This is a genomic window from Pedobacter sp. MR2016-19 (assembly GCF_014947265.1).
Taxonomy (GTDB): Bacteria; Bacteroidota; Bacteroidia; order Sphingobacteriales; family Sphingobacteriaceae; genus Pedobacter.
The window spans coordinates 403,700-519,042 of the sequence record NZ_JADCNK010000001.1 but is presented as its reverse complement, the minus strand read 5'-3'; the positions used below and the strand labels follow the sequence as shown (position 1 = coordinate 519,042).

114 protein-coding genes (2 of these 114 running past the window's edge) are annotated in these 115,343 nt (G+C 38.3%); 58 read left to right on the top strand and 56 right to left on the bottom strand.

Annotated features, from left to right (window positions below; genetic code table 11):
• From IM793_RS02290 to IM793_RS02280, 3 genes are all read right to left on the bottom strand, one after another.
• Positions 1-462, bottom strand: the 5' portion of a protein-coding gene (locus tag IM793_RS02290) for a response regulator transcription factor (protein ID WP_193419538.1). Its footprint begins 234 nt before the window's first position; 462 of the gene's 696 nt are visible here — the first part of the coding sequence; the start codon lies at positions 460-462; its stop codon lies beyond the left edge, outside the window.
• A gap of 151 nt (positions 463-613) precedes the next feature.
• Positions 614-2,434, bottom strand: coding sequence for a sensor histidine kinase KdpD (locus tag IM793_RS02285; protein WP_193419537.1), 1,821 nt, complete (start codon positions 2,432-2,434; stop codon positions 614-616).
• Between the two features lie 252 nt (positions 2,435-2,686).
• Entirely contained in the window at positions 2,687-3,052 is a 366-nt protein-coding gene (locus IM793_RS02280; protein ID WP_057933226.1) for a DUF3127 domain-containing protein, read from the bottom strand.
• Positions 3,053-3,123: 71 nt separating this feature from the next.
• On the opposite strand from IM793_RS02280, the gene IM793_RS02275 reads away from it, so the two are divergent.
• The 9 genes from IM793_RS02275 (at position 3,124) to IM793_RS02235 (ending at position 11,737) form a co-directional block, all read left to right on the top strand.
• Positions 3,124-4,302, top strand: coding sequence for a class I SAM-dependent RNA methyltransferase (locus IM793_RS02275; protein ID WP_193419590.1), 1,179 nt, complete (start codon positions 3,124-3,126; stop codon positions 4,300-4,302).
• A 67-nt stretch (positions 4,303-4,369) separates the two neighbouring features.
• Complete coding sequence (locus tag IM793_RS02270) at positions 4,370-4,864, top strand: hypothetical protein (RefSeq protein ID WP_193419536.1); 495 nt, start codon at positions 4,370-4,372, stop codon at positions 4,862-4,864.
• A 304-nt stretch (positions 4,865-5,168) separates the two neighbouring features.
• A complete protein-coding gene (locus tag IM793_RS02265) occupies positions 5,169-5,450 on the top strand; it encodes a helix-turn-helix domain-containing protein (RefSeq protein ID WP_132396000.1) in 282 nt (93 codons plus the stop codon).
• A gap of 73 nt (positions 5,451-5,523) precedes the next feature.
• Complete coding sequence (locus tag IM793_RS02260) at positions 5,524-6,168, top strand: HD domain-containing protein (protein WP_193419535.1); 645 nt, start codon at positions 5,524-5,526, stop codon at positions 6,166-6,168.
• 252 nt (positions 6,169-6,420) lie between these two features.
• On the top strand, positions 6,421-7,677 hold the full coding sequence (locus IM793_RS02255) for a putative DNA modification/repair radical SAM protein (protein WP_193419534.1): 1,257 nt from the start codon (positions 6,421-6,423) through the stop codon (positions 7,675-7,677).
• A gap of 119 nt (positions 7,678-7,796) precedes the next feature.
• Complete coding sequence (locus tag IM793_RS02250) at positions 7,797-8,561, top strand: TIGR03915 family putative DNA repair protein (RefSeq protein ID WP_193419533.1); 765 nt, start codon at positions 7,797-7,799, stop codon at positions 8,559-8,561.
• Positions 8,562-8,797: 236 nt separating this feature from the next.
• On the top strand, positions 8,798-9,088 hold the full coding sequence (gene groES / locus IM793_RS02245; protein WP_025141798.1) for a co-chaperone GroES: 291 nt from the start codon (positions 8,798-8,800) through the stop codon (positions 9,086-9,088).
• A gap of 130 nt (positions 9,089-9,218) precedes the next feature.
• A complete protein-coding gene (gene groL, locus IM793_RS02240) occupies positions 9,219-10,856 on the top strand; it encodes a chaperonin GroEL (protein ID WP_370629754.1) in 1,638 nt (545 codons plus the stop codon).
• Positions 10,857-11,077: 221 nt separating this feature from the next.
• Positions 11,078-11,737, top strand: a complete 660-nt coding sequence (locus IM793_RS02235; protein ID WP_193419531.1) for an MgtC/SapB family protein — start codon at positions 11,078-11,080, stop codon at positions 11,735-11,737.
• Here the strand turns inward: IM793_RS02235 and IM793_RS02230 are convergent.
• Positions 11,718-12,209 carry an RDD family protein gene (locus IM793_RS02230; RefSeq protein ID WP_193419530.1) on the bottom strand — a complete coding sequence of 164 codons (492 nt, stop codon included), beginning with the start codon at positions 12,207-12,209 and terminating at the stop codon, positions 11,718-11,720. The genes IM793_RS02235 and IM793_RS02230 overlap by 20 nt on opposite strands.
• A gap of 112 nt (positions 12,210-12,321) precedes the next feature.
• On the opposite strand from IM793_RS02230, the gene IM793_RS02225 reads away from it, so the two are divergent.
• On the top strand, positions 12,322-13,749 hold the full coding sequence (locus IM793_RS02225; protein WP_193419529.1) for an L-serine ammonia-lyase: 1,428 nt from the start codon (positions 12,322-12,324) through the stop codon (positions 13,747-13,749).
• Between the two features lie 111 nt (positions 13,750-13,860).
• On the top strand, positions 13,861-15,054 hold the full coding sequence (locus IM793_RS02220) for an aminopeptidase C (RefSeq protein ID WP_132395984.1): 1,194 nt from the start codon (positions 13,861-13,863) through the stop codon (positions 15,052-15,054).
• Positions 15,055-15,690: 636 nt separating this feature from the next.
• Here IM793_RS02220 and IM793_RS02215 read toward each other — a convergent pair.
• From IM793_RS02215 to IM793_RS02165, 11 genes are all read right to left on the bottom strand, one after another.
• On the bottom strand, positions 15,691-16,602 hold the full coding sequence (locus IM793_RS02215; protein ID WP_193419528.1) for an AEC family transporter: 912 nt from the start codon (positions 16,600-16,602) through the stop codon (positions 15,691-15,693).
• A gap of 67 nt (positions 16,603-16,669) precedes the next feature.
• Entirely contained in the window at positions 16,670-17,890 is a 1,221-nt protein-coding gene (locus IM793_RS02210; protein ID WP_193419527.1) for a DEAD/DEAH box helicase, read from the bottom strand.
• 185 nt (positions 17,891-18,075) lie between these two features.
• Complete coding sequence (locus tag IM793_RS02205; RefSeq protein ID WP_193419526.1) at positions 18,076-18,528, bottom strand: Hsp20/alpha crystallin family protein; 453 nt, start codon at positions 18,526-18,528, stop codon at positions 18,076-18,078.
• Positions 18,529-18,583: 55 nt separating this feature from the next.
• Complete coding sequence (locus IM793_RS02200) at positions 18,584-18,976, bottom strand: hypothetical protein (RefSeq protein ID WP_193419525.1); 393 nt, start codon at positions 18,974-18,976, stop codon at positions 18,584-18,586.
• A 4-nt stretch (positions 18,977-18,980) separates the two neighbouring features.
• A complete protein-coding gene (locus IM793_RS02195) occupies positions 18,981-19,214 on the bottom strand; it encodes a hypothetical protein (protein ID WP_193419524.1) in 234 nt (77 codons plus the stop codon).
• A 5-nt stretch (positions 19,215-19,219) separates the two neighbouring features.
• Positions 19,220-19,486 carry a hypothetical protein gene (locus tag IM793_RS02190; RefSeq protein ID WP_193419523.1) on the bottom strand — a complete coding sequence of 89 codons (267 nt, stop codon included), beginning with the start codon at positions 19,484-19,486 and terminating at the stop codon, positions 19,220-19,222.
• Between the two features lie 505 nt (positions 19,487-19,991).
• Positions 19,992-20,345: a hypothetical protein gene (locus IM793_RS02185; protein ID WP_227256101.1), complete on the bottom strand. Its 354-nt coding sequence runs from the start codon at positions 20,343-20,345 to the stop codon at positions 19,992-19,994.
• Positions 20,346-20,355: 10 nt separating this feature from the next.
• Positions 20,356-20,907, bottom strand: a complete 552-nt coding sequence (locus IM793_RS02180) for an RNA polymerase sigma factor (protein WP_193419522.1) — start codon at positions 20,905-20,907, stop codon at positions 20,356-20,358.
• A gap of 123 nt (positions 20,908-21,030) precedes the next feature.
• Positions 21,031-21,957, bottom strand: a complete 927-nt coding sequence (locus IM793_RS02175) for a ketopantoate reductase family protein (protein ID WP_193419521.1) — start codon at positions 21,955-21,957, stop codon at positions 21,031-21,033.
• Between the two features lie 24 nt (positions 21,958-21,981).
• Positions 21,982-22,917 carry a PD40 domain-containing protein gene (locus IM793_RS02170; protein ID WP_193419520.1) on the bottom strand — a complete coding sequence of 312 codons (936 nt, stop codon included), beginning with the start codon at positions 22,915-22,917 and terminating at the stop codon, positions 21,982-21,984.
• Positions 22,918-23,151: 234 nt separating this feature from the next.
• Positions 23,152-23,913 (bottom strand): DUF4197 domain-containing protein, encoded by a 762-nt coding sequence (locus tag IM793_RS02165; protein WP_193419519.1) that lies wholly within the window; start codon positions 23,911-23,913, stop codon positions 23,152-23,154.
• Positions 23,914-24,127: 214 nt separating this feature from the next.
• Between IM793_RS02165 and IM793_RS02160 the strand changes: the two genes are divergently transcribed.
• The 3 genes from IM793_RS02160 to IM793_RS02150 all read left to right on the top strand — a co-directional run bounded on the left by IM793_RS02160 (position 24,128) and on the right by IM793_RS02150 (position 26,751).
• Entirely contained in the window at positions 24,128-24,706 is a 579-nt protein-coding gene (locus IM793_RS02160; RefSeq protein ID WP_132395967.1) for an RNA polymerase sigma factor, read from the top strand.
• A complete protein-coding gene (locus IM793_RS25090; RefSeq protein WP_193419518.1) occupies positions 24,699-26,003 on the top strand; it encodes a carboxypeptidase-like regulatory domain-containing protein in 1,305 nt (434 codons plus the stop codon). The genes IM793_RS02160 and IM793_RS25090 overlap by 8 nt, the downstream gene beginning before the upstream one ends.
• A gap of 133 nt (positions 26,004-26,136) precedes the next feature.
• On the top strand, positions 26,137-26,751 hold the full coding sequence (locus tag IM793_RS02150; protein ID WP_193419517.1) for an FMN-binding negative transcriptional regulator: 615 nt from the start codon (positions 26,137-26,139) through the stop codon (positions 26,749-26,751).
• A 323-nt stretch (positions 26,752-27,074) separates the two neighbouring features.
• Here IM793_RS02150 and IM793_RS02145 read toward each other — a convergent pair whose 3' ends face one another.
• The 8 genes from IM793_RS02145 to miaB all read right to left on the bottom strand — a co-directional run bounded on the left by IM793_RS02145 (position 27,075) and on the right by miaB (position 35,270).
• Positions 27,075-28,085 carry an inorganic phosphate transporter gene (locus IM793_RS02145; RefSeq protein WP_193419516.1) on the bottom strand — a complete coding sequence of 337 codons (1,011 nt, stop codon included), beginning with the start codon at positions 28,083-28,085 and terminating at the stop codon, positions 27,075-27,077.
• Positions 28,086-28,097: 12 nt separating this feature from the next.
• Positions 28,098-28,739, bottom strand: coding sequence for a DUF47 domain-containing protein (locus IM793_RS02140; protein ID WP_193419515.1), 642 nt, complete (start codon positions 28,737-28,739; stop codon positions 28,098-28,100).
• Between the two features lie 539 nt (positions 28,740-29,278).
• Complete coding sequence (locus IM793_RS02135; RefSeq protein WP_193419514.1) at positions 29,279-30,304, bottom strand: cell wall metabolism sensor histidine kinase WalK; 1,026 nt, start codon at positions 30,302-30,304, stop codon at positions 29,279-29,281.
• 134 nt (positions 30,305-30,438) lie between these two features.
• Complete coding sequence (secG, locus tag IM793_RS02130) at positions 30,439-30,801, bottom strand: preprotein translocase subunit SecG (protein ID WP_132395957.1); 363 nt, start codon at positions 30,799-30,801, stop codon at positions 30,439-30,441.
• A gap of 14 nt (positions 30,802-30,815) precedes the next feature.
• Complete coding sequence (locus IM793_RS02125; protein ID WP_193419513.1) at positions 30,816-31,874, bottom strand: hypothetical protein; 1,059 nt, start codon at positions 31,872-31,874, stop codon at positions 30,816-30,818.
• Positions 31,875-31,948: 74 nt separating this feature from the next.
• Positions 31,949-32,464 (bottom strand): LptE family protein, encoded by a 516-nt coding sequence (locus IM793_RS02120; RefSeq protein WP_370629749.1) that lies wholly within the window; start codon positions 32,462-32,464, stop codon positions 31,949-31,951.
• 68 nt (positions 32,465-32,532) lie between these two features.
• Positions 32,533-33,777: a sigma-54-dependent Fis family transcriptional regulator gene (locus IM793_RS02115; protein WP_193419512.1), complete on the bottom strand. Its 1,245-nt coding sequence runs from the start codon at positions 33,775-33,777 to the stop codon at positions 32,533-32,535.
• 77 nt (positions 33,778-33,854) lie between these two features.
• Positions 33,855-35,270 carry a tRNA (N6-isopentenyl adenosine(37)-C2)-methylthiotransferase MiaB gene (gene miaB / locus IM793_RS02110; protein ID WP_193419511.1) on the bottom strand — a complete coding sequence of 472 codons (1,416 nt, stop codon included), beginning with the start codon at positions 35,268-35,270 and terminating at the stop codon, positions 33,855-33,857.
• Between the two features lie 678 nt (positions 35,271-35,948).
• Here miaB and IM793_RS02105 point away from each other — a divergent pair.
• From IM793_RS02105 to IM793_RS02090, 4 genes are all read left to right on the top strand, one after another.
• Entirely contained in the window at positions 35,949-37,736 is a 1,788-nt protein-coding gene (locus IM793_RS02105; RefSeq protein WP_193419510.1) for a hypothetical protein, read from the top strand.
• Positions 37,737-37,803: 67 nt separating this feature from the next.
• The gene (locus IM793_RS02100) at positions 37,804-39,618 is read left to right on the top strand and encodes a hypothetical protein (protein ID WP_193419509.1); all 1,815 of its coding nucleotides are present in this window, start codon (positions 37,804-37,806) and stop codon (positions 39,616-39,618) included.
• 50 nt (positions 39,619-39,668) lie between these two features.
• Positions 39,669-40,226, top strand: coding sequence for a LemA family protein (locus IM793_RS02095; RefSeq protein WP_193419508.1), 558 nt, complete (start codon positions 39,669-39,671; stop codon positions 40,224-40,226).
• Complete coding sequence (locus IM793_RS02090) at positions 40,226-41,182, top strand: DUF3137 domain-containing protein (RefSeq protein WP_193419507.1); 957 nt, start codon at positions 40,226-40,228, stop codon at positions 41,180-41,182. The genes IM793_RS02095 and IM793_RS02090 overlap by 1 nt, the downstream gene beginning before the upstream one ends.
• 237 nt (positions 41,183-41,419) lie before the next feature.
• Here the strand turns inward: IM793_RS02090 and IM793_RS02085 are convergent, their stop codons facing one another.
• The 7 genes from IM793_RS02085 to IM793_RS02055 form a co-directional block, all read right to left on the bottom strand.
• Positions 41,420-41,785, bottom strand: coding sequence for a response regulator (locus IM793_RS02085; RefSeq protein ID WP_193419506.1), 366 nt, complete (start codon positions 41,783-41,785; stop codon positions 41,420-41,422).
• Between the two features lie 19 nt (positions 41,786-41,804).
• A complete protein-coding gene (locus IM793_RS02080) occupies positions 41,805-42,389 on the bottom strand; it encodes a chemotaxis protein CheB (protein ID WP_193419505.1) in 585 nt (194 codons plus the stop codon).
• Complete coding sequence (locus IM793_RS02075; protein ID WP_370629753.1) at positions 42,374-43,189, bottom strand: protein-glutamate O-methyltransferase CheR; 816 nt, start codon at positions 43,187-43,189, stop codon at positions 42,374-42,376. Before IM793_RS02075 ends, IM793_RS02080 begins: the two co-directional genes overlap by 16 nt.
• Before the next feature lie 6 nt (positions 43,190-43,195).
• Positions 43,196-43,567 carry a two-component system response regulator gene (locus IM793_RS02070; RefSeq protein WP_193419504.1) on the bottom strand — a complete coding sequence of 124 codons (372 nt, stop codon included), beginning with the start codon at positions 43,565-43,567 and terminating at the stop codon, positions 43,196-43,198.
• A gap of 14 nt (positions 43,568-43,581) precedes the next feature.
• A complete protein-coding gene (locus tag IM793_RS02065; protein ID WP_193419503.1) occupies positions 43,582-47,166 on the bottom strand; it encodes a response regulator in 3,585 nt (1,194 codons plus the stop codon).
• A gap of 18 nt (positions 47,167-47,184) precedes the next feature.
• Positions 47,185-48,318: a cell wall metabolism sensor histidine kinase WalK gene (locus tag IM793_RS02060; protein WP_193419502.1), complete on the bottom strand. Its 1,134-nt coding sequence runs from the start codon at positions 48,316-48,318 to the stop codon at positions 47,185-47,187.
• Positions 48,319-48,422: 104 nt separating this feature from the next.
• Positions 48,423-49,268: a neutral zinc metallopeptidase gene (locus tag IM793_RS02055; protein ID WP_193419501.1), complete on the bottom strand. Its 846-nt coding sequence runs from the start codon at positions 49,266-49,268 to the stop codon at positions 48,423-48,425.
• Between the two features lie 377 nt (positions 49,269-49,645).
• On the opposite strand from IM793_RS02055, the gene IM793_RS02050 reads away from it, so the two are divergent.
• Both IM793_RS02050 and IM793_RS02045 read left to right on the top strand, forming a co-directional pair.
• The gene (locus tag IM793_RS02050) at positions 49,646-50,323 is read left to right on the top strand and encodes a hypothetical protein (protein WP_193419500.1); all 678 of its coding nucleotides are present in this window, start codon (positions 49,646-49,648) and stop codon (positions 50,321-50,323) included.
• Positions 50,324-50,325: 2 nt separating this feature from the next.
• Positions 50,326-50,721 (top strand): hypothetical protein, encoded by a 396-nt coding sequence (locus tag IM793_RS02045; protein WP_193419499.1) that lies wholly within the window; start codon positions 50,326-50,328, stop codon positions 50,719-50,721.
• Positions 50,722-50,815: 94 nt separating this feature from the next.
• Here the strand turns inward: IM793_RS02045 and gltX are convergent, their stop codons facing one another.
• Positions 50,816-52,324 (bottom strand): glutamate--tRNA ligase, encoded by a 1,509-nt coding sequence (gltX, locus tag IM793_RS02040; protein WP_193419498.1) that lies wholly within the window; start codon positions 52,322-52,324, stop codon positions 50,816-50,818.
• 225 nt (positions 52,325-52,549) lie between these two features.
• Between gltX and IM793_RS02035 the strand changes: the two genes are divergently transcribed.
• From IM793_RS02035 to IM793_RS02025, 3 genes are read left to right on the top strand one after another with little or no spacing between them, the layout of a single operon-like run.
• Positions 52,550-53,758: a HAMP domain-containing sensor histidine kinase gene (locus tag IM793_RS02035; RefSeq protein WP_121285252.1), complete on the top strand. Its 1,209-nt coding sequence runs from the start codon at positions 52,550-52,552 to the stop codon at positions 53,756-53,758.
• Positions 53,739-54,248 (top strand): DinB family protein, encoded by a 510-nt coding sequence (locus tag IM793_RS02030; RefSeq protein WP_193419497.1) that lies wholly within the window; start codon positions 53,739-53,741, stop codon positions 54,246-54,248. Before IM793_RS02035 ends, IM793_RS02030 begins: the two co-directional genes overlap by 20 nt.
• Entirely contained in the window at positions 54,238-54,660 is a 423-nt protein-coding gene (locus IM793_RS02025; RefSeq protein WP_193419496.1) for a hotdog fold thioesterase, read from the top strand. The genes IM793_RS02030 and IM793_RS02025 overlap by 11 nt, the downstream gene beginning before the upstream one ends.
• 160 nt (positions 54,661-54,820) lie before the next feature.
• On the opposite strand, the gene IM793_RS02020 is transcribed toward IM793_RS02025, so the two are convergent.
• Positions 54,821-55,183, bottom strand: coding sequence for a DUF6249 domain-containing protein (locus tag IM793_RS02020; protein ID WP_193419495.1), 363 nt, complete (start codon positions 55,181-55,183; stop codon positions 54,821-54,823).
• Between the two features lie 137 nt (positions 55,184-55,320).
• On the opposite strand from IM793_RS02020, the gene IM793_RS02015 reads away from it, so the two are divergent.
• The 4 genes from IM793_RS02015 (at position 55,321) to IM793_RS02000 (ending at position 58,039) form a co-directional block, all read left to right on the top strand.
• Positions 55,321-55,887, top strand: coding sequence for a Crp/Fnr family transcriptional regulator (locus IM793_RS02015; RefSeq protein ID WP_193419494.1), 567 nt, complete (start codon positions 55,321-55,323; stop codon positions 55,885-55,887).
• A gap of 69 nt (positions 55,888-55,956) precedes the next feature.
• A complete protein-coding gene (locus IM793_RS02010; protein WP_193419493.1) occupies positions 55,957-56,277 on the top strand; it encodes a multidrug efflux SMR transporter in 321 nt (106 codons plus the stop codon).
• A 701-nt stretch (positions 56,278-56,978) separates the two neighbouring features.
• The gene (locus tag IM793_RS02005; RefSeq protein WP_193419492.1) at positions 56,979-57,560 is read left to right on the top strand and encodes an RNA polymerase sigma factor; all 582 of its coding nucleotides are present in this window, start codon (positions 56,979-56,981) and stop codon (positions 57,558-57,560) included.
• A complete protein-coding gene (locus IM793_RS02000) occupies positions 57,557-58,039 on the top strand; it encodes an anti-sigma factor (RefSeq protein ID WP_193419491.1) in 483 nt (160 codons plus the stop codon). Before IM793_RS02005 ends, IM793_RS02000 begins: the two co-directional genes overlap by 4 nt.
• 97 nt (positions 58,040-58,136) lie before the next feature.
• Here the strand turns inward: IM793_RS02000 and IM793_RS01995 are convergent, their stop codons facing one another.
• The 6 genes from IM793_RS01995 to IM793_RS01970 all read right to left on the bottom strand — a co-directional run bounded on the left by IM793_RS01995 (position 58,137) and on the right by IM793_RS01970 (position 65,009).
• Positions 58,137-58,664 carry an alpha/beta hydrolase gene (locus IM793_RS01995; protein ID WP_193419490.1) on the bottom strand — a complete coding sequence of 176 codons (528 nt, stop codon included), beginning with the start codon at positions 58,662-58,664 and terminating at the stop codon, positions 58,137-58,139.
• A gap of 80 nt (positions 58,665-58,744) precedes the next feature.
• Entirely contained in the window at positions 58,745-58,936 is a 192-nt protein-coding gene (locus IM793_RS01990; RefSeq protein WP_025141747.1) for a cold-shock protein, read from the bottom strand.
• Between the two features lie 104 nt (positions 58,937-59,040).
• On the bottom strand, positions 59,041-59,967 hold the full coding sequence (locus IM793_RS01985; protein ID WP_193419489.1) for a hypothetical protein: 927 nt from the start codon (positions 59,965-59,967) through the stop codon (positions 59,041-59,043).
• Between the two features lie 70 nt (positions 59,968-60,037).
• Positions 60,038-60,913, bottom strand: coding sequence for a phosphodiester glycosidase family protein (locus IM793_RS01980; protein ID WP_193419488.1), 876 nt, complete (start codon positions 60,911-60,913; stop codon positions 60,038-60,040).
• A gap of 241 nt (positions 60,914-61,154) precedes the next feature.
• Complete coding sequence (locus IM793_RS01975; protein WP_193419487.1) at positions 61,155-63,671, bottom strand: zinc-dependent metalloprotease; 2,517 nt, start codon at positions 63,669-63,671, stop codon at positions 61,155-61,157.
• Positions 63,672-63,761: 90 nt separating this feature from the next.
• Positions 63,762-65,009 carry an aspartyl protease family protein gene (locus IM793_RS01970; RefSeq protein WP_193419486.1) on the bottom strand — a complete coding sequence of 416 codons (1,248 nt, stop codon included), beginning with the start codon at positions 65,007-65,009 and terminating at the stop codon, positions 63,762-63,764.
• 51 nt (positions 65,010-65,060) lie between these two features.
• Here IM793_RS01970 and IM793_RS01965 point away from each other — a divergent pair, with 51 nt between their 5' ends.
• The 3 genes from IM793_RS01965 to IM793_RS01955 are packed head-to-tail and all read left to right on the top strand — an operon-like array spanning position 65,061 to position 67,967.
• Positions 65,061-66,389, top strand: coding sequence for a D-alanyl-D-alanine carboxypeptidase (locus IM793_RS01965; protein WP_193419485.1), 1,329 nt, complete (start codon positions 65,061-65,063; stop codon positions 66,387-66,389).
• The gene (locus IM793_RS01960) at positions 66,389-67,429 is read left to right on the top strand and encodes an aminotransferase class I/II-fold pyridoxal phosphate-dependent enzyme (protein WP_193419484.1); all 1,041 of its coding nucleotides are present in this window, start codon (positions 66,389-66,391) and stop codon (positions 67,427-67,429) included. Before IM793_RS01965 ends, IM793_RS01960 begins: the two co-directional genes overlap by 1 nt.
• Before the next feature lie 37 nt (positions 67,430-67,466).
• Positions 67,467-67,967: a phosphoglycerate mutase family protein gene (locus IM793_RS01955; protein WP_193419483.1), complete on the top strand. Its 501-nt coding sequence runs from the start codon at positions 67,467-67,469 to the stop codon at positions 67,965-67,967.
• Positions 67,968-68,144: 177 nt separating this feature from the next.
• Here IM793_RS01955 and IM793_RS01950 read toward each other — a convergent pair whose 3' ends face one another.
• The 4 genes from IM793_RS01950 to IM793_RS01935 all read right to left on the bottom strand — a co-directional run bounded on the left by IM793_RS01950 (position 68,145) and on the right by IM793_RS01935 (position 72,363).
• Entirely contained in the window at positions 68,145-68,831 is a 687-nt protein-coding gene (locus IM793_RS01950) for a M15 family metallopeptidase (protein WP_193419482.1), read from the bottom strand.
• A gap of 77 nt (positions 68,832-68,908) precedes the next feature.
• Complete coding sequence (locus IM793_RS01945; protein WP_193419481.1) at positions 68,909-70,135, bottom strand: alanine dehydrogenase; 1,227 nt, start codon at positions 70,133-70,135, stop codon at positions 68,909-68,911.
• A gap of 73 nt (positions 70,136-70,208) precedes the next feature.
• Complete coding sequence (tsaE, locus tag IM793_RS01940; RefSeq protein ID WP_193419480.1) at positions 70,209-70,625, bottom strand: tRNA (adenosine(37)-N6)-threonylcarbamoyltransferase complex ATPase subunit type 1 TsaE; 417 nt, start codon at positions 70,623-70,625, stop codon at positions 70,209-70,211.
• A 184-nt stretch (positions 70,626-70,809) separates the two neighbouring features.
• The gene (locus IM793_RS01935) at positions 70,810-72,363 is read right to left on the bottom strand and encodes a PglZ domain-containing protein (protein ID WP_193419479.1); all 1,554 of its coding nucleotides are present in this window, start codon (positions 72,361-72,363) and stop codon (positions 70,810-70,812) included.
• 111 nt (positions 72,364-72,474) lie between these two features.
• Between IM793_RS01935 and IM793_RS01930 the strand changes: the two genes are divergently transcribed.
• The 10 genes from IM793_RS01930 (at position 72,475) to IM793_RS01885 (ending at position 81,058) form a co-directional block, all read left to right on the top strand.
• Positions 72,475-73,698: an HD domain-containing protein gene (locus IM793_RS01930; RefSeq protein ID WP_193419478.1), complete on the top strand. Its 1,224-nt coding sequence runs from the start codon at positions 72,475-72,477 to the stop codon at positions 73,696-73,698.
• A gap of 122 nt (positions 73,699-73,820) precedes the next feature.
• Positions 73,821-74,897, top strand: coding sequence for a UDP-3-O-(3-hydroxymyristoyl)glucosamine N-acyltransferase (gene lpxD / locus IM793_RS01925; RefSeq protein WP_193419477.1), 1,077 nt, complete (start codon positions 73,821-73,823; stop codon positions 74,895-74,897).
• Positions 74,887-76,299 carry a bifunctional UDP-3-O-[3-hydroxymyristoyl] N-acetylglucosamine deacetylase/3-hydroxyacyl-ACP dehydratase gene (locus IM793_RS01920; protein ID WP_193419476.1) on the top strand — a complete coding sequence of 471 codons (1,413 nt, stop codon included), beginning with the start codon at positions 74,887-74,889 and terminating at the stop codon, positions 76,297-76,299. The genes lpxD and IM793_RS01920 overlap by 11 nt, the downstream gene beginning before the upstream one ends.
• Positions 76,299-77,084 carry an acyl-ACP--UDP-N-acetylglucosamine O-acyltransferase gene (gene lpxA, locus IM793_RS01915; protein WP_025141731.1) on the top strand — a complete coding sequence of 262 codons (786 nt, stop codon included), beginning with the start codon at positions 76,299-76,301 and terminating at the stop codon, positions 77,082-77,084. The genes IM793_RS01920 and lpxA overlap by 1 nt, the downstream gene beginning before the upstream one ends.
• A 47-nt stretch (positions 77,085-77,131) precedes the next feature.
• Entirely contained in the window at positions 77,132-77,599 is a 468-nt protein-coding gene (locus IM793_RS01910) for a GNAT family N-acetyltransferase (RefSeq protein ID WP_193419475.1), read from the top strand.
• A gap of 14 nt (positions 77,600-77,613) precedes the next feature.
• On the top strand, positions 77,614-78,228 hold the full coding sequence (locus IM793_RS01905) for an ABC transporter ATP-binding protein (protein WP_193419474.1): 615 nt from the start codon (positions 77,614-77,616) through the stop codon (positions 78,226-78,228).
• Positions 78,229-78,757: 529 nt separating this feature from the next.
• A complete protein-coding gene (efp, locus tag IM793_RS01900; RefSeq protein WP_132395886.1) occupies positions 78,758-79,318 on the top strand; it encodes an elongation factor P in 561 nt (186 codons plus the stop codon).
• Between the two features lie 132 nt (positions 79,319-79,450).
• Entirely contained in the window at positions 79,451-80,011 is a 561-nt protein-coding gene (efp, locus tag IM793_RS01895) for an elongation factor P (protein WP_108197094.1), read from the top strand.
• 317 nt (positions 80,012-80,328) lie between these two features.
• Positions 80,329-80,889 carry a 5-formyltetrahydrofolate cyclo-ligase gene (locus tag IM793_RS01890; RefSeq protein ID WP_193419473.1) on the top strand — a complete coding sequence of 187 codons (561 nt, stop codon included), beginning with the start codon at positions 80,329-80,331 and terminating at the stop codon, positions 80,887-80,889.
• Between the two features lie 10 nt (positions 80,890-80,899).
• Complete coding sequence (locus IM793_RS01885; RefSeq protein ID WP_157255332.1) at positions 80,900-81,058, top strand: hypothetical protein; 159 nt, start codon at positions 80,900-80,902, stop codon at positions 81,056-81,058.
• A gap of 140 nt (positions 81,059-81,198) precedes the next feature.
• On the opposite strand, the gene IM793_RS01880 is transcribed toward IM793_RS01885, so the two are convergent.
• The 3 genes from IM793_RS01880 to IM793_RS01870 form a co-directional block, all read right to left on the bottom strand.
• Complete coding sequence (locus IM793_RS01880; protein ID WP_193419472.1) at positions 81,199-82,170, bottom strand: formimidoylglutamase; 972 nt, start codon at positions 82,168-82,170, stop codon at positions 81,199-81,201.
• A complete protein-coding gene (hutI, locus tag IM793_RS01875) occupies positions 82,163-83,404 on the bottom strand; it encodes an imidazolonepropionase (protein WP_193419471.1) in 1,242 nt (413 codons plus the stop codon). Before hutI ends, IM793_RS01880 begins: the two co-directional genes overlap by 8 nt.
• An 84-nt stretch (positions 83,405-83,488) precedes the next feature.
• Positions 83,489-84,256 (bottom strand): exodeoxyribonuclease III, encoded by a 768-nt coding sequence (locus tag IM793_RS01870; protein WP_193419470.1) that lies wholly within the window; start codon positions 84,254-84,256, stop codon positions 83,489-83,491.
• A gap of 170 nt (positions 84,257-84,426) precedes the next feature.
• On the opposite strand from IM793_RS01870, the gene IM793_RS01865 reads away from it, so the two are divergent.
• Positions 84,427-84,657 (top strand): hypothetical protein, encoded by a 231-nt coding sequence (locus IM793_RS01865; protein ID WP_121285286.1) that lies wholly within the window; start codon positions 84,427-84,429, stop codon positions 84,655-84,657.
• The gene (locus IM793_RS01860; RefSeq protein WP_193419469.1) at positions 84,648-84,938 is read left to right on the top strand and encodes a type II toxin-antitoxin system RelE/ParE family toxin; all 291 of its coding nucleotides are present in this window, start codon (positions 84,648-84,650) and stop codon (positions 84,936-84,938) included. The genes IM793_RS01865 and IM793_RS01860 overlap by 10 nt, the downstream gene beginning before the upstream one ends.
• 11 nt (positions 84,939-84,949) lie before the next feature.
• Here the strand turns inward: IM793_RS01860 and IM793_RS01855 are convergent, their stop codons facing one another.
• Positions 84,950-85,651, bottom strand: a complete 702-nt coding sequence (locus IM793_RS01855) for a peptidylprolyl isomerase (protein ID WP_193419468.1) — start codon at positions 85,649-85,651, stop codon at positions 84,950-84,952.
• Positions 85,652-85,685: 34 nt separating this feature from the next.
• Between IM793_RS01855 and IM793_RS01850 the strand changes: the two genes are divergently transcribed.
• The 8 genes from IM793_RS01850 (at position 85,686) to IM793_RS01815 (ending at position 91,319) form a co-directional block, all read left to right on the top strand.
• Positions 85,686-86,147: a hypothetical protein gene (locus IM793_RS01850; protein ID WP_193419467.1), complete on the top strand. Its 462-nt coding sequence runs from the start codon at positions 85,686-85,688 to the stop codon at positions 86,145-86,147.
• Between the two features lie 114 nt (positions 86,148-86,261).
• Positions 86,262-86,798 (top strand): heavy-metal-associated domain-containing protein, encoded by a 537-nt coding sequence (locus IM793_RS01845; RefSeq protein ID WP_193419466.1) that lies wholly within the window; start codon positions 86,262-86,264, stop codon positions 86,796-86,798.
• Between the two features lies 1 nt (position 86,799).
• The gene (locus IM793_RS01840; RefSeq protein WP_193419465.1) at positions 86,800-87,612 is read left to right on the top strand and encodes a hypothetical protein; all 813 of its coding nucleotides are present in this window, start codon (positions 86,800-86,802) and stop codon (positions 87,610-87,612) included.
• Between the two features lie 86 nt (positions 87,613-87,698).
• Complete coding sequence (locus tag IM793_RS01835) at positions 87,699-88,202, top strand: DUF3347 domain-containing protein (RefSeq protein WP_193419464.1); 504 nt, start codon at positions 87,699-87,701, stop codon at positions 88,200-88,202.
• Positions 88,202-88,762, top strand: coding sequence for an AraC family transcriptional regulator (locus tag IM793_RS01830; protein WP_193419463.1), 561 nt, complete (start codon positions 88,202-88,204; stop codon positions 88,760-88,762). The genes IM793_RS01835 and IM793_RS01830 overlap by 1 nt, the downstream gene beginning before the upstream one ends.
• 169 nt (positions 88,763-88,931) lie before the next feature.
• On the top strand, positions 88,932-89,504 hold the full coding sequence (locus IM793_RS01825) for a YceI family protein (protein WP_193419462.1): 573 nt from the start codon (positions 88,932-88,934) through the stop codon (positions 89,502-89,504).
• 98 nt (positions 89,505-89,602) lie between these two features.
• Positions 89,603-90,427, top strand: coding sequence for a 4,5-DOPA dioxygenase extradiol (gene ygiD, locus IM793_RS01820; protein ID WP_193419461.1), 825 nt, complete (start codon positions 89,603-89,605; stop codon positions 90,425-90,427).
• A 172-nt stretch (positions 90,428-90,599) separates the two neighbouring features.
• A complete protein-coding gene (locus IM793_RS01815; RefSeq protein WP_193419460.1) occupies positions 90,600-91,319 on the top strand; it encodes a heavy-metal-associated domain-containing protein in 720 nt (239 codons plus the stop codon).
• A 1-nt stretch (position 91,320) separates the two neighbouring features.
• Here the strand turns inward: IM793_RS01815 and IM793_RS01810 are convergent, their stop codons facing one another.
• The 3 genes from IM793_RS01810 to IM793_RS01800 form a co-directional block, all read right to left on the bottom strand.
• On the bottom strand, positions 91,321-91,797 hold the full coding sequence (locus IM793_RS01810; protein WP_193419459.1) for a DUF6265 family protein: 477 nt from the start codon (positions 91,795-91,797) through the stop codon (positions 91,321-91,323).
• Positions 91,794-92,318 (bottom strand): YfiT family bacillithiol transferase, encoded by a 525-nt coding sequence (locus IM793_RS01805; protein WP_193419458.1) that lies wholly within the window; start codon positions 92,316-92,318, stop codon positions 91,794-91,796. Before IM793_RS01805 ends, IM793_RS01810 begins: the two co-directional genes overlap by 4 nt.
• Before the next feature lie 134 nt (positions 92,319-92,452).
• A complete protein-coding gene (locus IM793_RS01800) occupies positions 92,453-93,850 on the bottom strand; it encodes an aldehyde dehydrogenase family protein (protein ID WP_193419457.1) in 1,398 nt (465 codons plus the stop codon).
• A gap of 130 nt (positions 93,851-93,980) precedes the next feature.
• Between IM793_RS01800 and IM793_RS01795 the strand changes: the two genes are divergently transcribed.
• The 5 genes from IM793_RS01795 (at position 93,981) to IM793_RS01775 (ending at position 99,195) form a co-directional block, all read left to right on the top strand.
• On the top strand, positions 93,981-95,165 hold the full coding sequence (locus IM793_RS01795; RefSeq protein ID WP_193419456.1) for a hypothetical protein: 1,185 nt from the start codon (positions 93,981-93,983) through the stop codon (positions 95,163-95,165).
• A gap of 159 nt (positions 95,166-95,324) precedes the next feature.
• On the top strand, positions 95,325-97,709 hold the full coding sequence (locus IM793_RS01790; protein ID WP_193419455.1) for a prolyl oligopeptidase family serine peptidase: 2,385 nt from the start codon (positions 95,325-95,327) through the stop codon (positions 97,707-97,709).
• 282 nt (positions 97,710-97,991) lie between these two features.
• Positions 97,992-98,624: a peroxiredoxin gene (locus tag IM793_RS01785; protein ID WP_025141704.1), complete on the top strand. Its 633-nt coding sequence runs from the start codon at positions 97,992-97,994 to the stop codon at positions 98,622-98,624.
• A 14-nt stretch (positions 98,625-98,638) separates the two neighbouring features.
• Positions 98,639-98,947 (top strand): co-chaperone YbbN, encoded by a 309-nt coding sequence (locus IM793_RS01780; protein ID WP_025141703.1) that lies wholly within the window; start codon positions 98,639-98,641, stop codon positions 98,945-98,947.
• Positions 98,947-99,195 (top strand): hypothetical protein, encoded by a 249-nt coding sequence (locus IM793_RS01775; protein ID WP_193419454.1) that lies wholly within the window; start codon positions 98,947-98,949, stop codon positions 99,193-99,195. Before IM793_RS01780 ends, IM793_RS01775 begins: the two co-directional genes overlap by 1 nt.
• Before the next feature lie 332 nt (positions 99,196-99,527).
• Here the strand turns inward: IM793_RS01775 and IM793_RS01770 are convergent, their stop codons facing one another.
• The 5 genes from IM793_RS01770 to IM793_RS01750 all read right to left on the bottom strand — a co-directional run bounded on the left by IM793_RS01770 (position 99,528) and on the right by IM793_RS01750 (position 106,920).
• Positions 99,528-102,113 carry a phosphoenolpyruvate carboxylase gene (locus IM793_RS01770; protein ID WP_193419453.1) on the bottom strand — a complete coding sequence of 862 codons (2,586 nt, stop codon included), beginning with the start codon at positions 102,111-102,113 and terminating at the stop codon, positions 99,528-99,530.
• A 262-nt stretch (positions 102,114-102,375) separates the two neighbouring features.
• Positions 102,376-103,923, bottom strand: a complete 1,548-nt coding sequence (locus IM793_RS01765) for a DHA2 family efflux MFS transporter permease subunit (protein ID WP_193419452.1) — start codon at positions 103,921-103,923, stop codon at positions 102,376-102,378.
• A gap of 8 nt (positions 103,924-103,931) precedes the next feature.
• Positions 103,932-104,969: an HlyD family secretion protein gene (locus IM793_RS01760; protein ID WP_193419451.1), complete on the bottom strand. Its 1,038-nt coding sequence runs from the start codon at positions 104,967-104,969 to the stop codon at positions 103,932-103,934.
• An 8-nt stretch (positions 104,970-104,977) separates the two neighbouring features.
• The gene (locus IM793_RS01755; RefSeq protein WP_193419450.1) at positions 104,978-106,297 is read right to left on the bottom strand and encodes a TolC family protein; all 1,320 of its coding nucleotides are present in this window, start codon (positions 106,295-106,297) and stop codon (positions 104,978-104,980) included.
• On the bottom strand, positions 106,294-106,920 hold the full coding sequence (locus IM793_RS01750; protein ID WP_193419449.1) for a TetR/AcrR family transcriptional regulator: 627 nt from the start codon (positions 106,918-106,920) through the stop codon (positions 106,294-106,296). Before IM793_RS01750 ends, IM793_RS01755 begins: the two co-directional genes overlap by 4 nt.
• 419 nt (positions 106,921-107,339) lie before the next feature.
• On the opposite strand from IM793_RS01750, the gene IM793_RS01745 reads away from it, so the two are divergent.
• Both IM793_RS01745 and IM793_RS01740 read left to right on the top strand, forming a co-directional pair.
• Complete coding sequence (locus tag IM793_RS01745; protein WP_025141696.1) at positions 107,340-107,525, top strand: hypothetical protein; 186 nt, start codon at positions 107,340-107,342, stop codon at positions 107,523-107,525.
• Between the two features lie 132 nt (positions 107,526-107,657).
• Positions 107,658-108,227, top strand: a complete 570-nt coding sequence (locus IM793_RS01740; RefSeq protein ID WP_193419448.1) for a DUF2911 domain-containing protein — start codon at positions 107,658-107,660, stop codon at positions 108,225-108,227.
• A 717-nt stretch (positions 108,228-108,944) separates the two neighbouring features.
• On the opposite strand, the gene IM793_RS01735 is transcribed toward IM793_RS01740, so the two are convergent.
• Positions 108,945-111,317: a phosphocholine-specific phospholipase C gene (locus IM793_RS01735; protein WP_193419447.1), complete on the bottom strand. Its 2,373-nt coding sequence runs from the start codon at positions 111,315-111,317 to the stop codon at positions 108,945-108,947.
• Between the two features lie 106 nt (positions 111,318-111,423).
• Positions 111,424-112,929 (bottom strand): family 16 glycosylhydrolase, encoded by a 1,506-nt coding sequence (locus tag IM793_RS01730; protein WP_193419446.1) that lies wholly within the window; start codon positions 112,927-112,929, stop codon positions 111,424-111,426.
• A 396-nt stretch (positions 112,930-113,325) separates the two neighbouring features.
• On the opposite strand from IM793_RS01730, the gene IM793_RS01725 reads away from it, so the two are divergent.
• On the top strand, positions 113,326-115,343 hold the 5' portion of the coding sequence (locus tag IM793_RS01725; protein ID WP_193419445.1) for a DUF4175 family protein. Its footprint extends 1,300 nt past the window's final position; the window shows 2,018 of its 3,318 coding nt (coding positions 1-2,018); the start codon lies at positions 113,326-113,328; the stop codon falls past the right edge of the window.

Below are 115,343 nucleotides of genomic sequence, written 5' to 3'. Positions count from 1 at the left end.
ATCGCTATCGGTAATAATCTGGGTAGTATAATCGAAATGATACCGACCGATAGAAAACTGTGTTTCGGCGGCCTCATCGCTGTTATCTGTTTTATTGGCTACGCGTTTAAACATCGCATTAATACGTAGTAAGAGCTCTTCTATCCGAAAAGGTTTGGTAATGTAATCGTCACCACCTAAATCATAGGCCGCAGATTTATCTTCCAGCATGGTTTTCGCAGTTGCAAAAATAATGGGCACTTGTGTATTTACCTTTCTTATGTCTTTACCTAATGTAAAACCATCTTTTTTAGGCATCATCACGTCCAAAATGCATAAATCGAAGTTTTGCTTGTTAAATGTTCTCAATCCATCCTCACCATCGGTGCATAATACTACATCAAACTTGCCTTTTAACTGCAAATAGTCTTGTAATAATAAACCTAAATTGGGGTCGTCTTCTACCAGAAGTATTTTTTTCATTTTCTTGTTTTTATTCAATGCGCAGTATTAGCCACATTGGGAGTTTGATTGTGAATATGCATAACGGTTTAATGTATACTGTGGATTAAATTAATACTCCACAACAAGAACCGTTAAACCGCTCAATTTTAATATATCAATAAAGCAACTTTTATAAAGGTAAAGATATTTCGAACGTTGTTCCTTTATCCTTTTCACTACCTACCTTAATCGTTCCATTCAGTTTCTTAATAATGTCCTGAACATAATTTAAACCCAGACCAAACCCTTTAACATCATGTAAATTACCTGTTGGCACCCTATAAAACTGATCAAAAATCCTTTTAGACTGCTCTTTGGTCATGCCTATTCCTTTATCTGCTATTTCGATAATTAAATTCTTGCCGGCATTGCGGGTCCTAATCGTAATCTCCGGGGTATCGCTACTGTATTTATTCGCATTATCAATAAGGTTATAAATTACATTAGACAGATGCAGCTCATCGCCATATACAATAGCATTTTCTGCATCGGTATGTACGTTGATAACGGCATTCCTTTTCTGCAACTGCAATTCCATGCTATCCAACACAATCACAATTAAATCGTTCACGTCTACTTCGGTATTCTCCATTTTAAGCTCACCCTTTTCTAAGCGGGCAATACTTAAAACACGTTCGATGTGACTTCCCAGGCGAACATTTTCATCATAAATAATCCCCGCCAAACGTTTTAACCGGGCTTTATCTTCTGTCACCTCCGGATCTTTTAAAGCTTCACTGGCAATCATAATAGTGGCCACAGGCGTTTTAAACTCGTGCGTCATATTATTGATGAAATCTGTTTTCATTTCCGACAGTTTTTTCTGTTTCAAAATAGCATAAAGCGTATAAGAGAAGATAAAAACAAGCACCAGCAACAGACCAATTGATGAGGCTAGTGTAACACTTAGATTAGCTATAATGGCCGAATTTTTATTCGGAAAACTGACGTAGAGCATTCCGGGATCGCGAAAAATATCGTTACCAAACAAAGGTGTTTTATAGGTGTTTTCGGGCAAAAACTCTCCTTTAACATTAGAAGCCGCCATAAAAATGGTCGAATCTTTTCTGGCTAACGAAACCCGGTAAGAAGGCACTAATGAAATGTTATTAGCAAGGAGCTCTTGCTTCAATAAACGGTCTAAAGAGCTAAAATTAATGCGTTTATAAATTGGCACATTGGTTTCCTGCAGTTCTTTAGACACATCCTCAACCACACTTAATCTTGTATACGAAAAAGTATCTTTGCCTAGCGCTGCAATTTTTAGTTCTAACTGCTTTTTAGCAATCTCATCTTCCCGTTTAAACTTTTTCTGTAAGTCGCTTGGTATTTTCGGAACATTGGCAAAACCCGGGCTACCATCCCTCGGATCGAAAACCAGATATCTTAAGGTATCGGGCAAACTTTGTAAACTTTTAAACTCGAATGCTTTTGGCGGCGCAGAAAAAGGCTTGGTACGCATACTGTAACCTTTAATAATCAGGCTTTTCATGTCCACGAAAGCATCCATCTGCAAGTCGAGCTTATCGCCGTTTTTCGAGGTTAAAGAACTGTATTCCTTTTCTGAAATTACATCAGGTGCACGGTAAGCGTTACGTATAATACTATCTTGCTGGTTAAGGTAATTTTCGATCTGATTTTCGCGCTTAACCTGGCGAAGCTCAGCCTCCTGTACATATTGCTGTCTTAAATCTTTAATATCAAGCACACGCTGCCTCGAATCCTGGAGCTGTTTCAGCTTGTTTTCTGCATCTTTGCGGTTGAGGTGATCGGCAACATTTCTACGTTGTATTTTATTGACTACCGAAGTTAGCGTTTGATTTACCTGTTCGTCAAAAAGCTGGGATTTTAGTTTATACGATTCCCGGATGTAATACAATTGCATTACAAACACGCCCAGTAGCGCTACCGTCATTAAAACCGTAATTAACCAAAAACTTCTTTTCTTCATGGAACTGGATTGGTTTTTAACTAAAAAAACCCGGGCATAATCTTCTTAAATCTAAACAGATATCAAAAATACTGAATAGCTAAGCCAAGTGTTTGTTTTTAACATATTTTAACAGCACAAAGCATCGAAAAGGCTTCCGAAGTTTACCCGGCCTTGCCATAGCAAACTTCGGAAGTCTGGCATGGGCAAAAAAAATGCCGAGGCTAGGCCTCGGCATGGTTCAAAATTGTTTGCTTAAAAAAGACTCTTTATTTAGAAAGGCAAATCATCATCTTCACCTGGCGCATTGCTTACGTCAACCGGAGCCGCATAAGCTGGCGTAGCTGCCGGAGCACCTGCTGCAACTGCATTAATACGCCAAATAACCAAACTGTTAAAATATGATGTTTTACCCGCTTTATCTGTCCATGGACGACCACGCAAATTAAAGAAAACCTCAACCTCATCGCCAGCTTTAAATGTATCTAATAATGCAGTTTTATCTTGTAAAGCCTCAAAACGGATATATTCTGGGTATGTTGGATTTTCTGCGTATTCTACTATTAAATCACGTTTTTTAAACGTTTCACTTACTTGTTGTGTGGCACCTACTTCGTGTACTTTTCCTTTAATTTCCATAACTAATACTACTTAATGTACTATAAACATCAAATCTCTATAATTTTATTGATAACTTCGCATATATTATGATGCAAGTTTTCCACAATAAAAGCAAGGTAATTATTACCTGCAACAAGCGCCTTTCGCCTTACTTACAAGAAGAAGTTACAGCTCTAGGTTATACCATTGAGCGGTCTTTTGCTACGGGTGTTGAGCTCAACATCACCCTTACAGAGTGTATTAAGCTAAATTTAAACTTACGCTGCGCCAGTCAGATTCTATATGCTATAAAAAGTTTCAAAGCCATTACACCAGATGATTTATATAAAGAAATTGCAGCCATTGAGTGGGAAGAACTAATTGATTTTTCGGGTTACTTCTCCGTAACCTCAAATGTTGATAACCCAAATATTACTACGCCGCTTTTTGCAAACTTAAAAGTAAAGGATGCCATTGTAGACCGTATGAAAGAGAAAAAAGGCATACGCCCTAACTCCGGATCGGACGCAAACAAAACCGTGGTGCATTTATACTGGAAAGATGCCGATGCCGATGTTTTTATGGATACTTCTGGCGAAACGCTGGCCAAACACGGTTACCGGAAAATTCCTGGAAAGGCACCTATGTTAGAGGCCTTGGCAGCTGGGGTTATTTTAGCAACCAACTGGGATAAAAAATCGCCATTCATTAACCCCATGTGCGGTTCAGGAACATTAGCTATTGAAGCGGCCCTGATTGCCACCAACCGTGCCCCGGGATTATATCGCATGAATTATGGTTTTATGCATATATTAGGTTATAACGAAGAAGATTTTTTCGCTGAGCGCAGAATTTTAAAAGACCAGGTAATTAAAAATATTGATCTTAAAATTGTAGCTTCCGATTTGTCGGAAGATGCAGTTGAAGTAACCCGCAGAAATGCTAAAACGGCAGGTGTTGATACTTTAATTGAATTTGAAGTTTGTGATTTTGAATTAACACCAGTTCCTGAAGATGGCAAAGGTGTTGTTGTTTTTAACCCTGAATATGGCGAACGCTTAGGTGTACACAGCAAGCTGGAATTGACGTATAAACGAATGGGCGATTTTATGAAAACGAAATGTAAAGGTTATTCGGGATACATTTTCACGGGAAATCCTGACCTTGCAAAGAAAATCGGATTAAAAGCTGCTAAAAAAGTAGAATTTTATAATGGTAAACTAGACTGTCGTTTACTAGAGTATGAATTATATGATGGCTCTCGCCGGGCGCCACTAATTGACGCTTAGTCTTTTTCATTGAAAATTAATATATTACGCTCTCTTACGTACCATAACGTAAAAATTTTGAAAAAATATGGAATTTGATGACATGGATCATATGCCCGAATGGGAGCATTTTAGCCGATTTGGCCGGGATGATGAGGATGAAGAAAACCTATCAAGTGTTGATGCCGAAAAGGTTAGGCTGAAAGTAACCAGGGCTAAAAGTCTTTATAACCAGGCAAGAGCCGTGTACAAATATGCCGCCCTGTTCTGCGAAACACTGGAGGGAGAAATGGCCGAAATGACAGCCAACTTAATTATGCAGAACGCACTGATGCTTTGCCCTAAAATTGTTGGAGCAGAAGGTGCTGATATGTATATTTTGAGAATGGAAAATGCTTCCATTATCCGAACCAACTGTCGCGAATTAGAAACCCAGGTAAGAGCGGCAGATATGTTCGAAATCTGTACTCCGGAATATAAAGACATTGTTTTAGACGAAATTGAAAAATTTCGTCTACTCTTTATCGAATGGGTTAAACATTTCGAAAAAGACGAATTTGAAGACGACTGGGGGTTATATTAACCTTTACAGTTAATTTCTTATCCTGATCTTTTCTCTGGCAAGTTTGTCCGCAATTATAACATGTCTATAAATATCCCGTATCGCTCCTATTCCCTTTCAGCTGTCCAAAAAACAAATCACTTTAACAGCCTAACGATCAACAAAAACAAAACACCTAAACATTTTATGCTGTTTTTTGTTATCATATTTAGTCGTCTTTCCCGGTTCGTATAATTCTTAATAGTGCTAAAAATTTACATTTTTAAAATCTATAGGAATAAAAGTTTCGTACGTAATAAAAAACATTAAAAAATTTATCCCTTTTATGGAAAATGTATTGGCTTTAAATGCAAAGAATGTTGCCGGGAATATCAGAAAAATTAGAGAATACAGAGACTATACTCAGGATTATCTGGCGGCGAAATTAAAAATTTCTCAAAATGCATATAGCAAGATTGAGTTGGGCTATAGTAAACTTACTATCGACCGTTTATTTCAAATCGCAGCAATTTTAGAAGTTGAAGTCTCTCATTTATTGACCCTCAACCACAATGATTTAATTAAAATTATTGCTGATGATGAACGCAGGACAACGGCCGTGAGTTAATTCCCGGTCGCTGTTGATATCATTTCTTTTACCCTGCAAATAATTCCAATACCTTTGGGATAAATTTAGAACTATGCAGGCTACCATCCAAAAAACCATCAATTTTGTTCAGGAAACACTTGCTAATGCCGAAGCAGGGCACGATTGGTTTCATATCGAACGTGTTTTTAAAACCGCTCAAACCATTAATCAACAAGAAAATGGTGATGAACTTGTAGTAGCCTTTGCCGCATTGCTGCATGATATTGCTGATCCTAAATTTAATAACGGTGATGAAGAACTGGGGCCAAACATCGCTGCTTCATTTTTAGCATCCATTGCTGTTGAAGCTGAGGTTATTGCGCATGTTAAGTTGATTATACAGAACATGTCGTTCAAAAATAGTTTTGATGGTGCAGGTTTTACCTCAAAAGAAATGCAAATTGTACAGGATGCGGATCGTTTAGATGCTATTGGAGCTATTGGAATTGCAAGGGCATTTACCTATGGAGGATTCAAAAACAGGGTGCTTTATGATCCGGCCATTTTACCGGAAATGCACCTTAACAAAGAAAGTTATAAAAATACAACTGCCCCTACGATTAATCATTTTTACGAAAAACTGCTCCTGTTGAAAGACATGATGAATACAGAAGCTGGAAAAACAATAGCAATAGAAAGACACAATTTTATGCTGCTCTACCTGGAACATTTTTATAAAGAATGGGAAGGCAAATAACCCACAACAAGACTATTTAACCCAGATCTTTGTAGCCAGTAAAACTTTGCTGGCGGAAAAAGCATAGCTTTAAAATAAAAAAAACCTTTTAAACCACCGAACCAAATTAACCTTTGGCATCAGCTCCCGCTGGACAGAAAATTGAATTCTTCGAACAGTTTAACACGATTATTCCAGATTCGAATAGATTAGATAAATCAATTTACTAATATTTTTAGTTATTAAACTATCTTTGTTAGTAAAACAATTCCTATGTCTGATCGCATTCGTGAAAAATTAAATATTCTTGCCGACGCTGCTAAATATGATGTTTCTTGTTCATCAAGCGGCGGCACGAGAAAGAATGATACAAAGGGACTTGGCAACAGCCACTCCTCGGGCATTTGCCATACCTATACAGAAGATGGCAGATGTGTTTCTTTATTAAAGATCCTGCTAACCAATCATTGTATTTACGATTGTCTGTTCTGTGTTTCACGGAAAAGTAATGATATAAAACGTGCCGCCTTTACAGTAGATGAAGTGGTAGAACTGACCATGAATTTTTACCGACGTAATTATATTGAAGGTCTGTTTTTAAGTTCAGGGATTTTTAAAAATGCCGATTTTACCATGGAACGTTTACTCCTGGTGATAAAAAAATTGCGTTTGGAGCAGAATTACAATGGTTACATCCATCTGAAAACCATTCCCGGAGCCAGCGATGAACTGATTAAAGAGGCAGGCCTTTATGCCGATAGGATGAGCATCAATTTAGAAATGCCCACCGAAGCTGGATTAAAACTTTTGGCACCCGAAAAAAATCATGCTGACGTAATTAAGCCGCTCGACTTTGTGCAAAAGCAGATTGTACAGTTCTCGGCAGATAAAAAACTAATTAAACATGTACCCAAATTTGTACCGGCAGGCCAAAGTACCCAAATGGTTATTGGCGCTACACCCGAGAGCGATAAGGATATTATGTACACTGCTAATGCTTTTTATAAAAACTTTGCCCTAAAGAGGGTGTATTATTCGGGTTATGTACCCATTAGTAACGATAGCCGTATGCCGGTTTTAGGCACACAGCCACCGCTGTTAAGGGAAAACCGTTTGTACCAAACCGATTGGCTAATGCGCTTGTATGGTTTTAAAGTGCAGGAAATTTTAAATGATGCCAACCCAAATCTTGACGTGGATATTGATCCAAAACTTAGTTGGGCGATCCGTAATATGCAGCACTTCCCCGTTGATATTAACACGGCTGATTATAAAATGATTCTTCGTATTCCTGGTATTGGCGTAATGTCGGCTAAAAAGATTGTACAGGCCAGGAAATTCGGTAAACTAAGGATTGATCAGTTAAAGAAAATCGGGGTGGCTTATAACCGGGCCAAACACTTTATTACCTGTTTAGATAGTCCATATCAGTTAAAAGATTATCAAGGTACCCAGATTAAAGCTTTTATTTTGGCCGAAAGCCAAAGCAAATATTTAAAAACAGATAGCAACCAGATACTTTTGTTTTAAAAGCACTGTCGTTTAAGGAGATGCGTCATTCCCAACTTGATTGGGAATCTTAAAGCTATTGCATTAAGATTCCCACCTGCGCGGGAATGACGACCGATATAAAACCTGTCAATATAAATATGACCTACATTTTCGATGGCTCCCTACAAGGCCTTTTATCAGCTGTTTTTGAGTGGTTTGATCGCAAGCCTGGTAAAGTGATGCTCAAATCAACTGAAATTTTCCAGCCGGAAGCCTTTACAGAAAATTTTACCGTAACTACTGATGCAGAAAAAGCAGACCGGGTTTGGGCGGGATTGGAAAAGAAACTGAGAAAGGATTGGCTGCGCAAATATTACTGCAGTTATTTATCAGAAATTCCAGAAGCTTACAATCACCTTTTTCAGTTTACCTTGTATATTTTTCAAAATCAGTTAGGCGCCGAAAATAATTATGGCAACGAACATGTAATTGCCTTAGCTAAATATGCCAAAAGTGTAGAGCGGGAAAAACACAGGATGGAGGCATTTATCCGCTTTCAAAAAACTGGCGACGGGTTATTTTATGCCAGTATCGATCCTGATTTTAATGTTTTGCCTTTAATATCCAATCATTTTAAAAACCGATATGCCGATCAACAATGGGTGATTTATGATTTAAAACGGAAGTATGGCCTGCACTATAATTTAACCACGGTGGAAGAAATTACAATTAGTTTTACCAACGGTATAAATAAACAAAACCCATCATCAATTTTAATGGATGAAGACGAAGCTTTATATGCCACGCTTTGGAAAGATTATTTTAAAAGCGCAAATATTGTAGCCCGCAAAAACACCAAATTGCATGTGCAGCATGTACCCAAAAGATATTGGAAATACTTGACAGAAAAAGCACCGGTTTAGCTAACAGAGTCGACAACTTTAATAACATACCAGGCTGGTAAGTTGTCAACTCTGAATATCCATAAGTCTGGCGAAAAAACTAAAACTTACTGCCATGCTGACACCCGCATTCTCCATTAGTGTGAAAAGATTGACAGTTTGGTGAAAATTTGTCCCTCCAAACCACTTGGCATAAAAAGTGTTAAATGTATGCATAGTTAAAAAACTTAAAATCAAAATAAAAAATAATAGAAGTTATGGCGTTAAACCTTAAACCAATTGCTGGCAGTTCGAACAGAGTGATCGTTGAACCGGCTGCGGCAGAAGAAAAAACTGCATCAGGTTTGTATATCCCTGATACTGCAAAAGAAAAACCATCTAAAGGAACTGTAGTATCTGTTTCTGAAGAAGATTCTGAAGGTAAAAAAGCGAGTGTAAAAGTTGGCGATGTTGTAATTTATGGTAAATACGGCGGTACTGAGTTCCCTTACGAAGGTAAAGATTACCTTATTATGCGCGAAACTGATATTTACGCTGTTGTTGGGTAATAATTTAGGATTAAATGACTGAATTTCTAATGAGGAAATTCAGCATTAATCAACAAATAAAATAATAATGTTAGAATGAAAAGAATACAAATTCAATTATTCTCTCATACAATCATTCAAAATTTAAAAAATAATGTCAAAACAAGTAAAATATAACGTAGAAGCACGCGACGCCCTGAAAAGAGGTGTTGATATTCTTGCAAATGCAGTAAAAGTAACTTTAGGTCCAAAAGGCCGTAACGTAATTATCGATAAAAAATTCGGTTCACCAGCAATCACTAAAGATGGTGTTACTGTAGCGAAAGAAATCGAATTGAAAGATGCTGTTGAGAACATGGGTGCTCAAATGGTTAAAGAAGTAGCTTCAAAAACAGCTGATATTGCTGGCGATGGTACGACTACTGCTACTGTATTGGCTCAGGCAATTATCACCACAGGTATTAAAAACGTTGCTGCTGGCGCAAATCCAATGGATTTAAAACGTGGCATTGATAAAGCTGTTGCTGCTGTTGTAGAAAACTTAAAAGCACAATCGCAAACCGTAGGTGAAGACAACAATAAAATTAAACAAGTTGCATCTATCTCTGCTAACAACGATGAAGTAATAGGCGCTCTAATTGCTGAGGCAATGAGCAAAGTTGGTAAAGATGGTGTAATTACTGTTGAAGAAGCAAAAGGTACTGAAACTGAAGTTAAAACAGTAGAAGGTATGCAATTTGACAGAGGTTACTTATCTCCATATTTTGTTACCAACGCAGATAAAATGGAAGCTGAATTAGAAAATCCTTACATTTTAATCTACGACAAAAAAATCAGCAACATGAAAGAATTGTTGCCTGTTTTAGAAAAAACTGTTCAAACTGGTAAACCATTGGTAATCATTTCTGAAGATTTAGATGGCGAAGCTTTAGCTACTTTAGTAGTTAATAAAATCCGTGGTTCATTGAAGGTTGTTGCTGTTAAAGCTCCAGGATTTGGTGATAGAAGAAAAGCAATGTTAGAAGACATCGCAATCTTAACTGGCGGTATTGTAGTATCAGAAGAAAGAGGTTATAAATTAGAAAATGCTGATTTAACTTATTTAGGTTCTGCTGAGAAAGTTGTTGTTGACAAAGACAATACAACTGTAATCAATGGTGCTGGTAATTCAGAAGATATTAAATCTCGTGTTAGCCAAATTAAATCTCAGATCGAAACGACTACATCTGATTACGATAAAGAAAAACTACAGGAGCGTTTGGCTAAATTGGCTGGTGGTGTTGCAGTTCTTTATGTAGGTGCAGCTAGTGAAGTTGAAATGAAAGAGAAAAAAGACCGTGTTGATGATGCTTTACATGCAACCCGTGCGGCTGTAGAAGAAGGTATTGTTGCTGGTGGTGGTGTTGCTTTTATCCGTGCTGTTGAAGCTTTAGCAAACTTAAAAGGTGCTAATGAAGATGAAAACACTGGTATCCAGATCATCCGTCGCGCGATTGAAGAGCCATTACGTCAAATTTGCGAAAACGCAGGTATTGAAGGTTCTATCGTAGTTCAAAAAGTTAAAGAAGGCACAGCTGATTTCGGTTATAATGCACGTACTGATGTTTACGAAAACTTAATTGGTGCAGGTGTTATCGACCCAACTAAAGTGAGTCGTGTAGCCTTAGAAAATGCAGCATCTATTGCAGCGATGTTATTAACTACAGAAGTTGTTTTAGCAGACGAACCTGAAGAAGGTGGTGCTCCAATGCCTCCAATGGGCGGCGGCGGTATGGGTGGTATGATGTAATACCCACCTGTAACAAAACGATTTCGTGTAAAAAACCCTCAAGGTATAATGCCTTGAGGGTTTTTTTATGCTGTAGCAGAAAGAAGCCCCACCAACGCTATAACATGCTCATTTAGTTTGTGGGTTACGGAAAAATATTTTCCAAATAGTTCAAATGGGGGCAGGGCAAATGGCCTGAGATGTTATGATTTTTATTAATTTGCAAGTGATAATTCAAGGCAATGAACGAAATCATAGACCAAAACCATTTCATTACACAAAGTGAAATCAATAAATTTTTATTGGCTACCCTACTTTGCGGTATAATCGGAGCTGAGCGGGAATATAGAAGTAAATCTGCCGGACTCAAAACCATGATGATGATCGGCTTAGGTGCTACCCTGTTTACCATCCTGTCTATCAAAATCGGTCCAACCAGTCAAGACCGTATTGCCTCTAATATTGTTACGGGAATAGGCTTTTTAGGTGCTGGAGTGATTTTTAAAGAGGAAAACCGCGTTAAAGGGCTCACCACAGCCTGTATTATCTGGATAGTTGCCGCAATTGGAATGGCTGTTGGATCAGGTTATTACGAGCAGGCCATTGGTGTTACTATTGTGGTTATGCTGGCTTTGATTATCTTCCCTTTTTTAGAAGAAATTGGCGACCGTCGTTTCACTAAGCGGATCTATCGCATCGTTAAAAAACAACATACACATGGCGATTTAGAAAGTTACGAAGAAGTTTTCAGGGAAAGCAAGCTGAAACCGCAACGTGGCAAGCATCAGTTGGTAAACAACATCATTACAGGAAACTGGACGGCTACCGGCACGCCACAAAACCACCAGAAATTTGTAGAGCGCATGCTAAAAGACAAAGAGATTATAGAGTTTGATTTTTAACTGAGTCGAATAAATCTACCCTTTGGGTTTGTAAGGCCAGTTTTTTCTCGTCAACCACCATGGTGTCCGACCAGCGATCGTGCCAGGGGATACTTGGAGTACCTAATGCACTTAACGCATTAAAAGGTATTGACCTTACAATATTCCGGACAAATGCTTTTTGAAAAGACATATCAGTACCATCATGATTTACTGCCCTTGTACCAGTAATTAATTTACCTATCGATCTTCCGTTAGACATTGCCTCTGTCATAAACATAACTATTCCATAAAATAATAGCAAAACTAAACGTAGTGACAGGTCATCTACCCCCACTAAAAGGTTTGGCTTTAAAATACCAATCACTATCCCAAGTCCGAATGCAACGATGTAAAATACGATTGTATCGATAATATAATTAGCGAATCTTTTGCCCGAGCTGGCACGGCAGTAGCTTAAATCAATTTCCTGATAATTGTTATTAAAGTCCATTTTTGGAGCGTTTGGATTAGATTTTTCTAAGGTAACGCATTTTCATCTCCAGCCAAAATTAATTTATCCAAAATCATAAAACAATCATAGATTTGTATAACTTATATTCATAATGATCAAGGAACAAATTTCGATTTTCGATATTTTTAAAATAGGCATCGGCCCATCCAGTTCACATACATTAGGTCCCTGGCGGGCAGCACAACAGTTTACCGCTTCTCTTGCTCAAAACGGCTTAATTGATGATGTTGAGGGTATCAAAATATTGCTTTATGGTTCGCTTGCCAAAACAGGTAAAGGTCATGGAACCGATGTTGCGATTCTACTCGGCTTAACAGGAGCTGATCCGGTAACTTTTGATGTTGATGCAGTTACCCCAACTTTCGAAAGCATTCAAAGAGATAAGAAATTAAATCTCGCTGATCATTTAATTCTTGATTTCGATTACAATAACGATCTTCTTTTTCTTTTTGCCGAAAGTTTACCTTTTCACCCAAATGCGGTTACTTTCCAGGCATTTTTAAAAGATGGTAAAGCTTTTTCAGAAACCTACTATTCTATTGGTGGTGGTTTTGTGGTAAAAGAGGGCGAAGACAATAGCAATAAAGCCCAGGTAGACCTTCCCTTTCCGGTAGAAAAAGCAAAAGAACTATTGCACTGGTGCCTGTCAACCGGTTTAAAAGTGAGCGAAATTGTAATGGAAAACGAACTGGCCTGGCGCATTGAAGCAGAGACTAAAAAAGGTATTCTACAACATTTCGCCGTAATGCGCGATTGTATTTACCGTGGTTGTCATACTACAGGCTTTTTACCAGGTGGTTTAAATGTAGCACGACGGGCATTTCCACTAAATAAACGGTTAATAGGAAAAAGTGAATATTCAGATTATAATAGCTGGTTAGAAGCCATTAGAAAAGGTGGAAACGGTTTTAATTATATTTTAGATTGGGTAAGCTGTTTTGCCTTAGCCGTTAATGAAGAAAACGCATCTTTTGGTCGTGTGGTAACTGCCCCTACCAACGGTGCTGCAGGGGTAATTCCAGCCGTATTGCAATATTTTATTACCTTTTGCGATGGTTACAGCGAAGAAAAAATCATCCAGTTTATTGCCTGTGCTTCAGAAATAGGCAGTATTTTCAAAAAAGGAGCAACCATATCAGCCGCTATGGGTGGTTGTCAGGCCGAAATTGGCGTTTCCTCAGCAATGGCTGCCGCAGCGCTAACGGAGTGTTTAGGCGGCTCGCAAAGACAGGTTTTAATGGCCGCAGAAATTGCCATGGAACATCACCTGGGTTTAACCTGCGATCCGATTGGCGGCTTGGTACAAATCCCTTGCATCGAAAGAAACACCATGGGTGCCATTAAGGCCATTACAGCTAGTCAGCTGGCGCTACAAAGCAATCCTGATAAGGCAAAAGTAAGTTTAGATGCTGTGGTAAATACGATGTGGGAAACTGCCCTCGACATGAATGCCAAATATAAAGAAACATCTGATGGAGGCTTGGCAACCAATATTCCAATCAGTTTGCCAGAGTGTTAATTCAACATTGTTGCAATAAAATGACTCGTGTTATCGTTTTATTACAAACTTTCCGTTGACAAATCAACAAGTATTTTTACATTCGCTGACTTTATTAATTATTCATAAAAAATGATCAACTACACAAAAATCAGTGTGATTGGTTTGGCTTTGTCGTTATCTATATCAGCGACTTATGCACAAGACAATCTCGTTAATTCTTTAAAAAACAACCAAAGCGAAAACAGTACTGCTTCTTTTAAATTTACAGAAGTGATTAACCTGGCCAATACACCAGTTCAGAATCAAGGATCTTCAGGCACTTGCTGGAGCTATTCCACCAACTCATTTTTAGAATCAGAAATGATTAAAGCTGGTAAACAGCCAGTGACCTTGTCTCAGCTTTTTTCAGCCCGCAATGCCTATGTAGAAAAAGGTAAAAATTATGTGCGTATGCATGGTGCGGTTTCATTAGGCGATGGTGGCGCTTTGCACGATGTAATCAATATGTACAGAAAATATGGCGCAGTTCCGCAGGAAGTATACACCGGATTAAATTACGGCACTAAAATTAATAAAACCGCAGAGCTTGGCGATATCGAAAAAGGTGTTTTAGAAGCTGTTGTAAAAAATGCAAATGGCGAGTTAACCCCAAACTGGTTAAAAGCTTATACAGGTGTAATTGATGCTTATTTAGGTGCTGTACCTGAAAACTTTACCTACAATGGCAAAAAATACACGCCAAAAACTTTCGCCCAGGAAGTAGTGGGTTTAAATGCCGATAACTATGTAGAACTTTCATCGTTCAACGATCATCCTTTCTACAGCAAGTTTACTTTATTAGTGCCTGATAACTGGTCTTTCGATCAGGTTTACAATGTTAAGGTAAACGAGTTAACCGACATCATTGATAACGCTTTAAAAGGTGGTTATACTGTTGCATGGGCTACAGATGTAAGCGAAAAAAACTTCAGCTGGAAAAACGGTGTGGCTTTTGTTCCGCAAACACCTTTTGCTGATATGACCGTGAAACAGAAAGCAGAAATGTTTAACGGCCCACAGCCAGAGATGGAAATTACGCAGGAGAACCGTCAGCTTGCTTTCGATAACTATCAAACTACTGATGATCATGGCATGCACATTGTTGGTTTAGCCAAAGATCAGACAGGTAAAGAATATTATATCGTTAAAAACTCCTGGGGAGCAAGTAATGATTATAAAGGATACTTATACGTAACCAAAAACTACGTAAAATATAAAACGACAGCAATTTTATTAAACAAAGCAGGTATTCCATCGGCAATTGCTAAAAAATTAGCTTTGTAATTCAATCAAAATCATTTAAGGAGCCGCAGAAGAAATTTTGCGGCTTTTTTTGTAACCGCAGAGCTCACTGAGTTTTACACAGAGAAAACACAAAGAGGCGAGCAGAAAGCGTTTGGTGAGCAAGGCAAGTTGCACTAGAGCCTTCGTCATCTCGATCCGATAGCTATCCGATGTAGCGCAGCGAAATGGAGAGATCTATAAGTGAAAATACTCTGTCCTAATCTATGTTTCCGTGGTAAATCTTAGACTCCGCTACCATTGACGTTATTTTATAAATTATTATTAATCGGCATTTAACTATTTTTGCATTTCCATACAGCTAGGCCATAGCACGGTATCCCCGTTCTACTTAAATCCGGCCTAACAAATTTTTCGGGCTGCACTGCCTAAGCCAAACTACTAGCTTTGAAAGAAAAATTTTCAGCCGGCAGTTTTTGTTTCTTTTTGATGCCAAAAAGAAAGAGCCCTTCGGCGGCGGTGAGCCGAGGCAAGACTGCGCCGTAGGACAAGAGAAAACAATTCTACGTCACTTATATTGATTTTTATACAATAAATTATTCCTCAGACTGACAAACATGATAATCTGTGCGCTCTGTGTTTTTCTCTATGGCCTCTGTGATAAAAAACCGGAATAATTTAAACCACCCCTGAATAAGTCAACACCAACCACCATAAACCTGTAGTGATAAACGATAGCAATATCCCGATCCCCACCACCAGATTAGAAAGCTTCGGATTAAGGTTATACTGATCGGCTACTACACCAGCAGTCAGCAGCGTTGGCATAGCCATTTCGAAAATGGTTATTTTGGCAATTATTCCATGCATACCTAAACCGAGTGCAATAATTAACACTACCAAAGGCGCTAAAATCAGTTTATACAATAAAGCAAAGCTGATGTGTTTCAACTCGCTAAACCAACCGCCAAATTTTAGCTGTAAACCTATCGAAAACAATGCCAGTGGACCAACCGTTCCCGCTAGTTTATCGAACAATGGATCTAACGAAGAAACATCAATAAAGTGTGGTAAGGTTAGCGCCAGCACACAACCAATAAGCGGCGGAAAGGTCAGTACCTTTTTCAGCACTACTTTCGGGTTTAACTTTTGATGCTGCGAAGAGCGGATAGCTACAATTACACCAATGGTAGATAAAAGCATGAAGGTTACCTGATCGCAGATAATGGCTATAGCCAATTCCTTTTCGCTGAAATAAGCCACAATTAAAGGGAAACCAACAAACGAAGTATTGCTTAAAGAACTGGTGAGTTTTAAGCCGCCGGAAGTGGCCTTATTCATATTCCGGATACGGCTATACAGGGTAATAAATAACCAACCCAAAAGCCAGACACAAATGGGTGCGAGTGCAGGAAACAATAGATCTGTAGTCCAGGTAATGTGTGGCAGATATTTAAAAGAAACAGCAGGTAGCGCGATGTAAATTATCCAGGCATTAATGCCTTTGTGGGCGTCTTTAGGCAGCGATTTACTTTTTCTGAAAAGAATCCCCGCCAAAATACATAAACCTATAAGAATGAAGTTTGCCATTGCTTAACGCAAAGATAATTTATAAACCAAAAACGCCAATAAGAATACTTATGGCGTTTTAAATAATTTATACCGAAGGTTTTGGTTTTTTCTTTTTGTTCCAAACCTTTTTCTTGCCCTTATTTTGAGGTCTCTTTTCTTCCACATGCGTAATTTCCATTGCAGCTATGCTTTCTGGCAATGGCATCCGGGGAACTTCCTTCTCGATTAATTTTTCGATGTTATCGAACTTCCGCTTATCTCTACCGTTAACCAAGGTAATGGCCGTTCCTTTGGTTGCAGCTCTTGCCGTACGGCCAATACGGTGTACATAATCGGCCGGATCGCCAGGAACATCATAATTGATGACCAGGTCGATTCCCTCCACATCGATTCCGCGGGATAACACATCTGTTCCGATTAAAATAGGTAATCTACGGTTTTTGAAAGCCAGTAAAATATCTTCACGTTCCTTTTGCCCCAAGTCGGAGTGAAAAGCTTCGGCTTTAATACCCAATCCCTTAAAAGTTTTGTATAAGGCTTTTACTTTTTCCTTGGTTGAAACGAAAATAATACTACTCTTGTATTGTCCGCTTTTAAAAATATCGGTTAGTAAGGCCTGTTTCTGCTGGTCGTGAATGTTATAAGCTTGCTGATCTATTCCCTCAGCAGGTTTAGCAATTGAAATGGTAATCTGCTTCGGTTCGTGCAAGATCTTACCTGCCATAGTTCTTATTTTCGGCGCCATCGTAGCCGAAAATAAAAGCGTTTGCCTTTTCTTTGGCAGATAGCTGATAATGCGAACAATGTCATCGTAAAAGCCCATATCCAACATCCTATCTGCTTCATCCAAAATCAAATGCTGCAAATGCTCCAGTTTTAACACACCTGAAGATAAATGTGCCATTAATCTGCCCGGAGTGGCAATAATAATATCTACGCCATCGCGCATAGAACGTTTTTGCTGCTCGTAAGCAATACCATCTCCCCCACCATAAACCGCTAAAGAGCTAATATTGGTAAAATAGGCTAATGCTTCAACCTGTAAATCGATCTGTTGAGCAAGCTCGCGTGTCGGCGCCAGGATTAAAGTATTATTATGTCTATCAGCAGCTTTGCTAATTTTATCCATTACGGGTAAAAGGTAGCTGGCCGTTTTTCCTGTACCAGTTTGAGCGCAGGCAATCAGATCATGATTATCTAAAATTACCGGGATGGCTTGTTCTTGTATTGGAGTAGCGCTTTTATACCCCATGGCCATTAAGCCTTCGTATAAATCGGGGTTAAAATTAAAGTCGTTAAAATTCAATCTATTGTGTTTATGTCTTTTAGCAAAAGTACCTTAAAATACCGCGAATAGCAAACCCGATTTCAATATCCGTTTGCTTAGTAATTTGAAAGGCATTATAAAAGAAGCTCTTCCTGTTTACCATAAAATAAAATAGCCCCAACTGTTCTAAACAATCAGGGCTTGGAAATTATAATAGACGAAACTTAGTCTACCAGAATATCTTTCTCTGGTGTATTCGTTTCAGGGTTTTTAGGCAGCGTAATCTTCAAAATTCCATCAGCATAACTGGCCGAAATATTTTCTACTAAAACCTTTCCGTTTAAGCCAAAAGCTCTTTCGAAAGTGCCGTTGCTATATTCTCTACGGCTATACTTTTTGGCCGAATCGGCTTCTTCTTTAGGGTGGTAAGAAATGGTTAATACATCATCTTTGGTAACCACTTTTAAATTCTCCTTAACCAAAGCAGGCGCAAAAAGCTCAATAATAAAGCTGGTTTCTGTTTCTTCAATGTTAGCTGGTACTTTTCTAAAGCCCTGGTTAAACATGCTGTGTTTGTGGTGACCGAAAGAACCACCAAAGTGTCTTCCAAATCTTCCCTCTCCTGCGCCGAAGCGACTATGCATCTTGCCCGAATGGCATCTATGTTCTTTGTACATTTGTTTTTAATTGTTATTCTTATTTATTGTGTTTATTTATCGGCCTGAGTCAATATTAATTATGAAGCACTTGCTCCGTTTTAGGGATACCCAACAGCTGTGTAATGATATTTGCATAGGGATATGATGGCGAAAAAACGGCGTAATCAAATTTCAAACCCCTTATCTGAACCAAAATGTCGTCGATAAATTTCATTGGCTCAAGCAGTGCGCTGATTAATCCCGATTTAGGTTTCTCTTCGTCATCAGCAGCCTTTTTCCCTTGAAAAACATTGAGTTCCTGATTGTAAGCTTTAAAGTCAGCACCGATTTGTTCTATAGGGGCTTTAAATTCATCCGAGCTAAAGAAAGTGACTTTCTCACCCCGGGCAATCAGTTCGTTGGCCATACCTAAAATCGGACTAACATCGGCCTGAGATGGATCGCTTAAAAAAAGTACCTGTGACATAATGTTATCTTTTTACTTGGTTCATACTGTCAGCAGGGCTAATCATGGTATCATCCATTTTTCTGCTGTGGTGACTGTAACTATGGTTTCTATGATGTTCTTGCTGGCAATCGTCATGATAATACCTGTTTTTAAAATCTAACCGATCGCGGTATCCATGCTGAATGGCCAGTGCATTTAAACTGTAAAAAGTTCCTGCAGCAACAGCCAATGCCAATAATATTCTAAATGCTCTCATGGTGGTTAATAATTTACGTTAATGTTGTTCACTGTTCCATTGCCTTGTACGGTTGGCCTGTACCATTGGTTATCGATCGGCACAATTGGGTTATAGTTATTTTCGAAACCGTTAAAGCGGCTATAAAAATAGTGGCGACGCCTACCGATAAAGATCCTGAACATTAAACCGATCAGCATGATGGCCAATATAAATTTGAACACAAACGGTATGAAGAAAGCGACTGCACCAAGTACAATCCCGAATCCTATGGTTTTTAATATTTTTTTCATCTTTTATATATGTTTTTATTTGTGATGAAGCTATCATGATTTCTCCCGTTATTTTGGGTTTTGAAAATCATGATGGTTTCATCTGTTATAATTTTAAAGCATTGTAATCAATTCACTTTAAACAAGTTGAATTAGCAATACTGTTGTTTTGTTATTTATATAGGAAGACGGAGCAGCTTTATTTTTACTTTAAATTATTTTGATTTTTTTATTTATTAAGAGTTACCCCTAGTTATGTCATCCTGAGCGGAGTCGAAGGATCTTTTAGTAGTTACCATTCGGTCGGTGAGACACCAACCGATAGAATAAGTAGAAAAGTCGTTATTAGAAAATCGACCGTCATTTCGACTGAAGTGCAGCGAAATGGAGAAATCTGTCTTGATAGATCTCTCCACTCCGCGTTGCTGCGGTCGAGATGACGATTCGCGGAGAGGCTTTCAAGATGTTCAGAATAACAGCGAAATAGATCAAGCAAAAAAGCCCCGAATTAATCGAGGCTTCCAAACTATTCCTTATTGCGGTGGTGGCCCCATCCGCCACATCTCCGTTTATATTCTTCCTTAAATTTTACACGCTCCTCTTCGTTCATCGAATCCCATTTGGCACGCATTCCCCTGGCACGCTCACGGAAACCATTATGTCCTCCATGACCACCTTTATTAAAGTTTCCAAAAAGTAACCTGCACAGCACAAGTAAACCGAGAGCTTGCCAATAATTAAGTTTGCCTGCATGCGCCACCTCAGGTAAAATCCAGTTCCATAAAAACATAACCACATAACCCAATACCGCTGCAATAAGCACCGCTACGGGCAAAAAGAAAATAAATTTCTTGCGCCGATTAAAATTTCTATTCATCATGTCTGCAAATTTAATAGTTAATAAATTCCTGATATAAATTTTGTAAACGGTTACGCAGGTGTTTTACCGCATAACCCTTTCTTGATATTAATGTTTTGATATTCTCTCCGCTTTCATCGGCCAGCTCCTGAAAAGTGCGCTCTTCCAGCTCATTCTGAACAAACACATAGCGTTGATTTTCTGGCAGCTCTTCCAAGGCCAAAAACAATTGATCCCAGAATAGTTTCTTTAAACTTTCCTCTTCAGGTGAGTAAGCCTCGGCAAGTAAAATTTCTTTAAAATTGATTTCGCCGTCTTCACCCTCGAAAGTGAAATCTTCTAGTGATTCTTCTTTTTGTTTACGGTACTTATCGGTGATTTTATTTCTTGCCACACGGTATAGCCAGCCACTAATCTGCTCAATGGCACCAGCCTCGGGTTGGTTGCTGAGTTGAAACCAAACATCCTGTAAAATATCTTCCGCATCCTCATCCGTATTCACCCTTCCACGGATGAAACTGAATAAGCGTTTACCATAATTGGCAACCGTAGAAATGATATTTTGAGACTCGTTTGTTGGCACTAAATTTTGCTTAATAACCCAGTAAACGGATGAAACCCAATATTACTTTAAATTTTCTTAATTTTTTTCAGAAAATGGATTTTTATAAGCCAAAAGAACCTGATTTTAAGCGTCTTATATCGATTATTTTTTAAGTAATCCTTCGTATAGTTTTAGATAAGTTGGTGCAGCAATGCCAAATTTTTCGGCCTCCCGCACAATATAGCCTGTTAACGACTCAACCTCTGTTTGCGGTTTCTGATTGAGATAATCGCGGTGCATGGATGAGGTAACCTCGTAGGGCATCAATTTCATCGTAGCCAATGTTTTACCAGAAATATCATCACTAATCGTTATGCTTTTGGCCAGGGCAAGGCTTTTCACTTCTTCAATTAATTTCAGAACGGTTTCAATATTTTCTTCCAGTACCTTTCCAATAGTGCTATCAAAGTAGGATGTAGAAGTGGCCGTAGGAGAAATAAATATAAATTTTTCCCAGATGGCTGTAGAAATTTTATCCGAAACCGTTACATCAATTCCTGCATCAAACATTAAATTTTTCAGGTGTAAAACCTCACCGTTAAGTGGTCCATCCACACCAAAAGATAGCTTTTGAATGTTGCCTGAATTTTCGATGATACCAGGCGATTTAATTTTGGAAACAATAAATGCACAGCCTTTTAAAACGTTTACATGAGGCAGGATTTCTAGAATCTCATCGCTCGCTCCAACACCGTTTAAAAGCGGGAGTAATACCGTTCTATGATTGATTAAGGGCTTTAACTTTTCGATGGTTTGCCTTAAATCGTAGCTTTTCGTACAGATGATAATGTAGTCGGCTATGCCAATTTTACTATAATCATCGGTAGCCAAATATGGCTGGGTTATAAAATTTTCGTTTTCGTTTATTACAGTTAGGCCCTTTTTTTGGATCTCACTTAAATGTTCGCCACGGGCAACAAAAACAATTTCTACGTTGTTTCCACCAGCGTATTGCTTAGACAGCAAACCTCCGAAATATCCACCTACGCCACCAATCCCTACAACAACAATTCTTGTTTTATTTAGCATGTCAATCTAAATATGATAAATAGGTTATTTCAATGCTCCCGTTGGGTTATTTCCCTTATCCACTACTGTTTTAGTGTTTCCCTCCAAATCAGAAACATATATTTTGCTCTCGGTAAATGGTTTTTCAGCTCCGCTATAAAAAATCCGGTCATCGGCGGTAAGAAAAACATAAGGAACATTCATACCTTTAGGTGAAATCCGTTGTACTTTTTTACTGGCCAGGTCTAAAACATAAACGGCTTCACTTGGTCCTTTTAATCCATTCAAAACATCGGTATTTCCTGCATTAAAAACCAGCTTCGCTCCATCTTTTGTATAAAAGAAACGGTTGCTACTTACAATAGAAAACTCTTTCCCGATCAAATCGGCTATCAATTTAGTATCGATTAACTTGCCCTTAAGGTCAAAGGTGTAGAGCCTGGTAAGATCATGCCCGATAATTTCCTTTTCATTTTTCCAGGTTGGTGCATAAACATTTATTTTAGATGCGCTATCAAGCATCACATAACCAGAATTATCTGTTTTAATTAGGCCTATCTTCCATAAGTTTTTGCTGTTAAAGATATTGAAAGCGATAGCACCACCATCAGGCGACCACATGGCCTGATAATAATTCTTGCTGTTTACCTGCAATTTACCCTGGCTTTTGTTTTCCATATCGGCAACCCAGATGGATCGGTTCCCGGCAGAATCGCTAAGCGTGTATGCCAGTTTATTTCCGTCAGGAGAAATAGCAGGATCGGTAGCGCCACCAAACGAAATCTGTTTCATAGTATCAATACTTGTGGCTACAATTTTATCTCCATCCTGATAGGCTAGCGCGAAATTTTTACTGCTTAAAGAAACCGTATCTAAAACGGCTTTAGCATTTTCTTCTTCAGATTTATTGTTGCTGCAGGAAGTAATTAATGCAACGCACGGAATTAAAACAGAAATTAATGTGGTGCTGATTTTCGACATGTACAATTTTACAAATAGTTTTTTGTCTATTATTCAGGGATACCCTAGAGAAGCTATATTTTACTTAATACAAACTTTATGTTGGTCGATTTGCCGTGGTTCACCTCTTCACGAGCAACAATCAATACCTACACTTAATCTAATTTCGGTCTGTGAGACACAGACCGAGGCAATCAAATTAAACAGATTAAATCTCTTCCGCCGTGGTTCGTATACTCACGAATCACACCATATTTAAATCTTTTTCCTATCCGCGTAACCGAACACCTTTTGCAATAAGGTGGTACTTCTTGCGCTTAAATTGCCCCTGATTTTAAGCTCTTCCTTTGCAACTTCAACAAATAAACCATCTATTGCTTTTTGCGTAACATATTCGGTTAAGTTGGTGTTTACAGGCCTTACCAAAGGCAAGCGGTTGTATTGTGTAGTTAAATCGCTGTAATAACTGGCAGCGTTTACTTTATTTAGACTTGTGTTTACAATGGGGCTGAATTTCTGAATCAGCTGTGCAGTGGTGACCCTTTTAAAATATTCAGTAGCTGCGTCTTTATTTCCCAAAAGAATATTGGTGGCATCGGTTAATGTCATTTGTTTAATGGCCGAGATAAAAATAGGCTTCGCTTCGGTAGCAGCGTCTTCGGCAGCACGGTTTAAGCTCACAATTACATTATCGCAAAGTTTGTTCAAACCGATGCTACGTAAAGTTTTCTCAACCTTTTGTGCTTCGGGAGGCATCAAAATTTTAACGGCCAGGTTGCCTAAAAAGCCATCTTTAACCGAAAGCCTGTCTGCACCGGCAGAAACGCCGATTTGTAGCGCCTCCTTAATCCCTTGTCCTATTTCGAAAGTAGACGGCGTTCCGGTGGCAGCTGTAGTGGTACCCGGCTTTTGGGTTACTTTTTTAAATATATCACTCAGTTTAATCTGCGCGCTAACATTTAGGTTTGCAAATACCAACATGGTCATTGATATCGATAAAATATTGATCCTTTTCATTTTGTGTGTTTAATCATGCTTAGCAAAACAACTGCCATAATTTTATACCCAAAGATAAACCTTTGCACACGTCAACAATATTTAAAATGATTACAAAGACAGCCTGCAACGTAAAATATTTAGGACCATCTCTTCCTAAAAAATTAGTTTATGTCTCATCACTCAGAAATATTTTTTATACTTGAAAGATAATTCGAAATAGCTACCATATTTTTTGAGGTTTATAAAAAACACAGCTGGAAATACCCAGCAAGAAGACGCCAAACTGATTGCCGAGTATAAAAATACGGGCGATTTAGACGCGTTGGGTTCGCTTTACAATAAATATATGCATTTGGTGTTTGGGGTTTGCTTAAACTACTTCAAAGATGAAGAACTAAGCAAGGATGCCGTAATGCAGATTTTCGAAGAACTGGTAACAAAGCTGAAAATACACGAGGTACAAAACTTCAAAAGCTGGCTTCATGTTTTAACGCGGAACCATTGCTTAATGGCATTGCGGAAATCGGCGAAGCAAAATAACATCTCCATAGACGATACTTTTGTGGAAAATAGCGAGTTTGTGCATCTGGATATAGACAACACAAAAGAAACGCAGCTTACCATTATGGAAAAGTGTATGGAAACTTTACCCGAAGAACAGCGAAAAAGCGTAGATTTATTTTATTTACAAGAAAAATGTTATAAAGAAGTGGCCGACATTACTGGCTACGACATGCTTAAAGTTAAGAGTTACATCCAAAATGGTAAGCGGAATTTAAAGATTTGTATAGAGAAAAACAGTAGTGAATAACGATTGGTTAGATATTGATGTATTGGAAGATTACCTGGATGGTAAGCTTGATGCTAAGGCTATGCATTTTGTAGAAAGACAGGCTTTGGAGGACCCTTTCGTTGCCGAAGCATTAGAAGGCCTAAAACAATCGCCCAAACGCAAACAAACGCTTTCTATTTTACAAAAACAGCTGTACGATCGCATATCAGAAAAGCCTGTAAAGCGCAAACTGTGGGGCATTACCACCCAAAGGCTAAGTATTGCGGCAACCGCAACTGTGGCTTTTATTGTAGTAAGCATTTTATTTTTTATGCGCGAAACCAACCGCAGGAATGCAGAACTTGCTGCTCATAAAAAAGAAGGTGTGTTGGTTCAGTTAGATAGTACAACAAGTGTTGCTTCTATCCAACCTGAAGCCAAAGAAGATACCGTTACTCAAAATACTACAAAGGCAACTTTGATTGATAAAGCAATTGCAGACGCAAAAACAGGTGATTTGGCAAAAAACACCAAAAAAAATCATGTTGCTGTACAGGCTGAACAACAAGTTGATGAAGTAAAAGCGGCAAAAATTGCGACCGATAATAGTCGTGCTAAAGCGATGAGCCGTGTAGGCTTTGACAATTACAAACCAAGCCCGGTTACGTTAAGTGAGACTGTGGTGGCAGCAGAACCCGCAATAGGTTCCAGTAAAATTGCATTTAGTGGCAACGTGGTAGACCAAAGTAATGGTCAACCTGTTCAGGGAGCAGTTGTAAAGTTAGCTGGCTCTAAAAATGTAACGGCGACCGATTCCAAAGGCTATTTCTATTTACCTGCTGATAGCAATGCAAAAGATAAAGACTTATTGATTAATGCTATCGGTTTTAAAGAATTGCCCGTAGCTGGGTTGCAAGACCCTAATGCGATTAAAACTGCATTGAGTGGCAATAAATCATTAAACGAAATTGCTTTAATTACCGGTTCAAACGGACATAAAAAAGAAAATATTGCTGCCCCTAAAATTACGCTGCGTGCAGAACAAAACCTGGATGGAAAATCGGCCGGTGATATTACAAAGCCAATTCCGGTTTCCACCATTAACTACAGCCAATACTTAGAGAAAAATAATAAGCTTTATAATCCTAAAGGCCCCGAGCAATTTGTAATTTTAAGCTTTAAAGTTAAAAGCAACGGACGGCCAGCCAACATCGCTGTTATAAAATCACTAAATAGAAAAGCCGATTCAGAAGCGAAGCGGTTGATTCAGAAAGGTCCGGATTGGGTGTTACCTAAAAATGGAACTGATTTAGTAGAAATCAGCGTTAAGTTTTAATTTCCACTATCAACCACAGCGTATACGAAGAAAAGACACAGAGGTCACGGAGATCGGTGTAAATTACAGTTAAAACCCCTTAGTGTTACACTGTGTAAAATTCAATGGCCTCTGCCGCAAAAAAGCATACCTCATGTACAAAACTTCATATTCTTCAGCAGGCAATCAAGATGAAATTCTTGAGTTTATGCAACAAAATAATTTTGTCACATTAATCGGCTTTGATGGCGAATATCCGGTTGTTACACAGGTACCGGTTCAAACCGTAATCCATAACGATTCGATAAAACTTATCGGCCACATCATGACCAAAACCGATCATTATAGGGCATTTGAGCAAAATCCGAGCGTGATGGCTGTTTTTACCGGTGCTCATGCTTATATCAGCGCATCAGTTTATGAAAAACCTGCCTCAGTTTCTACCTGGAATTATAAAACGGTTCAGGCCAAAGGCTCTATCAGACTCATGGATTCTGAAGAAACTTATCAGGTCGTAAAAGAACTAACAAATCAGTATGAAAATCCTGAAACAAGTCCTGCTGCATTTAATAAAATGGATGAAGCATATATTCAGAAGCATTTAAAGGCAATTACAGGATTCGAAGTTTTGGTGAAGCACATCGACCATGTTTTTAAAATGAGCCAAAACCACTCAACAAAAAATCAGGAAAGTATTATAGCAAATCTGGAGAAAAGTGAAGATCCGGTTGCAAAAGAAGTAGCAAAGGAAATGAAGAAGAATTTGTAAAATATCACCTATTTTTTACCACAGAGTGCGCAGAGTGGCTTTTGTCAGTCTGAGCGGAGTCGAAGACTTGCCTCGAAAACACAGATTATCACAGCATATTTTTACTTATAGCTCTCTCCCCAAAGTTCGGGACTGCAACTACATCCGATAGCTATTGGATCGTGACAACCTTCCCTGTTTGCTCTGTGTAAACTCAATGCCCTCTGTGGTAAAACAAAACATCGCTTTGCGAAAACTTAGCGCTCTTTGCGGTAAAAAACACCAAACAAAAAAAGACCAAAGCTAATGCCTTGGTCTTCTGAGTATATTAAAAGATTTTGTTTTTATTTTAAGTAATAAATTACGGCATAAATAATGGCTGCTAATGTAGCCGAAACCGGAATGGTTAAAATCCATGCCCAGATTAAGTTGATGGTTACCCCCCAACGTACTGCAGAAACACTTTTCACTACACCCACACCCACAATCGACCCCGTAATGGTGTGCGTAGTAGAAACCGGGATACCGAAATGTTCTGTAATACCTAATGTAATCGCACCTGCACCTTCAGCAGCAACGCCCTCAAGTGCTGTAACTTTAGTAATTTTTGAGCCCATTGTTTTCACAATTTTCCAGCCGCCACTCATGGTACCTAAGGAGATTGCCGAATAACAGCAAATAGGCACCCAAGTAGGCATAGATTCAAAATTTGGAATTACTTTCGATGCAATTAATGCTGTTGCAATAATACCCATTACCTTTTGAGCATCGTTACCGCCATGGAAGAAACTCAATGCCGCAGATGATAATAACTGTAATCGTTTAAACCATTTCTCAGCAGTTGCCGGCTTAGCATAACGACAGATATTGATAATGATCAGTGTTAATACCACCGATATTACCATACCGATTATTGGTGCCAAAACAATGAAAGAAACGATTTTTATTACATAACCCATATTTACAGCGTCAAGCGGACTAGCGCCTGTAAGTAAAGCATGTGTCATGCCTGCACCAGCAAAACCACCAATTAAAGTGTGCGATGAACTTGATGGAATACCATACCACCAGGTTAAAAGGTTCCAGATAATGGCAGCAATTAAACCTGCAAGAATAACTTCTAAAGTGATATAATTTTCAATTACCGTTTTAGCAACAGTATTGGCCACTTTGTGGTCGGTAAAATAAAAGTAGGCAGCGAAATTGAATAACGCAGCCCACAAAACTGCCTGAAAAGGCGTAAGAACTTTTGTAGAAACAACTGTTGCAATCGAGTTAGCGGCATCGTGAAAGCCGTTAATGTAATCGAAAGCAATAGCCAGAATTACAACAACAACCAATAAGGTAGTTACCATGTTTGTTTTTTATTAAGCGTTTTTAACCAAGATAGTTTCAAGCACATTTGCCACATCCTCACACTTATCTGTTGCTTTTTCTATCGTTTGTAAAACCTCTTTTTGTTTAATTAATTCAATCGCATTGGTTTCATACTCAAACAAACGCGCAACTGCTAATGTAAATACATAATCAGCCTGGTTTTCGCCGCTGTTGATACGGATACAAGCATCAGCAATTACACGGATGTTTTTGAAACTGCGTAATTCTTTAATTGCTTTATCAATATCGGTACACATTTCTACCAAAAGCTCAGCAATTTTAACAATTGGCTCGTTAATGGTGTTCATGTTGTACATCTGCATACGGTTTGCAGTACCATAAATATAATCGGCAACATCATCAACGGCGGTTGCCAATTGGTGAATATCTTCTCTATCAAATGGAGTGATAAAGTTCCTGCTCAACTCAAGAAAAATTGAATGGGTAATATCATCACCAACGTGCTCTAAGCGCTCAATTTCCTTAAAAATTGTTTTTCTGCTTTCAGCATCAGCCGTGCTAACCATTTCTAAAAGGGTTTCAGCAATTTTTAATGCGTTGCTACCTGCTTGTTCGAAAAGTGGATGAAACTTTTTGTCTTGAGGTGTAAAGAACTTAAAAATATTGTTCATGTTAATTTTTAATATGTTGCAAAGCTACAAGCCCAATGTTAAGTTAATGTTAATTTCTTAATTATATTAACTAATTATCACCTTATTTAGTCAGGCAAGCGTTATTTCTATACTTTCAGATAGCTGACAATGAAATAAATAGGTTTTTTGGAAACATTACGGAACAAGTTCTTCAGTTACAATGGTCTCTTTAAAATGCTTTATCTCGATGAAACCTGTGCGAAATAGCATGCGCACCATAAAATAGTTAAGATGACCGCTTAAATCAGGATATTCGCTAATATCGGGTTTAGCAACCGGAGTAAAATGTTCTTAGGAAAATGATTGGGATCATAATCCCTCCTCCTGCACCCTCCAAAGGGAAGCCCCTTCAGAGTTGGAAATAAACGGAACTTGGACTTTTCTTTAATTTCTTATATAGTTAAAAGCCTTTCAACTAACTCTATATTCTCTGTGATTTTCTCTGCTTACTCTGTAGTTAATTTCTCTAAATAACTTTTTACTCTTTGCGACATTCTCAGTGCTCTCTGCGGTTAAATCTAGCCACCCTTTTGTAACGTAAAGGCAAAGGTAGTACCTATACCAGGTGTACTTCTTACCGAAATGGTTTGTTGGTGTGCCTCTAAAATATGTTTCACAATGGCTAGGCCTAAACCCGTGCCCCCTACTTCTCTCGCACGGTGGGTATCAATGCGGTAAAACCGTTCAAATAAGCGTGACAAGTGTTTTTCTTCAATCCCAATACCGTTATCAGTAACTTCTATCAAAACCTGGTCGTGCAGTTCAAAAATCTTAATGGCCGTTTCCCCGCCATCAATGCCGTACTTAATGCTATTTACCATTAAGTTAATCAGAACCTGCCTGATCTTTTCGCGATCGGCAGAAACTAAGGTAATTGCAGTATACTTATCTTTAAAAAAGAGTTTAATGTTTTTAGCTTGGGCGCGATCTTCAAGGTTTTCCATTACCTCTTTTGCCAATTGCACAAAATCGAATTTTTGATAGTTAATTGGCGATTCGCCCGTTTCTAACTTTGATATAACGTCTAAATCATTAATTAAATAACTCAATCGCTCTACATTATTTTCTGCTTTTTTTAGAAATAAAACGGCTTGATCAGGATCATCTACCAGGCAATCCTGTAAGGTTTCGATATAACCCTGAATAGCAAAAAGCGGGGTTTTAAATTCATGCGAAACATTTGAAAGAAACTCTCTTCTAAACTGTTCCTGTTTTTTTAATAAATCTATTTCTTTTTTCTTTGCACCTGCCCACTCTTTTACTTCTTGCTCTACATCATTAATCGGATCTGAACTCACATACTCGCCAAGTGCATCTTTTAAATCTTTACCTAATTTAAGGTTATGGATGAGCTTGTAGATGAGTTTAATTTTGGTGTAGATATACTTCTCAAGCAAATAATAAAAAACCAAAAAACTGCATAAAAACGACACGCCAAAAGAAATAGCCATATAATACAGGCTATGCTGAAAATAAAAATTAACCATCCCGATGGAAAGACCAACGGCGAGAGCAGTAAATAGAACCAGCACACTTAATTTCATGCTGCAATTTAAAGCTTTTTATGTTAAATGTGTGTTAAGAGATAAAGGGGATTGATTCATTTTTTTACGGAATGTTAAAAGCAAAAAAGCTTTCCCTTTTGAGGAAAGCTTTCTAAAATACGGGTAAGTATTACTTATTTCTTTGTCGAATCTGTTTTAGCCGGAGTCGAAGCTGCAGGCTTAGTGCTGTTTAAATTTCCGCCAAGTGGAGATGGTGATGGTGTTTTATCTAAACGCTCCTGAATAGCAGAGTTTCCAACTGCAGCACTACCGCCACTGGTTTTAGCAATTGTAGTAACGGCAAGGGTTAACACTACGATTAAGGTTAACAATACCCAAGATCCTTTTTCTAAAACATCGCCGGTACGTTGTACACCAAACATGTTACTGCCGCCACCGCCTGTAGCTAAACCTCCACCTTTAGGATTTTGTATCAAAACAAATAAGCCTAAGGCTACACACGCAATAATTAATAAAATGATTAAAAAGGTTACCATGGTAATATTATATTTTAAAATTTCTTTTCTATAGATTGGATAAGGTCGGCAAAGTAACGGCTTTTTTCCGGATATTTCAAACTTAATTTTTTATAAGTATCTATGGCTTTGTGATAAAGCATTTGCTCGATATAAATCTTAGCTAAAGTCTCCGAAACAAGGTCGTAATTGTCTTCTGCGCTTTTCTTTGCCTTATTTTCATTGTCTATCTGTTCTGGCTTAGGAGGCTTGATGGTTGGATCTTCTTTTAAGAATTTCTCAATGATTTCGGCACCCTTTGCATCTTTAATTTCGGCAGAAGGATATTCTGCTAAATGATCGGCTACCTCGAAAGGAGTTTGGATGTGAAAGATATGCTCCACATACTGCTGTTGAAACTCAGCTCTTTCTTGATGTTGGTTATTTTGTGGCTGTGGTTTTACATTACCGGCGTTAGGATGAGCATAAGGCTGAAAAATCTGCTCGTGCTCTTTACGGGTTTTAGCCAACCACCATAAAAACGTGTATGGAAGCTTATCGTCGTTATATTGTGAAACAAAATTTCTTTCAGGCTCGTCAGGAACAACAGTTTCAATTTCTGGTGCGGTTGTAACCACATCGGTACTTAACTTTTGTTCAAAAGCGAAGAAATCTGTAGCAGCTACACTTTCAATAAAAGAATCATCATCTGCAGGCAAGTCCATTAAATGGTTCTCAATGCCTGGCAGGCGGCTTGGTGTTTCTATGCTTATGTCCTGATTGGCAGATGAAGTAATTTCATCTGTAGATTCATCTGTTTCTTCAAAAACTTCCGGTTCATCCTGTGGATGTTCGGTAACGACTACATTAATTTCAGCCTCCTCTTCTTGCTGGGCCTCGTGGACTGAAACCATATTTAGTACATGGAACAACACATTCCCCTGACCATATAATGCAGCTTTTGGAATAAATGAAGCATTAGCTTTGGCCAAAAGTAAATGGATGGGCTGTGAATATGGAAATTGCTGCACCATTTCCTGCAACATGGATGCATGCTCTGGCCTAACCTTTCCAGGTTGCGCGAGTAAATCTGCCAGTAGCTTTTTGTTATCCATTATCAAGGTTTGCCGCTAAGTTAAAAAAATGTAGACGGGTTTTGAAAATTTTGTCTTTTAGAATCCTGCTTTATTTACCACTGCGCAAATGCACGGTTAAAAATATCTTCGGATAATTGTTTGTTAATATTTTCGATAGCTCCAGGCAATAAGGTCTGAATTGGTGCCCCGTTAATGGGAAAATCAAAATACCTGGTAAAACTCTCCTCAAAACTTTCTTTTTCGTGCTCTTTTATATTATTCTTATACTTTACCGAAACAGTTATGGTTAATCTGTTTGCACCCGAGGTTGGTGTAGCACTATTTTGAAGCGCAACCGGTTTAATATCGTAACCTGTTATTCTTCCCTCAAATGATGCATCTCCTTCACCTGTTGGAGAAATAATCAATTTGGTTTGGTTACGTATCCGGCTTTTTAACGATTCTGTAATCTGGTTACTCAATGTTGGTACCACTAACGGTGCATTATTTTCAAATACCCGAACCACCACCGTTTTTAAACCTGTTGTTGATGCTCCACTAAATTTATAAGAGCATGCGCTAAAAACCGAGGCAAGCAGGATTAAGGTAAATATTCTAATTTTCATCATTATCGAAAATGTTATCTAAGTTTTGGGAAATGTGCTTTCGCTGGAGATTGAAATAAGCAATTTTAAAATTACAGGTTCAATTCTTTAATCTTCCTGTACAAAGTACGTTCTGAAATACCCAGTTCCTGAGCAGCAAACTTACGTTTACCCTTGTGTTTTTTTAATGCTTTTTTAATCAGATCTGATTCTTTATCCACTAACGACAAAGATTCTTCTACCTCTTCTGCCTCGTGCGCAAAATAATCAGCATTGTTATTGTTGTTGTTATTATTGCCTGGTGTAGGTTGCTGAATGGTAAAAGCATGCTCCTGGCCTGACGGCAATTCTACATCGCGGTACAGCTGATTGATATATTGCGGATTATCTGCCAAAACGGTAGCGGTATTTCCGCCGTGCTGAATAATTTCGGCAACGAGTTTTTTAAGCTCAACCATATCCTTTTTCATATCGAAAAGAACTTTGTACAAAATATCTCTTTCTGTAAAATCTTCTTTCGACTGAGCGTTAATCGCCATTGGCAAATTACTTCCAGCTTCGTTCGGGATATAGTTTAAAATGGCCGGTCCGGTAACATTCCGGTCTTTTTCCAATACACAGATTTGCTCAGCAATATTTTTTAACTGGCGAACATTACCCGGCCAGCTGTAATTGGTTAAAATCTGAACGGCATCTGGTTCGAGGTGTAACGCCGGACTACGGTATTTATCACTAAAATCGGCAGCGAATTTTCTGAATAATAAATAAATATCTTCTTTACGCTCTTGCAAAGCCGGTATGCGCAATGGAACAGTATTTAACCTGTAATATAAATCTTCCCGAAATTTTCCGTTCTTAACGCGGTTATATACATCAACATTAGTTGCTGCAATAATGCGGACATCTGTTTTCTGTACTTTAGACGAACCCACGCGCAAATATTCGCCACTTTCTAAAATACGCAATAAACGGGCCTGTGTACCCAAAGGCAGTTCAGCAACCTCGTCTAAAAAGATGGTACCGCCGTTTGCTACTTCAAAGTAACCTTTACGGGCTTCGTGCGCACCGGTAAATGATCCTTTTTCGTGACCGAAAAGCTCAGAATCTATCGTTCCTTCGGGAATGGCGCCACAGTTTACCGCAATAAAGGCACCGTGTTTACGCGCACTCATTTGATGGATAATCTGCGAGAATACCTCTTTACCACTACCACTTTCGCCTGTTATCAACACCGACATATCAGTTGGTGCTACCTGGCTTGCAATGTCTATGGCACGGTTAAGTAGAGGCGAATTGCCAATAATACCGAACCGTTGTTTAATATTTTGTGTATCCATTCTTTAGATTTGAGTATTGAGATTTGAGATATGAGATATGAGACCTTACGCCCCTTACCTTCTACCCTCCACCTTTTTTAGACTATTTTACCAATTAACGTAGCAGATGTACATTTCTCGATATACACATTTGCATACTGACCCGGTTTAACGCCATCAATTGCAGGGAAAATGGCCATTGCTCCGCTATCTCCTCTTCCGCAGTAATCGAGATCAGATTTCTTAGAAGTGCCTTCAATCAAAACCCGAACAGTTTTACCCACCCATTCTTGCAAACGCATTAACGAATGTGCCTGTTGTTTGGCCAAAATCTCCGCTAAACGGCGTTTTTTCACTTCTTCAGGAATATCATCTTCCAATTTACGGGCGGCTAAAGTCCCTGGTCTTTCAGAATAAGTGAAGTTATACGCAAAATCATATTGCACATAATCCATCATGCTCAGGGTTTCCTCGTGTTCCTCTTCAGTTTCTGTACAGAAACCTGCGATGATATCGGTAGAAATTGCACAACCCGGAATAATATTGCGGATGGCGTCAATACGATTGATATACCATTCACGGGTATAAGTCCTGTTCATTAACTCCAATATGCGGGTATTTCCTGATTGGACAGGCAAGTGGATATAATTACAGATGTTATCGTATTTAGCAATGGTATGCAAAACTTCGTCGGTAATATCTTTTGGATGTGAAGTAGAGAAACGCACCCTTAAATCCGGGCTAACCAATGCTGTTTGCTCCAAAAGCTGCGCAAAGTTAACGGTTTCTGTTCCATCCTCTGATGTCCAGGTGTACGAATCTACGTTTTGGCCCAAAAGTGTAACCTCCCGGTAACCGGCTTCAAATAAACCCCTTGCTTCTTCTACAATAGAATGGGCATCGCGACTTCGCTCGCGGCCACGGGTAAAAGGAACCACACAGAAAGAACACATGTTATTACAACCACGGGTAATGGAAATAAAAGCGGTTATTCCGTTGCTGTTTAAACGGACCGGACTAATATCAGCATAGGTTTCTTCGCGAGACAATAAAACATTAACGGCCTTATGCCCACTTTCAACCTGCTCAATTAAGTTAGGTAGATCACGGTAAGCATCGGGCCCAACTACTACATCAACCAAACGTTCTTCTTCTAAAAATTTAGATTTTAAACGTTCTGCCATGCAGCCCAAAACTCCAACAATTAATTTCGGATTGCGGCGTTTTTCGACACCAAACTGCGATAGTCGGTTCCTAACCCTCGTTTCTGCGTTTTCGCGGATCGAGCAGGTATTAATGAAGATTACATCAGCCTGGTGGTAATCCCCTGTGGTTTCAAATCCAGTTTCGGATAAAATAGAGGCAACGATTTCACTATCAGCAAAATTCATTGCACAACCGTAACTTTCGATGTATAATTTACGGGCATCGGCTTTAATCGGGGTATCTAAAATTAAAGCTTCACCTTGCCTGGTTTCATCGTGCGTCTTATCCTGTACTTGTAAATCAATCATTATTTAAAAACATTTTGGGGATTGCAAAAATACATAAATATAATTAAAAGTGACAAATTGACATAGTTTGTTTAAATGTTTACAGTATGATTATGATAAAACAGTAAGCAGGCCCTATTAATCTACATTTTTACATACTGATAACGTTTTTTGGGAATGTACGGTTCTATGCTTTTGGAAGACTATAGCCCCGCTTCTGCCCCAATTGAAAAAATTGTGGCATCCCGCTACGGTCGGGTTTAGATTATAGCTGTTTTTGCTACTATGAGGGTTTTTCCGTACCACAGGCCTAACCAATTTAGCCCTTGGCGAAAGCGCGGTACCACAATGTTATTAAGTTAAGCCCTCGGCTTAGGTAGGCATAATTTAACCACAGATAAAAAGGATGCACACAGATATAAAAATCAGTGTTTATCTGTGTACATCTGTGGTTAAAAACCTTAAATTGATGATATTGATCGGTACCCTGCAGGCCAGGAGGTACGACGGCCGAAGCCTACAAGCGTAGCACAGGAACAAACGATGTTACTTATCCTGCCCTTGCGCTCCCAAAAAACAACTTTATTAATAAAGCATCCAACAATACCTCCTCTTTGGTCTTTCTGCTTTAGTTTTTTGCCTTGCCACTAAAAAAACCTTTCGCTCTTCTATATGTTACCTATTGATAAGCCATAATAAATGACAGCTCAACATAGAAATAAAATTTGGATCTGGATAGGAAGCATATTCGGCATATTGATCTTAATAGTTGCATTTGGGGCTATGTTTTTAAGCGCCAGATGGAAGCCGATATTGACCGAAAAAATTAAGGCGGGTGTGTATAATGGCTCCCATCATTTATATAGAATAGATTTTAAAAGCATTAACTTAAATGTAATTACTGGTAGCTTAGCCTTGCGCGACGTTGTTTTAACACCCGATACGGCTGTTTTTGATAGCTTAAATAAAAAACAATTGGCTCCCGCCCATACTTTCGAACTTAAATTAAAGAAACTGCAGATTAGCCGTGTAGGCATATTAACGGCCTACTTTAAAAAGCGGATAGATGTGAAGGAAATCCTTTTACAAAAGCCATCTATCAACATGATTTTTAATAAAGTAACCAGGAAACCAGGCAGCATAAAAGATGAAAAATCGCTTTATGAGCAGATTTCCAAAACCTTTAAATCGGTACATGTTAAAAGCATCAAAATTATAGATGCAGATTTTGATTATATCAACAAAACCGCTGCAAAAAAAACCAAAAACTCGATCAAACACCTTGATATTAACATCAATGATTTCTTATTGGATTCGCTTTCAGGCAGTGATACAACGAGATTTTACTATACAAAAGATGCATCATTTCAGATTGCAGGTTATAAATCGATAACGAAAGATAAAATGTACTCTATGAAAGTGGATACCATTAAAGGCTCTACTGCATCAAAAAAAATAGCGGTTAGCGGATTTAAACTTACGCCATTGTACGATGAACTTACTTTTGCAAGAAAATACAATATTCAGAAAGACCGATACAATTTAAGCTTTGATAAAATAGAATTTAATGGCGTGGATTTTATTGGTTTAAATACCGACGAGAAACTACATGCAAAATCGTTGAAGATAGGCCCGGCAAATGTAGAAGTTTTTATGAGCCGCGAATCGCCACCGCCGCCGGGCTTTGATAAAGGCCAAAACTATCCACATATGGCATTGAAAAGGTTGAACATGCCCATCTTTATTGATACGGTAAAGCTGAAAGATATTCATCTTAAATATGCTGAGTTTAACCCTGCAAGTAAAAAAACCGGATCGGTTGACTTTAAAGCCTTAACAGGAAATATTTTAAATATAACCAACGATAGCTTACAATTGCTTAAAAAGAACCACGCCCTGGCAGATTTAAACACACTTTTAATGGGCACCGGAAAGCTGAATGTAAAAATTGATTTCAATTTAACCGATAAAAATGGCGCTTTTACCTACAGCGGGCGTTTGGGCAAATTTGATATGAAAAACCTAAATCCATTGTCTAAAGCGCTGGGGCTGGTTGAAATAGAAAGTGGCAACATACAACAGGTTGATTTTAAGGCGAACGGAAATTTAAGATCTGCAACGGGATCGATGAGTATGTTGTACACCAATTTAAAGGTGAAATTACTATCGGATAATATTGATGGGGAAGGAACAAAGAAAAAAGATTTCCTATCTTTTTTGGCTAACACCATTTTAGTTAAAGATGAAAATCCACAAAAAGGTGAAGCGCCAAGAACGGCAAGTATGACCAACACCAGGATTAATTCGGCTTCCTTTTTTAACCTGATGTGGAAAACAGTTTTCGTGGGGATAAAAGATATTGTAGGCGTTGGCGTAGTGCCCGAAAAAAATCCGGTAAAACAGCAAAAAGTAATTGCAAAAAAAATAAGAGAACAAAAACGGGCAGATAGAAAGGCTGCACGAAAAGCGAGGAGAGAAAAAAACTGACCTACATTTTTCAAATATATGTTTATAACCGTATATTGCTAATAAAACCACAGCCTTTCATTTTTTAATGCCTGATACCAGAAGATACCGTTATAAAGTTTTTAAATGGATTGCGTGTACATTACTCAGTGTTTTTATCGTACTTGCAGGTATAGCCTGGTTGTTAAATGTGAAGTCGCGCCCGATCTTAACCGATAGGATCAAAACACTGCTCTATAAATCAACCGATAGTTTATATACCATTAGTTTTACCAAGGTTTCTACCAATGTTTTTACGGGCAATGCCACTTTACAGAACGTAAAAATAACACCTGATACCAATCGGTTTAAGCAGCTCATTGCCTTAAAAAGAGCGCCAAACAATTTATATACTGTTTCTTTAAAAAAACTGGTGGTGAAGCGCTTCCACCCGTTAACCTTATACCGCGAAAAAAAACTGCAGGTAGAGGAAATCATATTTGATAAACCTAAGGTAACTATGGTTAATCAGCAATTTGCTTTTAACGAAGGTCGTGCGCCAAGGCCCATTAAATCACCTTACGAGATTATCTCCAAAAACCTGAAAGAGTTTAGCATTAAAACCATCCGTTTTAAAGATGTAAGCTTTAAGTATGTGAATAAAAATGTACCCAATTCGGTACCTTTCGCTATTGATGACCTTAACATTACGCTAACCGATTTGCTGGTTGATTCTACCTCTGCAGATGATCCGAGCCGGTTTTACCTGCTAAAAGATATCGTTATCAACCTGAATAACTATGTGTACCGTACGCCTGATAAAATGTACGACATTAAGCTTGATCAGCTTGATTTCAGGGCTACTACAGGTAGGCTAAGGATTAATAGCTTTGCGCTGGTTCCATTATATGATGAAATGAAATTCGGTAAGGTTGCAGGTTATGCAAGAGAACGTTTTGATATTGGCATGCGCGATATTATGCTCAACGGCATCGACTTACCGCTATACATCAGCAAACAGGAGCTGTGGGCAAAAGAAATGGCCATTGCTAACGGTTTTATATCTGTTTTTAACCAAAATGGGCTCCCGGGTAAACCACAGGAGAATAAGATCGGTAAATTTCCCCATCAGCTTTTGCAGCTTGTTCGTGCGCCTATTCTGATCCAGAAAATCCAGCTGAAGGATGTAAACGTTAACTATTCAGTTTTTAACAGTGAAAGCAATCAAAGAGGACGGATCAGCTTTGAAAACACCTCAGGAATTATAAAAAACGCCACCAACCTTGATAATATTAAGGCCATAAACCCAATCATGGAGGTTAACTTAAATACTTATTTATTTGGCCAGGGAAAACTTGATGTGAACTTTATGTTTAATCTTACTGCTAAAGATGGTGCATTCTCTTACCATGGGGTTTTACAAAATTTTAATGCGCGGATTTTAAATCAGATTACCAAACCACTTGGCCTGGTACGTATTAACCGGGGGAATGTAGATAAATTAAAGTTCGATTTTAAAGCAAACGATTCAGGCACAAAAGGAACGGTAGCATTTTCCTACTATGACCTTTCTGTTGCATTGATGAAAAATGATCCCGAAAAAGATCACCTGGTTACCCGCGGTTTTCTTTCTTTCTTAGCCAATGCTTTAATCATAAAATCTGAAAACCCGGGTGCAGATGGCAAGCTGGTACCTGTAACCGTAAATTACAGCAGGCCTTCAAATTCCTCTTTTTTCAACATGATCTGGAAGAGCCTTTTTACAGGCATAAAATATAGCATCGGTATTACGGAAGAAAAGCAGAATGAAGTACGTGAGCATATTGCAAAGTTTAAAGCCATGCGGGCCAATCATATCCAAAGGAAACAGAAACGGTTAGAGCGCCGGATAAAGCGTGAACGGGAACAAAATGAAAAGCGATAACATGTTGTAACCTTTTCTTATCTTTATTCTCTAAACCTTAAACTAAAATTATGATTATTGCCCTCGTTATTCTCGGTTTTATATTTATTATCGGGATTTTCTTTTACAACTCGCTTATTGGGAAGAAAAATCAGGTAACAAATGCCTTCTCGGCCATTGATGTAATGCTTAAAAAACGGTTCGACCTTATTCCAAACCTTGTTGAAGTGGTTAAACAGTATACTACTTACGAGCAGGGAACCTTAACCAAAATAGTTGAACTGAGATCAAAAGCAGGCGCACCAAATATCAGCAATGCAGAAAAAGCAGATTTAGATGCACAATTGAGCAGCAATGTGAGGGGCTTAATGGTCAACATTGAAAATTACCCTGATTTAAAAGCCAATACCAATTTTATTAACCTGCAAACCACCTGGACGGAAAGCGAAGAACAGATTGCCGCTGCCAGAAGAACCTATAATGCTTCGGTAACGGATTACAACAACTCGATTATGATGTTTCCAGGCAGCTTATTTGCCGGAATGCTGAACTTTCAGCCAATAGCTGTTTTAGAAACCGCAGCAGAAGAACGTCAAAACATCAGCGCAAAAGAACTTTTCAATAACTAATGTCGTTCGATATTGCAAATAATGTAGCCTTACAGCAAGTTTTGGCTACAATGGAGGTAGAACGCAAAAGAATTGCGGGTACCCAAACCAAAGGCTATATTTTTATTGTTACTGGTATTGTGCTTGGCATTTTGGGCTTCGTTTTGGGTTTTCCTATTCCTGCTGTAATTGCTGGCCTAATACCTATCATTTATGGTAGTGTTTTGTTTTTCAAAATCAACGATTCTCTAACAACTTACCAAAATTCCTATAAAACGAATGTAATTGGTGCTGCCCTTAAATTTTTAGACGAAAGTTTATCGATTAATCCCTACCAGGGAATTGAAGCTTCGGAGTTTATGTACACACAGCTGTTTAGTAATGAGCCTGATCGTTACAAAACAGAAGATTTAGTAATGGGATGTGCTGATAAAACCCGGTTTTACTTCGCTGAAGTACATGCTGAATATAAAACAGTAACCCAAACAAAAGATGGAACCCGAACAGAGTGGCACGACATTTTTAGAGGGATCCTCTTTGCTGCCGATTTTAATAAGAAATTTAATGGCGTAACCATCGTCAGGCCAAAAGACCTCGGAGCAGCTTTTGGTGCATGGTTTTCAAAAAACCTGTTTTCTTTTGGCAACAATGACGTTATCCAATTAGAGAATGTAGAATTTGATAAGACCTTTGTAACTTATGGTTCGGACCAGGTCGAATCCAGGTATATCCTTACACCTGCCCTGATGGAACGGGTATTAAACCTCAATCATCAAAGCAAGTATAATATCAGTTTATCCTTTATCGAATCGAGGATGTATATCGCTTTTCCCCTTAACCGGAATTACTTTGAGGCACCTATTTTTAAATCTTTACTAGATCCGGAAACTGTAAATCAGGATATTTCTACCATAAAGTTTATGTATGATATTGTTAAGGAGCTGGATCTGAATACAAGGATTTGGGGTAAGGAATAACAGATAGGGTATTCCCAAGAATTAAAAAAAAGTCGTCATCTCGATCCGATAGCTATCGGATGGAACGCAGTGAAATGGAGAGATCTGCCACGATAGATTTCTCGACTTCGTTGCACTCCGCTCGAAATGACGACAATTCGCGTGGAGCTTTATATCGGAAGTTTAGCAAGGCCAGGGCCCAGACTTCCGAAGTTTTCCCGGCACATGGGCCTCTTGAAACTTCGTAAGTCTTCGGCGCTAACTTAAATGTTTTTTAACAATTTCTTCGAGTGCAGCAATATCAAATGGTTTCGACAGGTAACCATCAGCGCCAGCTTCGTCGGCTAATGAAGAAATATCATTATTGGCCGAAAAATAAATTACCGGAATATGCTTTAAATCAGAATGGCTTTTTAAAGCTCTGGTAGCCTGTATTCCTCCCAGATCGGGTAACCAATTATCCATAAAAATTAAATCGGGCATATATGCTGCAACCTGTTCTTCTATATTATTGGCATTTTCAGATGTTTTTATCTCATACCCGGCATCTTCCAAAATAAATGTACAGAGATCAAGGATATCCCTATTATCATCAAAAACAAATATTTTTTTTGTAACTATCATATTAACCTCCGAAAAGCAATTAATCATTTAACTTATTTATATAATCAGCCATATCGTGGCTATCCAATATTATATGCGGCTTAACATTAATAACCGCCTGTTGTGGCATATAAGGCATTATAGCCGTATTTGGATTCTGTATAACTACGCTACCACCATAATTGTTTACCCTTTTTAACCCCTCTACCCCATCAGCATTAGACCCTGAAAGTAAAATACAGACCAGTTTTTCTTTAAAAACCTCAGCTGCTGATTGAAAGGTAACGTCAATTGATGGTCGCGAATAGTTTATTTTTTCAGAGTAATCTAAAGAAATACTTCGGTCTTCCTCTATCAGCATATGGTAGTCTGCAGGCGCTATAAAAACTTTACCCGGTATTAAAAATTCCTTCTCCTCTGCCTCACCAACGGCCAATGTTGTCCGCGACTTTAATAAATCGGTTAACAGAGATTCGTTGCTTGCCTTGCGGTGAACCACTATTATAATAGGGAAACGAATATCGTTGCGTAAGGCAGGAAAAATTTCGAGCAAAACATCTAAACTACCGGCCGAACCGCCAATAACTAATGCACTACAAGTGGTAGAACCTACAGTTTCCGCCATATTTTCTCCATTTTAATCCTTTTGTATTCTTTAGCCTTCGGCCAAAACTCCAAACTTTCTTTGCTGCCCAAAGCAAGATAACCCAATTTTTCTATACTACCATCAAATAGGTTAAATACTTTGTGCTGCAATTCTTTATCGAAATAAATTAAAACGTTTCTACATAAAATTAACTGAAACTCATTAAAAGAATGATCAGATGCCAGGTTATGGGTAGAAAAGATCATCTTCCGATTTAAACTTTCATCAAATTTGGCCAAAGAGTAGTTCGCGGTATAATAAGTAGAAAAATCTTTTAAGCCCCCTGATTGCAGATAATTTTCGGAATATTGCTTTAAATAAGTTAATGGAAACATGCCTTTTTTTGCTTTTTCCAAAACCGATGGATTAATATCAGTAGCATAAATGAGTGATTTATGAAGCAAATTAAGTTCTTTTAAAACAATAGCAAGCGAATAGGCTTCTTCTCCGGTAGAGCATCCCGCCACCCAAATCCGGATAAAGGGATAGGTGCCGAGTACAGGAAGTACATCATTCCTTAAAGATTTGTAAAAGGAAGGATCGCGGAACATTTCGGTAACATTAACCGTGATTTCCTCTAAAAAACGTTTGAAGTATTGCTTATCTGTTCTAACCGTATAACGAAATTCGGCGAAACTCACAAAATTATCCAGTCCGTAGAGGCGTATAATCCTTCTTTTGATCGATGCATGAGAGTATTCCAGAAAATCATAACCGTGACTTTCTAAAACGTCATTCAACAGGATTTCAACCTGTTCGTTATCTATCACATCACTTATCACCTGCTATTTTGTAAAATTTTCTATTTGCGTTAATAACTCATCAACATTTATCGGTTTTGAAACATAACCCGATGCACCGGCGCTTAAGCAACGCTCCTTATCACCCACCATGGCCTGGGCGGTTACGGCTAACACAGGTATATCCTGCATTTTAGCCGATTTCTTCATCACAGTAATAGCTTGATAACCATCCATATCCGGCATCATCATATCCATTAAAACAATGGCAACATTATCGTGCTTTTCTAAAATAGAAAAACCATCTTTGGCACTTATAGCAGATAAACAATCAAAACCTTTGGCCTTTAAAACAGCTTTTAAAGCAAAAATGTTTCGGTTATCATCATCAATTATGAGAATTAATTTTTGAGGCATAAAAATAAAATGGGTTATGATGTATGATGATTTTCGTATAACCAAACTCTTAATAACGAGATCAGCTGATCCATATCTACTGGTTTGCTGATGTAATCGGATGCTCCTGCAGCAATACATTTTTCACGATCACCCATCATCGCTTTTGCGGTAACAGCCAAAATTGGCAGGTTGCGGTATTTGATATCCTGTCTGATGGCTGTTGTAGTTTCATAGCCATCTAGTTCCGGCATCATCATATCCATTAAAACAACATCAATTTCGGGATTTTCATTTAATAGTTTCAGGGCTTCCTTACCATCAATGGCGGCCACTACTTTCATCTGGTGCTGCTCTAACATTTTGGTTAAGGAGAAGATATTGCGCACATCATCATCCGCTACCAGAACCGTTTTTCCAACCAATACATCCTGTAGTTCGGAAAACTTTTTAGGTGTTTTGTTTTTCTCCTTGCTTTTTTCTTCTACCAAGTGCAGGAACAGGCCTGCTTCATCCAGAATACGTTGATATGAATGTGCCGTTTTTACCACAATTGAATCAGCATATTGTTTAATCCTGTTTTCTTCTCCTTTTGAAAGGTTTTTGCCAGTAAAAATAATGATTGGTAAGTTCTCTAAACCAGGTGTTTTCTTCACCACGTCGAGTGTTTCGTAAGCATGCTTATCCGGAATGCCCATATCTAAAATCACACAGTTAACCTCTGGCTTATGCAAGGCAGAAACACCTTCGTTTACCTGGTTGACAATTTCCGTCTGGATATTAAAATTGCTTAGAAAATAACTTAACGCCTTGGCATGCTGTTCATTTTCTTCTACAATAAGTACTTTTTTCGGATGACGGCTTAAGGCATGCTCCAATTTTGAAAATATCTCTTGCATGTGCTCAAAGGCAAAAGGTTTATTAATAAAATCTACCGCACCTTTTAACAAGCTTTCTTTCTTAACCTGCAAAGAAGACATGATGTGTACCGGAATTGGGCGTGTTGAAGGATCCGATTTCAGCTCTTCCATTACCTGCCAGCCATCTTTAACAGGGAGTTGGATATCCAGTAAAATAGCAAGCGGCTTAAAAGTCTTCGCCATTTCAATCCCTACATCACCGCGAACAGCAACCAAACCTTTATAGTTTCTTTTGCGTGTAAAATCTAAAAGTGTCTTAGCAAAAGGCGTATCGTCTTCAACAATAAGAATTACCTTATCATCAGGTTGAATGTTATCGCGATCGTCCTCAATTTCTTGTGGAATATTGTTAACCGTTAAATGGCTAACTTTTTTTACCGGAGCCTCTAAGGCCATTACAGGTTTCTCTGCTTGGGGTACTACACCTTCAAAACCTTTATTTTTATCAATGGGTAGGGTAAGTGTAAAAATACTTCCTTTCCCCTCCGCGCTTTTTAAATCAATATATCCGCCCAATAGTTTGGCCAGCTCTCTGCTAATGGAAAGCCCCAGACCTGTGCCCCCAAACTTACGCCGCGTAGAGCCATCGGCCTGTTGAAAGGCTTCGAATACCATGCCTTGCTTTTCGGGCGCAATACCAACACCTGTATCGGTAACTTTAAATACCAGTGCACCTAATTTTTCATTTGTATTGATATTCAGGGTTACAGTACCTACCGTAGTAAATTTAATGGCATTTGAGAGCAGGTTTTTAATAATCTGCTCCAGGCGCATTTTATCGGTATGAAAAAACTCAGGAACTTCTGCCGATTTTTCGATCACAAAGTTCAGGTTCTTATCTTTAGCTAAAGGATTAAATAGCGAACGCATGCCGGAAATGATCTCGTCAACCTGAATATTTGTCCGGTCGAGTTCCATTTTACCTGCCTCAATTTTAGAAAGATCCAGAATTTCGTCGATTAAACTTAAAAGGCCCTGACCAGAGCTTTGAATAACCTCTGCATATTCCTGGTGTTCGGGATCCATAGCCTCATTTTCGGCCATTAATCTTGATAATAATAAGATGGAGTTGAGTGGGGTTCTTAACTCGTGCGACATATTGGCCAAGAATTCTGATTTATACCTTGTACTCAGTTCCAGCGCTTCTGCTTTTTGCTGAATCTCAATATTCCGTTCCTCAATCAGTTCATTTTTTTCTTCCAATAAGCTGCTTCTTTCTTCCAGCTCCTGGTTACTTTGCAACAGTTCTTCTTGCTGTACACGTAATTCTTCTTCACTGGCCTGAAGTTTCTGTGCCTGTGCTTCAAGCTCTGCATTTAAACCTTCCAGTTCATTGTGCTGAACCTGCAGTTCTTCTGATTGTGCCTGTGTTTCTTCCAACAATTGCTGCAGTTTTAGCCTGTTCTGTGCGCCTAACAATGCGGTACCCACATCAGATAAAACCAGGTTTAAAAAGTGCAATTGCAGATCGCTGTATTTACCAATTGTACCTAATTCTAAACCACCTATTGAAATTTCATTTCTAATAATTGGGAGCACAATTACCTGTGCTGGTTTAATATTTCCAGTGGCATGCGTAATGGTTAGATCGTTCTGCGGAACATCATCCAACAATATTGGCTTACCTGATTTAACCGCCTGGCCAATTAAGCCCTGGCCAAGTTCTAAACTTTGGGTTAGATCTTGTTTCTTTAAAGCATATTGCCCCTTTAAGTGCAGGTATCCATCATCTTTAAATAAATAAATGGCACCTACCTGGCTCTTGGTATAATTAGCCAAAAATTCTATAATATCTTCTGCCAGATGAAAGACGTCCTTTTCGCCAACCATTTTCACGTTCAGGTTAGCAACGCCTGTTTGCAGCCATTCATTCTCTTCCAAGGTATCGAAAGATTTTTTCAATGAATATGACATGGTATTCAGCGACTCAGACAGTTCGCCGATATCATCCTGGGTTTGGCTATCGAGTTTTACGCCATAATTGCCATTAGAAATTTGATAGGCAATTTCCTTAATGGCAGCAATACGTTTCTCCATCTCGTATTTTTTATCTTCAATTTCCTGCTGAAGTTTAACACGTTCATCAAAATCAATTGATACTCTCCGATAAAAAAACAAAGTGATAAGAATAGCAAGGAGCGCTGCAATTAAAATCAGAATCGGGGTATAAGAGGTAAGTTTATTTAATTCGTTGGTTCTTTCTTCCAGGAGCCTTTTCTCTTCGGTTACTATTTTACTTACAACACCCCTGGCCTCATCCATATAAACCTTGCCCTGAAATAAAACAGTCGGATCAATAACCCCGCCTAAAGTTTTAATCTCTATGGTGGATTTAATGATATCTAATCTTTTAAAAAGAATATTTTTAAGTGTTGCTATATTTTTTTGCTGAATACTATTATCTTTTGTATCAAGTTCAACTTTCTTTAGTATCAAAGCAGCCGAATCGCTGGCACCATAATACGGGGTTAAAAATGTTTTATTCCCGGTTAATAAAAAACCCCGCTGACCTGTCTCGGCATCTTTTAAATAGGATATAATATTCTCAGCATTTAAAATAACCTCGTCGCTATGTTTAACCAGGTCGGTGCTTTTAATAAGGTTGCCGATACTTACATAAGAGGCCAGCGAACTGATAAATAGAATAATTAGCGATAAGCCAAGGCCTAAACGTAAATTACTTTTAAGAGTTGTTTTCATTATATGGATTAAGGATAATTAAACTTGATTTTTAAGGACTTCTTCTTCTGTAGTAGGGATAATAAAATAAAATTCAGAACCTTCATCCGGCACACTGTTTACACCGATTGTGCCTCCATGACGGTTAATGATTTCTGAACAGATATACAAACCAATCCCCAGCCCGTTGAAGCGGTTACTGTTGTCTTCTACCCGATAAAATTTATCGAAAATTTTATGTTGCTGTTCTTTTGAAATGCCTATTCCAAAATCTTTTACAGCCAGGTAAAGTTTTTCATCTTTAATGTGTGTGGTTACATTAACCTGATTGGTACCCGGGGCATATTTAATGGCATTGGTAATAAAATTGATGACAACTTGCTCCAGACGCATCTCATCACCGAATATCATTTCGTCTGTTTTACCCTGTTTGCTGATCTTAAAACCGGGATTAGATTGCTGCAACATTTCTATCGCATTATTTACCATGTTATCAGCACAAAAGCTTTTCATGTTAAACTTCATCTTTCCGCTTTCAATTTTTGAGATATCGAGCAGATCGGCAATTAATTCGTTTAGTTTCTCGAGTTGGATACTCGCCTTTTCGAGATGATTCTGGGCCATAGTTTTATCATCCCTGTTAATACTACGCTGTAACAACTGAATATATCCCTTCACACTTGTTAAAGGCGTTTTAAGTTCATGGCTGGCTATGCTGATAAATTCGTCTTTTTTATGTTCGGCCTGTTTCCTGAATTCAATTTCTTCGAGCAGTTTTTCCTGTACCTCGTTAAGCTTTCTATTCTGCTCATAAATGCGATAAAACGTTTTTATTTTAAGGAGCAGCACATTAATATCAACTGGCTTGGTGATGTAATCCAATCCACCGCTCAGGTATCCTTTGGTAATAAATTTTAACTCCGTATTTACTGCTGAAAGAAATATAATGGCGGTATCTTTTGCCTTACTAAAACCCGAGATGGCTTCAGCTACCTCAAAGCCATCCATATCAGGCATTTGTACATCAAGAATAATCAGGACATAATTATTTTTTAAGACTTTTTTCAGGGCTTCTTCACCAGATGATGCGGTATCAACCTCAAAATTGTGTGCCTGGAGTACTTTCTGTAACGAGATCAGGTTTTCGGGCCTGTCATCAACTATAAGGATCATCTTTATTAAAACAAATAGGGAGCCGGGATAATTAGTTTGGTTTCGAGATAAAAATCTCATTAACTGTAAACAAACAGTTCGCTTTTAAAAAAGTTTTGATTTTTTTATAAATTACTTGAATTAAAAGTATCTCCCTGTTTAATATCTCCCGTTTCAAAGCCTTTTTTAAACCAATACATCCGCTGTGCAGAGGTACCGTGGGTAAAAGAATCGGGTTGAACTTCGCCTGTTGCCTGTTTTTGCAATTTATCATCGCCTATAGCATTGGCCGCCGTTAGCGCTTCTTCTATGTCACCTTCATCCAATTTAAAATCTTTAAGGTTCTGAGCATTGTGCGCCCAAAGTCCGGCAAAAAAATCGGCCTGTAATTCTAATTTCACTGATAAGCGGTTATATTCTTTTTCGCTAACCTGACCACGTGCCTGGTCTAACTTTTCCGAAATTCCCAATAAATTTTGAACGTGGTGGCCAACTTCATGTGCAATTACGTAGGCCTGGGCAAAATCTCCGGCAGCACCAAAACGGTTTTTTAATTCATCATAAAATGATAAATCGATGTATACTTTATGGTCGCCAGGACAGTAAAAAGGACCAACCGAAGATTGCGCATAACCACAGTTGGTTTGTACACCATCTCTAAACAACACTAATTTAGGATTTTCATAAGTTTGATTCATTTTTTGAAATTCCTGCTCCCACACTTCTCTGGTAGATTGCAGAACGTTGGCTACAAAGCGACCTTCAGCATCTTCTGGAACGCCAGTTTTTGCTTCGGTTTGCTGCCCGGTACCTTCCCCCGGCAATTGACCAACTAATCCTGTCAAATCTTTTCCGAAGATAAGCCCCAATACCACTACAATGATACCGATACCACCACCCAGGATTGTTTTGCCGCCACCACCAGACCGCCTGTCTTCTACATCTTCACTGCCTTTACCAAACCATTGCATAATTTAATTTTTTAGTTTAATGATTAACCTTAATTATGGGATAATTGTTATGCTAAAGTATAAATTATTTTTATTGATTTTTTCTTTTGGATTGTGGCTAATTAAAATTGTTATTATAATCCAGTTACAGATTTTTTAGTGGTTTTAATTGCGACTATTTTAATGCCGCTTAAAAAGCGGCCACAAAGTTTATATCTCCTAAAATGTCATGTATATTAGTTTATAAAGTAATTGAAGATAATTAAGCGCCAAGAGCTAGAACATCTTTGCTTTTGGCAAGAAAACATAAGCGTTAAAATACTTTTATTATAAAAGTATTTGTTAACTTTAATAGACCTCTAATTAGGAAGACAATAATACCATTAATAAGTCAATCTATGGTTAATACATGGGAAGTACTCAAGCATGGGGAAAGATTAATTGCAGCAATTGAAACTCCACCAACAGTAAGAGATTTATCTTTTAATAATAGAATTACCCCTGCATTTGACATGCTTTTTGTTCAAAGTCCAAATGGCAATTATATCTTGATCATTTATATGAGAATAAAAATAATTTATACAGATCGGACTAATCAATATTGGACTTTTATAGATAAAGATACTTTTGAAAAGAATTTCAGGGAAAAGGTTAATAAAAAGTGGGGTTCATCAAATATTAAGACGTTATATAATTTGAGTAGTAGGAAGACTATTTCATTAGACTTCAGGTTTTCACTTAGCAGAGCCTCCACATTCACTTATAACCACTGGACTTTAAATGTAGTAAAATTAAGGAAAGGTGAATGGGCGCAAAGTTATGTTACAAGCAGTTTAAGAACAGGCGATTTTGACAACAATGATTTCGACTACGTTAAAAAAAGTGCCAGAACCTATCAAAGGGGAATTATTCATGAGTTTGGCCATATGCTGGGCTTAGGTGATGAATATAATTTAGGTGTACATATTTCAGATTTAGAATCTGTAATGAATTCTGGCGAGACGATAAGACAAAGACACCGTATGGTATATATGCCATGGCTCGAAAAAACGTTAAGAGATAAAAATATACATTAATCATGAAAGCAAAAATATTCTTTATTATCATCTTATTTTTGAATATATCTTGCCGCCAAAATAAAGATACTATGGCATCAAATGAGAATACGAATACATCCTTTAAAGTACAATGGGATCAACTAAAAGCTGAAAGAGATAAAAAAAAGGAAAAAAATTTGGTTGTTAAATTTATAAAATTAGTACAGGAAAAAAATTACGGGATTGCCAACCCAACCTATGTAAACTATAACGGAAAAACAGCCCCGCTGTCCAATCTTTTTGACGATGAAAAACCTGATCAGTTGAAAGGTGTTAATATTGAGATATTAGATAGAAAAGGTATAGCACCCAACGAGAAACTTGGCAATTGGAAACCCCTTGATTATAAATCTGCTATGTTATTTCTGCAGGAATAGCCTAGGTTATCTTCCATTTTAGAAAAAAATCAAATCCAATAAAAGATGCTATCCCATGATATGAGATAGTATCTTTTATTTCCGCCAAATTACACTAGCTATTAAAAACAGCTATTGCTTTTGCTATTCTTGCTTTAGTTTCTTCTGCGCCCAACAATAAGGCTATATCGAATACCCCTGGCCCAAATTTACCACCCACCAGCATAATGCGGAAAGGCAACATCAATTCGCCTGGTTTAAACCCTTTTTCTTCAGCTAAGGCTTTAAAAGCGGCTTCGGCAGAAACAGCATCAGCTAATGTTAAGTTATCGGCAAAACCATTAAAGAAATCGGCTTTTTCGACTGTCCACTTTGGTTTTACCGAATTCACATCATATTCTGCCGGTGAAGTAAAGAAATAACTACTCTGCGCCACAAAATCTGGCAATAAAGTACAGCGATCTTTAATTAAGTCGATAACCGTATTTAGAAAAGTATCATCTTTAACTTCAATACCTGCTTTTTCGAGCTCAGTTTTAACGCCAGGTGCTAAACGTTCGGCGCGCTCCGCTTTGATCCACTCGTGGTTATACCACTTGGCTTTTTCGAAATCGAATTTAGCACCCGCTTTACTAATTCTTTCTATCGAGAATTTTTCTTCCAGCTCTTTTAATGAGAATAGCTCCTGGTCAGTTCCATCATTCCAGCCTAAAAGCGCCAGCATATTAATAAAAGCTTCGGGCATAAAACCCATTTCTTTAAATCCTTTGGTTATATCGCCTGTTTTAGGGTCGGTCCAATTCATGGCGTAAACCGGGAAACCTAAACGGTCGCCATCACGTTTGCTTAATTTCCCATGTCCATCTGGCTTTAAGATTAAAGGCAAGTGTGCCCATGCAGGCATTTCTGCTTCCCAACCTAAATATTTCCAAAGTAAAATATGCACCGGCGCAGAAGGTAACCATTCTTCTCCCCTAAAAGCATGACTAATTTCCATTGCCCTATCGTCAACTACAACAGCCAAATGGTAGGTTGGCATTCCGTCGGCTTTTAACAATACTTTATCGTCAACCAACGAGGTTTCAAAACTTACGTCACCACGGATTAAATCATTAAAATGCACAATTTCATCGGCTGGCACCTTAATACGGATCACGTGTGGTGTTTTAGCCGCCAATAAATCTTCAACTTCACTAATGGTAAGGGTTAAAGAATTACGCATCTGCATACGTGTGGCCTGCCCGTATTGGAAATTTGGAATTTCTTTACGTTTGGCATCTAAATCTTCCGGTGTATCGAAAGCATAATAAGCATAACCATCGCTAATTAACTGTTCGGCAAATTTACGATAACTTGGTTTGCGTTCGCTTTGGCGATACGGGCCATAAGCGCCTGGGCGTGCAGGACTTTCATCTGGCGTAATACCACACCAATCTAAACAGTTTACAATATATTGTTCTGCGCCTTCTACAAAGCGATTTTGATCAGTATCTTCTACACGAAGTACAAAAGTTCCATTATTTTTTTTGGCAAACAAATAATTGAACAATGCAGTGCGCACACCGCCTAAATGCAAACCTCCGGTTGGGCTTGGGGCAAATCTTACTCTAACTTTTTTATCCATGATTAAGCAAAGAGCAGGGAGTTATCAGCTTAGAGCCATGGTGCAATCCATGCTCAATGCGCCATGCACTATGCTCGGTACAAAGATATATTTTTCATCCATTTTATAGCGTTTTCATCTGTGATGAAGCTATCATGCATTCAAAATGATTGTTACACGGTTGTGAAAAAGCATAATGGTTTTATGTTTTTTCCGTTTTGTTATTGTAATTTGGCTAGCTAAAGCATGAATCCTTATCAAAAGAAACGCCGTTGGAAGTTTTTCCTTCTCATTTTTGCCATCTTAATTGGCATTGCATCAGTATTTTACACCGATTCTTTTGTAAAAAAAATGGAACGTGAAGAGGCAGACCAGTTTCACCTTTGGGTGCGGATTCAGGAACGGGCCATGTTTCTTTATGACAATGATGATTACCGTGATGTGGTGGAAACCGTAAGAAAAAATACGAAAACCCCCGTAATCATGATCGATTCTGCCGGAATGATTACTTCTTTTTTTGGCTTAGACAGTACTAAAACCAATTATCCCGTTGCAGATACTAAACTCACTTACGATAGTTTATATTTTGTACGGCAGTTGAGGCAGATGAAAGCCCAGCATCCACCGGATGAAATGAATATTTTTGGCAGAAAATTTAAGGCGTACTATCGCGACTCTTTCATTTTAACGCAGTTGAGGTATTTCCCCTACATTCAAATGGGGGTTATCTTCCTTTTCCTTTTAACCGCTTATGCGGCATTCAGTTCTGCACGGAAAGATGAACAAGATCATGTTTGGGTAGGTTTAGCCAAAGAAACCGCACATCAATTGGGTACACCGATATCATCGCTCATGGCCTGGACAGAACTGATGAAATCTAAATTTGACGCAGAAGATGACCCGTTGATTGCCGAAATGGAGAATGATATTAAACGATTGGAAATTATTACCGACCGTTTCTCGAAAATCGGTTCAAAACCTATACTTGAAGACCATACCGTTTACATTGTGGTGAGCGATTTTATACGTTATTTTAAAGTACGCACTTCAGACAAGGTTAAATTTAGCATTACTGGCGATGAACAGGTAAGGGCAATGTTAAACGTTCCATTGTTTGATTGGGTGATTGAAAATCTTTTAAAGAATGCGGCAAACGCCATTGAAAACGAAGGCTCTATTTCCATCAATATCATAGAAAACTTAGCCAAAGAGCAGGTTTTTATTGATGTGAGCGATACCGGAAAGGGTATTCCAAGATCTAAATTCGATGCGGTTTTTCAACCAGGCTATACCACGCGTAAACGTGGCTGGGGCTTAGGTTTATCGCTCACCAAACGGATTGTAGAAAATTACCACAGCGGAGAAATTTTTGTGAAAGACTCAGAACTGGGTAAAGGCACAACTTTTAGAATAATATTAAAAAGCAGTTTAAGATATGAACCGACCACAGCCTAACGAATATCCTACTTGGGGCGAAACCTATATCAATAAAGTTGATGGAGATATTTTCGAAATTTTAAACGACCAGGTTCAAAGTCTTCCGGCATTGTTCAGGGCGAACGCCGATAAAGCGGATTATGCTTATGCCGAAGGTAAATGGACACTAAAAGAAATGTTAGGCCATATTACTGATACTGAACGCGTTTTTGCTTACCGGATTACCTGTTTTGCACGAAAAGAACAGCAGCCTTTACCGGGTTTCGAGGAAGACGACTATGTACTGAACGCCCGCTTTGCCCAACGCGATCTGGAAGACCTGATTGAAGAGTTTATTGCATTACGAAAAGCCAATTTATACCTTTTTAAATCTTTAAACGACGAAGAATTAAACAGAAAGGGAATTGCTTCAGGCAGAGAAATTAATGTAAAATCTATTTTGTTTATTGCGGGTGGCCACATTATCCATCATGTTTCTATTTTAAAAGAACGTTACCATGTGGTTTAAAAACTTCACCGTTGATGAATTGAATAATCGCCCAAAAAATCATTTGGGTGCACTACTCGATATCCGTTTTAAAGAAATTGGTGAAGATTTTCTTGTTGGCACCATGCCTGTTGACGAACGTACGCACCAGCCTGCAGGCATACTGCATGGAGGCGCTTCGGTAGTTTTGGCCGAAACACTGGGCAGCATTGCTTCTTACATGTGCATAAACCCTGAGAAATATGTTGCTGTTGGTTTAGAAGTAAACGCCAACCATTTACGGCCTGTAAAAAGCGGTTTAGTTAAAGGAATATGTAAACCTTTGCATGTTGGGGCCAAAACGCATGTTTGGGAAATTAAGATTTATGATGAACGCGGAAAGATGAATTGCATTAGCCGTTTAACGGTTGCGATTATTAATAAGCCGCAATAATCTGCAGTCAGATGTTACCATCTGACTATTACTTAAATTTAAAAGCAGGTATCTAATGCCTCAAAACACCAATTGTCAGATGGCAACATCTGACAATACAAGAATCAAGAGAAGTCAAGTTTAATAGCAACAGCGCTATAAAACTTGACTTCTCTGCTGATTAAAACTTGTTATTGTCAAGCCATTTCTTTTCTACCACATAAGAAACAATTAATCCAAGTCCGCCAAAAATTCCAATGCAACCAAAATAAATGGCTACCGATTGTCCTTCTTCGGCGTTTGTCATATTACTACCGAATACACCCCTAACGGTAAATAGCGCCACCAGCAAACCTATTCCTAAGCCAACCAACAGCAGACCGAACTTTAAGCTTAAAAACGGTTTTGGTGTTGCCTTGTGCACACCCGGATCTATTCCCCGTTCGATCATTGCCATTTTTTCTTTGTTTGACAGATAGCGGATTCCAAATACCATTGCGAATGCTCCTAAAAAAAGCGAGATGGGAACTAATATACCTTCCATGATTATAATTTTTTAATTTGTAAATATTCTATTGTTTAATTGAACCGTGTTCTGTGTATTATGACTACATCCTTTTTAATCAGGTTACACCCTTGCTGAAAAAAAATTGATAGCTTTATCAAACATTCAAAATTCCCTTGTACAGTCAGTTAAAAAATATAGACATCTTTAAGCCACTCACTAACGAAGCTTTAGAAAGATTAGCTGCTGTTTCCAAACAGGTAGAACATCCGAAAGGAACGATTTTAATCCATGCAGATAAAACCGAGCCTCATTTCTATATCCTCGAAAGGGGTATTGCCAGAGCTTACTCCGATGGCGAGAACCAGCAGATAACCTTTTGGTTTGGACAAAGTGGTGCTGTTCTTTTTTCTTTTAACAGCTATATTAACAATGGCCCTGGGTATGAGAATATTGAACTGTTGGAGCACTGCAGTTTAATTCAAATCAAGCTAACTGATCTTTTTTTGCTTTACGATAAACATTTAGAAATTGCCAATTGGGGCAGGAAAATTGCAGAACAGGAATTAATTGCAACTGAAAGAAGATTAATCGACAGGGCTTTTAAAGGTGCCGCAGAACTTTATCAGGATTTTGTAGATCAATCTCCCGAGTTGATTAAAAGAGTAGCCTTAAAACATATTGCCTCTTACCTGGGTGTAACACAGGTTACCCTGAGCAGAATAAGAGCTACCCATAAATAAAATTATTTTTTAACATTTGTAAAATGTTGCCCGATAAATGTGCCTTAAATTTGCAGAAACACATTTATCATGAACTGGATTATCTTAATTATTGCCGGCCTTTTTGAGGTTGGCTTTACCACCTGCCTTAAATTATCAAACAATTTTTCGAATATAAAATGGAGCGCAGCATTTTTTCTCTGCATTACCTTAAGCTTTTTATTGTTAAACAAAGCCACCCAAACTTTACCCATGGGCACTGCCTATGCTGTTTGGACGGGCATTGGTGCCGTAGGAACGGTAATTATTGGGATTTTTTACTTCAATGAACCGGCAACCTTTTGGCGGATCTTTTTTATCTGTACCCTGATCGGTTCTATTGCCGGCTTAAAATTTTTCGCTTCGAATTAGTGGATAACTTGCGAAGTTTAGGAGCCCCTGAGCAAGGCAAAACTTCGCAAGTTTAGCCTGGGCCCAGCGCAATGTCTGTGCAAGTTGCGCTTTTGCCATTCCTTGGTTGGTGGCCCACCAACCAGTAAAATACACAAAAAGTGTCATTTCTTTTTTGGAGCACAATGCTGGTGCAAGAAACCAGCTTGGTTCCCGTGTTCCGCTTATACGCTTCGGCTTCGTACCTCAGCCTGCAGGGTAACACTTCACCCGGGGCTAAATGGCTAAAACCGTATTTCATTTTTAGGTTTTTCAAGGCGCCACAACTTTGTGCGTAAACCTGATGGCAGCCGCGAAGAATGAGGGCTACAGCGAACAGCAGGACTACCCTCCGCTATGAAAAACTGCACTTTCGTTTCCAAAAACCTAAAAAATGCAGTTCCGTCATATTGTTTTCTTCCTGGAGCGCAATACCCGTGCAAGAAACCAACCTGGTTCCCGTGTTACGCTTATACGCTTCGGCCTCGTTCCTCAGCCTGCGGGGTAACACTTCACCCGGGCTAGTTAGCAGAAACAGTATCTCATTTTTAGGGTTTTCAAGGCGCCACAACTTTGTGCATAAACCCGACCTTTCACTTCGAAAAATCTGGCTACTTACAAATAATAAATTAAATAGGTTTCACGTGTAACCTGTTTATCTTTAATGTAGTCTTAAGCTAAAGATGGAGCAAAAACCTACAGATTTAGAGCTGATCCAAAAAGTATTGAACGGTGAAACCGATCAGTACGCTTTATTGGTGAAACGCCATCAGCGATTTGTATTTACACTAGCTTTAAGGTTTTCCAAAAACAGGGAAGACGCCGAAGAAATTGCGCAGGATTGCTTTGTAAAGGCATATAAAGCATTAGGCACCTTTAAACAAACGGCTAAATTTAGCACCTGGCTGTACACCATTACCTATACTACGGCCATGACTTTTTTAAGAAAAAACCGTTTAGATACCACATCAATACATGATGAAGGTACCGTTTTACAGCTCGAAAACCAGACTTCCAGCTTTAACGCTAATGGATATGAGCGACAGGATAGCCATGCTTTTTTAAATAAGGCCATTGCCCAGCTTTTACCAGATGATGCGGTTATTATTACGCTGTTTTATAAAGGCGAACAGAGTTTAGAAGAAATTGGCGCAGCATTGCACATGGAATCCAACACGATAAAAGTAAAGTTGCATAGGGCCAGGCAAAGACTTAAAGAAAAATTACAATATTTGTTAAAAGATGAAGTAAAGGAGTTACTATGAACACAATAGAACAACAGCTTTGGGATTATATTGATGGGAATTTAGATGAATCCTCGAAAAAAGCCATCGAAGAAAAAATTGCATTAAATGCTGAGGTTAAATCGCAGTACGAGGATCTGTTAAAACTTAATTTAGTATTTGACGGGATGGACCTTGATGAACCCTCTATGTCTTTTACCCGAAACGTAATGGAAAGCGTTGCCATTGTTCCTGCACCGGTGGCCATGAAAACCAAGGTGGATAAAAAGATTATTTACGGTATTGGCGGCTTTTTCGTGATCTCTCTGCTAGCCTTATTGGGTTATATATTTTATAACGTTAACCTAGAAATGCCCAAATTTGATTTGAAGGTGAATCTAGACTTCAACTTAGAGAAATACATTACACCTTCGGCTATTTATGCTTTCCTTTTTGCAGATCTGGTGATTGGATTAATTTTTCTCGATCAGTTTTTAAGGAAGAAAATTGCTCAGAAGTAAGATAGCCTAAACAGTTCACGCAGATCAAAATGATTTACGCAGATTTATATTCATCTGCGCCTTTAGCGAAATCTGCGGGAACTCAGCAAGATAAATTTTAACCCAGAGTTTTTAAAATCTCCAATCCCTTTGGCCACTCACCAAAGCCCGCGGCGGCATTAATATGTCCGGCATTACCGATATTAATAAACTCACTTCCCCAATTTTCGGCAAAAAACTCAGCCCTTTCTAACGTTACCCATTCATCATCAGTACTGGCTACAACAATGGTTTTAAAGTAGATCTTATCCAAAGGTACACGATCAAAACCAGGCGTATCAAAATTGTACTTTGGTGCTTCTATATCACTCGGCGCAACCAATAAGGCACCTTTAATTTTCTTTTGGTAAGCTTTTGCCCAATTGGCAATGGCTGTACAGCCTAAACTATGACCGATTAAAACCACATCATCCAAATTATATCCGGCGAGTGCCGATTCTATGTTTTTAATCCAATCCTGATTTGCTGGTGTATCCCATTCCTTTTGGTTAATGCGGATAAAATGATCTCCTGATTTTTCGAAGTACGTTTGCCAATGGTCCGGGCCAGAATTGCCTAAACCAGGAATGATGAAGTAATAAGTCATGATCTGTGAGGTAAAAAAACTAAAATAAAAAAGGCCGCCATCACAAGAAAGCAGCCTTCTCTGTAAATATGATAAATAAATTAAATTACTTTCACATTAACGGCGTTTAAGCCTTTTTTACCGTTAGCAACTTCGTACTGTACTTTGTCGTTTTCACGGATTTCGTCGATAAGACCTGTTGAATGAACAAAAATTTCGCTATCTCCATTTGCAGGTACGATAAAGCCAAAACCTTTAGTTACATTGAAGAATTTTACTGTGCCTTCTTGCATTGTATTAAATATTAAAATTAAGTATGCAAGGTAAGTTTTAATTTTTAAAATCAAAATAAATTTTAACATTTTTTTAACGTTAAAATTTTGTAAATAGCAGATTACTAAGGCTTTTTAATTGCCTTCCCAATTATTGTTAAAGTAATTTCACTATTATGCGGAATCCCGAGTGTTGTTCCCGGGGCCACATCAAAAAGGTTTCTAACATAAATATCGGCTATTCCCTGGGCCACCTTTTTTTTTGCTTCAGCATTCTCAGGAAGCACGTTATAAACCGTTTTTACATGGATTCCTCCTTGAAAATCGACAACCGCAGCAACCTGGTAAGCGAAATCTTTATAAGCCCTGTCCATCCGGATAATATATTGTGGAAACATATAATCGTAAGCCTCGGTTCTGTTATTCGTTCGGTCTACCGTACTGATTTTTTCGACCCTTACAATTTTGCTTTTAGGAATAAATTGAACCGGGCTTGTAGCGGCAAAAGCACTATCACTATTGGCGTTAACCTGAGCAGATCGTTTCTCTATAAAAGCAGTATCGGCCTTGGTTGGTTTTTGCAGATCGGCAGCCTTGGCTTTCAAATTATTTTTAATATAATCCTGTGCATAAAAAGTCATATTTACATCCGAACGGACATCTGAAGCGATTACTTTTCCATCAACCTGGATCCGCTGAAAAACCAAACTATCTTTACTGATGTGTTTTACCTTAAAAAATTCGGCTGCGAAGTTATATACATTTCCGTGATCATACTGCAGGTAAAAATTCTGCATCCTATGTTTCTGCGGGCTCCAGGCCGACATCGTGTCTTCTTTAACTACCTGGATTATCCACGAAGGCTTTTGCATAAACCCCTCCTTATTGAAAGAATACCCATCTTTAAACCGGCGTTTTACTTCAACATAACGGATGCCTTTAACAGGTTCAAAAGTAAAATCCCGAAGTGTCGGATCGCTGGTTTTAGTACCCATTTTACAGGCACTGAGCATGAGCACAAAAAAGGAAAAATATATTGTATTTTTAATCATTTTAACAAAAATATTGGGCTAAAATAAGTTTTTTTAATCAGAGCTAAACATGCTTGTTATAGATAGGGGTCTACCTTCTGGTTTGTTTTTTCACCAAGATTACATTAGCAACTTTACGCTGCCCCTCATGGTTCCATTTTTTATTATCAGTTGGGTAGTTGACAACACCATTATCGGGCATTCCGTTTACCCACAAAGTGGTAGAGCCACCGCCATCGAAATTTATAGCAGAAGTACATCCCAACCAACGCATTAATTTGGTCAGTTCGAACAAACTCATGCCCGCTGAATTTTCGTTTCTACCATCAACAGTCAATAAAATTACCCTTCCGTTCGGTTTTATACCCAGGCAGGTACGGGGATGGCGTAAGCGGTTAAAACCAGTGGTATCTAAAGTCTCATCAACATGGTTTAAAGTTAATAACGGGCCGTTTAGTAAAACATTTTTTTCACTCAGCTTCGTTTCCCAATCAGCTGATCCATCCCATTTTTTGATCGAAATTTTTCCGTTTTCAATTACCACCGCTGCTTCCTGATGCCTGGCCCTATTTCCGTTTTTATCCAGGCGATTGGTATTAATGGTTTTTTCATTAACGCGAACAAAATCTACCGATCCTCCATTTTTTACATCGAAAAAATTGCCGTTTACCGCAGCAATAGCCGTATCTCTTAAACCAAAATTACTGGTAGTGATGAGTTCCTTTTCTTCTGCACCAATGGCAAATAAAGCCTTACGTCCGGTGTTTTTTATTTCTAAAAACGAAATATTTTCATTAGCAGCGAAAAGGTTTTTCTGATCAAAATGATGCTGGAATAAAATTACCTGTTTGGCAATTCTGTTTTTATTCCATTTAGCTTTTACAAGGGTAATAGAGTCGGCATTTTGGCCAAAGGCTAAGAAACCCGAAGTGAATAATATGAGTGCAAAGAAGAGTTTTTTAAGCATAACCTTATTTTGGTATAAAATTAAAAAACTGCTATGTGGTTTAAGTTAAAACATCAAGAATTATACAATATTTTAAACCTCGCAGGTTTTAAAAACCTGCGAGGTTTGGTTGAAAAAAAAGCGGAACGATCAATTTAATGATCGGCTCCGCCTTTTTGAATTTTGCATTAGAGAATGATTGAATGGGCGAATTGCTATTCAATCATTCTCTAATTACATCCTCCACTAATTCACTCATTAATTATTTCTTCGGATCTAAAATATCTTTAATTCTGATATTTAAATCTTCGTAGTGTGCTTTTGTAATGGCATCGCCTGCTGCTGCCCTGGCTTTTGTAGTAGCCAATAAGGTTTTCAACTCTGCTCTAACCAGCGGCCTGATATCAGATAAACCTACATTGATTGGCGTTAAACCGTAACTTGCAGCATAATCAACAGGGAATCCAACCGGAAGTTCGTTTTCTTTAGTCATTAAATCTTGCAAACGGTCTACATAAGCACGTTGTAAGTTGCGTTTAAAGGCATCTGCTCTACCAGCAACAAAAACCGACGATCTTAAATCAGTAAATAACTCAGGCAAGGTGTATGCTTTTGCGGCGCCGTTTTTAGTTTCGTTATCTAACAAACGTGCAATACGGGATGCTGATAGCAGGTTCCCCAAAGTATTCGTTTGAACACCTTTAATCCGGTTTAAAAGCACTCCATTATCGAATTTACTTAATTGATCGTTGCTGATTAACCAAAGTGGCGTGGTAAATAATTGTTGATTGAAAAAAGCAACAGCTTCTTTTTGTTTTGTTTTTGGCAAGTAAGCATAAACTGGTCCTTTTTGATCGTAGGTTTTAAAATTTTCGCTTAAGCCACCAACATTTGTTGCCACATGACCCATATAACGGTTAAACTGGCCAACAATTTCAGTATAAATTTCTTTCAAATCGCTGTAATCTTTTCCTTTTTGATAGGTCCATTTTTCTACATTCGGAAGAATACGTTTTAAATTCGCAATACCATAAGCACTCGCTTTCATCGCATTGTCGCCCAAATCTTCGCTCTGCAAACGAGGATCTAATGAAGTTCCCTGACGGCCATAGAAATACAAAGGATTACCTGCATTTTTTAAAGTCCACTGATCTAAAATTTCTTTTTCCTGTTCTGCAGTTTTGTTTCCGGGAATCCAGGAATATCCCCATTTCACTACCCATTTATCGTATTCTCCAATTTGAGGATGAAGTTTGGTTACGCCATCGCCAGGTTGAGCAATGTAATTAAAACGCGCATAATCCATAATTGATGGTGCGGTGCCATGTTTATCTGTAAAAGTTTTTGAACGTAACGAATCAACCGGGTAAGCATAGCTTGAGCCAAAGTTATGTGGCAAACCTAAAGTATGGCCTATTTCGTGCGAAGAAACAAAACGGATCAATTCGCCCATCTGTGCATCGGTAAATTGCGCTTTACGTACTTCAGGATTAATAGCTGCTGTTTGTACAAAATACCAGTTACGCAATAGGTTCATTACATTATGGTACCAACCAATATGCGTTTCTAAAATCTGACCGGTACGAGGATCGCTAATGTGCGGGCCGTAAGCATTTGCAATATCTGAAGCAAAATAACGAACTACAGAATATCTGGAGTCTTCTACGCTAAACTGAGGATCTTGTTGCGGTGTTGGTGCTTCTTTACCCATTATCGCATTTTTAAAACCAGCCGCTTCGAATGCTACCTGCCAGTCATTAATCCCCTGGATCAAAAATGGCACCCATTTTTTTGGTGTTGCAGGGTCAATATAAATTACAATAGGTTTTACCGGTTCTACCAGTTCACCACGTTTATAAGCGTTTGTATCTTTCGGAACCAGATTCCAGCGATGAATATAGGCGGTGCGCTCTGCCCTTTGTGCGTTGCTTCCATAATCAATTTGAGATTGACCAAAAAAACCAACTCTGCTATCCATTATCCTGGCTTTTACAGGGATTTTAGGCAATAACAACATCGATGTATTAAACTCGAAAGTAACAGCTCCATTACTATTATCTGTTGGAGATTCTACTGCACGGTATGTTTTAGCTGTTTTTACTTCGATGTTGATCGGAAAGGTTTTTACTGTATCAATATAAGAACGTGACGCATCGTACATGGTAACTTTATAAGCTTTACGGATCTGATCTGTAGCGCCAATTGCCATTACATCACCATTATAAAAATCGGTAACATCAATTACAACGCCAGACGTATCTTTATTATACGCTTTAATTTCAAAGCTGGCTAAAATCTGTGCAAGATTAGAGTTTTGAACCGATTCGTACATATCGCTGTTCGGATCGGCCTTAGTTGAATAACTTGGTACGCGGATATAAACTTGTTTTCCCCTGCGCTCCCATTTCCATACTTGCTCGTTCAATTCTTCACCACCATATTGCTGGTTGCCCACTTTTACGTCGGCTGGCGCTTTTGCCAAACGGGTAACTACGAGCATTTCACGATTAATCATCGAGTCTGGTATCTCAAAATACCATTTATCGTCTACTTTGTGTGTTTTGAATAAGCCGTTAGTTGTTCTGGCTTTTGCAGTAATTACTTCAGAAAATGGTTTGATTCCTTCTTTTTTGGGGGCTGCTGCCGGGGCTGCGGCTGGAGTTGTTGGAGTGGCACCTTTAGTTGTTTTAGATTTTTTCTGGGCATACACCGAACCTGATCCGGCTACACCAAGTGCTACGATACCTGCGAGGGCAAGTACCTTAAAATTTTTCTTCATGTGTTATAAAGTTAGTTTGCTTGGCAATAAGAGGTTAAAGTTAAAGTGTTGTTACACGGCAAAACACTTGTAACTGGAAAATTACGCTTATCAGATCCTCTTTTGGAGGCGTACCACTTTAAAATAGACTTGATTATCCCTGAAAATTTCGAAAATTATATTTCTGTCTGCTTTCGATTTAAACATTTCGGTAAGATCGTTCAAAGAATAAGCATCAATGTTTTTAAAGTTTACCGCAATAATTTCATCATCAGCACATAAACCTGCTTTTTCTGCCGGACTATTTTCGTCTATTTCTCCAATCAGAACTCTTTTATATTCTTTCTGATCAAGATAAAGCACCATACCCACCATATCGTGTTCGAAAGGGATCTTACTTAATCCATTGGGCTTAACATAAATAAAGCCACCCTGATAGTTAAACTGGATATTAAATTTCCGGAGTAAATCAGCACCTAAATTCCCATTCCGTTTGGATAAATCGATCTTATTTGCAATGCTTTTAAAATCAGGAAATCCGGCAACAACATCTCTAAACACATAGCCACCAATATTAAATTTACCCACACGACCAACATATCCCTTAATCTGGCCGCTAAGGCTCATCCCCAAATTAGCTTTAATTTTTTTTTCAGGCAGTGGGAATTCAGTTCCATTTAACATTTCGAGCGACAAAGCGTGGCTGGCCCCCGTATCCATTAAAAACCTGGCTTCAACGGTTTTGTTACCTGGAGCATCAATGGCAGCTAAAATATAAGGCTTCTGGTTCTCTATTTCAATAGGTATTTTTTTACCACGGTATTTAATCTTAGCATCGTGATCGTAAATAATGAGCCTATTTTCACTATACCTGATATCAACAATAAAGCTGTTAAAAAAACTGAAACCCAACAAGCCATAAATCTTCAGCCCTAAATGCCCCGATAGGTTAAAAAGATCTTCTTTTAATATCGCTGTTGGGATATACTTAATGCTTGTACTCCCTACTTTTACATCAAGGCTTTGAGATACATAGGCCTCAACGGTTTCGATGCCCAAGCCAGAAACTTTAATTTTACGGAGACCACTAAAATTTAATGAATCGATAATAGATGGATCTGTAATAATCATGGGGCCAACTCCGGTATCAAGAACAAAATCATATGGCCCTTTTCCATTTACATATACCGGAATAATCATTAGGTTTTTGATACACTTAAAAGAAATAGATTGCTTTTGCCGGTTTCTTTTAAAAATAAATTCCTGTCCCGAAACTGATAACACAAAAAATACCAGGCCCAGGCAAATGCTTAGTTTACGTAAACAAATTATTACACCGGGACTATATTTGGTTAACATTAAACTAAATTTAATAAATTAGTTGATAATTATGCCCCTTAAATTTAGCACATGTTCCCCTTAAAAAATCATAATTTTATTTTTCTTGCGTTTGTTCTATCTATTTGTCTGTTAACAGGTTGTTCAACCAATAAGATCATTTCGAAAAAAGTAGCTAAAGAATTCAAAAACTCGCAGGTAATTAAGCAGTACCAGGTTGGTTTTGCACTCTACAACCCTACCGATAAAAAAATGCTTTTTGAAAAAGATGCAGATAAATATTTTACACCGGCCTCTAACACGAAATTGTACACCTTTTTTGCCAGTTTAAAAATGTTGCCTGATTTAATGCCGGCATTAAAATATATCGAACGGAATGATTCATTGATTTTTTGGGGAACAGGTGATCCTTCATTTCTACAGTTTGCCGTGAAAGATAAATCCGCTTATAATTTCCTGCTTGCCTCTAATAAAAAACTATTTTTTGCTCCAGGACGCTATGCGGGCAATTTCTTTGGCGAAGGCTGGGCTTGGGACGATTACGATTATTATTATCAGCCAGAAATTACCGAAATGCCGATTATGGATAACATGGTAACTTCTACTTACGCGGGGCCGAATAAAATCAACATTGAGCCCAAGGTTTTTGCACCATGTTTTAAAGTCGATTCTACAAAAACCACAGGCGATTTTCAGGTAAAACGCGATTTTTTAACCAATAGCTTCAATTATCCTGCAGTTACTGTAAAACCGGGCTATAACCAGCAAAATCCTTATAAAACCAGTGCGCAGGTTACCGTTGAAGTATTATCTGATACCCTACACAAGCCTGTTGGCCTAATTGATCTTAAAATCCCTTCAGATGGCAAAACTTTGCAAGGCGCAAAACGCGATTCGGTTTTGAAACACATGATGCTGCCCAGCGATAATTTTATAGCCGAACATTTATTATTGGTTTGCTCCAATCAAATTGGCGATACATTGAGCACAACGAAAGCTATTGATTACATTACGAAAAACTACCTTTCCTTTTTACCCGACAAAGTAAAGTGGGCTGATGGATCTGGTTTGTCCCGTCAGAATTTATTTACGCCGCGCGATAATGTTTACCTTCTTGATTCCATTCACAAGCTGGTAAACAATCCGGAAAAGCTTTTTAACATGTTACCTGCAGGAGGAAAAAGTGGTACTTTAAAGAACGCTTACCCTAAAACCGACCAACCTTTTGTCTTCGCAAAAACAGGTTCGCTCGGAGGCGTGCATAACCAAAGCGGATATTTAATTACCAAAAAGGGTAAAACCTATATCTATTCCTTTATGAACAATAATTTTGCAAAACCAACCGCAGAAGTACGTGCCGAGATGGTAAGGATAGTAACCTACATACATGAAAATTTTTAATGCCAAATTTTAAATCGATAAATCAGCCTTTTTCAAATACGATCAATATTGATGGAAATTCTTACCTGTATTTTGGCGGAACGGCCTATCTGGGTATTCCCAAAAATCAGGATTTTATCAATTTACATCTGGAAGGGATAAAAAAATTTGGCTTAAACAACGGCACCAGCCGTACCAACAATATTCAACTGGGTATTTATGATGAAGCAGAAAAAGTAGCCGCCGCGCGGTATGGAGCAGAAGCTGCGCTCATTACTTCAAGCGGATATTTAGCCGCTCAGCTTACCATTAAAGGTTTATCTGCATTAGGTAAAGTAATTTATGCTCCGGCCACGCATCCTGCGCTTTGGTTAACCGATCAGTCTGCCAATCAGCAAACATTTAATGATTGGAAGAAGGAAACAATAAACCTCATCAATACGTCCGGAGAAAAAACATGGGTGCTGATCAGCAACTCCATGAACAATCTTTTTCCTGAAGTTTATGATTTTAACTTTTTAACCGAAATACAGCCAGAAAAAGAGATTATCTTAATTGTTGATGATTCACATGGTATAGGTGTTAATAACAATGGAATGGGTGCATTCATCAATCTCCCGGTTGAAGCCAATATCGAACGGGTTGTTGTAGCCTCAATGGCAAAAGCATTAGGGGTTGATGCTGGATTGGTTCTGGGCTCAAATGCCGTTATCGCCAAACTAAAAAACAGCAATATTTTTGTTGGGGCATCCCCTCCATCTGCAGCCAGTCTTTTTGCCTTTATCCATGCTGAAAAAATATACCACGATGCACGGGCAAGATTACAGGAAAATATAAAGTTACTTACTGCCAATTTAAATGAAACATGGGCGTTTGAACCAGCCTTTCCAGCATTCTTAGCACAAGATGCTACCTTGGTAAACCGCTTGTTAAAAGAAAATATCCTGATTTCATCCTTTCCTTATCCAAAACCCGAATCCGAACCGATAAATCGAATTGTTTTGAGCAGTTGGCATGAAAAAGAAGATCTTGATCACTTAATAAGGGCCTTAAATTTTTAACCTTTCCTTATCCAATTAATTTTTGAATATTTATGACATGAAAAAACTGCTTGTATTCCTGTCGTTAAGCCTACTCTTTATCAATGCGATTTCAGCACAAACCACCACTGTTTGGATTGTTAGACATGCTGAGAAGGATAAATCAAACCCACAGGATACCGATCCTAGCTTATCGGATGAAGGAAAAATCCGTGTTGCCGATTTAGCAAAATATTTAAAAAAGGTAAAATTTGATGTCGCCTTCGCCACTCCGACTAAAAGAACACATCAAACCTTAGATTCATTGGTGATCCCAAAAGTGATTAATTATAAAGACATTAAATCGCTTGTGGATAGCATTAAAACCAATTATGTGGGTAAAACGGTGATGGTTGCAGCTCATTCCAATACCGTACTCGAAATTATTGAAGCCCTTGGTGGCAAAAGACCAAAAGAAGAATTAACCGACGATGATTATGATTACATTTTCGAATTATCGGTAAAAGAAGATAAAGCAAGGGTTAAAATGGAGCAATACGGCAGGCCGCATCATTTGTAGTTTGTGATGTCAGGTGCTACCACCTGACAATTGGAGAGCTAAATTTAGTGTAAGATGGTAACATCTTACACCACGGATAGATTTCTCCGTTCCATCCGATAGCGATCGGATCGAAATGACGAATTACGCCAGACTATACTCCTAACCTAATGAACCAATGACAATTGAACTAATGAACTACAATTTCTCGAAAGGAATATCCATTAGATCATAACTTCTCCACCCTGAGAAATCATAATGCCACCATTCATTTTCCAGCACATTCATCTGGTATTTTGCCATGATAGCAATCAGGAAATCGCGGTTTTTCCTGGCTTCTGGTGATACATTTTCATATTTTGCCGCAGCCGCAGCTGAAAAACTATCATAGGGTGTTGGCATCACCAATTCTTTTCCTGTCTTCAGATTAATCAGCGTTAAATCTACCGCACAGCCCCTATTGTGTTTAGATCCTTTTGCCGGATTGGCCACAAAATTCTTATCGCTTGCTTTTTTATAAAACTCAACAGTAATGGCATACGGACGGTAGCCATCAAATATTTTTAACCCGTAGCCTTTTTTATTTAATTCCTTTTGGATCTTTTTTAACGATTCTACCACTGGTTTTCGGGCAAAAGCCCTCGCCTGTCTATACATTACCTGCTGCATAAAATTGTTTCGGGTCGCGTAGCGGATATCTAGCTTAATCGTTGGAATGGCTTTTTTGATTTCAACCAGTTCGCTATTCGGATTCGATTTTACAGAAGCCAGATATTGGTTATAAGAACTTACTACAACCAGCTTTTTTATCGCAAGGGATTTATTTTGGGCATTTACAACAACCGCAAGAAAAAAGAATAGAGCTAGCAGATTGAATTTTATCATAATAGTATCTTAGTGTAGAAATCAAGTATCAATCGTACCCCCATTATCCCTCTTACATCCACCATTTTACATCTTTTTTATTGATTCGAAACCACCAATAATTCAAGATCCTTAAATGGCAGATTAAACATATCGGCCAGGTCTTTATTGGTGCAATTACCTTGATAAATATAAAGCGCTTCACGAATACCCGGTTTATTCCAAACCATATTCACTAAACCTCCAAATTCACCGATATCTAATAAAATGGGTGCAAAAATATTAGTCAAAGCGTAAGATGCTGTTCTTGGCACACGCGAGGCAATATTTGGCACGCAATAGTGGATAACATCGTATTTTCTGAATACCGGATTGGTATGGTTGGTCACTTCAGAAGTTTCAAAACAGCCACCCTGATCAATACTGATGTCAATTACCACAGAGTGTGGTTTCATGCGGGCAACGGTTTCTTCCATCACTACGCAAGGGCTCCGCCCGTGGGTAGCCCTTATGGCGCCTATTACTACGTCGCAGGTTATAATCGCTTTATTTAAAACAATAGGTTGCATTACCGAGGTAAACACCCTGCTGCCCAAATTATTCTGCAGGCGGCGTAAGCGATAAATAGAACTATCGAAAACTTTTACTTCAGCCCCTAATGCCAAAGCTGTTCTGGCTGCATATTCCCCAACCGTTCCGGCACCCAAAATAACAATTTCTGTTGGTGGCACTCCAGTAAAGCCACCTAACATTAAACCCTTACCTCCAGTTACATTGCTTAAATATTCTGCGGCAATTAAAATAGAGGTCGAACCCACTATTTCGCTCATGGCACGTACCACACTGAGGATATTACCTTCGTCACGGAGATTCTCGAAACATAACGCATTAATTTTTTTATGCATCAATGCTTTCAGATAATCCTGCTTTAGCGTTCCGGTTTGTAAAGATGAAATAAGCGTTTGCCCTTTATGCATCATTTCAATCTCTTCCAGCATTGGAGGTGCAATTTTCACCAGGATATCCGCATCAAAAACTTCCTTTTTGTGATAGGCAATTTTAGCACCCTGCTCAGCATATTCGGTATCAGAAAAATTAGCAGCGATACCTGCACCACTTTCCAAAACAACCCGGTGTCCATTATTTACCAATAAAGCAACAGATAAAGGGGTTAATGCAATTCTATTTTCCTGGAAAGAAATTTCCTTTGGTATTCCTATGTATAGACTGTTTTTTTTATTTCTGGTTTCTAACTTTGCTTCTTGCGTTTGTAGCAAACCCTGACGAGCTATATCGGCCATTCCTTCGCGTAATCCTGTAGCCATGTTGAATTAAAATTATGATAGTTTTAGGTTGTTCAAGATAAGGAAAATCTGTTAATTTATTGATAACTAATTGTTATCCCTTCGAAAACCTGAACAATCTGCGGTTTTCATCCAGCACCTTAATCTTCACTTTTATAAGTTTTTCGGGTAATAATTCTTCCACTCGTTCCGGCCATTCTATTAAACAAACGCCACCGCCATAAAAATATTCTTCATAACCCAAATCATAGGCTTCGCGGATATCTTTTATACGGTAAAAATCGAAATGAAAAACAGGGCCATTCGGACTTTCATATTCATTTACAATAGAATAGGTTGGACTCGAAACTACATCGGCTATCCCTAAATGTTTACAGAAATTTTTAATAAAAGTGGTTTTCCCTGCGCCCATATCGCCTTCAAAAATGAAGACTTTCTCATTGCCCGCAAAATTTGAAAGCTGTTGTGCTACAACAGGTAAATCTGCTAAACTATTTACTTCGATATCCATTTTAAAAAATAAAGGCAAAAGTAATACATAATTGCATTGCTTTTGCCTGATTATTTGTGATTTGTCAGTCTGAGCCTGTCGAAGACCCTACCATCGCGGCAGATCCTGAAACAAGTTCAGGAGGACGATCCTATTGAAAATGAACGGCCTCATGTCTCAAATCTAATATCTCAAATCCCTCAAACTACCTCGGCGAATAAGTCACTACCGGAATAATCATTTCCTCTAACGAGATCCCGCCGTGCTGGAAGGTTTCATTATAGTAGTTCACAAACTGGTTGTAATTGTTCGGGTAAACGAAATAACTATCTTCTCTTGCAAAAATATAACTGCTGCTGATGTTAATCTTAGGCAACAAAGCATCGTGAGGGTTTTTAATCAAAAACACTTCTTTTGCATTAAAATTAAGGTTCCTGCCCTGCTTATACCTTAAATTGGTATTTGTACTCCTATCGCCAATAACTTTAACCGGTTTTTTAACACGGATGGTTCCATGGTCGGTTGTAATGATTACTTTTACCTTTTTCTGAGAGATTTTTTTCAATAAATCCCAAAGTGGAGAATGCTCAAACCAGGATAAGGTTAACGAACGGTAAGCCGCATCATCATTAGCCAATTCACGAATCATCTGCATATCCGTACGCGCATGACTTAACATATCAACAAAGTTGAATACTATGGCATTAAAATCATTCTGCAATAAGTTATTGGTCTGCTCAACCAGATCCTTCCCCTGCTCAAAAGTTAAGATCTTATTATAACTGAACTTACAGTCTTTTCTTAAGTTGCGTTTAATATTGTCAGCCAGGAAAGCCTCTTCGTGCATATTTTTTCCTCCCTCATCATCATCGTTCTGCCAAAGTTGAGGAAAACGTCTCTCCATATCTAAAGGCATCATACCCGAAAAAATAGCGTTACGGGCATATTGTGTCGCCGTTGGCAAAATACTCGTGTACATATCCTCCTCATCAATCCTGAAATATTCAGAAATTAACGGATTAATGATTTTCCATTGATCATAACGTAAATTATCAATCAGGATAAAAAATACCGGCGTATTATCGTTAATATGCGGAAAGGCTTTTTTCTTTAATAACTCATTCGAAAGCAAAGGGGCCTTGTCTTTGTTCTTAATCCAATCCAGGTAATTTTCTTCAATAAATTTTGTAAACTGTGTATTGGCCTCCTGCTTTTGCATGGTTAAAATTTCATGCATCTGCGGATCGTCCAGTTTTTCCAATTCAAGCTCCCAAAAAACGATTTTTTTATAAACGTCAATCCACTCTTCATAATTAAGCCTGTCGCCCAAAGTCATTCCTAAACGACGGAAATCCTGTTGATAGGCCATAGAGGTTTTTTCACTCACCAGACGTTTATTATCAATCAATTTTTTAATGGTCAGCAAAACCTGCTTAGGGTTCACAGGTTTGATCAAATAATCATCAATTTTGCTGCCTATCGCATCTTCCATCAGGTTTTCTTCTTCACTTTTGGTAATCAGCACAACCGGAACATCTGGGTTGAGGTTTTTAATCGCCGACAAAGTTTCGATACCACTCATTCCCGGCATATTCTCATCGAGAAAAACCAGGTCAAAGTGAGCTTTCCCAAATGCTTCCAAAGCGTCGTTTCCATTGGTAAATGTGGTTACATGGTAACCTTTATCATTTAATAATAATATATGAGGTTTTAACAGGTCGATTTCATCATCGGCCCATAATATTTTAGTTTCTTGCATGTTTTTGTAAAAATAGATCAGTAATGCCGTTTAATTCCGGCAGGTAATTTAAACTACAAATAAAAATAGCAATTTTTGTACCGTATCTATCTATTTAACTATTTTTAACGATTGAACAAGAAGAAAATAATAAATGATCCGGTTTACGGATTCATCAGTATCCCGTCCGAATTGGTTTACGATGTGATCTCACATCCTTATTTCCAGCGTTTGCGCTACATTAAACAGTTAGGGATGACGCATTTGGTATATCCGGGAGCTTTACATACCCGTTTTCACCATGCTTTGGGAGCCATGCATTTAATGAGTTTGGCCATCAATCTGTTAAAAAGTAAAGGACATACCATAACCGATGGCGAAGAAGAAGCAGCCATTTTGGCGATCTTATTACACGATATCGGTCACGGACCTTTTTCACATGCTCTAGAACATTCTTTGGTTACCGGAATCAGGCACGAAGATATCTCCGCAAAACTGATGCATGATCTGAATGCACATTTCGATGGCCGTTTAACCCATGCCATTGAGATTTTTAACGGCACCTACCCTAAAAAATTTCTTCATCAGTTGATTTCTGGCCAGTTAGATCTCGATAGAATGGATTATTTAAACCGCGATAGCTTTTTTACAGGCGTAAGTGAAGGTGTAATCAGTTTCGATCGGATTATTAAAATGTTTAATATTTACGATGATGACCTGGTGATTGAAGAGAAAGGCATTTATTCCATTGAGAAATTTTTAATTGCCCGCAGGCTGATGTATTGGCAGGTTTATCTGCACAAAACAGTAATATCAGGCGAGATGATTTTGGTAAAATTATTAGAACGTGCAAAAGAATTATCCGCAGCTGGCGAAAACTTATTTGCTTCACCATCCTTAAATTATTTTCTAAAAAACGATATCAACGAGGCTAATTTCTTTGCACAGCACGAAAATCTAGAGCATTTTACCAACCTTGATGATCAGGATATTTATGCTGCCGTTAAGGTTTGGACCAAACATGATGATAAAATTTTGTCTACATTATGTAAAATGCTTACTTCCAGAAATCTTTATAAAGTGGAAATGGGCAACGAAATGGCAAATAGCGACCGCGTAAACTTTTTGCAGGATGCTGCGGTCAGTTTATTAGAAATTAAGCCAGAAGAAGCCCGGTATTTTGTTTTTACCGATTCTATTCAAAACCGGGCTTATAATGCAGGGGTCGGAAATATTAAGATTTTGATGAAAAATAACGATATTGTAGATATTGCAAAGGCCTCTGATTTGTCTAATCTGGAGTCACTGCAAAAAACTGTAGAAAAATATATCCTCTGTTATCCCAGAGGGATTTAAGGTTATTTAACAAAATATTTAACTTTTAGTGCCGTTTTAAGTCTTATTATTGCGTAAAATATACACCCTTTAACCCGAGCAGGTTTTTTTGTTCATATCAATTTAACATATACCTTTGTACGATGCAATTTACTGCCACGCAGATAAGTCAGTTTCTAAACGGTTCCATTGATGGTAACCCTGATGTAGCCGTTACCGAACTTTCTAAAATAGAAGATGGGAAAGAAGGCTCTTTGTCTTTTCTTTCTAACCCTAAGTACGAAAACTTTTTATATTCTACTCAGGCGTCAGTTGTTATCGTATCAAAAGACTTTGCTCCTACTCAGCCTTATACCAGCACTTTAATAAGGGTTGAAAATCCTTATAGTGCTTTTACCATTTTGTTGGATAAATATAATGAAGCGGTAAACGCACAGGTTGCACAATCTGGAATTGATAAACTGGCATATGTACACCCATCAGCAAAAATTGGCAAAAATGTATTTATAGATGCTTTTGCTTATGTAGCTGAAAACGTTGAAATTGCAGATGGCTGTAAAATAAATGCACAAACTTTTATTGGCGCTAATTCTAAAATAGGCAATAACAGCACTTTTTTTCCTGGAGTAAAAATTTATCACAATTCAATAATTGGTGCCAGGGTTATTATTCATGCTAATACCGTTATCGGAAGCGATGGTTTTGGTTTCGCCCCACAAAAAGACGGCACTTACAATAAAATCCCTCAGATTGGAAACGTTATAATCGAAGATGATGTAGAAATCGGCGCAAATACCACTGTAGATCGTGCAACAATGGGATCAACAATTGTAAAGAAAGGTGCAAAAATCGACAACCTGATCCAGATTGCCCACAACGTTGAAATTGGAGAGAACACTGTTTTAGCCGCACAATCGGGCATATCAGGCAGTACAAAAATAGGCCCAAATAGTGTAGTTGGCGGGCAGGTTGGTATAGCCGGTCACTTAACCTTAGCAAAGGGAACACAGATTGGTGCTCAGGCCGGTATAAATTTTAATATCACAGAAGAAAATAAACAATGGCACGGCAGTCCGGCGCAACCCTTACGCAACTGGATGCGTGCCTCAGTAATTTTCAAACATCTTCCGGATGTAGAAAAAAGAATAAACGCGCTCGAAGAGGAATTGAAAAGGCTTACAGCTGAACTGGAAAAGAATACAATACACAATGAACGTTAGACAAAAAACGATTAAACAAGAAATATCAGCATCTGGTGTAGGTTTACACACAGGAGCTAATGTGACTTTAACATTTTGCCCGGCCCCCGAAAATCATGGCTTTAAATTTCAGCGTATTGATTTAGATGGCCACCCGATTATCGAAGCAGATGCAGATAACGTTACCGATACTTCACGCGGAACAACGCTTACCCAAAACGGCGCCAGCGTAAGCACCGTAGAACATGTAATGGCCTCTTTGGTAGGGATGGACCTTGATAACGTCCTCATTAAATTAGACGGACCAGAAACCCCGATTATGGATGGTAGTTCGATCCAGTTTGTTGATTTATTGGAAGAAGTAGGTACAGTTGAGCAAAATGCAGATCGCGAGTATTTTACCATTCCACATAACATTACCTATACCGAAGAAGATAGAAAAGTAGAAATTGTGGCCATGCCGTTAGATGATTATCGTTTTACGTGTATGATTGATTACAACTCTCCTGTTTTGGGCAGCCAGCACGCCGGTATTAATACCATTGCAGAGTTTAAGAAAGAAATTGCTTCTTGCCGTACTTTCTGCTTCTTACACGAATTAGAATATCAGCTATCGCATAATTTAATTAAAGGTGGCGATTTAAATAACGCCATTGTAATTGTAGATAAAGAGGTTACCAAAGACGAATTGAGCCATTTGGCTAAATTATTTAACCGTAAAGATATTGATGTTGCCCCGCAAGGGATTTTGAACAACATGGAATTGCGTTACCAGAACGAGCCTGCCCGTCATAAGTTGTTAGATATGATCGGCGATTTAGCTTTGGTGGGGATGCATTTAAAAGGCCACATTATGGCGGCCCGCCCAGGCCACGCAGCAAACGTTGCCTTTGCAAAAAAGATTAAAGCAGCCATTAAAAAAGAGAAAAACAAAAAAGTACAAAAGGTATACGACCCAAGTGCAAAACCATTATATGACGTTGTTCAGATTATGGATATTTTGCCGCACCGTCAGCCATTTTTATTCGTTGATAAAATATTAGAACTTTCTAAAAACCATGTGGTAGGCGTTAAAAACGTAACCATGAACGAAGAGTTTTTCAAGGGTCACTTTCCCGGCGCACCGGTTTTTCCGGGGGTAATTCAAATTGAGGCAATGGCCCAGGTTGGTGGAATTTTAGTATTAAGTACGGTTCCGGATCCCAGAAATTATTTAACCTATTTCTTAAAAATAGATAACGTACGTTTTAGAGCACAGGTTCTTCCTGGTGATACGATTGTTTTCCGTTGCGATTTACTTGAACCCATCAGAAGGGGCATTGCCCAGATGAAAGGTGTAGGTATGGTTGGCGAAAAAATCGTTGTCGAAGCCGAAATGATGGCTCAAATTTCAAAAATTAAACAAGCAGAACCCGCCCAATAATGATACAACCCCTAGCATATATACATCCTCAGGCAAAAATTGCCGAAAACGTGGTAATAGAACCTTTTGTAGTCATACATAAAGACGTTGTAATTGGAGAGGGAACATGGATCGGATCGAACGTTACCATTATGGATGGCGCACGTATCGGTAAAAATTGCCGCATATTCCCTGGTGCTGTTATTTCCGGCGAACCACAGGATTTAAAATTTGCAGGAGAAATTACTACTGCAGAAATCGGCGATAATACTACTATACGTGAGTGCGTTACCATTAACCGTGGCACTAAAGACAAATGGAAAACCACCATAGGCAGTAATTGTCTGATTCAGGCTTATTCGCACATCGCGCACGATTGCGAGGTGGGTAATAACTGTATTTTCTCCAACAGCACCACATTGGCTGGTCACATTACTATTGGAAACAATGTAGTTTTGGCAGGCTTGGTTGCTATACACCAATTCGTTAAAGTTGGTTCTTATGCCTTTGTAACTGGTGGTTCATTGGTACGTAAAGATGTTCCGCCTTATGTTAAAGCGGCTCGCGAGCCACTTTCTTATGCGGGTATTAACTCTGTGGGTTTGCGTAGAAGAGGTTTTACCAACGAACAGATTGATGAGATTCAGGAAATTTACCGTGTGCTTTTTGTAAAGCACAATAACGTAACGAAAGCTTTAGACATGATCGAAGCCGAATTTAAACCAACGGAAATCCGTGATGAAATTGTTGATTTTATCCGTAATTCTAACCGTGGGGTAATGAAGGGTTTTGGCATGGGAAGCTAAGCCTAAAGCCGAGAGACCAAAGCTAAAAGCTAAAATTTTGATTTTCAATGAATGATTCAACGCTAATCAGAACAGATTCAGACCATACCGATTTTAGACAATTGGTTGTTTTGCTGGATCAGGATTTAGCTGTTAGAGATGGCGACGATCATACTTTTTATGCGCAGTTTAACAAAGTTGATGCAATTAAAGAAGTGATTGTTGCTTACCAAAATGATGTACCCGTTGGTTGTGGTGCCATAAAACCTTTCTCGGCAACCGAAGCAGAAGTAAAGAGGATGTTTGTGCGTCCCGACTACCGAAATAAAGGCATAGCCGCTAAAATTGTAACCGCATTGGAAAACTGGGCAACCGAAATAGGTTTTTCCGCCACAGTGCTCGAAACAGGCAAAAAACAACCCGAAGCCATCGCACTTTATCAAAAAGTAGGGTATCATATTATCCCTAACTATGGCCAGTACATTGGCGTTGATAACAGCGTTTGTATGACTAAACCGCTTAGCGCTAAACCCTAAACGCCCTACTGCAAATGAATATTACATTACAAAATGTTGGCAGAAGGTTTAATAAAGAGTGGATTTTCAGGAATTTAAGTACTGAATTTTCTTCTGGTAATAGTTATGCCATATTAGGCCCTAATGGCTCTGGCAAATCAACATTATTAAGCGTGCTAACGGGTAGCTTATCCCCTTCTGAGGGCGAAGTCTCATTTTCAGACGCAAAAGATATCCCTGTAGAGAATATTTACAAGTACATCAGTTTGGCAGCGCCATATCTCGAACTGGTTGAAACTTTTACCCTAAAAGAGATCATTGATTTTCATTTTAAGTTTAAAAATTTTGCTGCCGGAGTTGATGCCAAAAATCTGATTGGCATATTAGGTTTGGAAAAGGCGGCAAACAAAGAAATTAAATATTTCTCATCAGGAATGAAGCAAAGAACCAAACTAGCTTTGGCCTGCTGTGCGGATACACCTATTTTATTTTTAGACGAGCCAACGAGTAATTTAGATGTTCAGGGTATAAATTGGTACCGCGAACTGATCGAAAATTTTGGAAATGAGCGGCTTACTATAATTGGTTCAAATCAAATACAAGAATACGAATTCTGCTCGACACAACTACAAATATCAGACTATAAGTAGGTTAACACCTAAAAAAGCCTTTTCTTAAACGTGTGTTTTGTCATAAATTTGTACTAAAAATAATTTTTTGAAAAAATATTTTGTAATTGATAAATTGTTCTTACCTTTGCACCACCAAAAAGAGAAACAATTATTTAATTTATCTCTTCCAGGAAACGTTGATATTTTCCGCATTGCGGAATCAAAAATATAGCCATTAAAAGGCAAAGAGTTTTTCATAGTTTAGTTTGAGGTTTAGGTTGATTATGCCTTTGGAGTGGTTCCCAAAGGCATTTCTTTTATGCGGAGTTTTTTGTCGTTTCGGCAGCAATTATTTATGTTATGCACAAGCCTCTCATTTCTAAACCCGATTGCACGAAAATACTTTTCGGTGCAGACACTTCAATAAATTTGCACGTACAATTACAAAAAGATTGAAGGAAAAGCAGGACTGTCATACCCGATTAATGCTGGTTTCGCTTTTCAAATCATCATTCCTTTTTTTAACTTTGGTATTCAAAACAACTGACAAAACAATATTTCATTATAAATGGCAAAAGCATCAGAAGTAAAAAGCGGAAATGTGCTTCGTTTTAACGGAGAGTTGGTAAGTGTAGAAGAGTATATCCACCGTACCCCAGGAAATTTAAGGGCCTTTTATCAAGCCCGTATGCGCAATGTAAAAACCGGGAAAATTGTAGAATACCGTTTCAGGACAGATGAAGAGGTGACCATTTGCCGAGTAGAAACGAACGATTATCAATACCTGTACGAGGACGGCGATTACCTGGTAGTGATGGACAACAACACTTACGAACAGTACAACATCCCAAAGTTGCTTTTTGGCAGTTCGATTAAATTCCTGAAAGAAGGCATGAATGTAACCATTGCTTTTGAAAGTGATGAACCGATCGTTGCCCAGCTTCCCAATAGTGTAGAGCTAGAAATCACCTACTCTGAACCCGCTGTAAAAGGCGATACCTCAACCAGCGCACAAAAATATGCCACTGTAGAAACTGGTGCCGAAATTAGGGTTCCTTTGTTTATTAATCAAGGAGATAAGGTGAAGATTGATACCAAAACAGGTGAATATATGGAGCGGGTAAAATAGCATAACAGAAGGTTTAAATTTTCTTAAACCCTAAGCCTTATGCCTTAAACCTTTATAGGTTTTTATCAAAATAATTTTACCTTTGCCGTCACGAAAAACTAAAATACAAAACCCAATTTGGGATAACACAATATGGCAAAAGCATCAGAAATTAAAACAGGCAACATCCTTCGCATTAACAACGAACTGGTTACTGTTGACGAATGGAATCACCGTACACCAGGAAAAGGTGGCGCATTTTATACCGGTAAATTCCGTAACATTAAATCGGGTAGAATTGTTGAGGCACGTATGAATACCGACGAGGCTGTAGAAATCTGTCGCGTAGAAACCAGTGATTACCAATATTTATACGAAGAAGGTGATTATCTGGTAGTAATGGATAACAACAGCTACGAACAGTTTAATGTTGAGAAAGCTTTATTTGGTTCTGCTATTAAATTCTTAAAAGAAGGCATGAACATCATCGTTTCAATGGAAAGCGAAGAAGCAATTATGGCCCAGTTGCCAAACTTTGCAGAATTCGAAATTACTTATTCTGAGCCTGCTGTTAAAGGTGATACTTCTACAAATGCATTAAAAGCAGCAACATTAGAAAACGGTGTTGAAGTTAAAGTACCAATGTTTGTAAACCAAGGTGATAAAATTAAAATTGATACCCGTACCGGCGAATATGTTGAGCGTGTAAAATAATTTAAATTCACATTTAAAAGCCTCTGAAATTAAATTTCAGAGGCTTTTTTTGTTCCTCAAATCTGTGAGATTCAAAACCCATAATGCTAAATAACCGTACCTCTTAGATGTAATAAAGTGACTTTGGTGGTCATTTTTTAGAAAAGCAGGGGCCGCGCGCTTGGGCCACGAAAGTCCCGCTCCGTTTGTAGTGCCGGCGTGAAGCCAGCAGCTACCACTGTAATCGGGTTTATTTAACCAAAGCCTTTAGGTCTTAGGTCACAAAACCTCGTGGATTTTCGAAACCTGCGAGGTTTGAAAAATATTATCTTTGTTTTATGCTTAAAGCCGAAATCAGAAAACAAGCGTTAAAAGACAGGTTGCGACTAAATGACTCCAACTATCATGCGTTAAACAAATCGCTTTTAAAACAGTTCAAAACACTCAATTTTAGCCAAATTAAAACCCTGCATATCTTTTTACCCATTACAGAAAAAAAAGAGCCGGATACTTTCTTATTGATCGAGTGGCTAAACGAAACCCATCCTGAAATTAAAATCATTGTGCCTAAGGCCGATTTTGAAACAGCACTGATGACCCACCACGAATACCTGAGCGAAAAAGACCTGAAAAAAAACCTTTACAACATTTTGGAGCCACAAAAAGCGAATCCGCACGAAGGAAAAATCGATATGGTAATTATTCCACTGTTAGCCTTTGATAAACAAGGTTACCGTGTTGGTTATGGCAAAGGTTTTTATGATCGTTTTCTCCAGGATATAAATGCTCAGAAAATAGGTTTATCTTTGCAACCTGCAATTGAGAAAATCGATGATGTAAATGAACACGACATCAAATTAGATTTTTGCATAACACCAATAGAAATTATAAAATTTTAAGCTTACCGGCATGCCACAGGAAATCGTTATCAAAACCGAAAAACAGTACGAAGACAACATGATTGCGGTATTCGAATTACAAGAAAAAGAAGAATTAACCGCCGAAGACCTGAAACAGATTGAATTGATGTTAAAGGCTGGTGAGAAATATGAAGCGGAGCATTTGTAAAGGGCCTACTCTCAAATCGTCACCCTGAACTTGTTTCAGGGTCTATTTATGAGGCATTTACCGCAAGAAAGATCCTGAAACAAGTTCAGGATGACGACTCGCGCAAATACTCCGTGTTTTTTCGTATCAGGTGCCTAAACCTAAGAGATATTTGCTTTCACAAAATCACTCACTAAATAAGCGATTAACTTAGATGTGAGCTTACTCACCCTCCCATCAAGCATACGCGTGGCGCCTTCGCATATATGCAGGTAAGAAAATTTCTTAGCATGGGTTAAAATCAGTTTTCGAATATCGTTAACGGCAAAACCAGAAGGCGTTTCGGCACTCGAAAGCACATTCTGGATACAATCTAAGTCAATTTCTAAACCCGTGGCAGGGCCTAATTCATCAAAAAAACCATTGACATCGGCACCCATTAAAATATCATCAAAAAATACAGCTTTTAATTTTGGATTGTTATCAATCTGGCTTAAAATAGCTTCATTGTTATAATTCTGATGCAAGCCATACATAAAATAATTATTCAGGTAATTTTCTTTTAAAGCATAAGAAAAGCCATTTCCACTGTGTCTGCCTTCTAACTCCCTTAAATCGGCATGCGCATCTACATTTAATACATCAACTGGGGCTTTACAGGCTAAAGAAGTACCTTTAATCATGCCATAAGCGTTGTTATGACCTCCACCAATTACAATAGGAATTTTGCCTGCAGCTACAATTTTTTCGATGACCGGATAAACCAGTTCATCGATTTCAGATACTTTATTTCTTAAAGCTTCAATAGAAGAATCTTCTGGTTCAGTAATTTCAAAATGTCCCAAAACCAAAATTTCTTCACCATTTAAAAAGCGGTTACTTTGGATATTCAAAAAAGCTGTTAAACTTGTGCGCCATGCCGATGCGGCTCCCGCAATACCAGCATTTGCCCTTATTCCTATATCTTCAGGGATACCCAGCAATACAAATCTAGAATTGTTTGCTGTTAATCCTTCTACCGAGATTACTTTATGTCGATAAGTATTAACCCTCTCGCCAAGCTTGGTTTCGCCATCACGATGAATAATCAAATGCTCAATGTCGCTTTGCGAATATATTTTAAGGTTATCCATGATAAATCTCACCATTTAAAATCACCGTATCAACCTGGCTTTCACCAAAACTGTACGGCAAATAGGCTATTGAGGGCATTGGTTTTGTTATGAATAAATTTGCTTTTTTTCCAATGGCAATGCTTCCATAATTTTCGCTGATCTCCATTGCTGCCGCACCGTTTAGAGTAGCTGCATTGATGGCCTGTTCCGGAAACATTTTCATTTTAATACAGCCCAGCGACACCACAAAATTCATATTTCCTGAAGGTGTTGATCCCGGATTGTAATCGGTAGCCAAAGCAATAGGCAAATCGGCTTTAATAAAGCTTTTAGCATCTGCAAATGGAATACCTAAGTAAAACGAACAAGAAGGTAATAATGTTACAACGGTATCGGCATTTCTTAACGTTTCGATGGTTTCCTCGTTACTTTCTTCCAAATGATCGACTGAAATGGCATTATTGTTAACCGCCACCTCAATAGCGCCCGAAACAGAAAGCTGATTGGCATGTATTTTAGGTTTTAAACCATATTTTGCTCCTGCTTTGAGTATCTGATCGGTTTCTTCTACAGAGAAAAAACCTTTTTCGCAGAAAACATCAATATAATCGGCCAGGTTTTCTTCTGCTATAAGAGGTAACATTTCATTAATAATCAAGTTGATATAACCTTGATGATCATTTTTAAATTCAGCCGGAAAGGCATGTGCAGCCAGAAAAGTTGCCTTGATAGGGGTTGGAAACTGATCTTTTAACCTGCGGATTACCCTAAGCATTTTGATTTCACTTTCAGTGGTTAAGCCATAACCGCTTTTTATCTCAACCGCACCTGTCCCTTGTAGAATCATCTGTTTTAACCTAATCGCAGCACTTTCAAACAATTCGTCTTCTGTTGCTTTTTGAAGCTTATTGGCCGAATTTAAAATCCCTCCACCTGCTACGGCAATTTCTTCGTAGGTTTTTCCCTGGATTTTCATCGCAAACTCTTCTTCCCGTGAGGCCGCAAAAACAATATGAGTATGACTGTCGCACCACGATGGGAAAACGTAGCGACCTTGTGCCGAGATATGAGAGGAAAGATTTGAGATATGAGAAGGGATTGAATCCATTTCACCAAAATCTTTGATCAGGCCATCTTCTATCAAAAGCCAGGCATTTTCGAGAACAGGTAAATGATCAAGCTCGCTGCCACGAAGCACTAATTTATTTTTAGGGTGAAGACCTATAAGGCCTTTTATATTGGTGATTAGCATTTGGTTCGTTTATTGAGTATGAGTAAAAGTATCGGGTAATCAGGATCTGAATTTGTAAATCCCTGATCCATTTTACATCTTACATTATTCCATTTCCAATAGAACCGGACAATGATCAGAATGTATGGCGTCGGGTAAAATCCTTACATTTTTCAAACGGCTTTCCATTGGTCTTGTTGCCAGGTGGTAATCGATACGCCAGCCCAGGTTCTTCCCTCGTGATCCGGCACGGTAACTCCACCAGGTGTAATGATGCGGGTCTTTATTGAAATGACGAAAAGTATCGATGAAACCGTTATTCAAAAATAATTGCATCCATTCTCTTTCCTCTGGCAAAAACCCTGAAGAATTAGCATTCGATTTTGGATTATGGATGTCAATAGCAGTGTGGCAGATGTTATAATCACCACTTACTATCAAATTTGGGATCTCTTTACGCAAGTCTCCGATATACCCATCAAAAAACTGCATAAATTCGTACTTTTTAACCTGCCTTTCATCGCCGCTTGATCCGGAGGGCATATATAAGCTCATTAAGGAGAAATTATCAAAATCAGCCCTTAAAATCCTTCCCTCTTTATCGATCCATTCTTCACCGCAGCCAAATTCTACATGTTTAGGTTTAATTTTACATAAAATGGCTACGCCGCTATATCCTTTTTTCTCTGCCGGGAACCAATAATGGTGATAACCCAACTGCTCAATCAGTCCAATAATTTCAGGGATTTGCGAAGGCAGCGCCTTTACTTCCTGCAAACAGACCATGTCGGCGTTTGTAGCTTGTAACCAGCCAAAAAAGTTTTTGGTACTTGCTGCCCTAATTCCGTTTACGTTATAGGAAATAATTTTCATCAGTTAAATTCAGTTTTCAATGGTGATGAAGCAATCATGATTTTTTATCACTGAGTGATAGTAAATCATGATAGTTTCATTCAGTAAATTTCAATTGTTGTGGGCGGTAAATTTAGAAATTAATTGAATAAATGCTTAGTAATTAAGATTTGCTTTCATTAAATTTGTTTATGAGCATCGAGGAGTTAAAAATAGAGATTGCAAAAAAAGTGTTCGAAACGGATGATGAAAATCTTTTATCAGAGTTGGACATGCTTTTAAACTACAATGAAAAGGTTGTGCTGGAAGAATTACCAAAGCACGTTCAAGAGGGAATTAAAAGAGGGCTACAACAAGCTAAAGAGGGCAAGCTAATTCCGTATGATGAAGTTAAAAGAAGACTTTCTGAAAAATGGCATTAACCGTTTCTTTTTCAGAAGAAGCATACGAAACACTGCTGGGAATTGGGATTTTCATTGAAGAAACCTGGGGATATTACCACGCTGAAAAATTTATCCAAACCGTTTATAAAAAAATTGATTTAATTGCCATCTTGCCCTTTATCTATGAGCCTATTGCACTAAATAGCCAGGTAAGAAAAGGTGTAATTTCTAAATATACTTCTTTCTACTATCACATTAACCAAGAAGACATAAGAATTTTATTCTTTTTTGACAACAGACAAGACCCCTTGATTACATAACCATCTTATCTTCAGGGGATCTGCAATAGTTGTTTCTCCAATTTTTTTGCAGCTCTTCTTTTTAAAACGGTAACTTCCATTTTAACATCCTGTTTTGGGCGGTTGTTTTTATCAGTTTCCAGAGCGGCAATTTTATCTACCATATCCAAGCCAACCACAATTTCGCCATAAACAGTATAATTGCGGTCTAAATGTGGGCTGCCCCCTATTGTTTTATAAACCTCACGCTGCCATTCAGGGATTTTAAATTTTAAACGTTTCTCTTCTACACTGTTTAACTGCTGATCGGTAAAAACCTTACCCTGTACCAGGTAAAACTGACTACCACTTGATGCTTTGGCCGGATTAACATCATCACCTTCCCTGGCAGCAGCCAGAACGCCTTTTTTGTGAAACAAGCTATCATTAAACTCTGCCGGAATGGTGTACTTCGGTCCTCCTTCACCCAACAATGAATCTGGTTTGGCATTTCTCGAATCCGGATCACCACCCTGGATCATAAAATCTTTAATCACCCTGTGAAACAAAACATCATTGTAGTAGCCCTGTTTAACCAGTTTTAAAAAATTATCACGGTGTAAAGGCGTTTGGTTATATAGCTTAATAATACATTCTCCAAATTCGGTTTTAATGCGTACATACTGATTTTTAGGCTTTGCAGCATAGGCAGTAAGGACTGAAAAAGCGCAAAGGAATAATAATATTTTCTTCATTTAACTTGTGTTTGAGGCTAAATTAAGCTAAAAAATGAAATTCATTAAAGAAATCGCAGCTTTATTCGATAATTTTTACTTTACCTTTGTATCAATGAAGTTAAAACAAAAAATAGCACTTTCTTTGGCCGTATTCTATGCAGTTAGTGTTATGGGTTTGGCTTTAAGCCTCCATTTCTGTGGTGGCAAACTAGAAAACGTTAAACTTTTTAGCAATGAGGCTTCGTGCAAATTCTGCAAGGATATTCCTGCTGAGAAGAAAGATGACGGTTGTTGCAAAAACACCCAGGTAACAGTTAAGGTAAAAGATAGTCATCATGCAGAGGCCGAGTTACAAATGCCTAAACTGTTTTCTATTCAGCTTTTCCTCCATCCTCCGGTTTTAGCATTTCTGAGCAGCATCAGTCCGAAGTTTTTTAGTAAAATTTCGAACAAAGCACCGCCATTATCCTCGCGGATTGCTTTGCATATTTTCAATTGCATTTTTAGGAATTAGGATTTTTCTACTTTTCCGTCATCCTGAACTTGTTTCAGGATCTGTTTTGCTATAAGACCCTGAAAGGAATCCAGGGAGACGACAGTTTAAAAATTATTCTAATTCTAAAAAATCATGAAAGCAATAAAAATATTCAGCATCATTATGCTATTTTTCGCCGTTAATGTTTCGGCACAACAAATATCTACAGCCGATTTACAGGTAACTGGTTTAACCTGTTCTATGTGCTCAAATGCAACACAAAAATCTTTAGAAACCCTCGGTTTTATCAGTAGCGTTAAACCTGATTTAAATAAAAATATATTCGTTTTAACTTTTAAAAAAGACGCCAATGTTAATCTTGATCTGGTCCGCAAAAAAGTTCAGGATGCAGGTTTTTCAGTAGGCGGCTTAACGGCTAACTTCAATTTTAATGATGTTAAGGTAGACGATAAAGGTCAGGCTGTTGTTAACGGCAATGTGTACCGTTTTGTAAATGTAAAAGGTAAAACGCTTAGTGGTACCGTTAAGGCCAGCGTAGTGGATAAAGATTTTATTTCGGGCTCAGCATTTAAAAAACAGGCCGCAACTGCTAATTCTGATGCTTATGCAAGCGGAACCGGTGTTGTAAATGGTAAAAAAACCCGTATTTACCATTTAGTTCTTTCGTAAGATGAGGCGGGTATTCGTATTGGCGCTGATGATGATCGGCGTTTATACCAGTGTTTCGGCACAAGAACTATATGTATTTACAGAGCCAGCAAGTAATATGCCTACCAAATCAATCGGTGTAAGGATTACTAATGAGGGCATGTTCAATTATCCGGGTTACGTAAGCCGGACGATCCCGGAGGTAATGATCGGTTTCAACAAAAATCTGATGATGCATGCACAGGCTTTTCTCTCGGATATGGATGGAAAATACCGTTTAGAAGGAGGAAGTTTATACGCCAAGTACCGGTTTTTATCCTTGGATGAGGCACATAGCCATTTCAGGGCATCTGCTTTTGGAAGGGTAAGCACCAGCAGGCGCCCAACATACACAAGAGACATTAATCTTGAGGGTGACAATAGTGGCGTACAAGGTGGATTGATCTTCACACAGCTGCTGCACAAACTGGCATTATCATCAACCTTGGGTTATGCACATGCTTTTGAAAACAGCAACAGTCAGATTGCGGGAATGCCGCAGCCAAAGAACATGTTATCTTACAGTTTATCGTCGGGTTATTTGGTTTTACCAGTAGTTTATAAGGATTACAAACAGCCCAATTTTAATGTATATTTAGAATTGCTGGGTAAAACCGATCCGGGCAACGGTCAGTCTTATTTAGATATCGCTCCTGCTGTACAAATGATTTTGAACAGCACAACCCGCATCGATTTTGGCTACCGCTTTCAGGCAGCCGGAAATATGGATAACCGATACACCAAAAACATGTACCTGCTTCGGGCAGAATTTAACTTCTTTAACGTTTTAAAATAAAAAAATAACGAAGCGATCATGGTTTTCATATTAAACTGAACATGAAACCATGATCGCCTCATCAGCATTAGAAACACTATAAAAAGATGAAAAAAATATTAGGATTAGTTGCCATCATGACGATCGCAACAACAGCTTTTACTTATGCACAAAGTAAAACAGATGTAGCCTTAAATCAGGTATTAACGGCATATTACGATGTAAAAAATGCATTAGCAACCGATAAAAAAGACTTAGCCATTGAAAAAGTGAAAGTTTTATCGGCAAAGGTAAATGCCGTTAATCATAAAGATTTACCAGCCGATCAACATAAAATATTTATGGAACAAGCGGCCATTATTAAAAATAAAGCCGCGCTACTTGCAGGTTCAAACGACATCAAAACACAGAGAAAAGCTTTTGAAGGGATTTCTTACGCAATGATCAAAACGTTGAAAGGCCTGAAATTTAACAGTCAAACCGTTTATATTCAATACTGCCCAATGGCGAAGGCGAGCTGGTTAAATGAAAAAGAAAACATCGAAAATCCATATTATGGAAGCATGATGTTTGATTGTGGCGACGTTTCTGAAACCATAAAATCGAACTAATGAACCTGCATATCAAAAATATGGTATGCAACCGTTGCAAAATGGTGGTTAAGGCCGAGCTGGAAAAGCTTGGCTTTAAACCGCTATTGGTTGAGCTTGGCGAAGTTACCCTTGCCGAAAATATTACAGCAGAGGATAAAATCAAAATTGCGGAGCAACTGACCCATTTTGACTTCGAACTCTTGGAGGATAAAAAAAACCAAGTTGCAGAACAGATTAAAACAGCCATTATTAACCTGGTACATTATACCAAAGAATCGTTAAAGATCAATCTTTCTGCCTACCTCAGCGAGCAGTTAAATCAGGAATACACGAGCTTAAGCAGCATTTTTTCTGAGATCGAAAACCAGACGATTGAGAAATATTTTATTGCTCAAAAAATAGAAAAAGCAAAAGAAATGCTCACTTATGGCGAACTTACCCTGAGTGAAATTGCCTACCAACTAAATTACAGCAGTGTAGCTCACCTATCGGCACAATTCAAAAAAGTAACCGAAATTACGCCTTCAGTTTATAAATCAGCATCAAAAGATAGCAGGAAAACGCTGGATAAGGTCTGAGCATGTAAAATGGAAGAGGTAAGATGGAGGATGGTTGATGGCCTATCGTCTATGGACCATGAACCAAAAAACCATTAACCAATTAACCTCTCTAAACAATTTCTTATCATACGTCAAGACTGATCGGCTGATAATCAGCTAATTTTGCACCTAAATAAAATCACTAAATATGAAAAAATTATTCTTATTTCTGATCGCTACCTCAATTAGTGTGGCATCATTTGCACAAACCAGCTGGAAGATAGATCCAATGCACTCATTTGTAAACTTTTCGGTTAAACACATGGGCATTTCTTTTGTTGATGGTTCATTCAAAAAATTCGATGGAACGGTTTCTGCATCTAAACCAGATTTAACTGATGCTAAAATCGCCTTTACCGTTGATGTAAACAGCATTACTACAGGTGTTGAAATGAGAGATGGTCACTTAAAAACAGATGATTTCTTTAATGCCGAGAAATTTCCAACGATGAAATTCGAAAGCATTTCTTTCAAAAAATTAAGTGGAAACAACTATGAGTTAAGTGGTAAATTAACCATCCGCGATGTAACTAAAGATGTAAAATTTGCGGTTGTTTATGGTGGTACAGCTAAAGATCAACAAGGCAATACTAAAGCAGGTTTCGGCGCTACTACAACCATTAACCGTTTAGATTATAATATCAAATATGATCCAACTGGTGCAGGTGTTGCAAAAGATGTTGCGATCAAATTAAATCTGGAATTTGTTCAGGGAAAGTAAAACATTGGATCGTCATTCCGGGCTTGTCCCGGAATCTTTCATTTTAAATAGGTCCTGAAACAAGTTCAGGATGACGGTTCATTATTAATTAAAATGGCATGCCTGCACTATCCCAATTCAAAAATTTTACTCAACGCTTGCCTCAAACGGATTTAATGCCAACGCTTTTTATTGGCCATGGCTCTCCTATGAACGGGATTGAAAATAATGAGTTTAGTGAGAGTTGGGTAGATTTGGCCAAACATATCCCTGTTCCAAAAGCAGTTTTGGTGGTATCGGCACATTGGTACACCCACGGTACTTTTGTAACTGCAATGGATTTCCCAAGTACCATCCACGATTTTGGTGGTTTCCCTCAGGCACTTTTCGATGTTCAATATCCTGCTCCTGGCGATCCGAAACTTGCTGCAGAAATCCCTGGTCTAATACACTCAACTCCTGTTGGTTTAGACCACGATTGGGGCCTGGATCATGGCACCTGGACAGTAGTAAGGCACATGTATCCAAATGCAGATATTCCTGTTTTGCAACTGAGTATTGATTATACCAAATCGCCTGAACAACATTATGAAATTGCCAAAGAAATTTATGCACTCCGCAAAAAAGGGATATTGGTTATAGGTAGTGGAAATATGGTGCACAATCTACGTATGTTAAGCTGGGAAATGATTAATGGCGGCGGTTACGATTGGGCGATAGAAATGAACGATAAATTCAAAAATTTAATTGCCAACGGTGACCATCAACCTTTAATCAACTATCGCAACTTAGGTACCGATGCGATGCTGGCTATCCCTACTCCAGAACATTATTTGCCACTTATTTATACCCTAGGAATGAAAAACGATAAGGAAGAGGTTTCGTTTTTTAATGATAAAGCAGTGGGCGGTTCGTTAACGATGACTTCGGTTTTGGTGGGGTAATAACTGTTATGCTGAGGCACAAAGCATCTTTAAACGATGAAAACTTTCTCTACAGTAAAAGATTCTTCACTGCGTTCAGAATGACAACTACCTAAAATTCTATAAAACTTTATGATTATTCTGTAACACATATCGCACATTGAAGCGGTAAATTTGTATAAAGAATTTAATCATGACACACACCTATCAACTCACTGGCATGACCTGTGGCGGTTGCGAAAATAAAGTTAAAAATAATCTGCTTATTTTACAAGATGTAACCTCGGTTGAGGTTTCTAAAGATGCCAATACTGCTACCATTAGCATGGGTAAACATATCGGTTTAGATACCTTACAACAAGCTCTGGGTGGTAATGACAGCAAATATCAGATTTCTGCTGCGCATCATAATGAAACGCTTGAAGAAACAAAATCCTGGGCCGAAACCTACAAACCCATTCTGTTAATCTTTGGGTATGTAACCGCAATATCGTTAGTGGTTTCGTGGCAGGCCAATGCCATCAATTATATGGTGTTTATGCGCATTTTTATGGCAGGTTTCTTCCTTACCTTTTCTTTCTTTAAAATGCTCAACTTAAAAGCATTTGCCGAAAGTTATGCCATGTACGATATCGTGGCTAAAAAATTCAGCGCTTGGGGTTATATCTATGCCTTTATCGAATTAGGCTTAGGCTTATCCTTTGCATTAAACCTATCGCCTGTTATCGTGAATTGGGTCACCCTGATTGTAATGATCATCAGTATTTTTGGGGTTTTAGAAAGCGTTTTAAACAAAAAGAAAATTCAATGCGCTTGCTTGGGCGCGGTGTTTAACCTACCCATGAGTACCGTAACCATTGTTGAAGATGCGATTATGATTGCCATGAGCGCAGCCATGTTAATTTTGATGTAAGCTATTGCCGCTTATATCTAAATTCCGATTTTCGGCTTTTTCCATTAAGCTCGCCTTCAATCCAGGCGAGCATTTCATTTTTCCCCTGGTTTTGGTAAACTATTCTTTGCGGAAAATCGTGTGCCGCATTTTCGAAAATATAGATCTGATCTTTTGTGGAAATAAGCTTAAAACAGACTTCTTTCCCTTCATTCTGATTAGCAACCGTTGAACAATAGAAAACATTTTTTCCTATTTTTCTGATCTGTAATGTTTCAGTAAGTATACTATCCCCTTTTGCATTAACGCGATAACTCTTGCCTTTCAGTATTTTATCGGCACCCTGACTCCATTGTTCCACAATTTTACCTTTGGGCGTTTGCATTTCCCATGAGCCTAACACAAAAGAAAAGGTTTTGGATGGATCTCTTTGCGCTTTAACATTGCTGTAAAAACCAACAAAAAATAAAATCAAGGAGTATAAATAGATTCTTTTCATTTTGTTATAGTATTGGTAATGTGTGCCAGGTGATGCTTTCCGTGCCAGGCATACATGCCCAGCATATTGGCCAAAGTGAGTTCTTTATTGTGGGCCGGGTGAATGTATTTCCTTTGGTAATCTTCTACTTTCAATGTTTTTAAAAAAGCAACCCAACGCTGATGTAAGCCTGTTAACAACGCAATCGACAATTTGATCTCACCATTTTTGGCTTCTTCTGTTTCTGCCCAGCGTTCTTCATAATATGGCCTGATTACCGGAATGTCTTCAGTAATGGCCTGCTTAAAACGGATATAAGCGTTGATATGACTATCCGGAACATGATGAACAACCTGCCGCAATGTCCAACCCCCAGGACGATAGGTTTGGTTCAGTTCTTCATCGGTTAAATTTTCTGTAGCTTTTTTTATTTGGCCTGGCAATGCCTCTATTTCAGAAATCCAGAGATCAATCTGTTTTTGATCAAAAATATCAGGCATAGTAAATTGACCGATTGGGTATTTAAGTTGTTCTAAATCCATGGAACCAAAATAAGGAGAATTATTGAGTTTTTAACCGCAAAAATCACAGAGAGGAAGGCACAAAGTACGCGAAGTTGGGAGCATATTAAACAATAAATCTGCGTCCATCTCCTCAGATCTGCGGGATATAAAATCTACATCAATTTCTTCAACCATTTCAACAAACCCATTTTTGGCGCGTAAGGAGGATAAATCATCTTGGTTAAACCCAATTTTGATTGAAAAACCACTGACCTCTCGTGCGAAAAGTTTTTAAAGCCAAAAATACCATGACAACTTCCCATCCCACTGCTGTTAACACCACCAAAAGGCAAATTCGGATTACTGATGTGAACCAGTACATCATTTATGCAGGTTCCGCCAGCACTGGTTTCGTTAATAATTTTATGCTGATGCTGTTTGTTATCTGAAAAGATGTAAAGTGCCAAAGGCTTGTTTTTGCTATTCACTAAATCAATAGCTTCCTCCAGGTTTTTAAACGTAATTAAAGGCAAAATAGGACCAAATATTTCTTCTTGCATGATGGCGCTTCTTTCGTTTACCGAAGTTAAAAGTGTGGGCATTAGGGTTAAATTTTGTTCGTCTGCTTCGCCTCCAAACGTTAATACCGCTCCATCTGCAATTGCATCTTCCTTTAATTTATTAATACGTTTAAATTGCTTATCATTAATGATTTTAGCATAATCGTTTTTATTGATTTCAACGCCTTCAAAAAATAATTTCTGAACCGCAGCCTTGTAATGTTCTACAAAATCATTTAACCGGTTTTCTTCAATCAGCACATAATCCGGTGCGATACAGGTTTGTCCGGCATTAACCAATTTGCCCCAGGCGATTTTTTCAGCCGCTTTTTTAATGTCGCTGGTTCCGTCTACAATGGCTGGCGATTTCCCACCAAGCTCTAAAGTAACCGAGGTGAGATTTTTAGCAGCAGCTTCCATTACCACTTTGCCAATTGCGGTGCTTCCGGTAAAAAAGATATGGTCGAATGGGAGCTTTAATAGTTCGGTAGAAACACCGGCATCACCTTCAAAACAGGCAATTTCTTTAGGTTCAAAAGTGGCTGAAATTAATTTGCTAATTAGGCCAGCAGTTGCTTCGCTTAATTCTGACGGTTTAAGGATGGCGCAATTCCCTGCTGCTATTGCCGAAACCAAAGGACTCATCATCAATTGTAATGGGTAATTCCATGGGGCAATAATCAAACAAACACCTTTAGGTTCATAATAGATTTTATTACTCGCAAAAAAATTGCTCATGGTTCGGCCTGCCGATTTAGGCCTCATCCACCCTTTCAACTTTTTGATGGCAAAATCGATTTCAGCGTAGGTAAAATACAATTCAGTTACTGCACTTTCAAAACGGTTTTTACGCAGATCCTTTTCTAAAGCGGCAAATATTTCTTCTTCAGCTTTTTCTAAAGCCTGTTTAAGTAATCTCAGCTTACCGATTCGGGTTTTAGCATCTGTTTTGCGTAAATCGAATTTATGTTTTTGCTGTAAATCGAAAACCGACTTTATCTGTTGTTCCATAATTACCTATATTACTTGATTTACCCTTATCAATTTTCCTGAATTACGAGTTAAATTTAGTTAAAATGAGGCCTTTTCATTAAAAATTCATTCATTTAAAGCATATTGCAGCAAATTTTAATAATAAAAGATGAAAAGATTGTTTTTTGTTTTCGCATTCATAATTCCACTGGTTATCCATGCCCAAACCATAAAAACAGATGTACTGGTTATCGGCAATGGCGATGCTGCTTATGCCGCATCTTTTCAGTCTTTTAAATCGGGTGTAAAAACCATCCTCCTCACCCAAAAAGAACAGTTGGATTTAAATAAAATAGCTGAAGCCAAAAGGCCCCTACTGCCTTTTTACCAAAGTTTTTTAAAGCGGGAAACTGAAAATGCGAAAAGCTTGGAAAGCCCAAAACCTAAACCGGATAAAAAAAACCGGGCGAAAGTAATTGTGGTAGATAGCACCTTACTTTTAAACGTCATCAACAATACTGCTTACACAGAAATTAAACGTTCTGGCAGTGATTGGGAAGTAAATCTCACAAAAGATAAAAGCATTAAAGCCAAAATTCTTGTGCTGGCAGATAGCCCTGAAAAATTGCTTGTGGCACTAAAAATCTCCGCTTTAAATCCAGCATCTTCAAGTCCGTTAAACTATAACGAAAATACTTACCGGACAACGGCATCCAGGATTTCTTCAGGAGCCAGCTTTTTATCATTGTATAGCTTATTGATCCCAGATCAGGAAAACCTGCTTTATATTCCTAAAGATCAATTTGAAATTGGACAAGCAGCCGGGGCAACCGCAGCTTATGCCGCATTTTTTGACACCAAAACCAGTTTGTCGAATTTAAAAAGGATCCAGGGCGAGTTATTAAGCTATAAACACGCATTAATGCCCTTTGAAGATGTAAAACCTACTGACTCTAATTGGCTGGCCATCCAAAAAGTTGGCATAACCGGAATTATGAAAGCTGAAATTAAGCAGAATAGGGCTTATTTTAACCCTGAAAAAGAAGTTACTTATAACGAAATTAAAGAACCAATCAAAGAATATTATTATAAAGCACAAATCTGGTTCGACGATCATCAGAATATCCCCATTAACTTAGAAAACACCATTTCGGTGGTTTGTTATGTGGGGAATAAATCAGTTGATGCTACAAAAGCCGAACTTCAGAAAAAATGGAACAAAAATTATAGGTTCAGCTCCAAATATGACCTTAAAAAAGTGCTTAGCAGACGCGAATTTTCGGTCATCATTAACGAATACTTAAAACCTTTCGATGTTGTGAATGTAGATAAAACCGGTAGGGTAATCCGCTAATTTTTGCCACAGATTTGCACACATAAACATAATTGCAAAAAATTATCGGTGTTCATCCTTTTTATCTGTGGTTAATTCATTAGGCAGAGGTTGTAACATTTCCATTTCCTTTTAAAATTAGGTCACGCTTTGCCTAAATTGCATCCAAACCTAAAATTCATGAAGAAATATTTACTTTTCCTTTTGCTTTGTACAGGCGAATATGATTTTGCGCAACAATTGGCCCCTTTAACTGTCGAAAAAATTATGCGCGATCCAAAATGGATGGGTATTTCGCCAACCAATTTCCGCTGGACAGCAGATAGCAAAACCCTATATTTTAACTGGAACCCTGAAAATAAAGCCAAAGAAGAATTATTCAAAGTTTCGGCTGCTTCTTCAAAGCCTGTTAAAGCAGTGGAAAAGGAAGATGAAAAACTATTGAGCTTAAATTACACCTATAATGCCGATCGCTCCCTTGGTTTGGCAGAAAAAAGCGGAGATATTTATTTACAGAACTTCAAAACGAATAAGGAAACGCGCTTAACCAGCACACAGGAACGGGAAAGCAGTCCGGTTTTTTTAACCAATGGAAATGTTGTTTACCAACTGGGCGATAATCTTTTCGTGGTTGATTTAAAATCAGCAGAAACCAAACAGCTTACCAATTTTGTTAAAGGTAAAAAAGCCGGAAGAGCAGAAAGCAAACCTACTACCGAACAGGATAAATGGTTAAAAGCACAACAGACCGAACTCTTCGATATTATTAAAAAACGAAATGCTGAAGCCAAAAACGGTTCACGCGTAGGAAGAGGCCGCTTTGGGAGTACCGCTGCAGATACAAAGCCTTTAAAAGAACTATATACTGAAGACAAGTTCTTAAACGGCGTAATCATTAGCCCGGATGGACATTTTATTACTTATAAATTAACTACACCGGCACAAAACAACCATAATACCATTGTTCCGAATTATATTACTTCATCAGGTTATACCGAAGATATTCCGGGTAGAACAAAAGTTGGCGAAAATGAAAATACCTCGCAGGGTTTTATTTATGATACGCAACGCGATACTGTTTATGCGATCCAAACGTCAACCATTACCGGTATAAAAGACCTGCCTGATTACCTGAAAGATTATCCAAAGGAACTGGATACCTTAAAAAAGAAAAATGCCGACCGGCCTGTAAATTTCTTTGGTCCGTTTTGGAATGATAATGGAAGTTCTGCAATTGTTGTGGCTACTTCTACCGATAATAAAGACCGATGGATTTTGAAGCTGGACGCTTTAACAGGAAAATTTTCTTTGGTCGACCGCCAGCGCGACGAAGCATGGATTGGCGGCCCGGGCATTAGTGGTTTTTACCAGGGCAGCACAGGCTGGATCGATAATAACCGCTTTTATTATCAAAGCGAAGCGACAGGATATTCCCACCTTTATGTGGTTAATGTAGCTACAGGTGATAAAAAACAACTTACTGCCGGCAAATGGGAAGTACAATCGGTACAGTTATCGAAAGATAGAAATACGTTTTATATCAAAGCGAATAAAGAACACCCAGGCATTACCAATTTCTTTAAAATTGGGGTAAATGGCGGTGAACTTGTTCAAATTACTATCATGAAGGGTTTAAATGACATTACCCTTTCCCCTGATGAGAAATACGTTGCCATCAATTATTCTTTCATGGACAAACCCGGAGAACTATATCTCCAGCCAAATAAAGCGGGGGCTAAAGCCGTACAGGTTACGCAATCTACTTCTGCCGAATTTAATTCTTACAAATGGCGCCAACCCGATATGGTTACTTTTAAAAACCGTTATGGCGCGGATGTTTATGCAAGGGTTTATAGATCAGACAATCCCCACCCTAACCACCCTGCGGTAGTTTTTGTGCATGGTGCAGGTTATTTACAGAATGTACACTTTGGCTGGAGTACCTACTTCCGCGAATTTATGTTTAACAATTTACTGGCCGACAATGGTTACACCGTAATCGATATTGATTATACCGGAAGTTCTGGTTATGGCCGCGATCACCGTACGGGTATTTACCGCCACATGGGTGGAAAAGATTTAACTGACCAGGCCGATGGTGTTAAGTTTTTGGTAGAGAAATATGGTGTTAATCCTCAACATGTGGGTTTATATGGTGGCTCTTATGGCGGTTTTATCACGCTGATGGCCATGTTCAACGAATCGGATGTTTTTGCCAGTGGTGCTGCCTTGCGTTCCGTTACCGATTGGGCACATTACAACCATGGCTATACCTCAAATATTTTAAACGAACCTTATAACGATCCGATTGCCTATAAAAGAAGTTCTCCGATTTACTTTGCCGACAAATTAAAAGGGAACCTTTTAATGGCACACGGCATGGTGGACGTGAATGTGCATTTTCAGGATATTGTGCGGATTACACAGCGTTTTATAGAACTGGGTAAAAACAATTGGGAACTTGCCGTTTATCCGGTAGAGGACCATGGTTTTATCGAGCCAAGCAGCTGGACAGATGAGTATAAAAGGATATTTAAGCTGTATGAGAATACGTTGAAGAAGTAACCTCCCATTCCGACCGTCATTTCGAGCGAAGAGAAGCGTAGCCGAGAACCACGAAGTGCTCAGCGAAGCTAAATCTATCAAGATGGATCTCTCCATTCCACTGCGTTTCAGTCGAGATGACGGACATTTTATAAAAAATAGAACCCCGCTATACTTCTTATAAACAATATAGTTTTCATCTATATCGTTATCAATAAATACAATTAACTATTAGTAGATCGGGGTTGATTGACACCTCTTTTAGCCTTACCTTTGTACCAACAAAATTAAAGACAAAAAATTATGGCAATAGTAGGTAAAAAATTCCCGAGTGTTAGTATTGATGCAATGTCAGACATGGGTGATGACTTGAAAATCAATGTATTTGAAGAAGCTGTAAACAAAAATAGTAAAGTGTTATTATTCTGGTATCCAAAAGATTTTACTTTCGTTTGCCCTACAGAATTACATGCTTTCCAAGCTGCTTTACCTGAGTTTGAAAAAAGAAATACAATCGTAATCGGTGCATCTTGCGATACCAACGAAGTTCACTTCGCATGGTTAAATACCCCAAAAGATAATGGTGGTATTGAAGGTGTTACTTACCCAATTTTAGCGGATACCCACAGACAATTATCAGGTATCTTAGATATTTTAGATCAGGAAGTAAACTACGACGAAGAAGGAAACGAATCTTTTTCAGGTTCTAACGTAAGTTTCAGAGCTACTTACTTAATCGACGAAACCGGTAAAGTTTTCCACGAAAGTGTTAACGATATGCCACTAGGTAGAAACGTTAAAGAATATTTACGCTTAATTGATGCTTATGCTCACGTTCAGAAACACGGCGAAGTTTGTCCTGCAAACTGGGAAGAAGGAAAAGAAGCAATGAACGCAAACAGAACTGGCGTAGCTGAATATTTAGCCGCTAACTAATTAAACAAAACGTTATGTTTTTAGAATTAACAGAAGATAATCTTCAACAGTACCTGGCCGATAACTCAAAGGTGATGGTTCAGTATGCTGCATCCTGGTGCGGAAACTGCAGAATCATGAAGCCTAAGTTTAAAAAACTGGCTTCAGAAAATGAAGATGTAGCTTTCTTGATTGTTGATGCCGAAAAACTTCCAAACTCACGTAAATTTGCAAACGTTGATAATTTACCAACTTTTGCAGCTTTTGAAGGTGGTAGCTTGGTAGATCAGGTGCAAACCAACAAGGCAGAAGGTTTAATTGAACTATTTAACAAGATAAAGTAATGAAGATTCCGGTTATAAGACAGTTATTTCAAAACACCACTCCGGCACAACTGGAGACCACTTTGGAGGTTTTAGAAGCTTTCTGCGAGTTTAGAGGCGTTAGTGAGCATGAGGTTGATGTTGCAGGCGAAATGATTACCAACATTTGCGGTGCGCTTGAAGTACACCAGATGGTAAGAGAAGGTACAGCAGAAAAGGACGCATTAAATGCTTTCGGCCAAAAAGTGATGGGTTCGATTGATCGATAATCGTCTTAAAGCTTAATCTGGCTTTTTCGAAATATAAAATCCCTTGTAGATGAAAAATCTGCAGGGGATTTTTGTTTATTTCGTCATTGCGAGGAGGAACGACGAAGCAATCTTTATAGTTTTGTCATTCTGAACGTAGTGAAGAATCTGCAGCCGAAGAACTAAAGGATCAACTATAAGCGATTAATTTTAGTGCCTGCTACTATGCAAAAGATTCTTCACTGCGTTCAGAATGACAAATTGGAATTAAAAAAGGTCTGTGAGGACACAGACCTTGAACGTTATATTTTTAAACCTCGCAGGTTTTTGAAACCTGCGAGGTTTGTACATCACTAAGCTAAATTCCTACCCGCATTTACAATACCAAAAACGGTTCTAACGGCAAGCTTTTCTAGAGCATGCTGATCTTTCTCGTTTTGATCGTGCTGTAGTTTTTCTAAAGCAAAATGCTGGATCAATACTAGTGGCAGGATAATCTTCTCACGGGTGGCAATCGATTTTTTATCTACAGGATAATTAGCCATTAAAGTCGGTTGTCCTGAGAGTTTTAAGAGCATCTCTTTAGTTAACTTAAACTCATCATGTAATTGAGTCCAAAAAGCACCAAACTCTTTATCGTTGGCCAAATGGGCCGTAATTACAAAGTCTGATTTGCTCATGCTCATCATACAGTTATCTACAATGGTTTTCAGGTAATCAGAATCCTGATAAACCTTAACCACTTTATCCCAATTACCTGCCTTTTCCTGAGTTCTCAAAGCTGTTCCCATTCCATAAAAACCTGGAACGTTTTGTTTCAGCATACTCCAGGCCGTTACAAAACTAATGGCCCTTAAATCTTCGAGTTTCATTTCGCCGCCGCCGTTTCTTTTTACCGGGCGACTGCTGATATTAGCCTGAGATAAAAGTTTTAAAGGGGATAATTTCTCTAAATAACTCACAAATAATGGGTGCTCACGTAAGTCGACAAAAGCTTTATAACTTTCTTCGGCCATTTCATCAAGCAGGGCCTTATTTTCAGGATCTAAAAGAATGTTATGTTTTTCCTTTAGTCCGGAGGTTAATCCAGCATTGATCAATTGTTCAATGTTAAATTCAGCACTTTCTACCGAACCATACTGAGAACTGATGGTTTGACCCTGAACGGTCAACTGCATATTTTTGTTCGCAATTTCTTTACCCATTGAGGCATAAAAACGGTGTGTTTTACCACCACCACGTGCAGGAGGTCCGCCACGACCATCGAAAAATGCCAATTGAATATTGTGTTTAGCAGAAATAGCCGACAATGAGGTTTTTCCGTTAAAAATAGACCAGTTGGCCATTAAATAACCTCCATCTTTGGTACTGTCAGAATACCCCAGCATAATATCCTGTTTATTGCCACGGCTCGCTAAATGCGCTTTATAAAAAGGATTGCTATACAAGGTGTCCATAATGGCAGCAGCACCTTTTAAATCGTTAACGGTTTCAAAAAGCGGCACAAAATCAATCGTTAATGATTCTTTGCTCCAACCGTTCCATAGGAAAAGTTCGATCAACTGTAAAATATCGCTGGCCTGCTGGCAATTGCTGATAATAAAACGATGACAAGCTTTTTCGCCATTGCGTTTTTGAATTCCCTTTATTTCTTTAATTACCTCAATGGTATCCTCAATTAAAGCATCAGGCTCGCTTGCATAAACAACTGTTGCTTCTTTAAAAGAAATCAGGTTTAGTTTTTCAGCTTCTGATAATTTATCGTAATCAGCAGGATATAATGAAGAAATCGGTTTATTTTCGCGGCAGTAAGCATGTACGCTTCTCAGCACGCGGCTATCCTGACGGATATCCAAAGAAGCAAAATAGTTACCATATAGATCTATCTTACGAATCAGGTCGTTAACCAGGTCAACAAATAAGCCTTCATGTTCCGCCAATAAGGTTTCTTTAATTTTATTCAGATTGTCCCTTAATTCATCAGAAATATCATGAAGTTCGCAGGTTTGATCAAAAGCATTTTGATAAAGCACATCATGCAGTTTTGCAATATTTTCTTCGACTCCCCTAAAAGTAATGCGGCGTTTAATTACCCTAAAATCACGGTAGTAACAGCGGAAAAGGATCTGTCGCAACATTTTAGAAACCGCCAAAGTGGTATCGGCATGGATATTCGGATTTCCATCCCTATCACCTCCCGGCCAGAAACCGAGTTCTAAAATTTTCTTGGTTTCGAGATTGTATTCATCCAGGTTCTGATCTATTTCTTCCTGAATATTTGCCGCAGCAAAATAAAAAGTATTTTCGAGGAACCAGGCCAGGTTTAATGCTTCATCGACAGGTGTTGGCGATTTTTTATTAAAAAACGGTGTTTTACCCAGCTGTTGTAAAAGCGAGTTCATAGCGGTGATGTCGTTATCCCTGATGGCCTTGGTTAAATCAGTAATGATGGCCAAAACGCTGCCCGGATAAAACTGGGTAGGGTGTGCCGTTAAAACCAAACGGAGCGAAAGCTCATCTATCAGTTTTTCAATTTTGGCCAATGCAGGTTTATTATCGGCATTCTTTTTTAAAATAAAGGCCAGTGTACTCTGCTCATCAGTGGTATTTAACTTGGTAAAAGAAGCATCTTCAACAGCATCAAAAAGCACTACCTGACGCTCTATATACTGGATAAACCGAAAAAGAAGGTCAACAATATCTTTACGCTCGGTATAACTGGTGTACTTGGCAAAAAATTCTTCGATAATCTGTGCAGGTTTTTCTCCGTTCGCAATTCCTTCTTCACAGCTTTTAAAGAAAAGGGGAAGCAGTGTTCCGGTATCCTTAATTTTGTAAAAAGGCAAGGTGAGAAATAAACTGTTAAACAGTTCGAATTTTGAGATTACCTCATTGTTAAAAATAGATTCACGTTGCGTTGTTAAACGAAGTTTGGGCATAGCTTAGGCAATATTTTTGTATAGCGTAATACTACAAAAAATGCATAAGGTATTAAAATTCTATTGCTTACAATTTGGAAAATTGTAGAATAAATTTTAATTTTAAAATCTTATTTGGCCACGATGTGGTTAAGTAAGAACATTTGCAATGTTTAAGGGCATTGCATTGATTGTTAATTTTTTGGGTTAAAACAGCCGATGTAATAAAACACACCGGCTGTTTTTATTTTTTGCCATTATTTAAGGCATTTCTTTGCAAATTTTAATGCGCATCTGTAACAATGTTTGCATTTTTCTTAAATTTCTGAAGGTATAATAAAGGTATAGAGAATAACATAATCAATCCTGCAACCCAATAAGCATCGTTATAAGTAAGCAGCATGGTTTGTTTAATTACCGAACCTTCAATTGCTTTCATCGCCATTAGTTTTGCGTCTACAAATGATGAACCTTTAGCCATAAAAGTATGAACCAGACCATTTAGTTTTTGAGTAAATGCAGGATTGTATTCGTTAATGTTGGTTAACAAATTACTTCTATGGAAACCCGCACGTATGTGAATTAGTGTTGTTAAAGCTGCGATACCAAAAGAACCGCCCAGCTGTCTGCTCATATTGTTTAATCCGGAACCTTGTCCAATTTCTGGTCCATTTAAATCTTGCATTGCTAAAGTTGTTAGCGGAACAAATAGCAGCGCCATTCCAAATCCTCTAATTACCAGCGGCCAAAAGAAATCTCCTGTTCCGGAAGCTAATGTAGACTTGCTCAACATCCAACAGAAAACAAAGAATAAAAACATCCCTCCTGTTGCCATAAATTGTGCTGGTACGCCCTTTTTAAGCATAATACCAATAAACGGCATCATCGAAATGGTACAAATACCTCCTGCAATAAATAGCTTTCCTGTTTGCAAAGGCGTAAAACCTAAAAGATTTTGCGCAAAAACCGGAAAAACGAATACCGAACCGTACAATCCAAATCCTAAAATAAAGGAAGTAAACATCCCAATTGAGAAACTTCTCTTTTTCATAATCTTAAGATTAACGATAGGAAATTCTGTTGTTGTTTCTCTCCAAATAAACAAAAGCAAACCAAAAACAGATGCTATAGCTAATGCCACGATATATGGTGTAGAGAACCAATCTTCGCTTTCTCCTTTTTCTAACAAGGTTTGTAAACTTCCAACCGCGATAGCTAATAATGCAATACCCCACCAATCGACTGGTTTTCCCTGCCCGTCCTTGGGCGTCTCTCGAATAAAGGTTATGGTACAGTACGCGGCGAGTATCCCGACGGGAATATTCACATAAAAAATCCAGGGCCAATCTGCTATTTCTAAGATATAACCACCAATTGTTGGCCCAACTGTTGGTCCCACAACCGCACCTAAACCAAATAGAGCTGTTGCAATACCCACATCTTCACGCGGCCAGGTTTCAATTAAAATGGCTTGTGCTGTTGATATTAATCCACCACCGGCCAATCCCTGAATAATCCTGAATAAAATCAGCTCATTTAATGATGTTGCGTTACCGCACAAAAATGAAACGAGTGTAAAAACGATGATGGAGGTTAAGAAATAATTTTTACGCCCGAAACGACTTCCTAACCATCCAGACATTGGCAAGATGATTACGTTCGCAACGGCGTAGCCAGTAGATAACCAGGCCACATCCTCGAGAGTTGCGCCCAGGTTTCCCTGTATTTGAGGAATTGCTACATTTACGATGGTTGTATCAATCAGCTCCAAAAGAGACGCTGTGATAACCGTAAACGTAATAATCCACTTTTTTAAACCTACTTCGGCCATTATAGTAATTAGTTAGTAGAAACAGAAGCTTTAACGCTCATTCCTGGACGTAATTTAGCCAACAGTTCTTTTGATGGATGGATTTTGATTTTTACCGGAATACGTTGAACAACTTTAACGAAGTTCCCGGTAGCATTATCAGGAGGCAATAAAGATCCTTTTGCTCCGGTAATTGGAGAGAAATTATACACTTCACCTTCAATTTTTTCATTTGGATAGGCATCAACTTCGATTTCTACTTTAGAGCCTTCTTTGATTTTCTCCAGTTGGGTTTCTTTAAAGTTCGCAGTTACATAAATACTTCCGTCGTTTACGACAGAGAATAAAGACTGACCAGCTTGAACCAATTGTCCTTTTTGAACATTCTTTTTAGAAACAATACCTGTAGCCGGTGCTTTGATATCCGTATAAGATAATTGAAGTTTAGCAAAATCGATATCACTCTGGCGTTGGCTGATTACATTGCTGCTTACAGCCAATTGTGATTGTGTAGTACCAACTTGTTTAACCGCAGCATTGTATTGATCAGTTGCTGCCTGATAAGCTGCCTGCGCAGATTCTTTTGAGGCTTTAGCCTGATCGAAAGCTTGTTGGGTAATAGATCCGTCTTTTACAAGGTTTGCATAACGTTCGTAATCCTTATTGGCCAGGTTTAATTTAACCCTTGCCGCAGCTACGTTTGCTTTTGCAGTACTGGTATTTGCCTGAGTTGCGATAATTTGCGATTGCGCTACTCCTACACCTGCACTCGCTCCTTTTTGGCCAGATTGTGCCTGCTCTAATTTCACTTTGTAATCGTTATCGTCAAGTTTTACCAAGATCTGTCCTTCGGTTACATGTGTATTTTCTTCGAAATTAATGTCTTTAACATAACCACCAACACGCGCAACAACAGGACTGATATCACCATCAATCTGAGCATCATCCGTATCTACGTGTTTGCTATAATAATTCCATTCTATAATCCCGAAGATTACACCTATTACTAGTAAAACACCTAAAATGATGGGTACTACTATGTTCTTTTTTTTCTTTTCAGTTGTCATTGCTGTATTTATTGCGTTATTTTTCCTGTTGATTTTAATAAGGTATAGTAAGCCAAACCTGCATCTGCCTTAGCTATCTCCAAGTTTATTTTTGCCTGATATAATAAGGTTTCAGCATCAATGCGGTCGGTAACCGAAGCCACATTGTTTTTATATTTCGATGCCAATAATTTATCGTTTTCGGTAGCCTGTGCAATTGACGTTTCCAAAACCTGGATTTTGTTCATGGCCACCTGGTAATTTTGAAAGTTTTTGTTGATGTCGGTTTTTACCTGATCAGATAAAATATCCTTCTGAATAGTAATTTCGCTTTGTTCAATTTTTGCCTGGCTTACTTTATTTTTATTGGTCCAAAGGTTTCCGAAATTCCAGGAAACCGTTGCACCTAAAGTAATCGGCATTAAATATTGGTTTGCCGGCGGAATAAAGTTACCGCTTGGGTTAATGTAATAAAGGTTTGCACCAACTCCAACGGTAGGTAAAGTATTTGCCTTAATGGTTTTGATGTTAAAATCGGCCACTTTGTTCTGAATATCAAGTTGTTTTAATTCCTGACGGTTAGCGAAAGCCTGACCGATGTATTCATTTAACGAACCCGGTGTTTTTAAGCCTAAGGTTGGGTCAACAGTTATAACTTCGGTATCTTCTGGTAAACCTAAAAGAATATCTAAATTATAGTTGATTACTTTACGGTTGCTCTCGATGTCCATTTGGGTTAACGTCACGTTTGCCTGCTGCAATTGAAAACGCAACACATCATTTTTGGTTACAATGCCCTGCTCGAAGAAACGTTGTGCCTGTTTAATTTGTGCAGCAATTGATTCTAAATTCTGATCAACCACTTTTCTACTCTGTAAAACCTTATATAAAGAATAGTAGGTATTGATAACTGCGTAAGTGATCTCTTCCTTACTCTTATCGGCATCCAAACGTGCAACCTCTGCCAATAATTTGGTCGATTCTTTTGCATATTTTAATTTACCACCACCGTAAACGAGTTCCTGTACTGCAGCAGTTCCGACAAAAGCATCGGCTCTTTTAGGCAGGCGAAGAGAAGATTCGCTACCTGGTAAAGTAAAAGTAGTGGTAGGGATTTCAGCGTGGTTGTATATAAAACTTGCATTTCCGGTTGGTAAAGCATTGTCTTTAACTACCTCCAACTTTGCAACAGCCTGATCAATTTTGTTCTGAGAAAGTTTTAAGTTTTTACTATTGGCTATGCCAAGTTCTATTGCCTGGTTGATATTTAATTCCTTGCTGCTCTGTGCAAATAAAGCTGCCGGAATTAATGATGCCACAAGCATTAATCTAATCGATTTGGGTATCATCTTTTTGTTGTTAAATAAACTGTTGTTAGATCTTGTAAGTGGGCAACCGCCCTGTCTTTAATAATTTTTTTGTCTTTCGGGTTGTTCAGGTCGAAGTTTGAACATGACATTACCTTATGGGGGGAAATAACAATATTGGTTATAGTGCCCATAATGGTAGCGATCACCATCCGTACATCTACCTTGTTAAAGCTGCCATCTTCAATCCCATCTGTGATAATTCGATCGATAATCTGCATGTTGTGGCTCATGGCATCCTTAATCTTATCATACATTTCTGGCCTTTGGGTTAAAGACAATTCTCTGTGCATCATTTTATGAAATGCGGTGTTATTCAATATCCTATTTACATAGCCCTCTATAACCTTGTGCAATTTTTCTAATGCCGAAATCTTATCTTCATTGATGATTTTTAACTGAGAAGTAAAACCAGCAATACGCTCGTTCATAATCTCCACAAAAACCCCTTCTTTAGAACCGAAATAATAATTTATCATCGCCATGTTCGCTCCAGATTCCTTAGCAATCTGGCGGGTGGAAGTACCTTCGTACCCCGTCTCGCAAAACAGCTTTTCAGCTGCCTCAAGAATGGCCTGTCTTTTATCTACTTTTTCTGTTTTCATTTCTTTTTAACGGCACAAAATTAATCAAACGATTGATTAACTTCCAAATGTTTACCTACTTCTTTTACATTCTCTTGATAAAACCCTAATTATTAGAATAAAATAATCACGCTAGGCAATGAAATAAGCTCTTTTACTAGATGTGATCTTCGTAACCCTGGCAGGCTGCACGAGATCGTCATTCCCAACTCGATTGGGAATCGTAATGCAAGTGCTTTAAGATTCCCGCCTGCGCGGGAATGACGGCCGTGTTAATGGATTCTGTCATAAATCCGATAGCTACCGGATTAGGGTGAGAGCCGTCAGAAGAGAGATATTGATTACAGATGGGCTGGAATTGATAATTAATTATAATTTAGACATAATGACAAATTAAAATTTAAAATAAATACTAACTTTGCCTCCAAATAACAGAAAACATGAGTGTACAAGAGAACAGCAGCAATAATTTCAACTGGTTATATTATGCTTTAGGTTTATTCTTCGGAGTTCTAACTGGAGCAATCATTACGCAAAACTATATTTTCGCTTTATTAGGTGGTGTTTTAGGTTTGTTAACAGCAGGCTTATTTTTAAACGCTATCGTAAAAGGAAGAAAATACTAGTTTTTAGCCCCTTATACAACTAGATTCTTTTAAGGATTTAAAATTAATCCAACAGCAAATGAGACCGTTATGATTTTACAAATGACTGTAAAATCATGAATGCTCATCGCAACTGAAAACAAAAACCTACAAATGAAAAATATCTTCATTGTTGTTTTCGCTCTTTTTTGTTTTAGCGCCAGGGCCCAACAAGCCTCTCCCGCTGAAGTAAAATTTCCTGCTGCAGACCCAAGTCCTGCAGACATTGTTTATTTTCCGCTTAATGTCCCAAAGGCAAAAGCCGGAGATCCAACAAAACCGATTATAAAGATTGTTTACTCGCGCCCACAAAAGAAAGGACGTGATATTTTTGGCGTTTTAGAACAATATGGTAATGTTTGGCGTTTTGGCGCGAACGAAAGTACAGAAGTTCGTTTCTTCAAAAAAGTAAGCATTGGCGGCAAGAAAATCAAAGCAGGTACCTATAGCCTATTCGCTATTCCTAACAAAGATACCTGGACTATTATTGTAAATAGTGAAACCGATAAATGGGGTGCTTTTACCTACGATCAAGCTAAAGATATTGTTCGTGTAAATGTTCCGGTAAAAACCCTGGCTAAACCGATCGAATATTTCTCGTTAACCTTTATTGAGGTTAATGGAGGTGCTCATCTGGTTATTGGCTGGGACAGAACGCAGGTAGAATTGCCGATTAATTTTTAAGTTAAAAATAAATAAAAATATAAGTCCCGGTTGTTGCCGGGACTTTTTTATTTGAATCGTTTTTTATCTCTACAATCACCAGTAGCAGGTATAAAAATTAGTTATCGCTTAAGGAGGTAATTAGCAAGATTATAGCTTCCTGATATATCGACGGTTTACTCTGCATACCATACAAATAAACATAGTTTCTTTCAAAAGCCATCCCCTTTTTAAGCTATTGTGTGGACACATCTAAATTAACTAGTATTTGTTTTAGCACATATTCCTTGGCGATCGTCATGCTGAATTTATTTCAGCATCTTTCATGCAAATAACAAACTTTGAACTTAAAAACTATAGTTTGGAGACAAATGTTGATTTTTTTTCCGCTCTATGCCGCGGTGGCATGGTACTTTGGAGCGCCAAAGTACCCAAAGCGCTCTGTCAATCCAGCAATGGGCCTTTTACACAATCCTTTACACATCAAAAAAACAGTGGCACTTCGTTTTGTGTTCAATACTTCTTTAAAACTTAAATTAGCGTTTATGAACACAAAACCACTGCGTTTTAGGTTTGGCAATGCTATTTGTTCTATTCTGTACCTGTTTTTTTGATTTCTCCGGCCCTTGGGATTGACGGCGTTCTTCGGTTAAAACAATGTGTTATTTGAGGAAGCTAGCTAAATGCCTAAAAAATTAAACGCAAAAAGATATGTACGAACGATAGCTTTTGGGATTTTTATAGTGCATTGCCCATATACGGGTCGGTTTTGGTGATTTCTCCGGTTTCTATTTTACCAGCATAACGGTGCTTAAATGTTACATTACCAGGCTGCACAATGCTGAAATCGTACCAATTGGCGTTTTTAGCCAGATTAAACGAGATCTTTATACTTGATTTAGCCTTGATAGTTACTGTTTTACTTCCCGATTTGTATTTATTATCTACAATTTGTAGTGTTACCAGGCTGGCGCCTTTGTTCTCAATAGCAAAAACCAGGTTACCCGTAAGTTTTTTGCTTACCAAACCACCTTGCTCTGGATATACTTTAACAACAACAGATGGATTTTTTTTGCTGCCTATGAAATTCCTGTAAAAACCATTCGGACCACTTACTGTAAGATCATAAATTTCATTATCAAAATCATCCAGTTTAATGCTGTCTTTTAACACGTCGCCAGCTTTTACGGCATAGGCCCATGTTTTGCCTGCAACACCTTTAAATTTAGCAATGGTATTCATATTGAAAGGCGCACCAACAGTTTCTGTTTCACTACCGAACAAGGTTTTTACCGACTGAAAAGTAAGTACGATCTCATTGTTAATCAAATTTGCATCAACCGTTAAATGATAAGGCAAAGCACAGGCATGTTTCGTTCCATTCTCCTGCTTAGGAGCATGATTAGATGTTTCAGCAGAAAAGCCTTCGAATTTATTTATTTTTGCAATTTCAGTTTTATTGAGTGCAGTAGGGCCAACCTGGGCAGGCTTATTTTTTGCATTTCCGATATTGGTTACCACAACATCGCGTTTTAGGGGTTCGGGAGATTTGATTTCTTCTCCATGATACGGCCTAAACACTGAGGTTAAATCGCCGCAGACATTCCTTCTCCAATCACTTATATTATTACTTTTAATGGTTTTGCCTGTTTTTTTAGCCAGCCATTTTTCCATAAACATTAATGATGAAGTATGGTCGAAAATCTGCGAGTTGACGAAACCACCCTTACTCCATGGTGAGGCAATGACCAAAGGTACACGGTAACCCAAGCCTATCGGACTTCCTTTTCTTATTTCAAAATCGGTGGCATAATTGATTCCTTCAGATACCTTTCCTCCGGTTGAATCATCTGGATTTGGAACGACAAAAGGTGGCTGGTGATCGAAATAGCCGTCATTTTCATCATAGGTTAAAACAAAAATTGTTTTTTTCCAAACCTCAGGGTTTTTAGTTAAAATATCCAAAGCCTCACTTACATACCATGTTCCATACAAAGGCGAACTCGTATGATCTGAAAAACGTTGAGGTGCAACTAACCATGAAACCGTTGGTAATTTTCCACTATCTACGTCCTTTCTGAACTGGTGAAAAATATCTCCTTTCGGAACATTTATAGTTTCTGATTGGCCTTGATCGTTTTTAAACGTGAAAGGTTCAAGTTCTAAGTAATCGTTTTGAGAAGTATTGGTGGTAAAAGCTTTATCGATCAGATTTTTTTCCTTTTGAGATAATTTATCGTATTTCTCCTGAACTTCTTTAGCAGATAATGCCGGTTTAACCGTATTATCGCCATTTTTTCTAAAATAAGCTGATAATTTAACATTGTGCCTGCTGATGTATTCAACGGGATTATCACCGTAATTTCCCAACCAATCGTCTATTTCGCCTTCCGGAAGTTTGGAGGTCCACAGTTCGTTTTGGTAAATGCGCCAATCAATACCATTATCTTCTAATGTTTCCTGAAAAGTTGGCCAGTCTACAAATACATTATTTTGCGATTCAGCCTGATCGTTATTAACTACCGCAATCTGATTTGCATTTTTTTCTCCACGAACGGTTCCTGTAAAAAAGAATAATCTGTTTGGCGTAGTTCCGGTTAACGATGAGCAAAAATGCTGATCACATATCGTAAAGGCATCGGCCATAGCATAATAAAAAGGAATATCATTCCGATCGTAATAAGCCAGCGTCATTGGGCTTTTAACAGGCAGCCATTTATCGTAACGTCCGCCGTTCCGAGCTGCCACCTGGTCATTCCATGAGTGGGGTAAACCACCCTGCCAGGTAATTTTTGTTTTGTTAATATCCACATGAAAGGGCGCGTACGTATAGCCCTGCCCGTCTTTTTGCAGCCAAACTTTATTTCCATCAGGCTGAATGTGTGGATGGGGATCGTTAAATCCGCGTACACCCTTCATTTTACCAAACATGTGATCAAAGGACCTGTTTTCCTGCATCAGGAAAACAATGTGTTCGGCATCGTAAAATGTACTGCCAGGCTCTGGATTAATGGACATAGCTTTTAGCACCGAACTGGGTAAGGTATTGGCCATGCCAGCGGCTCCGGCAAACAAGGCCGCTTTTTTTAAAAATTCTCTACGTGAGTCCATAAATTACACAATATAGCTTAGCGATTTTCAGTGGTCAGTTAATTTATAGCGCTAATCAATCCGAAGTTCTGGTTAGTTTAATTATGACTATTGAACTAACAAACCATTACTTCTGAAAAACTCTTACATAATCAACCTTCATTGCTGCAGGGAAAACAGCATCATCTACTCCTTTTTTTCCGCCCCAGCCACCACCAACAGCTACATTTAAAATTAAGTGGAAGTTTTGATCGAATGGCCAATCGCCAGATCCTTTCTTGGTATTGTTAAAAGTGAGGTATTTTTGATCGTCAATAAAGAAATCGATATGATCTGCAAACCACTCTATCGCATAAACATGATATTCCGTATAAGGATTATTAACTTTTAAAGCCTTGCCTACCTGTGTTTTAATAACGTGGTTAAATTTTTCAGTATGTACTGTTCCATGGACGCTATCAGGATCGTAGCCTACATGTTCCATGATATCAATTTCGCCACTTTTTGGCCAGCTACCATATTTCGAATCGGTGGGAAGCGCCCATATTGCAGGCCACAAGCCCCTGCCTTTGGGCAATATGGCACGAACTTCTACCCTTCCGTATTTAAAATCAAATTTATTTTTCGTTACCAATCTGGCTGAGGTATAATGATTACTTTCTTTTTCTGCTTTTACTGCAGTAATATTCAGACTGCCTTTTTTTACAATTGCATTTGCACTATCGGCATCGGTATAATATTGAAGCTCGTTATTGCCCCAGCCTTTTCCACCAACATCATAACTCCAGTTTTTGCTTAAAGGCAATCCGGCATCATTAAATTCATCTGCCCATTTTAGTTTCCAGCCCTGAGCAACCGGAGTTTTTTTAATCTCTTCGAAAAGTAGTTCAGGCTCGTTAGTCGTAATGTAATCTACCTTATGGGCTAAAAGCCACTGCATTTCGGGTACTGCATTTACCGTCCAGGCGTTTACGGTTAAACCTAGTTTTTGTGCATTTTCGATCCAGTTATCCTTTTGATAAACGCTATAATGATAATCAACACCTGTTAATTTATCGGCTTTCATCTGCTCAGCACTTATTTCTCCCCTCAAATAAGCCACTTTTGCTTTTGGTAATAATGCTAAAACGCGCTTGCAGTAATCGTAATCAAAACTGATGTATTCAACCCAATCGGTTACTTTTAACTTCTGTACCATTTCTACGGATTTACTGGTGACATCAATACCGCGTTCTTTGCTGATGAGCGATGGTTTGATCTCTAAAATCAGTTTGGTACTTTTCTGCTTTTTACCTTCTAATAGATAAGCTTCAAGCGTTGGAATTTTCTCACCATTGCTCATCGTTTTGGTCAATAGTTCATTATAACTAACTTTTTCAATCGTTAAACCCTGAAATTCCGGATCGTGGTTAATTACCAAAACACCGTCCGCCGTCATCCATACATCGAATTCTGAGCCATAACAGCCCAGTTTTACGGCTTCATTTAAAGAAGCGATGGAATTTTGAGGAAAATTATTTTTCTTCCAGGCGCCACGGTGTGCAATTACCTGGTTTTTATTCCAGTTAAATTTTTGAGCAAAAGAAGCAGTAAAAATGAACAACATCAGTGCAGAAATAAGTACTCGTTTCATGTTTTGGTATGATTATACAAAAAATCAAAAGTAGATTTTTATCAGAACACTAATTTAAAATCTATGTAACCTTTGTATTAATAAAAACAAGATAAAGATTTTAAATTAATATTTTCAACCACAGATGCACAGAGATAAACACAGTGTGTGCATCTGGCCATTGGCTTTATACTTTGTTAAATAAACCCGATTGAAGCGGAAACCAAAAGCTTTTTCTGCTTTTGTTGCAGCAAAAAGCGGGACTGAAAACAGCTATGAAACACTTCCCGCTGTTTTCCAAAGAATAAAAAATAACATCTCAATCATCGGTATATAGATAAACTATTTGAAATAAACACGTTACCTAAATATACTTTCCTTTCAATTGACTGGAACAATTTTTACATTTACGGTGACATGGTGAGCAACAACTACAGCGATTTATTACGGAAGATAGATGAGTTTATCCGCAAATTTTATTTAAATAAGATTTTGCGTGGCAGTATTTATGCCGCTGCCATACTTTTAGGGCTGTACCTCGTTGTTTTTTTAAGCCTTTATTACCTCAACCCAACAGCTGGATTTAAAACCTTTGTATTCTTTGCTTATTTACTGATTAGTGTATTGTTAGTTGGTTTTTTAATCATTAAACCTTTGCTTGCCATGTTAAAACTGAGTAAGTACCTCACTTTTAACGAAGCATCGGTTATCATCGGAAATCACTTTTCCGATATTAAGGATAAGTTACTGAACACCTTACAACTTCATCATTTATCCGAAAATCATCCAGAAAATAACCACCTCATTCTCGCGAGTATCGATCAAAAGATCCTTGAGCTTAAACCTGTTCCGTTTTACAGCGCTGTTAGCATTAACGATAACCGGAAGTATTTAAAGTATCTTTTTGTTCCCCTTTCTATTATTCTGTTAATTGCCATTATCGCACCTACTATTTTACGCGAGGGTACAAACAGTTTTTTTAAGTACGATGAATACATTGCACCTAAATCGCCTTTCAGTTTCACGGTTTTGAATAAGAATTTAACCGTTACCCAAGGTGATGATTTAACACTAAATGTCAAACTGACTGGTGATGAACTTCCTGCCGAAATTTACGTTGAAGACGGAAAAAACACCTATAAACTCGAAAAAAAGAACATCAGTAAGTTTAATTACAACATCGAAAATATACAGAGCGATAAAAAATTGATTTTTAAAGGAGGTGGCTTTAGCTCAGCTGCATTTACCGTTTCGGTTAAACCGCGCCCCGAACTACTGAATGCAACTGCAACTTTAAATTACCCTGCTTATCTGGGCAAAAAACAGGAGTTGATTGCCAATGTTGGCGATATGCTTCTACCCGAAGGCACAAAAGTTACCTGGAACTTTAAAACCGGTCAGAGCAGTTCACTGCTGTTTATTTTAAACGGAACCGAAAATGTTTTAAAAGTTGAGGAGAATGAATCAGTCTTTAATGCCACCATCAGAAATAATTCAAAATATAGCATCACACCTAAAAACCAATATGTAACAATCAGAGATTCGCTTTCTCATCAAATTACGGTTGTTAAAGATCAATCCCCTGGCATTTCTGTTGAAGAAAAATCAGATTCGGTGAGTAACAAAGCCTTGTATTTCAACGGTCACGTGACTGACGATTATGGTTTTAGCCGCTTAAGTTTTAAGTATAACATTAAAGAAAATAACCGGATTGTAAACACAGTTACCAAAAATATTGCGATTAAAAGCAATGCGACAGAAAATACTTTCTTCTATTTCTGGAATTTAAAAACTGCCACCGCCAAACCCGGCCAGGAGATTGAGTATTACTTTGAAGTAGCCGACAATGATGGCGTAAATGGCGCAAAAGTTACCCGGTCGGAAATTAAAACCTTTAAACAGCCTACCAAAAAAGAAACTGCCGAACAGGTAAACGCCAGCAACCAGGCCCTAAAAAAGAAGGTGCAGTCAGCCATACGTTTGGCCAATACCATCGAAAAAGAGAGTAAAAAAGTAGCTGAAAGCCTTATTGATAAAAAACAGATCTCTTTCGAAGATAAAAAGCAGATTGAAGCCCTTTTGGACAAACAAAAACAACTTGATGAAGCTGTAAAAGAAATTAAAGAACAGAACGACAAAAACATTCAGCAGCAGGAAGATCAAAAACAAACAGAAGAACTTTTAGAAAAACAAAAACAGATCAAAGACCTCTTTGATAATGTACTGGATGAAAAAACCAAAGAACTTTTGCAAAAGCTGCAGAACCTGATGAATGAGAAAAATAAAGATCAAACACAGCAGGAGCTTTCTAAAATGCAATTGGACAATAAAACCCTCAAAAATGAACTCGACAGGATTTTAGAACTTTATAAACAGTTGGAATTTGAACAAAATCTTCAAACCGATATCGATCGGTTAAATGAGCTTGCTAAAGA

Bases quoted from the DNA above. Each gene is read 5' to 3' on its own strand.
- IM793_RS01885 (WP_157255332.1), top strand. From the start codon at position 80,900: ATGCCACAGGAAATCGTTATCAAAACCGAAAAACAGTACGAAGACAAC.
- IM793_RS01950 (WP_193419482.1), bottom strand. From the start codon at position 68,831: ATGATAAAATTCAATCTGCTAGCTCTATTCTTTTTTCTTGCGGTTGTT.
- IM793_RS01840 (WP_193419465.1), top strand. From the start codon at position 86,800: ATGAGGCGGGTATTCGTATTGGCGCTGATGATGATCGGCGTTTATACC.
- lpxA (WP_025141731.1), top strand. From the start codon at position 76,299: ATGATACAACCCCTAGCATATATACATCCTCAGGCAAAAATTGCCGAA.
- IM793_RS02095 (WP_193419508.1), top strand. From the start codon at position 39,669: ATGATTATTGCCCTCGTTATTCTCGGTTTTATATTTATTATCGGGATT.
- secG (WP_132395957.1), bottom strand. From the start codon at position 30,801: ATGGTAACCTTTTTAATCATTTTATTAATTATTGCGTGTGTAGCCTTA.
- IM793_RS02030 (WP_193419497.1), top strand. From the start codon at position 53,739: ATGAACCGACCACAGCCTAACGAATATCCTACTTGGGGCGAAACCTAT.
- IM793_RS01990 (WP_025141747.1), bottom strand. From the start codon at position 58,936: ATGCAAGAAGGCACAGTAAAATTCTTCAATGTAACTAAAGGTTTTGGC.
- IM793_RS01770 (WP_193419453.1), bottom strand. From the start codon at position 102,113: ATGCCCAAACTTCGTTTAACAACGCAACGTGAATCTATTTTTAACAAT.
- IM793_RS01965 (WP_193419485.1), top strand. From the start codon at position 65,061: ATGTTCCCCTTAAAAAATCATAATTTTATTTTTCTTGCGTTTGTTCTA.
- IM793_RS02170 (WP_193419520.1), bottom strand. From the start codon at position 22,917: ATGTCGAAAATCAGCACCACATTAATTTCTGTTTTAATTCCGTGCGTT.
- IM793_RS01970 (WP_193419486.1), bottom strand. From the start codon at position 65,009: ATGTTAACCAAATATAGTCCCGGTGTAATAATTTGTTTACGTAAACTA.
- IM793_RS02025 (WP_193419496.1), top strand. From the start codon at position 54,238: ATGTGGTTTAAAAACTTCACCGTTGATGAATTGAATAATCGCCCAAAA.
- IM793_RS02105 (WP_193419510.1), top strand. From the start codon at position 35,949: ATGACAGCTCAACATAGAAATAAAATTTGGATCTGGATAGGAAGCATA.
- IM793_RS02045 (WP_193419499.1), top strand. From the start codon at position 50,326: ATGAAAGCAAAAATATTCTTTATTATCATCTTATTTTTGAATATATCT.
- IM793_RS02205 (WP_193419526.1), bottom strand. From the start codon at position 18,528: ATGTACAAAGAACATAGATGCCATTCGGGCAAGATGCATAGTCGCTTC.
- IM793_RS01975 (WP_193419487.1), bottom strand. From the start codon at position 63,671: ATGAAGAAAAATTTTAAGGTACTTGCCCTCGCAGGTATCGTAGCACTT.
- IM793_RS01795 (WP_193419456.1), top strand. From the start codon at position 93,981: ATGAAAAGATTGTTTTTTGTTTTCGCATTCATAATTCCACTGGTTATC.
- IM793_RS02275 (WP_193419590.1), top strand. From the start codon at position 3,124: ATGCAAGTTTTCCACAATAAAAGCAAGGTAATTATTACCTGCAACAAG.
- IM793_RS01785 (WP_025141704.1), top strand. From the start codon at position 97,992: ATGGCAATAGTAGGTAAAAAATTCCCGAGTGTTAGTATTGATGCAATG.
- IM793_RS01755 (WP_193419450.1), bottom strand. From the start codon at position 106,297: ATGATACCCAAATCGATTAGATTAATGCTTGTGGCATCATTAATTCCG.
- ygiD (WP_193419461.1), top strand. From the start codon at position 89,603: ATGCCTGCACTATCCCAATTCAAAAATTTTACTCAACGCTTGCCTCAA.
- IM793_RS02150 (WP_193419517.1), top strand. From the start codon at position 26,137: ATGTACAAAACTTCATATTCTTCAGCAGGCAATCAAGATGAAATTCTT.
- IM793_RS01765 (WP_193419452.1), bottom strand. From the start codon at position 103,923: ATGGCCGAAGTAGGTTTAAAAAAGTGGATTATTACGTTTACGGTTATC.
- IM793_RS02065 (WP_193419503.1), bottom strand. From the start codon at position 47,166: ATGAAAACAACTCTTAAAAGTAATTTACGTTTAGGCCTTGGCTTATCG.
- IM793_RS02080 (WP_193419505.1), bottom strand. From the start codon at position 42,389: ATGGCGGAAACTGTAGGTTCTACCACTTGTAGTGCATTAGTTATTGGC.
- IM793_RS01750 (WP_193419449.1), bottom strand. From the start codon at position 106,920: ATGAAAACAGAAAAAGTAGATAAAAGACAGGCCATTCTTGAGGCAGCT.
- IM793_RS01845 (WP_193419466.1), top strand. From the start codon at position 86,262: ATGAAAGCAATAAAAATATTCAGCATCATTATGCTATTTTTCGCCGTT.
- IM793_RS02260 (WP_193419535.1), top strand. From the start codon at position 5,524: ATGCAGGCTACCATCCAAAAAACCATCAATTTTGTTCAGGAAACACTT.
- IM793_RS02100 (WP_193419509.1), top strand. From the start codon at position 37,804: ATGCCTGATACCAGAAGATACCGTTATAAAGTTTTTAAATGGATTGCG.
- IM793_RS02020 (WP_193419495.1), bottom strand. From the start codon at position 55,183: ATGGAAGGTATATTAGTTCCCATCTCGCTTTTTTTAGGAGCATTCGCA.
- IM793_RS01775 (WP_193419454.1), top strand. From the start codon at position 98,947: ATGAAGATTCCGGTTATAAGACAGTTATTTCAAAACACCACTCCGGCA.
- IM793_RS01805 (WP_193419458.1), bottom strand. From the start codon at position 92,318: ATGGATTTAGAACAACTTAAATACCCAATCGGTCAATTTACTATGCCT.
- IM793_RS02250 (WP_193419533.1), top strand. From the start codon at position 7,797: ATGACCTACATTTTCGATGGCTCCCTACAAGGCCTTTTATCAGCTGTT.
- IM793_RS02255 (WP_193419534.1), top strand. From the start codon at position 6,421: ATGTCTGATCGCATTCGTGAAAAATTAAATATTCTTGCCGACGCTGCT.
- IM793_RS02050 (WP_193419500.1), top strand. From the start codon at position 49,646: ATGGTTAATACATGGGAAGTACTCAAGCATGGGGAAAGATTAATTGCA.
- IM793_RS02280 (WP_057933226.1), bottom strand. From the start codon at position 3,052: ATGGAAATTAAAGGAAAAGTACACGAAGTAGGTGCCACACAACAAGTA.
- IM793_RS01800 (WP_193419457.1), bottom strand. From the start codon at position 93,850: ATGGAACAACAGATAAAGTCGGTTTTCGATTTACAGCAAAAACATAAA.
- IM793_RS01810 (WP_193419459.1), bottom strand. From the start codon at position 91,797: ATGAAAAGAATCTATTTATACTCCTTGATTTTATTTTTTGTTGGTTTT.
- IM793_RS02010 (WP_193419493.1), top strand. From the start codon at position 55,957: ATGAACTGGATTATCTTAATTATTGCCGGCCTTTTTGAGGTTGGCTTT.
- IM793_RS02125 (WP_193419513.1), bottom strand. From the start codon at position 31,874: ATGGATAACAAAAAGCTACTGGCAGATTTACTCGCGCAACCTGGAAAG.
- IM793_RS01740 (WP_193419448.1), top strand. From the start codon at position 107,658: ATGAAAAATATCTTCATTGTTGTTTTCGCTCTTTTTTGTTTTAGCGCC.
- IM793_RS01890 (WP_193419473.1), top strand. From the start codon at position 80,329: ATGCTTAAAGCCGAAATCAGAAAACAAGCGTTAAAAGACAGGTTGCGA.
- IM793_RS02175 (WP_193419521.1), bottom strand. From the start codon at position 21,957: ATGCTAAATAAAACAAGAATTGTTGTTGTAGGGATTGGTGGCGTAGGT.
- IM793_RS02190 (WP_193419523.1), bottom strand. From the start codon at position 19,486: ATGAAAAAAATATTAAAAACCATAGGATTCGGGATTGTACTTGGTGCA.
- IM793_RS01985 (WP_193419489.1), bottom strand. From the start codon at position 59,967: ATGATTAAAAATACAATATATTTTTCCTTTTTTGTGCTCATGCTCAGT.
- IM793_RS01945 (WP_193419481.1), bottom strand. From the start codon at position 70,135: ATGGCTACAGGATTACGCGAAGGAATGGCCGATATAGCTCGTCAGGGT.
- IM793_RS02145 (WP_193419516.1), bottom strand. From the start codon at position 28,085: ATGGTAACTACCTTATTGGTTGTTGTTGTAATTCTGGCTATTGCTTTC.
- IM793_RS02055 (WP_193419501.1), bottom strand. From the start codon at position 49,268: ATGCAATGGTTTGGTAAAGGCAGTGAAGATGTAGAAGACAGGCGGTCT.
- tsaE (WP_193419480.1), bottom strand. From the start codon at position 70,625: ATGGATATCGAAGTAAATAGTTTAGCAGATTTACCTGTTGTAGCACAA.
- IM793_RS02195 (WP_193419524.1), bottom strand. From the start codon at position 19,214: ATGAGAGCATTTAGAATATTATTGGCATTGGCTGTTGCTGCAGGAACT.
- IM793_RS01910 (WP_193419475.1), top strand. From the start codon at position 77,132: ATGAATGATTCAACGCTAATCAGAACAGATTCAGACCATACCGATTTT.
- IM793_RS01935 (WP_193419479.1), bottom strand. From the start codon at position 72,363: ATGCAAGAAACTAAAATATTATGGGCCGATGATGAAATCGACCTGTTA.
- IM793_RS02225 (WP_193419529.1), top strand. From the start codon at position 12,322: ATGATCAAGGAACAAATTTCGATTTTCGATATTTTTAAAATAGGCATC.
- IM793_RS01790 (WP_193419455.1), top strand. From the start codon at position 95,325: ATGAAGAAATATTTACTTTTCCTTTTGCTTTGTACAGGCGAATATGAT.
- IM793_RS01855 (WP_193419468.1), bottom strand. From the start codon at position 85,651: ATGAAGAAAATATTATTATTCCTTTGCGCTTTTTCAGTCCTTACTGCC.
- IM793_RS02220 (WP_132395984.1), top strand. From the start codon at position 13,861: ATGATCAACTACACAAAAATCAGTGTGATTGGTTTGGCTTTGTCGTTA.
- IM793_RS02235 (WP_193419531.1), top strand. From the start codon at position 11,078: ATGAACGAAATCATAGACCAAAACCATTTCATTACACAAAGTGAAATC.
- IM793_RS01960 (WP_193419484.1), top strand. From the start codon at position 66,389: ATGCCAAATTTTAAATCGATAAATCAGCCTTTTTCAAATACGATCAAT.
- IM793_RS01920 (WP_193419476.1), top strand. From the start codon at position 74,887: ATGAACGTTAGACAAAAAACGATTAAACAAGAAATATCAGCATCTGGT.
- IM793_RS02165 (WP_193419519.1), bottom strand. From the start codon at position 23,913: ATGAAAAGGATCAATATTTTATCGATATCAATGACCATGTTGGTATTT.
- IM793_RS01830 (WP_193419463.1), top strand. From the start codon at position 88,202: ATGAACCTGCATATCAAAAATATGGTATGCAACCGTTGCAAAATGGTG.
- groES (WP_025141798.1), top strand. From the start codon at position 8,798: ATGGCGTTAAACCTTAAACCAATTGCTGGCAGTTCGAACAGAGTGATC.
- IM793_RS02000 (WP_193419491.1), top strand. From the start codon at position 57,557: ATGAACACAATAGAACAACAGCTTTGGGATTATATTGATGGGAATTTA.
- IM793_RS01905 (WP_193419474.1), top strand. From the start codon at position 77,614: ATGAATATTACATTACAAAATGTTGGCAGAAGGTTTAATAAAGAGTGG.
- IM793_RS02090 (WP_193419507.1), top strand. From the start codon at position 40,226: ATGTCGTTCGATATTGCAAATAATGTAGCCTTACAGCAAGTTTTGGCT.
- IM793_RS02085 (WP_193419506.1), bottom strand. From the start codon at position 41,785: ATGATAGTTACAAAAAAAATATTTGTTTTTGATGATAATAGGGATATC.
- IM793_RS01735 (WP_193419447.1), bottom strand. From the start codon at position 111,317: ATGGACTCACGTAGAGAATTTTTAAAAAAAGCGGCCTTGTTTGCCGGA.
- miaB (WP_193419511.1), bottom strand. From the start codon at position 35,270: ATGATTGATTTACAAGTACAGGATAAGACGCACGATGAAACCAGGCAA.
- IM793_RS02285 (WP_193419537.1), bottom strand. From the start codon at position 2,434: ATGAAGAAAAGAAGTTTTTGGTTAATTACGGTTTTAATGACGGTAGCG.
- IM793_RS01745 (WP_025141696.1), top strand. From the start codon at position 107,340: ATGAGTGTACAAGAGAACAGCAGCAATAATTTCAACTGGTTATATTAT.
- IM793_RS02060 (WP_193419502.1), bottom strand. From the start codon at position 48,318: ATGATCCTTATAGTTGATGACAGGCCCGAAAACCTGATCTCGTTACAG.
- IM793_RS02135 (WP_193419514.1), bottom strand. From the start codon at position 30,304: ATGAAATTAAGTGTGCTGGTTCTATTTACTGCTCTCGCCGTTGGTCTT.
- efp (WP_132395886.1), top strand. From the start codon at position 78,758: ATGGCAAAAGCATCAGAAGTAAAAAGCGGAAATGTGCTTCGTTTTAAC.
- IM793_RS01955 (WP_193419483.1), top strand. From the start codon at position 67,467: ATGAAAAAACTGCTTGTATTCCTGTCGTTAAGCCTACTCTTTATCAAT.
- IM793_RS02005 (WP_193419492.1), top strand. From the start codon at position 56,979: ATGGAGCAAAAACCTACAGATTTAGAGCTGATCCAAAAAGTATTGAAC.
- IM793_RS02270 (WP_193419536.1), top strand. From the start codon at position 4,370: ATGGAATTTGATGACATGGATCATATGCCCGAATGGGAGCATTTTAGC.
- hutI (WP_193419471.1), bottom strand. From the start codon at position 83,404: ATGCTAATCACCAATATAAAAGGCCTTATAGGTCTTCACCCTAAAAAT.
- IM793_RS02120 (WP_370629749.1), bottom strand. From the start codon at position 32,464: ATGATGAAAATTAGAATATTTACCTTAATCCTGCTTGCCTCGGTTTTT.
- IM793_RS02265 (WP_132396000.1), top strand. From the start codon at position 5,169: ATGGAAAATGTATTGGCTTTAAATGCAAAGAATGTTGCCGGGAATATC.
- IM793_RS01850 (WP_193419467.1), top strand. From the start codon at position 85,686: ATGAAATTCATTAAAGAAATCGCAGCTTTATTCGATAATTTTTACTTT.
- IM793_RS01995 (WP_193419490.1), bottom strand. From the start codon at position 58,664: ATGACTTATTACTTCATCATTCCTGGTTTAGGCAATTCTGGCCCGGAC.
- IM793_RS02070 (WP_193419504.1), bottom strand. From the start codon at position 43,567: ATGCCTCAAAAATTAATTCTCATAATTGATGATGATAACCGAAACATT.
- lpxD (WP_193419477.1), top strand. From the start codon at position 73,821: ATGCAATTTACTGCCACGCAGATAAGTCAGTTTCTAAACGGTTCCATT.
- IM793_RS01860 (WP_193419469.1), top strand. From the start codon at position 84,648: ATGGCATTAACCGTTTCTTTTTCAGAAGAAGCATACGAAACACTGCTG.
- IM793_RS01980 (WP_193419488.1), bottom strand. From the start codon at position 60,913: ATGCTTAAAAAACTCTTCTTTGCACTCATATTATTCACTTCGGGTTTC.
- IM793_RS01880 (WP_193419472.1), bottom strand. From the start codon at position 82,170: ATGGATAACCTTAAAATATATTCGCAAAGCGACATTGAGCATTTGATT.
- efp (WP_108197094.1), top strand. From the start codon at position 79,451: ATGGCAAAAGCATCAGAAATTAAAACAGGCAACATCCTTCGCATTAAC.
- IM793_RS02185 (WP_227256101.1), bottom strand. From the start codon at position 20,345: ATGATGAATAGAAATTTTAATCGGCGCAAGAAATTTATTTTCTTTTTG.
- IM793_RS01780 (WP_025141703.1), top strand. From the start codon at position 98,639: ATGTTTTTAGAATTAACAGAAGATAATCTTCAACAGTACCTGGCCGAT.
- IM793_RS02230 (WP_193419530.1), bottom strand. From the start codon at position 12,209: ATGGACTTTAATAACAATTATCAGGAAATTGATTTAAGCTACTGCCGT.
- IM793_RS01815 (WP_193419460.1), top strand. From the start codon at position 90,600: ATGACACACACCTATCAACTCACTGGCATGACCTGTGGCGGTTGCGAA.
- IM793_RS02140 (WP_193419515.1), bottom strand. From the start codon at position 28,739: ATGAACAATATTTTTAAGTTCTTTACACCTCAAGACAAAAAGTTTCAT.
- IM793_RS01870 (WP_193419470.1), bottom strand. From the start codon at position 84,256: ATGAAAATTATTTCCTATAACGTAAACGGAATTAGGGCAGCAAGTACC.
- IM793_RS01760 (WP_193419451.1), bottom strand. From the start codon at position 104,969: ATGACAACTGAAAAGAAAAAAAAGAACATAGTAGTACCCATCATTTTA.
- IM793_RS01835 (WP_193419464.1), top strand. From the start codon at position 87,699: ATGAAAAAAATATTAGGATTAGTTGCCATCATGACGATCGCAACAACA.
- IM793_RS02115 (WP_193419512.1), bottom strand. From the start codon at position 33,777: ATGGATACACAAAATATTAAACAACGGTTCGGTATTATTGGCAATTCG.
- IM793_RS02035 (WP_121285252.1), top strand. From the start codon at position 52,550: ATGAATCCTTATCAAAAGAAACGCCGTTGGAAGTTTTTCCTTCTCATT.
- IM793_RS02200 (WP_193419525.1), bottom strand. From the start codon at position 18,976: ATGTCACAGGTACTTTTTTTAAGCGATCCATCTCAGGCCGATGTTAGT.
- IM793_RS02215 (WP_193419528.1), bottom strand. From the start codon at position 16,602: ATGGCAAACTTCATTCTTATAGGTTTATGTATTTTGGCGGGGATTCTT.
- gltX (WP_193419498.1), bottom strand. From the start codon at position 52,324: ATGGATAAAAAAGTTAGAGTAAGATTTGCCCCAAGCCCAACCGGAGGT.
- IM793_RS01730 (WP_193419446.1), bottom strand. From the start codon at position 112,929: ATGAAACGAGTACTTATTTCTGCACTGATGTTGTTCATTTTTACTGCT.
- IM793_RS01825 (WP_193419462.1), top strand. From the start codon at position 88,932: ATGAAAAAATTATTCTTATTTCTGATCGCTACCTCAATTAGTGTGGCA.
- IM793_RS01865 (WP_121285286.1), top strand. From the start codon at position 84,427: ATGAGCATCGAGGAGTTAAAAATAGAGATTGCAAAAAAAGTGTTCGAA.